Below are 115,343 nucleotides of genomic sequence, written 5' to 3' on the forward strand. Positions count from 1 at the left end.
GGGGTTCATCACGGTGCCGGCGTCGGCCGCATGGACCGATTGCAGGATGCGCACGGTGCCGGTCTCGGTGTCGACCGCGACGCGGAACGCCTGCACGTTGAACGCGATGGATCTCATCTCACCGCGTTCGGCGCCCGCGGCGACGGCGCGCGGGCCGCCCGGGTGGTCGACCCGGTTCGACGGATCGACGGCACCGATGAGGTCGGCGAACCCGACGACCCGACCGTCGACGAGCGCACCGTCGGCGACGAGTCCGATCGCTGTGGGTTCGGAGCCGGTGAGGCGCGCGGCAGCGTCGACGAGGGCGTCGCGCAGCGCGAGACAGGCCGAGTACACGGCCTTTCCGGCGACCGTCGTGCCGGCCGAGGCGAAGGCCCCGGTGTCGTGGGTGACGGCATCGGTGTCGCCGTGCCACAGCGAGACGCGATCCAGCCCGGTCGACAGGGCGGTGGCGACGATCTGGGCGTGCACGGTGGTGGTGCCGTTGCCGAACTCGGCGGTCCCGACCCCCACGTGGTAGGTGCCCGCGGCGTCGACCGCGACGGTGACGTCGGCGAAGTGCCCGCGCGGGGCCATGGTGGCGATCGCGGCGATGGCCATGCCCTCACCCACGCGCCATCGTTCGCCCGGCGGTGCCTCGACCCCGTTGCCGCTGCGCATCGCCCGCTCGGCGAGGTCGAGACACTGGTCCAGTCCGTAGCTGCCGTAGACCAGGTCGACCTCGGGCTCGGCGCGTGCGATGAGGAGTGGGTCGCCGTCGGCGACGGCGTTGCGACGCCGGAACTCGAACGGGTCGATGCCGAGTTCGATCGCGAGTTCGTCCATCGCGCTCTCCACGGCGAAGACCACCTGGCCGAGGCCGTAACCGCGGAACGCGCCCGACGGCGGGTTGTTGGTGTAGACGACCTCGGCGTCGAGCCGCTTGACCGGGCAGTTGTACACCGACACCGATTCGGCGCAGGCGTGGAACATCACGCCGATCGCGTGGTTGCCGTAGGCGCCGGTGTCCGACAACAGGTTCACCCGCAGGCCCGTCAGCCTGCCGTCCTCGTCGGCGCCGACGTCGACGGTGACCCGCATCGGATGCCGGTAGGTGGTTCGGGTCAGCTCGTCGGTGCGCGTCATCTCGTAGGCGCAGGGTTTGCCCGTGCGGAGTACGGCGAGGGCGACGAGGTCCTCGGTCAGCATCTCCTGTTTGCCGCCGAACCCGCCGCCCACGCGGGCGCTGAAGACCCGGATGCGCTCGGGTGGCAGGTCGACGAGGAGCGCGAGCTCGTTGCGGACGAGGAACGGGACCTGCGTACTGGTCCGGATGACGAGGCGTCCGTGCTCGTCGAGCCACCCGATCGAGCCGTGTGTCTCGAGCTGGGCGTGCGAAACCCGTCCGCTGGACCAGGTTCCGTGCACGGTTGCCGACGACGCGGCGAGGGCGTCGTCGATGTCGCCGCCGAAACCCTCGTGGAAGGTTGCGACGACGTTACGGTCGGCCTCGGCGACCCGGTCGGCGGGCGTGCGATCGGGGTGGAGCAGCGGCGCCCCGGGAGTTCGGGCCTCCTCCGGGTCGAACACCGCCGGGAGCACCTCGTAGGTGACGTCGATGAGCGCCAGCGCCTGGTCGGCGACGGCCGGGGACGACGCCACCACCGCCGCGACCCGTTGGCCGACGAACCGCACGACCGGGTCGAAGACGAGTGTGTCATCCGGGTCCTCGAGGCGATTCTCGTGCCGACCCGTGGAAAACCTGGCGGTCGAGACGTTCTCGTGGGTGAGGATCAGTTCGACGCCCGGGAGCGCGGCCGCGTCGGTGGTGTCGATGGCGGTGATCCGTGCGTGTGCGTGCGGCGACCCGAGCACGTGGATGTGCAACGTCCCGGGCGTCGGGACGTCGAAGGTGTACGGCTCGGTGCCGGTCACCACCCGTCGAGCCGCGATCGGGTTGACCGAACTGCCGACGAGGGGGCGTGGTCCGGTGGCCGGAGGCGCCGCGGTCGGGGCGTCGACGGGCGCGACGGCCGCGGTGATCGCATCCCGGATGGAGCGATAACCGGTGCAGCGGCACAGGTTTCCCTTCATCCGGCGCGGCAGGTCGGGAAGATGGTCGGCGGTGACGGTGGAGGCCGTCACGATCATCCCGGCGGTGCAGAACCCGCACTGGAACCCGAAGTTGTCGACGAACGACTGCTGGACGGGGTGCAGGTCGTCCGGGGTACCGAGGCCGGAGACCGTCGTGACCGACTTCCCGGCGGCGCGATGAGCGGGAAAGATGCAGGAGTGCACGGGTTCTCCGTCGACGAGCACCGAGCACGCCCCGCAGTCCCCGGCGTCGCAACCCTTCTTGACCTCGTAATGGGCGTGCTCGCGCAACAACATTCGCAGGCATTGTCCCGCGGCGGGTTCGGCGTCGAGTTGCTCGCCGTTGACCTCGAACCTCATCCGTCGGCTCCGAATCCCTCGTCGGTCACCGGCGTCCGCCGGGCCAGTTCCGCTCGGATCTCCTCGCCCAGGACGGCCGAGACCCCGCGGCGCCAGTCGGCAGAGCCCAGCGGATCGGTGTAATAGCCGCTGGCCGCAACGATGTCGTCGTGGAGCGCGTCGCGGGTCGGCACCACGGGGTAGCGCAGGACCGTCGGCCATTCGGTGGCTGCGGTGATCCCGAAGGTGGCGGCGCCGTCGTCGTCGACCCGGCCGGTCACCACGGCCCCCGAGCGGCCGAGTTCGGCGAGAGCGATCTTGCGCACCGCGGTCCGCGCACGCAACGCATGACCAGGGAAATCGATGGCGCGCAGTACTTCTCCCGGTCCGAGCAGATTGATCCCGTTCCCGATGACCAGCTCGGCGACGGGCAGGTCGCGGTCGGTGCCGTCGGGTGTCCACACGTGCGCGGTCGCATCGAGTCCGACCGCGAGGGAGACCATCGACGCCGCGGCGAATGACCGGCAGATGTTGCCGCCGACCGTGGCCATGTTCCAGATCTTGAACGACGCCAGCAGCGCGTTCGCGCACTGCGCGAACATGGGTTGGGCCTCGAAGCCGGGGCGCGGCGGGATCGCGGCGAGCTCGGCGATCGTGCAGGTGGCCGCGATCCGGAGGCCGCCTCCGGGCAGGTTTTCGACAGGTGCCCAATCCATCTCGCTCAGGTCGACCAGTCCGGTGGTCGCCGGCTGTGGCTCGGAGAACACCCACGTGCCACCGGCGACGATCTGTTCACCGGGACCGGGGAACGCCTCGTCGCGGACGCGCGCGAACCGGTAGTGGGAGACGGCGGTGAGGTCCATCAGCGTGCCTTGTCGAGGAGGCGGGGTGCAGCGGTGGGTGGCTCCCACCGTACGAGGCCGATGCGCCCGCCGGAGCGGATCGCAGAGATCGACGTCGAAAGAAGCACGGCGTCACGCTACGTGCATCCGGTGCGGTCCGCATCTCGTGGCCGGCGGGCCGGTTCCGAGTCCTCGTCGTCGCGTCAGACCGGGGTTCGGTGCTGCGTCCGTGCGCAGGAATCGCGAAGGCGACCACCGCGGCGATCACGCTCATCACGAGGGCGATGCCGGAGGCCCACAGATACCCCTCCGCGGTCGGGACCCCGATCGAGGTCCCGTCGGCGACGGGAACCGAGATCATCGACCAGGTGAGCAGCATGCCGACCGCCGCGGCGGCGGTCGAGGTCCCGACGATCCGCATGAGTGCGTTGACACCATTGGACTCACCGGTCTGCTCCACACTGACCGATTGCATGATCAGGGCCGGCATCGCGGAGTAGGCGATGCCGAGGCCCGCGCCGATGCAGCAGGCGATCACGAGCATGTGAATCCACGTCAGATCCCATGGGCCGGCGATCCCGACGATGAAGATCACATAGCCGATGCCGATGATGACCGCGCCCAGGGCGAGCGAGATCCGCGCGCCGAAGACGGCGTTGATGCGGCCGCTGATGTGCGAGAACACGAACATGACCAGTCCGCTGGGCGCGAGGATCAGACTCGCGTGGACCATGTCGTACCCGAAGCCGTCAGGGCTGTTCGTCGGGGCCATCAGCAGCTGGATCGGGATGAGTTGCATGGCGTAGAAGGCGAACCCGGTGGCGATCGAGGCCAGATTCGTCAGCAGCAGGGGGCGCTTGGCCAGGATGCGGAGATCGATCAGCGGACTGGCACGACGGAGCTCGACGAAAACCCACACGCTCGTGGACACCACGAAGCCGGCGAACAGGCCGAGCGTGAGTGGGTGGGACCAGCCCCACTCGGCGCCCTTCGACAGCGGCAGCAGCAAACAGACGAGCAGCACGGTCAGGCCGAGCGCGCCGAGGGCGTCGAACCGGCCACCCGAGGGCTTGGCGGTCGAGCGCACCGTGAGGGCCACACCGACACCGGCCAGGGTGGCGGCGCCCGCACACGACCAGAACAGGGCGTGCCAGCTCACGTGTTGGGCGATGAGGGCGGCGACCGGCAGGCCGAGTGCACCGCCAATACCGAGCGAGGCGCTCATGGTTCCCACCGACGAGCCGAGGTGGCGGGGCGGGACGATGTCGCGCATCACGCTGATCCCGAGCGCGACGATGCCGAAGCCGAGACCCTGCAGCCCGCGGCCGATGATGAACAGCGGGAGGGATGTCGCGACGGCGCACGCGACGGATCCGACGGCGACGAACCCGAGACTGACCAGGATGGCGAGGCGTTTGCCGTACATGTCGCCGATCCGCCCGCCGATCGGTGTCGCGACCGCCCCGAGCAGCAGGGTGATGGTGATCGCCCACGTGGTGTCGGAGGCGTCGGCGTGCAACAGCGCGGGGAGTTGGGGGATCAGCGGGACGATGATGGTCTGCATCAGCGCCACGACGATCCCGGCGAGGCAGAGCACCGCCACCGCCAGTCGGGGGTGGGGTTTCTCGGCGGCGTGATCGGGGGGCGGGAGATCCGGGGTACTGTCCGTCGTTCCGTCGGCGTCGGTACGGCTGGTCACGCCGTCATCCCGCTGGTTCCGATCATCGATTGTTCACACCTCCGAACGATCAGGATATCGCGCGGGTCACCGACGCAAACGTTCGCGTCCGCCGGAGCGGGCCGGACCGGCCAGGCGAGCGGACTACCCGAGCTCGGCGGCGCCGACGGGGTGCGGCCATCGCGGGGTGAGTCCGTCACCCGACGAGACGCCGCGGATACGGCGCATCACCCATGGCCCGAGGAACGTCCGCGCCCATTCCGCATTCTGGCGTCGTTGCTCCCGCCGGGTCGCGACCGCGGCGGCGGCGAGGGTCGCCGGCGTGAGATCGTGGTCGACCCCGAGCAGGTCGAGGACCCGGCCGGACATGTGTGCGTGTCCGAGCGGCGACATGTGCAGGCGGTCGGAGTCCCACATGCGGTAGTCGTCATACCCCGGCATCCGCCAGAAATCGCAGATCAGTGCGCCATGATGCTCGGCCACGGCGCGGACGAGTTCGTTGTAGATCGCGACGCGCCCGCGAAGCATCCGGAAGACCGGAGCCCATCCGGTGTCGTAGGCGGTGAAGACGACGACGGTGGCGCCGGTCGCGGCGAGGTCGCCGAGTGCTCGGTCGTAGCGCGCGATCATCGCGTCGACGTCGAGGGACGGACGCATGAGGTCGTTTCCGCCGGCGTAGATGGTGACGAGGTCGGGGTCGAGTTCGATGGCCGGGCCCACCTGTTCGGCGATCACCTGGTCGAGCAGCCGGCCGCGGATGGCGAGGTTGGCATACGTGAACTCCCCGCCGTCTGCTGATGCGGCGAGCCGTTCGGCGACGCGGTCGGCCCATCCCCGCACACCGTTGGGTCGGGTCGGATCCGGATCGCCGACGCCTTCGGTGAACGAATCGCCCAATGCGACGTAACGGGTGAAGCCCACGAGCGCGCCTTCCTGTCGAGTGGTCGGAACGACGCTAATCCCGACCGCCGGTCGCGGCCAAAGCATGCTCGGGACGGAACGATCGATCGGCATTCCGACGGAGCGCTCGATCGGCATTCCCGAATTACCGCGGCACCGGATCTCTCATTGCCGATCGGCACTGGAGAGTATTTCTCAACACTGTCGCAATGAGTGCCACGTACATTGCGCGGCAATTGTTTTCGCCCCCGGTGACGGGGTCGCCGCACCCCTGCGTCGGAACGTTTCGGACGATCCGGAATGCGGTGGCGCGCGCCCTTTCCGAAGGCGTCGAAGACAGTGTGAGGGGGTGGCCGGTCGGCCGGTCTCGGTGAGTAGGATCACGACGTGAACTGCCCGTGGAAAACGGGTCGGCGTCGTCGGGGGCACCTGCGTCGAACCGTGTCCGTCGGGGGGTTTGTTCGCGCGATCTCCACCGCGATTGTGCGAGTCGCTGAGCACGCGCCGGACCGGCGCAGGCGTGAGAGAAAGAGAACACCACGATGTTCGACAAGGTTCTGGTCGCCAACCGCGGCGAGATCGCCATCCGCGCATTCCGCGCCGCCTACGAACTGGGGGCGCGCACGGTCGCGATCTTCCCGTACGAGGATCGCAACTCCGTGCACCGGTTGAAGGCCGACGAGTCCTATCAGATCGGGGTGCCGGGACATCCGGTGCGGGCCTACCTGTCGGTCGACGAGGTCGTCAGCGCAGCGGTTCGCTGTGGTGCCGACGCGATCTACCCCGGTTACGGATTCCTGTCGGAGAACCAGGGTCTGGCCGCGGCGTGCGCGGAGGCGGGCATCACCTTCGTGGGCCCGAGTGCCGACATCCTGGAGATGACCGGCAACAAGGCGACCGCGGTGGCCGCGGCGAAGGCGGCGGGCATCCCCGTTCTCGCGAGCTCGGAGCCGTCGTCGGATCTCGACGAACTGCTCGCCGCGGCGCAGGACATGCAGTTCCCGGTGTTCGTGAAGGCGGTTGCGGGTGGCGGCGGGCGCGGGATGCGCCGTGTCGACGAGCGTGCCGATCTCGCCGAGGCCATCGCCGCCGCATCGCGCGAGGCCGAGGCCGCGTTCGGCGATGCGACGGTGTTCCTCGAGCAGGCGGTGGTCAACCCGCGCCACATCGAGGTCCAGATCCTCGCCGACACCCACGGCAACGTCATCCATCTCTACGAGCGCGACTGCAGCCTCCAGCGCCGGCACCAGAAGGTGATCGAGCTGGCTCCCGCCCCGAATCTCTCCGACGAGTTGCGCGAGAGGATCTGCGCCGATGCCGTCGCCTTCGCGCGCCACATCGGTTACTCCTGTGCGGGCACCGTCGAGTTCCTCCTCGACGAGCAGGGTCGCCACGTGTTCATCGAGATGAACCCGCGCATCCAGGTCGAACACACCGTCACCGAGGAGATCACCGACGTCGACCTCGTGAGTTCGCAGCTGCGGATCGCCGCGGGCGAGTCGCTCGCGGACCTCGGCCTGAGTCAGGACGTGATCCGCATCCGCGGAGCCGCCCTGCAGTGCCGCATCACCACCGAGGACCCGGCGAACGGGTTCCGGCCCGACGTCGGGCGCATCACCGCGTACCGCAGCCCGGGCGGAGCGGGGGTGCGGCTGGACGGCGGCGCCACCCTGGGTGCCGAGGTCAGTGGTCACTTCGACTCGATGCTGGTCAAACTCACCTGTCGCGGTAGGGATTTCCCGACCGCGATGCGTCGGGCGCGGCGCGCGGTCGCCGAGTTCCGCATCCGCGGCGTCGCGACGAACATCCCGTTCCTGCAGGCGGTCCTCGACGACCCGGACTTCCGCGCGGGACGCGTCACCACCTCGTTCATCGACGAGCGTCCCGAGCTGCTGACGTCGCGCTCGTCGGCCGACCGCGGTACCAAGATCCTCTCGTACCTCGCCGATGTCACGGTGAACAAGCCGCACGGCGAGCGGCCCACCACGGTGTATCCACGCGACAAGCTGCCCACCGTCGAGCGTTCGGTGCTGGCCTCGCCGGCGAACGGCTCGCGGCAGCGGTTGCTGGAACTCGGACCGGAAGGGTTCGCTCGCGACCTGCGTGAGAACCCTCGCCTGGGCATCACCGACACGACGTTCCGCGACGCGCACCAGTCGTTGCTGGCGACGCGTGTCCGCACCAACGGACTGCTCAACGTGGCGCCGTACGTGGCGGCGCTGACCCCCGAGCTGCTATCGGTCGAGTGCTGGGGTGGCGCGACCTACGATGTGGCGCTTCGCTTCCTGAAGGAAGATCCCTGGGATCGTCTCGCGCAGTTGCGCGAAGCCATCCCCAACATCTGTCTGCAGATGCTGCTGCGCGGTGCCAATACGGTGGGGTACACGCCGTACCCGACGAAGGTGACGACCGCGTTCGTGTCCGAGGCGACCGACGTGGGCATCGACATCTTCCGTATCTTCGACGCGCTGAACAACATCGACGCGATGCGACCCGCGATCGACGCGGTGCGCGAGACCGGTACGGCGGTGGCCGAGGTGGCGATGAGCTATACCGGTGACCTCTCGGATCCGGCCGAGGATCTCTACACCCTCGATTACTACCTGCGGCTGGCCGAACAGATCGTGGACGCGGGCGCCCACGTCCTCGCGATCAAGGACATGGCGGGTCTGCTGCGTGCGCCCGCGGCGACCACGCTGGTCTCCGCGCTGCGGCGGGAGTTCGATCTGCCCATCCATGTGCACACCCACGACACCCCGGGCGGGCAGCTCGCGACCTACATGGCCGCGTGGCAGGCCGGTGCCGACGCGGTCGACGGCGCCAGCGCCGCGCTGGCCGGGACCACGAGCCAGCCGCCGCTGTCGGCGATCGTCGCCGCGACCGCCCACACCGAGCGGGACAGCGGTCTCGACCTCGCGCGGGTGTGCGATCTCGAGCCGTACTGGGAGGCACTGCGAAAGGTGTACTCGCCGTTCGAGTCCGGCCTCCCGGCGCCGACCGGCCGCGTCTACTCGCACGAGATCCCCGGCGGGCAGCTGTCGAACCTGCGCCAGCAGGCCATCTCACTCGGCCTGGGCAACCGCTTCGAGGCGGTCGAGCAGGCCTATGCCGCAGCCGATTCGATGCTGGGCCGGCTGGTCAAGGTGACCCCGTCGTCGAAGGTCGTCGGCGATCTCGCGCTCGCCCTGGTCGGTCGCGGTATCACCGCCTCGGACTTCGCGGCCGACCCGGCGTCGTACGACATCCCGGATTCGGTCATCGGCTTCCTGCGCGGCGAACTGGGTGATCCGCCCGGTGGCTGGCCCGAGCCGCTGCGCACCCTGGCGCTGCAGGGCCGGGCGCCGGCGCCCGAGGTCACCGAACTCTCCGCGGACGACGAGGCCATCCTCGACAAGCCGGGACGCGACCGTCAGGTCCGGCTCAACCACTTGCTGTTCCCCGGCCCCGCACGCGAATTCGAGGAGCACTACGAGGCATACGGCAACACCTCGACGCTGTCGGCCAACCAGTTCTTCTACGGCCTGCGTTACGGCGAGGAACACCGCGTCGAACTCGAACCCGGCGTCGAACTGCTCATCGGACTCGAAGCGATCAGTGAGCCGGACGAGCAGGGCATGCGGACCGTCATGTGCGTCCTGAACGGCCAGTTGCGCCCGATCGCGGTACGCGACCACGCCATCGACTCGGCGGTTGCGTCGGCGGAGAAGGCGGACCGGTCCGATCCGCACCACGTGGGTGCACCGTTCGCCGGTGTGGTGTCGCTGTCGGTGGACGTCGGCGACGAGGTGGCGGTCGGTGCGACGATCGGCACCATCGAGGCGATGAAGATGGAGGCGGCGATCACCGCACCGGTCGCGGGCAAGGTCACCCGCCTGGCGATCGGGCAGGTCACCCAGGTCGCGCCGGGGGATCTGCTGATCGAGATCCGCTGAGGCTGCGGCGGCGGGGCGGGTGCCCCGCCGCCGGTCAGCTTCCCCGATAGGTCGAATAGGCGAAGGGGCTCAACAGGATCGGCACGTGATGGTGGCGCCCGGGGTCGTCGATCTCGAAACAGATGTCGATCTCGGGATAGAAACCCTTGATGTCGTTGTCGGCGAACCAGTTGCCGGTGTCGAAGACGAGGTGGTAGATCCCCGGGACGAGGGGTTCGGTGTTCACCGTCGTGATGCGACCGTCCGAATCGGTCGTACCCGTGGACAATTGGGTTCCCGACGCGTCCTGGAGCGACACCTCGATGCCGACCGCTGGTGCCCCGGACACCGCGTCGAGGACATGTGTGGACAGACCGGTCATCTCGGGATCCCTTCGTCGGCGGTGCGCTCGGTCGACAGCATACGGAGCAGGCGGGCGCGATTGATCTTCGCCAACTCCTCGCGCAGGACACGCCGTTCGGTGGCGGCGTCGTTGGTCATCCGCTGGTGGAGGAGGGCGAGCAGCTCGTCGGCGGGACGACCGTTCGCGAAGACCAGGTACACGTGCCCGAACCGCTCCTCGTAGGCCGCGTTGCCCTTCCTCAGGTCGGCGAGCACCGACGCCGCCGAACTCGCGACGCCGGCCTGCTCTCGCGCTGACGAGGCGTTGTCCGGCCGGTCCCCGATCCGGGGGTGCCCCGCGAGCGCCTCGTCGACGTCGTCTTCGGAGAGCTCCGCCAACGTGCGGTCGGCGGAGTCGAGCAGTGCGGGTACATCGTGAAACGGCCGCGCGCGCATCATGCGCTCGATCCAGGCCGTCGAGGCGCAGCACGACCGCAACGCCGCCCGGACCTCGGCATCGTCCATCTCGTCGAGAATCATGCTGCCCAGCCTAGGAGGAGCGCGCGTGGCCGTCGCGTGGAAGATGGAGCGATGACCGACGCCGCCGCGCCCCGACGAGCTCAGCGATCGCCGGGTCGGGTGCTCGGTGTGGTGCTCGCCGCCGGCGCGGGCACCCGGTACGGGATGCCGAAGATCCTGGCGGACGACGGTCGGTGGCTCGGACACGCGGTCGCGACGCTGCGCGACGGCGGATGCGCGGAGGTGGCGGTCGCCATGGGAGCGGCGGTCGTCGAACCGCCCCCGGGCGCCGGTGCGCTGGTCGTCGAGGACTGGGCCGACGGTGTCGGCGCCTCGGTGGCGGCGGCCCTGCGGTGGGCGATGGCACGACCGGATGCGGCGGGACTGGTGGTGCACGTGGTCGACACCCCGGACAGCGGCCCGGAGATCACCGCCCGGCTGCTCCATGCGGTCGGGGCTGATCGAGCCGCGTTGGCGCGAGCGGTCTTCGAGGGCCGGCCGGGACACCCGGTGTACATCGGTGCCGACCATTTCGGGCCCGCGTTGCGCGACATCGGTGGTGACGTCGGGGCGCAGGTCTACCTCCGCTCCCGGGCGGTCACACCCGTCGAATGTGGGGATCTGTCGACGGGCGAGGACATCGACGAGAGACGCTGACCTGCGGTGAGCGTGCCCATTTCGAGACCTTCTCGTCGCCGTTCCGGTGCACGGGGATCCCGCGTGGGACATGCGTCCATGTCTAGGGTGCAGACATAGCCGGGTAACGGACCGCACTCTCTCGAAGCGGGTGATCGCCGTGGCGCACGATCGTCGTCGACGCCTCACCGCGATCATCGCCGCGCTGGTCCTGGGAACGGGGCTCGCGGCGTGCGCGGCCGGTCCCGACGTCGCCGGCCCGGCGCCCCGGCCCGTCGAGGACGCGCATCTGCCGCCCGGTGTCGACACCACCTTCCGCTGGGCCGCCACCGGCGTCCTCGACCCGCAATCAGCCGAAGGCACCTTCGTCCGAGCCTTCACCGAGTCCTTCGAACTCGCGAATGCCGGCCGGTCCGTGCGGTGGGGTTATCCCGGGTTCGTCGAGGCCGCCCCGTCGAACATCGATCAGATGGTCACGGCCTATCCCACCGATTCGTCGACGGGTCGCGAGGTCGGCACCGCCTTCTACAGCGCGCTGCGCCGGGTCGATGACAACGGATGGGTGCGAATCGTGCTGTGCCGCCACGGATACCGATCCGTGCAGCACGACGGTGGGTGGACCGTCGGCTTCGACACCCCGCGGCCGGTCGAGATCGACATCCGGCGGGTCGGGGACGATCCCGCGGCCGCGACACGCGGTGGTGAACGGACCCCGGGCGCCGATGTGTTCGGCGGGTGGTTCACCTCCCGCTACGACTTCGCGGCGCTGTATCCGACCCCGACAGCGGATCAGAAGTCCTGCGCGGCACTGACTCCGGCGGGGATGCCGCACTGGCTGCCGGCGGCCGCCACCGAACCGTGGCCGTCGCTGTCGCCGTCGCCGGGATGGTCGAGCTACCCCGGCGCAGCCTGATCCCGCACGGACTACTGGTCGGGCAACCCGTCGAGCAGGTCGTCGCAGTGCACCGGGAGATCGCGGACCCGCACCCCGGTGGCGTTGTGGATCGCGTTGACCACGGCCGCGGCGCTGCCCACGATGCCGATCTCGCCCGCACCGCGTGAACCCATCGGGGTGGCGTGCTCGTCGCGGTCGTCGAGACAGATCGCGTCGACGTCGGCGATGTCGGCGTGCACCGGGATGTGGTACTCGGCGAGGTCCTGGGTGACCACGTGCCCGAAGCGGTGATCGCGAACGCTCTCCTCGTGCAGCGCCATCGAGATGCCGAAGGTCATCCCGCCGATGAGCTGCGAGCGGACGGTGCGGGGATTGATGGCACGCCCGATGGAGAACACCCCGAGCATGCGCGGGATCCGGATCTCGCCGGTGTCCACGTCGACGCGGACCTCGACGAAGTGCGCTCCGAACGAGGCCACCGTGAACTTCTCGAGATCGGGGTTGTCGGCTGCCTCCGCGCTGAGCTCGGCGCCCTCGGGCGGATCGTCGCCGAATCGCGCGCGGAACTGATGCGCGGCGGTGACGATCGCCGATCCCCAGGACGAGGTGCCCGACGAGCCGCCGGCGACGGTCGCGCTCGGGAGAGCGCTGTCGCCGATCTCGATGTCGACGACGTCGGTGGGCACCCCGAGCGCGTCGGCGGCGATGAGCAGCAGCGTCGTCCACGCGCCGGTGCCGATGTCGGTGGCGGCGATCCGCACGGAGTAGCGGCCGGACCGGTGGGTTATCGACGCCTCGTTCCCGGGCTGCACCATGTGGGGATAGGTCGATGATGCGACACCCAGTCCGATGAGGTGCCGGCCGTCGCGTCGGGACCCGGGTTCGGTGGAACGCCGGTCCCAGCCGAATCGGTCGGCGCCCTCGCGGAGACAGTCCAGGAGCCGCCTCGACGACCACGGGTTGCCCGTCTCGGGGTCCTCGGGCGGTTCGTTGCGCACGCGCAGCTCGATGGGGTCGATCCCGATCGCGTGTGCGAGTTCGTCCATCGCCACCTCGCCGGCGAACATCCCCGGCGCCTCGCCGGGCGCGCGCATCCAGAAGGGGACCGGAACGTCGAGCGGGACGACGTGGTGGTCGGTCCGGCGGTTCTCGACGGCATACATCGACCGGGAGGTGACCGCGGCCTGCTCGGCGAATTCCTTGACGTGCGCGCTGTGCGTGTGTGCTTCGTGAACCAGGGCGGTGAGGTGGCCGTCGCGGTCGGCGGCGAGTCGCAGCCGCGATCGTGTGGGCGCGCGGTGTCCGACATAGGCGAACATGTGCTGCCGGGTCACGGCGAATTTCACCGCTCGCCCGGGCAGGCTCATCGCTGCGAATGCGGCCAGCACGTCGTGGGAATGCGGGGACCCCTTGGAGCCGAATCCGCCGCCCACGTGCGGCGCGACGACTCTCATCTGATCGGGTTCGAGTCCGAGCACCGGAGCCAGCGCGGACACCACGCCCTGCGTCGACTGGGTCGAGTCGTACAGCGTCAGCGTCGACTCGGCGGGCTGCCACGTCGCCACGACGGTGTGGGGCTCCATCGGGTTGTTGTGCTCTTCCGGCGTCGAGTACCACTCGTCGATCGTGACGACGCCGGACTCGCCACGTCCCCCGGTAGCCTCGTCGAGAACACGATCCGGGTCCCCGTCCAGCGAGGTCGGCTCGAACCCGCCGTTGACCTGCTCGGGCCGGTAGCTGTCGGGGTGGTCCACGCGGAACTCGGTGTCGTGATCGTCGTCGTCGTAGGTCACGATCACGGCCGCCGCGGCCTCCCGGGCAGTCTCGGGACTCTCCGCGACGACGGCGCCGATGAGCTGGCCGCGGTAGGCGATCTCCGGTGACTGCAGGATCGTCAGGTCACCGTTCGAGGTGTCTGCCAGCCGGGGTGCGTTCTCATGGGTGAGGATCAGGAGGACGCCGGACGTCGACTCGGCTGCGGCGGTGTCGAATCCGGTCACGCGGCCACGCGCGACGGCGGCGGTGATCGGCCACAGGTACACCGCGTCGGTGAGATGTTCGTACGCGTACGGCGCTGTGCCGCGGACCTTGTCGGCGCCGTCGATCCGGGCGTGTGAGGTGCCGATGGCGGTCATCGGGTGCTCAGTTCCCGCAGGGTGGCGACCAGGGTGCGTCGTGCGAGCGGCACCTTGAATTCGTTTCCGTCCAGACCGCGCGCGTCGCCGAGTTCGGCATCGGCTGCCGCGGCGAAGAGTTCGGTCGACGGACGCTGTCCGCGCACCACGGATTCGGCGCGTTCGGCGCGCCAGGGCTTGTGGGCGACACCGCCGAGTGCGATGCGTGCCTCACCGATCACGTCACCGTCCATGCGCAGCTCGGCGGCGACGGACACGAGCGCGAAGGCGTAGGAGGCGCGGTCACGGACCTTGCGATAGGTCGACGCCGAGTCGGGCGGCGGTGGCGGCACGTCGATGGCCACGATGACGTCGTGCGGTTCGAGGACCGTGTCCCGCTCCGGATGCTCCCCCGGAAGCCGGTACAGATCGAGGATGTCCACGACGCGCTCGCCGTCGGGACCCTGCACCACCACGCGGGCGTCGAGTGCGGTCAGGGCGACGGCCATGTCCGACGGGTGGGTGGCCACGCAGGCGTCGGACGCGCCCAGGATGGCGTGGTACCGGGTGTAGCCTCCGATGGCCGAGCAACCCGAGCCCGGCGTCCGCTTGTTGCACGGCGTCGTGACGTCCTGGAAGTACACGCACCGCGTGCGTTGCAGCAGGTTGCCCGCGTTGGTCGCGAGGTTGCGCAACTGTGGTGACGCCCCCGAGAGGAGCGCGCGCGCCAGCACCGGGTAGCGGCGTCGGACCAGGGGGTGGGCGGCGGTGTCGGCGTTGCGCGCGGTGCCGCCCAGACGCAGCGAACCGTCCGGCCGTTCGGTGATGCCGTCGAGCGGGAGGCGCGAGATGTCGAGCAGGGCAGGCGGATCGGCAACACCGAGCTTCATGTGGTCGACGAGGTTGGTGCCGCCGGCGATCAGCTTCGCACCGTCGTGGTCGCGCAGGAATGCGACAGCGCCGGCCACATCGGTCGCGCGGTCGTAGGTGAACGGGATCATCGATCGGCCACCTGTCGGATCGCGGCGAGAATGTTGGGGTAGGCCGCGCAGCGGCAGAGGTTGCCGCTCATCCGTTCCCGGATCTCGTCGTCGGCCAGACCGTTCGCGTCATCGGTGGCCGCGGGGTCGAGGTCCTCGGTGACGTGGCTCGGGTGGCCCTGTTTCGCCTCGTCGAGCATGCCGACCGCCGAGCACAGCTGGCCGGGGGTGCAGTAGCCGCACTGGAAGGCGTCCTCGTCGATGAACGCCTCCTGCATCTCGTGCAGGTCGTCGCCGTCACCGAGCCCCTCGGCGGTCACGATCTCGGTGCCCTCATAGGCCACCGCGAACGACAGGCAGCTGACGATCCGGCGACCGTCGACCAGCACAGTGCACGAGCCGCACTGCCCGTGGTCGCATCCCTTCTTGGGGGAGAAGATGCCCAGGCGGTCGCGGAGGCCGTCGAGCAGGGTCGTGCGCGTGTCCACGACGACGTCGCGGAGGGCACCGTTCACGGACAGCGAGATTCTGGCTTCCACATCGCGGGGCGTACCCGACGTCCCGGGCGGTAAACACCCGCCGCAGGCGCGGGAATGTCTGGAACAATCGGCCGGGTGGCCACCCCAAGACCCAGAGTTGTCGTCATCGGCGCCGGATTCGCGGGCATGCACTGTGTCCGCCGGCTCAAGAACGAGCCGGTCGACGTCACCGTCGTCGACCGCGGAACCAGTCACTTGTTCCAACCGCTGCTGTATCAGTGCGCCACCGGGCTGCTGTCGGAAGGCGCGATCTCCAGCCCGGTCCGTCATCTGACACGCAGGCACAAGAACCTCGACGTGGTGCTCGGCGAGGCATCGGACATCGACGTCGACGCCCGCGAGCTGACGGTCGATCGCATCGACGGATCGTCCTTTCGCCTGTCGTACGACCATCTGGTGGTCGCGGCCGGGATGCGCACCGCCTACCGCGGCAACGAGGACTTCGCCGCCCACGCACCGGGAATGAAAACCCTCGACGACGCGCTGTCCATCCGGCGCAAGATCATGGCCGCGTTCGAGATGGCCGAGACGGTCACCGACCCGGAGGAGCAGCGATCCTGGCTCACCTTCGCGGTGGCCGGCGGCGGGCCGACCGGAGTCGAGCTCGCGGGGCAGATCCGGGAGGTCGCGACGCTCGCGCTCGAGCGCGAGTTCGATGCGATCGATCCGGCGCAGGCGCGGGTGCTGCTCCTGCACGGCGGTGATCGGGTGTTGCCGTCGTTCTCCACCAAGCTGTCGGCCAGGGCCCAGCGCACACTCGACGAACTCGGGGTCGAGACCCACCTCGGCGTACACGTGACCGGTGTGGGGGAGGACCACGTCGAGACGACCCGCAAGGCCGACGGCGACAAGCAGACGTACCCCGCGCGGACGACGCTGTGGACGACCGGTGTCGAGGCCGTCCCGTTCGCCACCACGCTCGCCCGGGCGCTGGGAGCCGACCAGGACCGCGGCGGCCGGATACCGGTGGAAGCCGACCTGTCGGTCCCGGGTCACCCCGACGTCTTCGTGTGCGGTGACATGAGCGCTTACCGCGACCTCCCGGGGGTCGCCGAGGTGGCCATGCAGGGCGGTCGGCACGTCGGCGCGGTGATCGCCGAAACCGTTGCGGGGCAAACGGACCGGTCCCCGTTCAAGTACCGCGACCTCGGCACGGCGGCCTACATCGCGCGCCGGCACGCGATCGTGCAGTCGGGACCCCTGCAACTGTCGGGCTTCCTGGGCTGGGTCGCGTGGGGTGTCATCCACATCGCGTTCCTGGCGGGTGTGCGCAATCGGATGGGCACCGTGATGACCTGGGGCGCAACGCTGCTCACCGACAGTCGGCGAGAGCGCGCGATCACCTACGGCGACCCGGAGACGGCGCGGCAACCGTACGGGCAGTGACGGGATCGATTCGGCCCGCTCGCTTCGCTCCCGGCGCCGGGTTCATTCGGCCCGCTCGCTTCGCTCCCGGCGCCGGGTTCATTCGGCCCGCTCGCTTCGCTCCCGGCGCCGGGGGTTGATGCGGCCCGGGTTCCGGTCGAACGCTTGTCCGTGACCCCCTGGCCTGGTATTCAGAGTAGAACACGTTCTAATTCTGACCGGCGAGGAGTCCTGCATGCACACCCCGATCTGTGATGAGCTCGGTATCGAGTTCCCGATCTTCGCGTTCACCCACTGCCGCGACGTGGTGGTCGCGGTGAGCAAGGCGGGCGGATTCGGGGTGCTCGGCGCGGTCGGGTTCACCCCGGAGGAGCTCGAGATCGAGCTGAACTGGATCGACGAGCACATCGGCGACCGCCCCTACGGCGTCGACATCGTCATCCCGAACAAGTACGAGGGCATGGACTCGAACATGTCGGGTGACGAGCTCACCAAGATGCTGCAGTCGATGGTCCCGGCGGAGACCCTCGACTTCGGACGCAAGCTCCTGCGTGACCACGGTGTGCCGCTCAACGAGGACAGCGACAACTCCCTGCAGCTCCTGGGCTGGACCGAGGCGACGGCCACCCCGCAGGTCGAGATCGCGCTGCAGCATCCCAAGGTCACCCTGATCGCGAACGCGCTCGGGACGCCGCCCGCCGACATGATCGAGAAGATCCAGGCCGCGGGCCGCAAGGTGGCCGCGCTCTGCGGATCGCCGAAGCAGGCGCGCAAGCACGCCGACGCAGGCGTCGACATCATCATCGCCCAGGGCGGCGAAGGCGGCGGTCACTGCGGCGAGGTGGGTTCCATCGTGCTCTGGCCGCAGGTGGTCAAAGAGGTTGCGCCGGTGCCGGTTCTGGCTGCCGGGGGCATCGGCAGCGGTGAGCAGATCGCGGCGGCCCTCGCGCTCGGTGCGCAGGGCGCGTGGAGCGGTTCGCAGTGGCTGATGGTCGAAGAGGCGGAGAACACCCCGGTCCAGCAGCAGACCTACATCGACGCCTCCAGTCGCGACACGGTGCGCAGCCGGTCGTTCACCGGCAAGCCGTGCCGGATGCTGCGCAACGACTGGACCGAGGCCTGGGAGGACCCGAACAATCCCGATCCGTTGGGAATGCCGTTGCAGTACATGGTCTCCGGCATGGCGGTCGCGGCGACCCACAAGCACCCCGACGAGAGCATCGACGTCGCCTTCAACCCCGTCGGGCAGGTCGTCGGGCAGTTCCGCAAGGTCGAGAAGACCTCCGCGGTGATCGAACGGTGGGTCACCGAGTACATCGACGCGACGAGCAGTCTGGAGTCGTTCGCCAACGCGAACGCCTGAGCCGTCGACGGTGGCGATCTCACTCGGTGAGGTCGCCGCCGGCCGCTCGCCAGCCGATGAGGCCGCCACTCATGTTGACGGCCTCGAATCCGTTCTCCACGAGGAGGTTCGCTGCACCGGCGGATCTGATGCCGCCGGTGCAGAAGGCGATGAGGAGCCGGTCGTCGGGGAGTTCGGCGCAGCGCTCCGGCAGGGCCTCGAGTGGCATGTGCACCGCGCCCGGGATGTGGACGCGATTCCATTCGAACTCGCGTCGCACATCGACGACGACGGCGCCTTCGGCGACCAGGCGAAGCGCTTCGGCCGCGGGCACGGTCGGCGGACGGCGGAGATAGTGGCGAACTCGCACAACCTTCAGTTTAGCTGAAGGTCGCGGATCAGGATCTCGCCACGGCCTCGAAGTGCTCGGCAAGGGCCGCGGTGAGCCCGGGGTGGCGCTCGGCGAACTCGGCGTCGAGACGGGTGACCTGCTGCGCCGCCCGGGCGAGAAGATCCGTGCCGGCCGCGGTGATCCCCAGCGTCGACGCAGCGCCGGCGTGCGCGGTCCGGTCGTCGACGAGTCCGGCGTCTACAAAGCCGGACACCGCGGTGTGGGCGCTCTGCACGGTGATCCGCGAGCGGCGGGCCAGTTCGCTGAACGAGATGCCGGGCGTGCCCCGGATGTGGCCCAGGAGACCGTATTTGCGCGGGGTCAGGCCGAGCGGTTTGAGCGCCGCCGCCAGCTCGGCCTCCCAGACGCGACCCACGGTGAGCAGCGTGACGGTGGGACTGAACGGCGGCTCCGGCATGGTCGCAGGCTAACAGCCGGCAGCGGCCTGCGGACCCGTCGACCGCACGCTCACCTCAGTTCGGCCATCACCTTTCGTGCGGTGGTGATGCCGGATTCGATGGCACCGTCGACCACGACGCCGTTCCAGCCCTTCGCGAAGTCGGCCCCCGCGAAGTGCAGGCGGGTGGTGGAGTCGTGGAACAGACTCCAGCCGTTGAAGAACTGACCCGACTTGAGTGTCGCCCAGGTCTGGCCGGACCAGGGGTCGGCCACCCAGTCGTGACCGCCGCACTCGAGCACCGTCAGATCGGTGCGCCACACATCGACGGCCTTCTGTGCCGAGGCGACGTCGTCGAGGTCGATGGCCGTGTGATCGGAACCGAAGCCGACCAGGATCGTGGCGTCCTCGTCGTCGAGGAAGTACTCGCTGCGCAGCAACGAAATCGGATGCCGGCCGGGGGCTCCGGCGATGACGGAGTGGCGGCCGGCGACCTTGATCCAGATCTTGAAACCCACCGAATTGGTCCCGGAGGCGATGAGTTCGGTCTGTTCGGCCGACAACGCGGGACTGAACTCGATGGTGCGCAGCGCCCCGATCGGTGCGGTGACGATCACCGCGTCGGCCGCGACGACTTCACCGGTCGCCAGTGTCACCCGGGCGCCGTGGGAATCGTGGGCCACCGAACGAACCGGTGTGCCCAGCGTGATCTCGCCACGCAGGTCGCCGGCGATCGCGTCGTAGAGGCCCCGCATCCCGTTGGTGAGCTTGAACCGCAGGGTCTGCTCGTCCATGAGAGAGCTGCGGTGATCACTCAGCGAGGCCCAGTGTTTGGCCATCAGCGGGGACGCCGTGGCCGTCGGGCCCTGATAACCGGCCGACCAGTACGAGTCGGCGAGATCGATCTCCTCGCGGGTGAAGTCACCGTTGCGCAGGCAGTCGAGGACGCTGCCCTTGTCGGCGGCCAGGAATCGTTCCCGCAGTTCGGGATCCGTTTCGGGGTCGCGGAGGATGGCGAGCGGGTCGTGCGGGTACGGGAAGAACTCGCGCGAGCCGTCGACGATGGTCTCCTGCAGCCGGGAGAGCTTGGTGTCGAGGTCGTGTTCGGTGCCGGAGTGCACGACGCCGTCGCTCACCCAGTACGCCGACTCGATGTCGGGGCTGGGGTAGATCGTCTGCGCGTAGCGGGTGATCTCGGTCCAGACGAACGGTTGCATCCAGTGCACCCACGTCGCGCCCATCTCCAGGGCATGGCCGCCCAGGCGTTCGTCGGTCCAGGCACGGCCGCCGATGCGCTCGCGTGCCTCGACGACCCGGACCTCGATGCCTGCGGCCTCGAGTTCACGGGCCGCGGTGAGACCGGCGAAGCCGGCGCCGATGACGAGGACCGATGGGCGTGGTGATCGCCCGGAACCTGCTGCGTCCGGCGCGGATTCGTCGGCGCCGGGTAGGAAATGAGAGGACATGGCTGCTCCTGAGAACGGTGTGGGGAGGATGGGATGTCAGAGCACGACGGTGACGGTCTTGGACTCGGTGTAGGCGAGGATGCCCTCGTACCCGAGCTCGCGACCGATACCGCTCGCCTTGACCCCACCCCACGGGAGCTGCGGTGCCAGCGGTGACCATCCGTTGATGCCGATGGCCCCCGCATCGATGCGCGCGGCGGCGGTGTGGGCGCGGGTGAGGTCCGTGGTCCAGAGGGTCGCCGACAGTCCGTACTGGTTGTCGTTGGCCAATGCCAGCGCCTCGTCGTCGGTGTCGAACGGGATGACCAGGCCGACGGGTCCGAAGATCTCCTCGCGGGCGACGGTCATGTCGTTGCGTCCGGCGAGAACGGTGGGTGTCACGTAGAACCCGGCGGAGTCCGGTGCCGCGCCGCCGCTGATGACCTCGGCACCCTCGTCCGCGCCGGTCTGCAGGAACCCGAGGACCCGGTCCCGCTGGCGGGCGTTGACCAGCGGCCCCATCGTCGTCGACGGGTCGAACGGGTCGCCGAGAACCTGTGCCTGTGCGGCACCGGTGAGGCCCTCCAGGATCGCGTCGTAGACCTTGCGGTGAGCGAGAACACGGGTCCCCGCCGCGCAGACCTCGCCCTGGTTGAAGAACATGCCCATCGCGCAACCCTGGATCGCGGCATCGAGATCGGCGTCCTCGAAGACGATCTGCGGTGCTTTGCCGCCCAACTCGAGTGCGGTGCGCCGGAACGTGTCCGCGGAATCACGCAGGATGGTCCGGCCGGTCTCGGTGGAGCCCGTGAACGAGATCTTCCGGACCCCCGGGTGGCGCGAGAGGGCGGCGCCGGCCACGCTGCCGACACCGGTGACCACGTTGACCGTTCCGGGCGGGAAGCCGGCCTCGTCGACGAGTTCGGCGAGTCGGAGCACCGACAGTGAGGCGTCCTCGGCGGGCTTGATGACCACGGTGTTGCCGGCGGCGAGAGCGGGCGCCAGCTTCCATCCGAGGATCATCAGCGGCGCGTTCCACGGGATGATCGCGCCGATCACGCCGATCGGTTCGCGGCGCGTGTACGCGTGGGTGGGAACCGGTCCGCCCAGGTATCCGTCGTTGGCGATCAGCTCACCGTTGATCTTGTCCGCCCACCCCGCGTAATAGCGGAGCGTGGCGATCAGATTCGGGATCATCAGTGCCGAACTCATGCCGAGCGGACGCCCCATGTCGAGCGACTCGAGCGCGGCGAGTTGGTCGAGGTCGCGCTCCACGAGATCGGCGAGCCGGTTCAACAGCGCACCCTTGCGGGACGGGGCGAGCGCACCCCACTCGCCGCGGAACGCGGCGGCCGCGGCTGTGACCGCCGCGTCGACGTCTGCGGCGTCGGCCGCTGCGAGTTCGGAAAGTGGTTGCGCCGTCGACGGGTTGGTGGTCGTGAAGGTGGCGTCGGCGCTGCGCCACGAGCCGTCGATGTACAGGCCGGTGTGCAGGTTCGAGACGTCGATCATGGGAGTTCGCTTTCTGGGCTGATGGGGGTGACGGGGCTGACGGGGGTGACGGGGTCGGCTGATCGGGATGGGGAGGTGGCCTGGTCGTCCCGGGGCGCGGGCCGACACCAGCGGCCGAGGCATGCGCCCGCCAGAAAGACGGCGGCGATGATGACGAGGAACACGGTGGCCAGCACCCGCGATCCGCTGATGAGTGTGGTGAAGTTGGCGACCACGAGCGCGGTGATGCCGAGCAGTCCGACGGTGCCCAGGATCGGCGCGATCCTGGTGTGCCACATCCGGGTGTCGGTGCCCTCACGCCGGAACCAGACGATGATCGCGAGGCTGGTGAGCACCATCAGCACGAGGATGCTGACGATCGCGACACCGGCCATCCAGGTGAACAACTGCAGCACGGGATCGGCGCCGGCGACCGCGAATGCACCGACCAGGATGAACGCGGTCGCCGTCTGCACCACCGAGCCGATGTGCGGCGAGCCGTGGCGATTATGCACATCCATGAGCCGACGCGGTGCGTACCCGGTCCGCGACAGCGCGAAGGTGTACCGCGCGATGGCGTTGTGGAAGGCGAGCAGTGCGGCGAACAGGCTCGTCACCAGCATCACCATCATGACGTCGGCGGCGACGCTCCCGAGGAAGGTGGTGGTGGCGATGAAGGTCAGGTTCGCCGGATCGGACTGCGCGGCGGCCTGTACTTGATCCGAGCCGAAGGCGAGCACCACCGCCCAGCTCGCCGCGGCGTAGAGGACACCGATGGTGCCCACGGCGACGTAGGTCGCGATCGGCACGGTCCGCCTCGGATTGCGGGCCTCTTCGCCGTAGATGGCCGTCGCCTCGAAGCCGACGAACGAACCGATGGCGAACATCAGCGCGATGCCGGGCGAACCCGAGAGGAAGGCCGACGGCGTGAAGGACACGACGTCGACGCCGTGCGCGCCGCCCTGCGCCAGCACCGCGACCGTCAACGCGACGATCAACGCGATCTCGGCCACGAGGAGGACGCCGAGCACCTTGGCGCCGAGGTCGATGCTGCGATAACCGAGGACCGCCACCATGGCCATGAGCACGAACGCCCACAACCACCATGGCGCGTCGGGACCACCGAATCGGATCACGACGTCGCGCATGGTGGATGCCGCCAGGCCGTAGATCGCCGCCTGGATGGTCGTGTAGGCGAGCAGCGCCAGCGCGGCCGAGCCGACGCCGGCGCTGCGGCCGAGCCCCTTGGTGACGTAGGCGTAGAAGGCGCCGGTGTCGGTCACCGAACTGCTCATCGCCGCGTAGCCGACGCTGAACACCAGCAGGACGGCCGCGGCGATGAGGTAGGCCATCGGCGCTCCCGCGCCGTTGCCGATGGCGATCATCACGGGCAGCGAACCCGCCACCGCGGTGAGCGGCGCGGCCGCCGCGATGACCAGGAAGACGATGCCGGCAACACCGATCGAACCCCGGAGGGCCGATCGTGCGGGAGCCGACGTCGGATGGGTGGTGTCGACCATGTCGAGCTCTCCTGTCGGTTATGGTTCAACGAACGTAGAACCAAGAACTGTGATGGAGGCTACATCCGGGGTGCGCCCGCCGGAAGCCGAACGAGGGTCGGTAAAACCTTTACCCGGGGCCGAACCGAGCCAGGGAGATGTGATGCCACGACTGGTCGACCACGATGAGCGTCGCCGCGCCATCGTCGCCGCGGCCTGGCGGCTGCTCGCCACGCGGGGAGTCGACGGGATCAGCATGCGGGATCTCGCCGCGGAGGCCGGGTACACGAACGGGGCGCTCAGTCACTACTTCGCGGGTAAGGACGAGATCCTGCGCACCGCATACGAATACGTCATCGAGGCGACGAACGCCCGGATCGCGTCGGCGACCCGACGCCGCAGTGGCAGAGCGGCGCTGCGGGCCCTGTGTCGAGAACTGATGCCGATGACCGACGAGGCCACCCTCGAGGCTCGTATCGCCATGTCGCTGTGGCAGCGAGCGATGACCGACTCCGTGATGGCGGACGTCAACAACGCGGCGGTCGCGGAGTGGAAGTCGCAGATGACGCAGCTGTGGAACGAAGCGGTGGATGCGGGCGAGCTACCGGCCCGCGACATCGGCGTCGGGGTCGAACTGCTGATGACGACCATCTTCGGACTCCAGGTGACGGCCGTGCTGGACCCGGTGACCACGGCGCCCGCCGACCAGATCCGCCTGATGGACGCGATCCTCGACGGCTCGTCCTGACTCCTATCCGGACGAGCCGGTGGCGAGCGGCAGGGTCACGCGGACCGTGGTACCCGACGGTTCGTTGGGCAGGTAGCTGATGGTGCCGCCATGGCGTTCCACGATGTGCTCGGAGATGATCAGCCCGATGCCCGAGCCGTCCTGTTTGGCCGAGAAGGCGCCGGACGCAAGCCGATCGGTGGGTGCGCCCGTCATGCCGCGGCCCTGGTCCCGGATCCACACCGACGCCAGTCCGTCGGCCTCGCCGGTCTGGATCGACAGCTCCTTGACCTCGGTCGTCGGCCGGACGATCTCGTCGAGTGCGTTCACGCAGAGATTGATGATGACCTGACCGATGAGCACGTTCTCGCCCTGGATCGGCAGGTCGCGGTCGGGGATCTCGGCGTAGACGCGCACCCCCTGCTCGGCTGCGCGCAGTCGCACGAAGTACAGGCTCTCCTCGACGGTCTCGTTGAGGTCCATGAGCGTCGTCGTGCTCTCGATGCGTCGGACGTAGCGGCGGACCGACGCCACGATGTCGGCCGCGCGGTGGAGTTGCTTCTCGATCTGGTCGATCCCGTAGGCGAGGCTGCGGGCATCGACCGTCTCGGCGGAGACACGGGCCTTCAGTCCGCTGAGGTAATTGGTCGACGCCGCGAGCGGCTGGCCGAGTTCGTGGGCCAGGATCATCGCCATGTCGCCCATCGCGTGATAGCGACTCAGGTACTGGAGATTGGCTTCCTGGTAGGCGTTGCGTCGTTCCCATTCGACCCGGTCGGTCACGTCGCGGACGGTCAGGACCCGCGACCGGATGCCGTCGTGGGCGACGATCTCGAGTTCACCTGCCAGCCACACGGTGCTGCCGTCGTCTTTGATGATCTCCTGCTGGATCTCCACCGAACCCGCACCGTCCGCCAGTCGTTCGACGACGGGATCACTGGTGAGTCGGGGTTCGCACCGCCCCAGGTCTTCCAGGTGGACGCCCGACAGTTCCGCGGGGGTGCGGCCGAACAGCTTCGCGGCCAGCGGTGAGATGTCGTCGATGCAGTTGTCGTCGTCGAGGACGACGATGCCGGCCGACGTATGGGTCATGATGCGCTGCAACGACTCCGACACCCAGGTGAGTTCCTCCTGCAACTCGACCTCCTCGGAGATGTTGCGGAACTCGACCATCACGACCGGCCCGTCCTCACAGTGCACGAGGGTGGCGCGCGCATCGGTGAGGAATTCGGTGCCGTCCTTGGCGCGGTACTTCCACTGTTTGCGACTCGACCCGTGGACCACCGCCGACTGCAGCCAGGCCACACCGACCTCCCGGCGGTACTGCCGTTCCTGGGCGCTCATGTGGTGCGCCTTGAGGGGCTTCAGCTCCTCGAGGGTGAATCCGAAGATGCGGCAGGCGGCCGGGTTCGCCCACAGGATGTTCTTCGAACTCGCCTCGTGGATGAGGATGCCGGTGCCGGTGTGGAGGATCATCTGCTCGAAGTCCCGGCGAGCGGGGAACATCGCCATCACCTCACCTTCGTCGAGTCCGGCATTCGCCCTCGCCACGATGCCATGCAGGTGACGACACGCAAGTAAGGAATTGCTTACCCGCGGCGCGGGAAATCCCGATACCGCGCCCGGCGCCGCGTCCATAGTGTCGATCTCGAGATCGAGAGTCGATTCCGAACGGAGACAATGATGACCGCGGAGAGCCTGACCGAACGGGTGTGTGCGGAACCGGTGGGGGCGGCGCGCGACGCAGCCTTCGATCATGCGCTCGACGTGCTCCGGGATCGTCGCGACGAGTTCAACTCGCAGCGGTACGTCCCCGCCGACTTCATCGCGCTGCTGAAACGCGCCGGCATGTACCGGGCGTCGACGCCCGCGGTGTTCGGGGGTGAGCCGATGGCCCCGTCGGACTTCATGTCGCTGGTCGAGCGCATCTCCGCCGTCGACCCGGCCACCGGGTGGGTGTCCAGCTTCGGATCGTCGCTGGTGTACTTCGCCGCACTGCCGGCCGAGACACAACGGAAGATCTACGCGGACGGACCCGACATCGCCTATGCGGGCGGTCTGTTCCCGATGCAGGAAGCCCAGAAGGTCGACGGCGGCTATCTGTGCACCGGTGTCTGGCAGTTCGCGAGCGGGTGCCGCGGCGCCGACCTCATCGGCATCGGCCTGGCCGGCGGACCCGAGACCGACGGCAAGCCGCTGACGGCACTGCTCGATCCGGCCGACGTGGAGATCGTCGAGAACTGGGATGTGGCCGGGATGAAGGCCACGGGTTCACATGCCGTGCGCGCCGATCGGGTGTTCGTGCCGGAGGAGATGACCTTCGTGCGTGGCGGCCTGCCCCAGATCGACGAACCGCTGACCCGCTACCCGGCGCTGGCGTACGCCGCCCAGGTGCTCGCGGTGGTGACGCTGGGCGCCGCCCGGGGCGCGCTCGACTACGCGATCGAGGTCGGCGCCGCGCGGACCTCGATCACCGGCGGCGCCAGCAAGGGCAACCGGCCGGCCTACAAGAGTGGCCTCGCGGTCGCCGAGGCCGAATTGCGTTCGGCACGGGCGTTCTTCTACGAGAGCACCGACCGGGTGTGGGCCAAGGCCGTGGCCGGACAGCACATCTCGACCGACGACCAGGCGCTGCTGAGGTTGAGCGCCACCCACGCCGCGCATGTCGGGCGCAGTGTCGTGCTGCAGGTCTTCGATCTCGCCGGGACCGGCGCCATCTACGAGACCCATCCACTCCAGCGGTATCTGCAGGACGCCCTCGTGCCCGCCCAGCACGCCATGTTGCAGACCAACACCTACGAGGCCGCCGGTGCCCTTCTCCTCGGCCTCGACGCCGGGATCCCGAGCTTCCCCTGACCCCCACACATCAGCCCCGACATCACGACCCGAGGAGTGCATCGCCCATGACCGACGAACCGTTGCGCACGCTGTTCTGCGTGGGGAACAACCAGAACTTCTTCGACCTGCCCAAAGCCGACATCGGTCCGGTGTGGGAGGCGACGATGGAGTTCCTCACCGGGCTGAAGAACCTCGACGGCGTCGACATCATCGGCACCTTCGACGACGACGCCCATATGGTCGGGCCGTCGGACGGGTGGCCGTGGACGTTCTATGTCCTCGCCGACGTGCGCGACCAGCCCACGGTCAAGGCGGCCTGCAACCTGTTGCGCACCACCATGGTCGGCGAGTACGCGCTCTGGAAGTACTTCAAGGTGGAGGCGCGGATGGGCCGGGCCCTCACCATCCGCGACGACGTCGCCTCCTGACGGCCGCGCACCGACAGCCCCTCCTCGTGCCCCCAGGGCGCGATCGACACACGAAGGAACATCGATGACCACCATCGAGCGGCCGACCCGCGGCTTCGCGGACCTCGCCGAGAAGGACCGCGTCGCCGGTCAGCTCTACACCGATCCCGAGATCTTCGCCGAGGAGATGCGCAAGATCTTCTACCGCACCTGGGTGTGGGTCGCCCACGAGAGCGAGGTCCCCGAGGCCGGATCGTTCAAGACCACCCAGGTCGGTGACCAGCCCGTCATCGTGACCCGGGATCGCAAGGGCAACTTCAACACTCTGCTGAACCGATGCCGGCACCGCGGCGCGACCGTGTGCGATCAGCGCAGCGGCAAGGCCAACGGGTTCACCTGCCCGTACCACAACTGGTCGTACACCCTGGATGGTCGACTCCGCGGCATCCCGTACCCGGACGGGTACGAGGGCGTCGTCGAGAAGAACGATTTCCCGCTGCAGAAGCTGCGCACCGAGAGCTACCTCGGCATGATCTTCGCGACATTCAACACCGAGATCGAGCCGCTCGAGGACCACCTGGGCGACGCCAAGATCTGGATGGACCGATTCCTCAAGCAGTCCAACGGATTTCCGACCAAGGTCCTCGGCAGCCACAAGTTCCGGTTCAAGGGCAACTGGAAGATCCAGTTGGAGAACACGACCGACGGCTACCACTTCCCGATGGTGCACAAGTCGTGGATGGCCTCGGTCGACGCCGAGACCGCCAACATGATGTCGTTCATGGACGACCCGGCCGCCGAGACGCACGCACTCGGGAACGGGCACAGCGTCGCCATCATGGCGGCGGCGCATGCCGATCTCGACGTCGACGACGGCAACGAGGAGATCCAGCCGCGATTCCAGCATCTCGTCGACGAACTCACCGAGGCAGGCGAGAGTCCCGAACGCATCCGCCGGTACATGCGCTCCATGCACGGGTGCGGGTTCAACCTCAACATGTTCCCGAACATCGCGATGTCGTCGTCGTTCTTCCGTGTCCTGATCCCGATCAGCGTCGACGTCACCGAGGTCTGGCACATGGCCATCGGCATGGACGGCGGACCGGAGAGCATCAACCGGGAACGCCTGCGTATCCACGAACACTTCCAGGGCCCCTTCGGTTTCGGAAGCCCGGATGACGCGGAGGGGTGGGACCGGGTGCAGATCGGGGCCGGCGGCAATCCGAACATGCCGATCCTGGTCAATCGCGGGGAGAACCGCGAATACACGACCGAGGAAGGCTGGCCCACTTCGCATGTCACCGACGAGACCGGGATGCGGGAGTCCTACGGCATGTGGAAGAGGATGATGAGCGATGACTGAACTGCACACCTTCAACGACCCGCGCGTCCTGCGTGCGATCGCGCTCGTGTGGAAGGAGGCCGAACTCCTCGACGCCAAGGACTATCCGGCGTGGGAGGCCCTCTACACCGACGACGCGCACTACGTCATCCCGATCGACCCCGACACCGAGGACTTCGACTCGTCGCTGAACATGGTGTACGACGACAAGCGGATGCGCCGGTTGCGCGTCGAGCGGATGATGCAGGGATATGCGCCGTCGGCTGTCGCGGCGGCCCGGACGGTCCGGATCGTCTCCCGATTCACGGTGTCCGATGTCAGCGACGACACCGTCATCCTGCGCTCGGCGCAGATCCTCAACGCGTTCAAGCGCGACACCTTCTCGACGATCGGCGCCGAGCTCACCCACACCATCGAGCTCGGACCCGACGGGACCGACCGGATCAGCCTGAAGGTGGCCCGCCTCATCGACAGCGAGGACGCGGTCAGCGCCTCGGGATACCTGGTGTGAGGGCGGTAGTGGACATGAGCTCGACCACCAAGGGGATAGCGGTCGTCACCGGAGCCGCCGGCGGAATGGGTTCGTTCATCGCCCGGCGGTTGCACCGCGACGGTCATCGCGTCCTGCTCACCGACATCGCACTCGACGCGGCACAGCGGATCGCCGAGGAACTCTCGCCCGACGGGTCGACCGCGCAGGCGGCAGTCCTCGACGTCGCGCACCGCCAGAACTTCGTCGACGCACTCGCGCACGTGCAGTCGCTGTGGGGCACGCCGACGATCGTGGTCAACAACGCCGCACTCACCCAGGCCGCCGATCTGATGACGTTGGACGAGCCGGATTTCAACCGGGTGCTGAACACCAACGTCAACAGCATCTTCTTCGGCTGCCAGGTCTTCGGTGCCGCGATGGCCGAGGAGGGCTACGGCCGCATCGTCAACATGGCCTCGCTGGCCGGTCAGAACGGCGGCACCGCCACCGGCGCCCACTACGCGACGTCGAAGGGTGCGATCCTCACGGTCACCAAGATCTTCGCGAAAGAACTTGCGGCGCGCGGTGTCACGGTCAACGCCATCGCGCCGGGACCCCACGACCTGCCCGTCGTGAAGGCAACCGTGCCGCCGGAGAAACTCGACGCCGTGATCGCCGGGATACCCGTCGGCAAGCTGGGCAGCCCCGACTTCATCGGGGACATGGTCGGCCTGCTGACCGCCGAGAACGCCTTCTTCGTCACCGGCGCGTGCTGGGACGTCAACGGCGGGCTCTTCGTCCGCTGACCGCACCGCCGAACCCACTGTCACCACCAGGAGCACTCCCATGGCCCTCACCGACGTCGTCGTCTCCGCGATCGTCCAGGAGACCCCGAGCATCAAGACCTTCTACCTGTCGAAGCCGGATGGTTCGACGATGGGGGAGTACACGCCCGGAGCGCACATCGATGTCGTCGGGCCGACCGCCATCACGCGGCAGTACTCGCTGTGTAGTCGTCCCGACGGCCGGGAGTCGTTCGCCGTGGCGGTCAAGCGCGAGGACCAGTCCCGCGGTGGGTCGGCGGCTCTGCACGAGTTGCGTGTCGGTGACCGGTTGCAGATCAGCGAACCACGCAATCTGCTCGGGATCGACACCACGGCAACGCATCACGTCTTGGTGGCCGCCGGCATCGGGATCACCCCGATGTTGAGCATGGCGCGGTACATGGACGTACACGGCATCAGCTTCGAGCTACACTACTTCGCCCGTACGGCGGAGGAGGCGGCATTCCTGCCGCTGCTGCGCGAACGCTGCCCGGAGAAGCTGCACGCGCACGTCGGCGTGGGTCGTGAGGCCCACGGACCGATCCTGGCCACCGCACTGGAATCGGCGCCGCAGCACTCGCACGTCTACGTCTGCGGACCGGACGGTTTCATGACCAAGGTCCGGGAACTGGCCGAGCGTTTCGTCCCGGCGGATGCGGTCCACTTCGAGAACTTCCACGCCACCGATCAGCCGGATGCGTCGGCGAACTCCGCGTTCGACGTCGAGCTCGACGGCGAGACCTATCACGTCCCGGCCGACCGGAGCATCGTCGAGGTCCTCGAGGACAACGGTTGCGATGTCGACACCTCGTGTCAGGAGGGCATCTGCGGCACCTGCATCATGCGGGTCCTGTCCGGTGAGCCCGAGCACCGCGACAACGTCCTGACCAAGGCGGAGCGAGAATCGGGCGAAGTGATGGCCGTGTGCGTCTCACGGACCGCCGGCGACAAGCTCGTGCTCGACTACTACTGAGCCGCAGGTCTATGGGCCGGTCGGCACCGCGACGTCGAATCGCAGGATGTCCCGGACGAGCGTGCTGATGCTGTCGGCATCGGTTTTGCTCTTGATGCGAGCCCGATGGACGTCCACCGTCTTGACACTCATGTCGAGCCGGCGGGCGATGTTCTGGCTGGGCAGCCCCTCGACCACCAGCGCAAGGATCTCCCGCTCACGTGGGGTGAGCAGTGCGACCTTCGATTCGACCCATCGCTTCTGCTCGTGGGTGCGGAAACGCTCGACGGCCTTCTCCATGCCCGCCTGGACCGCGTCGAGCAATCGTTGGGGGTCGTAGGGCTTCTCCAGGAAGTCCATCGCGCCGGCCTGCAGCGTGGACACCGACATCCGGATGTCGCCGTGGGCGGAGACGAAGATGATGGCGACATGGGGCGCGAACTCGTTCAGCTTCTCCTGCAGCCGCGGCCCGCTCATGGTCGGCATGCGGACGTCGAGGACGATGCATGCGGGGCTGTCCCCGGAGTATTGGTCGAGGAAATCGTCGGCACTGTGGCAGATGCGCGGCGAGATCCCGATGCTGCCGAGAAGCCAGTCGACCGATTCACACAGTTCGGGGTCGTCGTCGACGACGTACACCGTTGCGGTCACATCTGCTGCCGTCATACCCACGCCGCGTCTGCCGTCCAGTAGTTCATGCCGACGGCACTGACCTGGTGCCGCCACTCCGAGGTCCGGTTCAGCCAGGGCTCCTCGCGCCGGACCGACTCGTCGGCGGCCTCCGGACCGTCGGCTTCGACGGTCCAGTGCACCCAGTTGACCTCCCGGCCGTGCTCGTCGTGCACGAACAGGTCGACGTGATGCCAGCCGTAGTTGAAGGTGTCCTCGTAGCAGGTGAGGAACATCCGGTGATGTGTCTCGGGACGGGGTTTGATCGTCATGGCAGATCTTCTCTCTTCCAACCGGACTCAGGCCGGAACGACCGGATGCGACCGGAGCTCGGTCTCGAGCACCGCGGCGACCTCGAACAGCGCCGACTCTCGGCCGGGCAGCCCGATCACCTGGAGGCCCAGGGGCATCCCGGCGTCGGTGGTGGCACCGGGCACGACGACGACCGGGCACCCGAGGAGCTGCCACGGACGGCTCAGCACGGGCGAACCGGTGGCTGCGAGACCGTGCGGCGCCGGGCCGGGCGCGGCGGGGCCGACGATCACGGTGTGATCGCCGAGCGCCTCGGCGAGGAGATCACGGGAACGGTCACGGCGGATGAGGGCGGCCGCGTGCTCGTCGACGCCGACCGCGCGCCCGGCGTCGACGAGTTCGCGCAGTTGCGGGCTGAGTGCGGTCCCGTGTTCCCGGACGACGCCGTCCAGCGTGCCGGCCGCCTCATGGGACATGACCGTGCCGTGGTCGTCGGCCAGGGTGCGTACATGATCGTCGTACTCGAGCGCCCGGGTCTCGACGCCGGCACCGCCGAGCAGCCCCGGCAACCGATTGATCAACTCCGACATCGCGGGGTGGATCGGGTGCAGATCGCTGCCGCCCCACACCACCACGGTCCGGACGGTGGAGCGCCCCGGGACCATCGGCGAGCGACCCGAGAAGGCGGAGTACACATACTGCAGGTCGGCGATGTCCCGTGTCAGGATGCCCAGCGAATCCAGCGACTCGCTGAGGCCGGTGACCCCGGACAGGTCTGTCGAGCCGTGGGCGAGGACCAGGCCCGCCGCGCCGCAGTATGCGGCCGGACGCGTGAGTGAACCAGCGGTCTGTGTGCCGAGCGCCATCGGGATGACGCCTGCTCCGACGGCGGCCGCCGATCCGCTCGACGACCCGCCCGGGGTGTGCTCGTGCTGGTGCGGGTTCCGTGTCGGCCCGGGCGAGAAGTAGCCGAACTCGGTCGTGACCGTCTTGCCCTGGACCACTGCCCCCAGATTGCGAAACCTGCTGACACAGGGCGCATCCGACGATACGGGAAACGACGAGGTGATGGTCGAACCGGCGCGGGTCGGCAGACCGGAGACGTCGATGAGGTCCTTGACTCCGAGGGAGACACCCCGCAGGGGTCGACGACCCGGCATCGAATCCTGGCGGCGGGCGTCGTCGACGACGGCCGGGGACAGCCCGACCCACGCGCGCAGGTCGGCGTCTGTGCGAACGATCTCCTCACGAACCTGTTGCGCGAGGACCTCCGCCGACACCACCTTCTCGTGGACCGCGGTCGCCTGCTCACTGATGGGCTGTTTCCAGTAGGCCGAGCTCACCGTTCCTCCTTCTTTCTGGCACCAGTCTGCCCTGTCCCGCAGCACGGCGACAGTAAAGATTTCCCTCGTATCGCCGTAGGCGCGCGTGCCCATAACGTCGATGTCAGCCCTCGAAATCCAGGCGTCATCTCAGTCCGACAGCCCAAGGAAACGCAATGACCATCAGAGAATCCGAGGTGACGACGTCGTCGTCATCACCCACCCCCGATCGACGAATCGACTTCAGCCGCATGTCGAGACGGGCGTGGATCATCACCGGCATGCTGGTGCTGTTCCAGATCATCGCCTTCGCCGACAAAGCGGTCCTCGGTCTGGTCTCGGCCGACGCGATGCCCGAACTCGGCCTGACACCAACCGAATTCGGATTCATCGGTAGTGCGTTCTTCTTCCTGTACGCGATCGTCTCGGTCATCACCGGGTTCCTGGCATCGAAGATCTCGGTGAAATGGATCCTGTTCGCGATGGGCGTCACGTGGGCGGTCCTCCAGTTCCCGATGCTGCTCGGCGGCGGTGCCGCCGTCCTCCTCGTGACCCGCATCGTGCTCGGTGGTGCGGAGGGCCCGGCCACCGCCATGTCGCTCACCTCCGCGCACACCTGGTTCTCGCCGACACGACGTGCGCTGCCGTCGAACCTCATCGCCGCCGGGTCAACCCTGGGACCGGTCTTCGCCGCACCGTTGCTCGCCTGGGTCATCGCCGTGTGGGGTTGGCGCTGGGCGTTCGGTGTTCTCGGGATCATCGGTCTGGTGTGGGTGATCGCGTGGTGGGCGATCGGCGCGGACGGTCCCTACCGGCCCAAGAAGACCACATCGCCGGATGAGCCGGCACTCGACGCCGGCGAGACCGGCACGAAGGAGGTCGCGACCTCCGCGGTCGACGAGCAGAAGCCGGTCGTGATCTGGCGGGCGTTGCTCAGCGTGGCCTTCCTGTCCGCCGTGATCGGCGGGGCGTCGAACTTCTGGGTCCAGGGTTTCCTGACGACCTGGCTGCCCCAGTACCTCGGTACCGTCGTCGGGCTCTCGCTCGGTGAGGTGGGCGCGATGACGACCGTGCCGTGGGTGGTCGGAGCGCTCGTGTTGCTCGGCCTGGGTGCGCTCGGGCATCGGATGATGCGGCGCGGGAGTTCGGCCCATCGGGCGATCGCCGTACCGTTCGGCTGCGCCGCGGTGTTGGCGGGCCTGTCCTTCATCGCGATCCAGGCGACGTCGGGGATCACCGCGGTGGCACTGCTGTGCCTCGCCGGCGGATGCAGTCTGGCGTTCCCGATGACCGCCACCGCGATCGGTTACGCGGTCGGCGCCCGGCAGCGGCCCATCCTGATGGCGACCCTCGGCGGTGTGGCGTCGTTCGGCGCGGTGATCTCACCGATCCTCGTCGGATGGCTGATGACCGACGCCGGGTACGTCTCACCGCCGAAGGGTGAGAAGCCCAGCGCGGAGATGGCCGGGAACATGGCCGACGGCGTGCATCAGGCCTTCACCATCACCGGGATCGTCCTGCTCGTCGGTGGCGCACTCTGCATCGCCTTCCTGCGGCCGGAGCGACTCGGTGCCACTTTGCAGAAGCGTTACGTCAAGGAATCGGCCGACTCCCCGGCCGCCTGACTGCCGCGACGAACCGATTTGAGGAGAAGCGATGTCCGACAATGTGATCAGCGCCATCGACCCGAGCATCTTCCGAAATGTGATGGGGCATTATCCCACCGGCGTGGTGGTGGTGACCGGACGCGGCGACGACGGGTCGGTGCTGGCCATGGTCGTCGGGACCTTCAGCTCGGTCTCGATGGACCCGCCGCTGGTCTCCTTCATGCCGATGAAGACCTCGCGCACCTTCGAGAAGATGCGGCGCTGCGAGTCGTTGTGCATCAACATCCTCGGTGGTGAGCAGGAGGACGTCGTGCTCACGGTCGCGCAGCGGTGGGAGAACAAGCTCGAGGGCATCGAGTGGTTCCCGTCGCCGTCCGGGGATCCGGTGCTGGCCGACTCCGTGGCCTGGATCGACACCCGCATCCGCAACGTGGTCGAGGCGGGCGATCACTGGATCGCGCTCTGCGAGGTCCTGGACCTGGCCGTGACGAACCCCGTGTCACCGCTCATCTTCTTCCAGGGCGGCTACGGCAGCTTCGTGTCCACGTCGCTGATGGCCCGGATGGACCACGAGATCCTGCCGACGATCCACGCCGCGCACGCGGCCCGCCCGCAGGTCGAGGCCCTGGCCACGTCCGTTCGATGCGAGGTGTCGGTCCTCACGGCCGTGAGCCGCGATGAGATGGCCGTGGTCCTCTCGGCCACCGCGCCGGGCGTCGACCGGGGAGAGGGTCTGGCATACCGCATTCCGATGGTGCCGCCGATCGGTGACACCTATGTCTTCGATCAGGACGACGAGACCCGCGAGCGGTGGCTGGCGAAACTCCGCGACGCCGACGACGATGTGCGACAACTGCATCGCGACCGGCTCGACTTCGTCCGGCAGCATGGTTATCTGGTGTCCTTCCTGCCCGAGGAGGGCTCGACCGCCTACGAGGAGATGCGGGCGGCGACGAAGTCCTATGAACGGGGCCGGTTGACGCCGTCGCAGGAACGTGAGATCTGCGCGTCCATCGGGAAATCGCCTGTCGACTACCGCATTCGGGACGTGCGGTCCGATCAGACGTACGACGTCGGCTCCCTCGTGCTGCCGATCCGGGATGCCCGCGGCGGCTATTCGATGACGCTCCGGCTGTCGCAGCTGCCGCCCGGTGTGAACGGAGCACAGCTCCAGACGTGGATCGAGCAGGCCCGCGCCGTGGCGGAGGTGCTCGGGCGATGACCGATGTGGACACCGACGCCCGGATCGCGGCACTTGTGGCGCGGGTCGAGACGCTCGAGGCCGAAGCCGACATCCGCCGGATTCAGGCGCGATACATGTTCCTGTGTGACACTCCGTGTCCCGAACCCGGTCTCGCGGACGACGCGGCGCGCATCGAACGCATCGTCGACCTCTACACCGACGACGCGGTGTGGGAGGGGGTCGGGGAGTACTACGACGGACAGTTCGGCCGTGCCGAGGGCAAGCAGGCGATCCGTGAGCATTTCCGTCGCTTCTGGGGTGAGAAACGGGACCCCGCGCTGTTGCTCAATGCGCACTACCTCACGTCGGAGCAGATCCGGGTCGACGGTGATGACGCGGAAGGGCAGTGGATTCACATGCAGCCGTGGCTGTTCGCCGACGGAACCGCGCTCCTTCGGTCGAGTCGGCTGAACAACGCCTTCCGCAGGGACGACGGTCGCTGGCGGATCACCCGAACCCGCACTGAGAACGTCTTCATCGCACCGCTGCCCACCGGATTCGCCGAGAGCTACCCGTCGTCGTCGGTGTTGATGGGCTGAGTCGTTCGAGGGTGCGGCGTTCGTGTCGGTCGCGTCGCATGCGTTGCGACTGGGTGCGCAGATCGGTCGCGACCTCGCGCAGTGTCGCCCGCCGAGTTGCGTTGTAGACGAGCCCCGGTAGCGCAGACATGGGCAGCATCGCCGACGGTGGTGCAGTCCGGTTGTAGATGTCCCCGAGTGTCGCGGCGTACCCGGGTCGATCCCTTGCCCGGCGGTTGACCTCGTACTCGAGCGGCGACGGTGGGGTGCCGGCCGCCAAGAAGTTCGTCCATTGATAGATCTCGACACACTCTTGCTCGCGACGTCTCGCCCAGGCCGCGGTGGCCATGTCGACGGCGTCGGGGTCGGGGTCACGGTTTCGCAGGACGGGCGCGAGGTCTTCACCGAGCAGGCGGCCGTACCGGTAGGCATCTCGGATGCCCTGTGCGGTGACGGGATCCTTGAAGTGTCCGGCGTCGCCGGGCAGCGCCCAGCCCGGCCCGCTCGATCGGCGGAAGTAGGACTCGATGCCGGTGCACGAACGGACGCGGGAGGTCATTTCCGCCTCTTCGAGGCGGCGTGCGAGTCCGGGTAGCGCGGCGACACCCGCCAGGTAGGCGTCGGTCGCCTTCCGGCCGCGGAACTCGCTGTCCATTCCGATCGGCGGCTGGAGGAGGCAGAGCGTCTGGCCGCCGTCGCAGGGGAAGGCGGTGCCGAGGAGGGCGCCGACGCGCCACTGGGAGGCGATGTGGCGCAGCTCGGTTCGGGGGTCCGTCCAGTACGCGAAGTAGCAGGACCGACCGCTCGGTGAAGAGATCAGCGGGATCTCGGCCCTCGCTTCGCGGGCAACCATGCTCTTGCGACCGTCCGCGCCGATCACGATCGGGGCGACGGCACGGTGTTCGCGATCGTCGTCATCGGTGTAGACGACGCCCACGGCGCGGCCGTCCTTCCAGATCAACGACGTTGCGCGACATGGTTGCCGGAAGTCGGCGCCGGCGGCGACCGCGGTTCGTTGGAGGGCGGCGTCGAGGTGCGCGCGACGCAGGCACATCGCGTAGTCGATGCCCGAGACCGGTGAATAAGTGGTGCGCCAGCCGATCTCGTCGAGGACGGCCTCGGCGATCGGGAGACGCGGTGCGCCCGCGTCCTCGACGCCGGGCAGGGCGCCGAGCGCGTGGATCTCGGCCATGGTCGACGGCCAGAGCAGGTGCGTCGAGAGGGTGTCGGACGGAAAGCGGGCCGAATCGATGAGCAGGACACGTGATCCCCTGGTGGCCAGTGCGATTGCCGTAGCCGCGCCTGCGCATCGCGCACCGACGATGACGGCGTCGAAGTGCTCGGTTCGCTCGGTCATCGCGAACTCCATCCCTCAGCTCGTCATATGGACACATGAGACGATATCCGTGTGGCGTCTCGCCGCGTGGCGGTTTGATCAGCTCCGTCCCGGATAGTGCTGTTACCCGCAGACAGCGTGAACGTCGTGATCGATGCCTTCCTCGGCGCGGCGAGTGGAGGTGACCTCGACGCGATGATCGCGCGGTTGACCGATGACTGCGTCCGTGTCGCCGATCCGTCATTGGTCCCGCCGGGAACATCGGCCGTGGTCGCCGGTGCTCGCGCTGTCGCCGAGGAGACCCGGTTATTCGTCGACCGAATGCGTGCGAGTACCCCGATGTGGCTAGGTGGCAGGCGGTTTCACGTGATCGCACCCGGTGGTCGTGGCTTGGCTGTCATCGAGGTCGAGACCATCGGTGGGAGGGTGGCGAGAATCGAGATGGGCGCATGACTTCGAGCACCGTGGCGGAGTTGTTCTGACCGGCGGTGCTCGGGAGCCTGGTGTTTAGAAGGGTGGTGGGTTGGCGTCGTTCCAGCGCTGTTCGGCGCGTTGCTGGCGCCGGAAGTCGCTGTTGCGCAGGTCGTTCAGCCGTGCACGGGCAGGGTGGTCGGGTGGCCGTCTCGGGGTGAGTTTGTTGAACAGGTCGCGTCCGCTGAAGGCGTTGCCGACGAACATGTGGCCGGTGGGTGTGGTGAACCACGCGGTGAGGAATTCGTCCTGGTGGTCCTGCCAGCTGGTGAAGGTCTTGATGCGGTGGTGGAACCGGCACAGCGGTTTCAGATTCCGCACATCGGTCGGCCCGCCGCGTCGTGGGTCGGTGTGGTCGAACGGGTCGGTGTGATCGAGATCGATCTGCCAGACCGGGGCGTTGCAGCCCGGGAAGGCGCAGCACAGTTCTCCTGCACGCACCAACGCCTGCAGCTTCTTCGATGGGGTGTATCGCGTCGAAGATCTGTCGGCCTCGGGTGCGACCGGTGCTGGTGCGGTTTCCGGTTCGGCAGGTGTGGGTTGGATGTAGGTGCGGCGGGCTTCGGCGAGCAGCGTTCGGGCGGTGTCGGCATCGATGATGCCGTGTCTGTCGAGGAAGGCGGGGTCGTCGTCGAGTCCGATCAGGGTCGACAGGTTCACCACGATGTGGAAGGTCGCACGCGGGGCCTGCGACGGCGACGGCGACGGCCCCACGGGTGGGCCCTGCGCGTCGGTGACCACCGTGTCGTCGGCCGGGGCGTCGGTGTTGCCACGGGTGTCGTCGAGGTCCTGCGCCACCGTGGTATCGGGTTCGATTGCGGCGGCATCGCAGTCGGCGCACTGGCAGGTGAGGGTGGCTTCGCCGCGGGCGAGTGCTTTGAGGGCGTCGGCGCGGCGCATGGCCAACGTCCGAGGGTCGCCGGTGTGTACCGCGGTGGCCATCGCCGAGAGGCGGGCGTCGAACTCGGCGGCATCGGCGTCGGGCAACGTGCCGGAGATCCGGGACTGTCCGGGCGTGAACCGATCGGGGGTGACTGTCACCTTACGGTCTTTGGTCACCCGTTCCTGGCGTCGCCGGATCGCATCGGGTGCCCATGTCGCGACGATCGCGTCGACCATGGCGGTGAACCGAGCCGTGGACATCGGTGCTCGGGCGAAGATCGCCTCGGCGAGGTGGGCGTCGACGGTCTGCATTTCTTCGTCATCGGTAATCAGTTCGGTGCGCTTGAGGGCGATCAGGAAGCGACGCTTGTCGATTCGACCGCAAGCGAGTGCGTGTCCGGTGAACGCGAGCCGGTAGCGCAGCGCGTCACCGGCTTCGATGAGTTCTTTCGCTTCGGCCGGGGTGACCGTGAGGGTGGCGCCGACTTCGGCGATGGCCTGTTCGAGGCCGGTCGGGCCGAACTGCTCGTACGGGTTCTCCCCGGCGGCGACGCGCGCCGACAGGGCGTCGAAGGCTTCGATGGAGTCGAGTTCGCCGGTGTGCACCTCGGCGCGGCGCTGGGTGTAGTCCATTTCGCGTTCGTCGTGAATGAGGCTGGCAACGGTCATCATTCGATGCGCAGACGCGGCCGCCAGGCCTGCGCAATGATTCAAGACCTCGACGAGTTCGGCGGCTGAGAGTTCATTGTCGGGACGAAGGCGCGGTTCGACGGAATGCTGTGATGGGTCCACCGCTGTGGTGGATCCGGCCCCCGCCCCCGATGACATGACTCCACTGTACTCGAATATATGTTCGAGTCAAGGGATCTGCGGATCTCGGCTCGGTCTGTGCACGTATGTAACCATGACGCACCGACAGGTCCTTGTCGCAAGCGCTGTCCGGCTCCTAGAGCAACGGTTCGTCGTCGAACGGCCAGCCCGAGGCCTCGAGATGCCTTCGGACGCGGGCGATGTCGTCCTCCTGGGGGAGGTCTTGGGTGATCGCGGTGATCTTGACCCCGGCGTCGATCTTCGAGATCGGTTCGGGTGGCGGCGGTGCGTCCCCTCGATCGCGGATGAGGTCGACGGATACCCTCTCCGCCTCTTCCTCGCTCAGCTGACGACGCAGGAGCGCGAACAACGGGACGTAGTCCTCGCGGGGCACCCCGTCGGGGTAGCCGACCCGCAGCCAATCCACGATCCGCTTCAAAAACTGGCCTCGGTCCGCCACGGTGCCTCTACTTGTAACCGAACGGGAAGATCTTCACGTCGAAGTAGTAGTAGATGGTCTGGCGGGTGATCCACAGCAGCGCGGTGACGATGACGAGTGCGACAATCGCGAAGATCACGTAACCGAGCAGTCGCAGGGAGGCACTGCCGTTCGAGATGGTGCCGTCCGCGCCGACTCCGGGCGCACCTTGGGCATGACAACGCAGGCCCACGGCGAACAGCGCGGGGAGTCCGGCGCCGAAAACCAGGCCCACCAGCAAGACCTTGATGATCGATTCGACGATGTCCATCGGTGTTCGAGTCCTTTCGGGATGCGTCGGTGACCGTCAGGCGATCGTGGTGGGCTTGGCCTGAGCAGCCGGAATGATCGAGTCGGTCGTGTCGTCCCATTCGGCGTTGACGTTGTGCGAGTCGATCTTGTTCTGCTGCGCGCGCCAGTACAGGTACCCGGACGCGGCGAGCAGGAGGACGAAGATGGCGATGCCGCCCGCGACGTCGCCCAACAGATTGGCGATGAAGAAGCAGAAAGCACCGACGAGTCCCGCGGCCGGCAGCGTCGTCATCCACGCGACGGCCATACGCCCCGCGACCGACCATCGGACCTGCGCACCCTTCTTGCCTACGCCCGAACCCAGGATCGAACCGGTTGCCACCTGCGTGGTCGACAGGGCCATCCCGGCCGCACTCGAGGTGAGGATGATCGCGGCCGACGAAGCCTCGGCCGCCATGCCCTGGGGTGAGCTGATCTCGACGAGACCCTTGCCCAACGTCCGGATGATGCGCCACCCGCCGAGGTAGGTCCCGATCGCAATGGCTGCGGCACAGGAGAAGACGACCCAGAAGGGCAGGCCGTGGCTCACCGTCGAGGCGTCGAGGTGGCCGGTGACGATGAGTGCCATCGCGATGACCCCCATCGTCTTCTGTGCGTCACCGGTTCCGTGAGCAAGTGACACCAGCGACGCGCTCGCGATCTGGCCGTACCGGAACCCGGCCTCTTTGCGGTTCGCGTCGATGCGACGGGTGATCGCGAAAACGAGCCACGTGCCGCAGGCCGCCACGATGCATGCGATGACGGGCGCGAACAGCGCGGGCACGATGATCTTCGAGAGCACACCGTGCCAGTTGATGCCGGAGAGGCCGATCGCCGCGATACCGGAACCGATGAGCCCGCCGAACAGTGCATGGGACGACGAGGACGGTAGGCCGAACAGCCATGTGAACAGATTCCAGAGAATGCCGCCGATGAGTCCGGCGAAGATGATCAGCAGGGCGGTGGTCGGGGTGAGCCCGGTGACGACGTCGCCCGACGTCTGCTGGATGTTGAGGACGTCCTTGGTGATGGTGGCGGCCACCTCCACGGACAAGAACGCGCCGACGAGGTTGAGGACGGCGGATATCCCCACGGCAACCTTGGGTTTGAGAGCTCCGGTGGCGATCGAGGTGGCCATCGCGTTGCCGGTGTCGTGGAATCCGTTGGTGAAGTCGAAGCCGAGTGCCGTGATCACCAACAGCACGAGGAGGAGCATCTCACCGGTCATTGCCCAATCATGCTGCCGGACCGCCGGTTTCACCTACAGAGCGAATGCCGGAATTGCCGGTTTCGTCCTGCGGCTTTGCCGGAGCAGCGTCAGGTGTTCACCAAGAATTCACCAAACGGCGTCGGCGGGTGGCGGTCGGTGGCTTCGAGGTTCATCCGATCTCGCGCTCGATCGGGGTCTCGACAGCGAGTTGTAGCGCACCCTCGGCGAACCGGGAGACCGGTCCGATCGCGGCATCCAGCGCCTCGTCGAAGCCGTCGCGCGCCTCGCCCCAGAGCCGGCCCGACGAACCGTCTCGCGTCACCCCGATCACGGCGATGAGCTCACCGGTGGTCGGGATGCAGACCGCCCAGACGAACCTCGTCTCCGACTCCCAGCCGTGGTGTGCCGCAGTGACATACGCGGTGGGGTCGTCGACCTGGAGGCGAGACAACGCCGGGACGTCGGTGATCCGCTCGTCCGCACGAAGCGCACGCAGATACCACGTCCCGGCGTTGATCTCGACTGGCTGCATTGTTGTGCTGCCCGTTGTCCTTGCCCTTCGAGGCTCGTCGCTTGCGCTCCTCGCACCTCAGGGGGCAGAGGGGGCTCGTCGCTTGCGCTCCTCGCACCTCAGGGGGCAGAAAGGGTCACTTCAGCTCGAGCAGCACCGTGCCCTGGGTGACGGCGGCGCCGGCCTCGATGGTGAGGCCGGTGACGACGCCGTCCTTGTGGGCGGTGACCGGGTTCTCCATCTTCATGGCCTCGAGCACGACGACCAGATCGCCGGCAGCGACTTCCTGGCCCTCTTCGACGGCGACCTTGACGACGGTGCCCTGCATCGGAGCGGCCACGGCGTCGCCGGAAACGGCTGCGCCGCCGGCCTTCTTGCGCGAGCGTGCCTTCGGCTTCTTGCGGACGACGCCGTTGGCCGATCCGCCGCCGCCACCGAGCGCGAGATCGCCGGGCAGCGACACCTCGACGCGACGGCCGCCGACCTCGACGACGACGTTCTGCCGCGGTGCGGCCTCGTCCTCGTCGATCGGCTCGCCGCCGGTGTACGGCTCGATCGGGTTGTCCCAGTCGGTCTCGATCCACTTGGTGTAGATGTCGAACTTCTCGCCGTCGCCGATGAAGGCGGGGTTGGAGACGATGTGCCGGTGGAACGGGATGACCGTCGCCAGGCCTTCGACCTGGAACTCGGCGAGCGCGCGACGCGACCGCTCGAGAGCCTGCTCGCGGGTCTCGCCGGTGACGATCAGCTTCGCCAGCATCGAGTCGAACTGTCCGCCGATGACGTCACCCTCGACGACACCGGAGTCGACGCGCACGCCGGGGCCGGTCGGCTCCTTGTAGACCGAGATCGGCCCGGGGGCGGGCAGGAAGTTGCGACCCGCGTCCTCGCCGTTGATCCGGAACTCGAACGAGTGGCCGCGCGGGGTCGGGTCCTCGGTGAACTCCAGCTTCTCGCCGTTGGCGATCCGGAACTGCTGACGCACGAGGTCGATGCCCGCGGTCTCCTCGGTGACCGGGTGCTCGACCTGCAGGCGCGTGTTGACCTCGAGGAACGAGACCAGGCCGTCGCTGCCGACCAGGAACTCGACGGTGCCGGCGCCGTAGTAACCGGCCTCGCGGCAGATGGCCTTCGCGGACTCGTGGATCTTGGTGCGCTGCTCGGTGGTGAGGAACGGCGCGGGGGCCTCCTCGACCAGTTTCTGGAAACGACGCTGCAGCGAGCAGTCGCGGGTGCCGGCGACGATGACGTTGCCGTGCTGGTCGGCGATGACCTGGGCCTCGACGTGGCGGGCCTTGTCGAGGTAGCGCTCGACGAAGCACTCGCCGCGACCGAACGCGGCGACGGCCTCGCGGGTGGCCGACTCGAACAGGTGCGGGATCTCCTCGATGGTGTACGCCACCTTCATCCCGCGTCCACCGCCGCCGAACGCCGCCTTGATGGCGACCGGCACGCCGTGCTCCTGGGCGAAGGCCACGACCTCGTCGGCGTCCTTGACCGGGTCCTTGGTGCCGGGGGCCATCGGGGCGTCGGCCTTCAGCGCGATGTGGCGCGCGGTGACCTTGTCGCCGAGGTCGCGGATCGACTGCGGTGACGGACCGATCCAGATGAGTCCGGCGTCGATGACGGCCTGGGCGAAGTCGCCGTTCTCCGACAGGAAGCCGTACCCGGGGTGGATCGCGTCCGCGCCGGACTTCTTCGCCGCGTCGAGGATCTTGTCGAAGACCAGGTATGACTCCGCCGAGGTCTGCCCGCCCAGTGCGAAGGCCTCGTCGGCGAGCTTGACGAACTGCGCGTTCGCGTCGGGCTCGGCGTAGACGGCAACGCTCGCGATGCCTGCATCCCGGGCGGCGCGGATCACGCGGACAGCGATCTCGCCGCGATTGGCGATGAGGACCTTGCTGATTGCGGACGGGGTGTTCGCAGAGGTACTGGGCACTTGTTCTCCTGGGCCTTACTCGTACTCGGGTGCTCACGACGCGGTAGCGCACGCGACACGGTTGTCGGACGTCGGTCAAGTCTGGTGGTACGCCGTCACCGGCCGGGATGAGGACGGCGAGGGCGATGCGACACCTTCGAGGTGCAGGTGTCGCGACCTTCCGGGCAATACCCTAGCCCACCGAGCAATCGTTCGGTGGAGCCCTGGGTCACAACGCCGGAGAGAATGTGCTCGCCTCACCGAGGTCGCGGATCAGTTCGGCGAAACCGTGCAGGTAGGCGTGGACGGGACCGGCGGAGGCATCGATGTCGCGAGCGGAAGCACCCGGACCTCCGGGCTCGGAAAATGTGACGATTCCCTCACGTTGTGCCTCCAGGAGCGTCCCCGACGACGGGCTGGCGGCAGCCCCGCCGCCTGACGGGACGCTCGGCGTCGGGACGTCGGTCGCCGAGGCGGCGACGCCCAGATCGCGCAGCGGGGACTCCCGCGGGAAGCGGGCGGAGTACCGCAGGCCCGACGGCGTGCGATTGACCCAGATGTACACCTCGTCGGGGGAGTAGCTGTGACTCCGGATGACTTTCGCGCGCCCGGCGTCGGCCGCACCGGCGCCCGGGGCGTAGCGGGTGTCGATGAATGAGATCACAAATCTGGGTCCGCCCTCGTGATCGATCAGGTCGGCCACGCGCAGGAACGGCAACGACGCCCCCTGACGGCCGCGTTTGAGCGCGGCGGTCGACCGGGCGACGGTCTGGTCGAACGTGGGGGAGTCGGACATGTCCACACAGAAGGGAGCGACACCGACGAACCAGCCGAGCGACGTCAGCCAGCGGGCATCGTTGCGGGTGTGCCGAGGCAGCACGCAGCGGAACTCCCGATCGCCGGTCAGTTCGTGATGAACCACTGCGAAGGCCGCGAGCACCCCCGCGGTCAGGGTGCCACCCGCCTCCGAGCAGATCGCGGTGAACCGGTTGGCCGTCTCGTCATCGGCGATGACACCCCACAGTGACTCCTGGGGCTGTGCGGCGTCCGCGGAGCTCTCGTCCGGGGCGGGCTCTGCTGGTCGGGCGGGCTCGGTCGTGAGCAGGCCGGGCATGTCGCCGGCCCCGGCGGCCAGGAACTCCGACCACAGGCCGACGGCCGGGTGGTCGCGGCCGGTCTGGTCGGCGATCCGGCGTTCCTCGGCGCTGAAGTCGACATAGCTGCCCACCTCCGGCAGATTCGCGCCACGATGCTCTCGCGCCGCGCGGTACAGCGAGACCAGTTCCTGCTGCGCCATGATCAGGGAGTATCCGTCCACCAGCGAATGGTCGGCGGCGAAGAGCAGGGTGAACGACCGCTCGCGACCGACCGTCGCGAATCGGTACGCCGGCCAATGCAGCGGCGCGGTGGCGCGATCGAACGAACCGGCCAGCTGCTCGACGAGCGGGCCGGACTCGGCATACCAGCCGATCCGGCCCATCTTCAGTTTCACGCTGCCCGGTGCGGTGGTGAGTCGCTGCAGTCCGGAGCCCTTGATCACGACGTGACTCCGCAGGACCTCGTGCCGGTCGATCCACTGGGTCAAGACCGAGCGGATGGCCGGGATCGACAGCGGCTCGTCGAACTCGATGCTCAGCCCGAGCCACGCCTCGCGTCCACCCTCACGACGGTTGCGGATCCGGAACTCGAACGCGTCGCGGAGATGCTGCTCGTGGTTGTGCGAGGTCAACCGGGGGTCGTAATCCCAGGTGCCCAGCCCGCCCGGCACATACGGGGTCCATTCGACGAGGCCGCCGGGCTCGATGGGTTCGTCGCGGATCTGGATGAATTTCATGCCCCGGAGAGGTCGGGCACCTGGTGACGCACCTGGGCCTTGATCCGGCCCAGCATTCCCGCCATCCCCCGCAGACGGAGCGGGCTCACCGCGCTCCCGAGTCCGAGCTCGTAGTAGAAATCCGATGGCACGTCGAGGATTTCGCGCGCCGACGCGGTGTCGAGCCCTTGGTGCAGGATCGCGGCGAACCCGCGGGTCGTCGGCGCCTCGCGCGGCGCACTGAAATGCAACCGCACCGACGCCGGGTCGGCGGCGTCCACCGACAGGAACACCGGCGACTGGCACTCGGGTACCGGTTCCATCGCATCCTGCTCGAGATGCGCAGGCAGATCGGGCAATTCGCCGGCGAACTCGAGCAGGAGCGTGATCTTGTCGGAGTCGCCGAGCGCACCGAAGTCGTCGACGATCTCGGCCAGGGCTGGGGGCAGGCTCATCGTGCGGTCGGGCTCACTCGCTGCCGGGTACGGCGCCCGGCTCGTCGCCGACGGCGATCGGAACCCGCACGGCATTGCCCCACTCGGTCCACGAGCCGTCGTAGTTGCGGACCGCGGAGTGACCGAGCAGGTGCGTGAGCACGAACCACGTGTGGCTCGACCGCTCGCCGATACGGCAATAGGCGATGGTGGGTGTCTGCGGATCGAGATCGGCGTAGATCTCGTCGAGCTCGGCGCGGCTGCGGAAACGGCCGTCGGGCGCCGCGGACTTCGCCCAGGGGATGGAGATGGCGGTGGGGATGTGCCCGCCGCGTAGCGCGCCCTCCTCCGGGTAATCCGGCATGTGGGTGCGCTCGCCGGTGTACTCCTGCGGCGAACGGACGTCGACCAGCGGCTCGGTGCCCAGGGCCTGAAGGACCTGCGGTGCGAACGCCCGGATCGCGGTGTCGTCGCGCTCGACGACCGGGTAGTCCGACCGCGGGTAATCGGGAACGTCGAAGGAGGTGTCGCGGTCCTCGGCCATCCAGGCGTCGCGCCCGCCGTCGAGCAACCGGACGTCCTCGTGACCGAACAGGGTGAACACCCACAGCGCGTAGGCAGCCCACCAGTTGCTCTTGTCGCCGTAGATCACGACGGTGTCGTCGCGCTCGATTCCCTTGCTGCGCATCAACTCCGCGAACTGCTCGCCGTTGATGTAATCGCGCGTGACCGGATCGTTGAGATGCAGGTGCCAGTCGATCTTCTGGGCCGTCGGGATGTGGCCGATGTCGTAGAGCAACACATCCTCGTCGGACTCGATGATCTTGAGTCCCTTGGCGCCGAGATGCGCCGAGAGCCACTGGGTCGTCACCAGCCGTTCGGGGTGGGCGTATTCGGCGAAGGCCGGATTCGGGTCGGTGTCAACGCTCACGGTGCTCTCCAGCTCGCTGTTCGGACGTTCCTCGTGGATCACGCGGACCATCTGCGGTCCCGCTGATAAAGGGTAGGGCATCGGCCGGAGCGTGCTTCGATCAGACGACAAACCGCAGGTGAAGCGGGTCATCGCCTGCTAGGTTCGCCGAATGATCGATCGACGTGGCCCCCTCGCGGTGCGGTGGGTGGTCTCCCTGGCCGCGGTGGCGGCGCTGACCGTCGGAAGCGGATGCTCGCTGATCCCGTCCGACGACTCGGGGCGGGCTCCGGGGTCGTCCGCGTCGACGAACGCCACCCCGAGTCCGACGCCGTCACGCCCGCCGGGTTCCTCGGGTTCGGATTCCTCTCGGCCGTCCGACGTCGACCCGGCCCAGTGCCGCCCCGACGACTGTCCGAAGCTGCCGACGCCGACCGCGGAACTCATGACGAGCGGGGTGACCCCGGCCAACGTCGGCACCGCGGTCCCCGAGTACCTCACGACGCTCCTCGACGACCTCGACCAGACGTGGGGCGGATGGTTCGACGAGCTCGGCTGGGGCGATCCCGCGCCGGGCCGGGTGCTCATCGGGTCGGGCACCTCGTTCACCACCGAATGCATTGTCGGTGATGAGGATTCGCGCCCCGTGCCGATTCCCTCCAACGAGGCGAACGCGTTCTTCTGCAGCGCGGACACCGAGCCGAACGGGCAGGGCACCCCCACCGAGGGCAGCGTCGTACTGCCGGTCGAGACCTTCGCGGCCATCTGGGACGGCAACGTCTTCGGGGTGCCGTCGCCGATCGTCGGCGACTTCACCGCCGCGATCGTCGTCGCGCACGAATACGGCCACAACGTGGTGTTCCGGATGGCCGAGGCCTTCGACATCCCGGACCGCCGACTCCCGGCCGGCAAGAACAGCGAGCTCATCGCCGATTGCCTGGCCGCGAACTGGGGTGCCACCGCCTACCAGCGGGATGCGCTCGGCGCCAAGGAGATCCTGCAGGTCGCGAGTCTGCTGCCGATCATCGGCGACACCGGGGGCGCCTCCGGACACGGGTCGGCGCGCGAACGCGCGGTGGCCCTGACGGTCGGCCTCACCGGCCCGCAGTTCAACCGCCAGGGCCAGCCCGAGGACTGCATCGAGCGGTACTGGCCGGAGTTCTTCGAGGCGGAGTGATTTCGACAAGCTCAATCAGCGGTGGGGCGCGCTCGATCAGCGGTGGGGTGCGCTCGATCAGCGGTGGGGTGCGCTCCATCAGCGGTGGGGTGCGCTCGATCAGCGGTGGGGTGCGCTCGCTCACCGGTGCCAGAAGTCGGTGACCGACAGGCCGACGTCGCGCAGGAGGGTGCGGACCAACGGCAGCCCGATGCCGATGACCGACGACGGATCACCCTCGATGCGCTCGACCAGCCAGCCGCCGAGGCCGTCGAGGGTGAAGGCGCCCGCGACCTGCAACGGTTCGCCGCTGGCGACGTACCGGTGGATGACGTCGTCGTCGGCGTCGGCGAAGTGGATCGTGGTGGAACTCGTGCCGCCGGCGGTGGCGCGCCGGTCCAGCCGGATCAGGTGGTGTCCGGTCAGCAGGTCGGCGCTACGACCGCGCATGTCCGACCACTGCGCGACAGCGCGCTCGGGCGTGTGCGGTTTACCGAGGAGCTGATCGCCCAGGTGGAGCATCGAGTCACAGCCGATGACGACGACAGGATCGCCGGAGCCGGCCAGTTCGGCGATCTCCGGGAGCGCCGCGACCGCCTCTGCCTTGGCGCGGGCCAGTTCGGCGACGACCACACCGGCCGGCGTGGAGCCGGGAAGCCGTGCGAGGAGAGCATGCTCGTCGACGTCCGACACCCGAACGACAGGTTCGACGCCGGCCGCCCGCAGGATGCGGAGCCGGGCCGGCGAGGCCGAGCCGAGCACGAAGATCGGGCCGGTGGGACCCGGCCCGATCTCGGATGAGCGTGTCACCTCAGTAGCGGAGGTTGGTGAAGCTCCCGGGACCGCCCCACTGCGGGCGCAACCGGTCGATGGGCCGGCCCCAGTCGTTGCGCGTCGCGGGCTCGGAGTCGCCGCCGCCCGAGCCGGCCCCGGCGAGGACGGTCACCAGCACGGCGAGGTCCTCATCGGTCGGCTGGCCGCCGACGACGGTCAGGAACGGACGCTCGGACTTCGTCGACTCTTCGCTCACGGAATTCTCGCTCTCGGGACGACCGGCTGATGTCACAGGGGGATGTTGCCGTGCTTCTTCGGCGGCAGATTGACCATCTTGCGCTCGAGCAGCTTGAGCGCGGTGGCGATCTGTCCGCGGGTGTGGCTCGGCGGGATGACCGCGTCGACGTATCCGCGTGCGGCCGCCACGTACGGGTTGACGAGGGTGTCCTCGTACTCCTCCTGCAGCTGCAGGCGCAGGGCGTCGACGTCCTCGCCCTTGGCGGCGGCGTCCTTGAGCTGACTGCGGTAGACGAACCCGACCGCGCCCGAGGCGCCCATGACCGCGATCTGGGCGGTCGGCCACGCCAGGTTCACGTCGGCACCCATGTGCTTGGAACCCATGACGTCGTAGGCGCCGCCATAGGCCTTGCGGGTGATGACGGTGATCTTGCCGACCGTCGCCTCGCCGTAGGCGTAGAGCAGCTTGGCGCCGCGGCGGATGATGCCGCGGTACTCCTGGTCGGTGCCGGGCAGGAAGCCGGGGACGTCGACCAGGGTGACGATCGGGATGTTGAAGGCGTCGCAGGTGCGGACGAAGCGCGCGGCCTTCTCCGAGGCGTCGATGTCGAGGCAGCCCGCGAACTGGGTGGGCTGATTGGCGACGATGCCGACGCTGCGGCCGTCGACGCGTCCGTAGCCGATGATGATGTTGGTCGCGTATTCGGCCTGGACCTCGAGGAACTCGTCGTCGTCGAGGATGCGGCGGATCACCTCGTGCATGTCGTACGGCTGGTTCGGCGAATCCGGGATCAGCGTGTCGAGTTCGAGGTCCTCCTCGGTGAGGGTGTCCTCGATGGAACCGGCGGCCGGCTGCGCGACCGGCAGGCGCGGTGCGTCCGCCCGGTTGTTGCTCGGCAGGTAGCCGAGCAGCTCCTTGACGTACTCGAGGGCGTCCTCCTCGTCGGAGGCGACATAGTGGGCGGTGCCCGACTTCGACATGTGCGTGTGCGCACCGCCGAGCTCCTCCATCGTCACCTCTTCGCCGGTGACCGTCTTGATGACGTCGGGGCCGGTGATGAACATCTGGCTGGTCTGGTCGACCATCACCACGAAGTCGGTGAGCGCGGGGGAGTAGACGTGACCGCCGGCCGCGGCGCCCATGATCAGCGAGATCTGCGGGATGACGCCGGAGGCGCGCACGTTGCGGTGGAAGATCTCCCCGTACAGACCGAGCGAGACCACGCCCTCCTGGATACGGGCACCGGCGCCGTCGTTGATGCCGATCAGCGGACGGCCGGTCTTGATCGCGAGATCCATGACCTTGACGATCTTCTCGCCGTAGACCTCGCCGAGGCTGCCGCCGAACACGGTCGAGTCCTGCGAGAAGACGCAGACCTCACGGCCGTCGATGGTGCCGTAACCCGAGACGACGCCGTCGCCGAGCGGACGGCGCTCGGCGAGTCCGAAGTTGGTGCTGCGGTGCCGGGCGAGGGCGTCGAGCTCGACGAACGACCCCTCGTCGAGCAGGTGCGTGATGCGCTCCCGCGCGGTCAGCTTGCCCTTGGCGTGGGTCTTCTCGACGGCGGCCTCACCCACCGGGTGCTTCGTCTCGTCGAGACGATTACGCAGATCGGCGAGCTTTCCCGCCGTGGTGTGGATGTCGGGAGCGGCGGCGTCGTCGCGAGAAGCAGTGGTCATGACTGACGATGCTAACTACCCGGGTGTGAGCCACGTCAACCGGATCAACGTGAGATATCCCTCAGGTTTCCGAGCGATCGGTCGGTGGGATGGGTGCACCTCGTCGAAACAGGCGGTACCCGACCGTTCCACCGCGGCGGACAGTAGGTTCGTTGTCCATGAGCCTCGACGCCGATCTGCTCCGTACCCGACTCGCCGACACCCGGTGGCACCGGATCGAGGTGGTCGAGGCGACCGGCTCCACCAACGCCGACCTCGTGTCGCGCGCGGCCGCCGAACCCGTCGGGGGAACCGTCCGCATCACCACCGACCAGACGGCGGGACGCGGTCGCCACGCCCGCACGTGGACGGCGCCCGCCGGCACACAGCTGGCCATGTCGGCCGCGATCGACGTCGCCGACCACACCGAGGACCTGGGCTGGCTCTCCCTGCTGGCCGGCCTCGCCGCGGTCCAGGGCGTCGACGACGCGATGGGTGTGCGCCCGACGCTCAAATGGCCGAACGATGTGCTGATCGACGGCAAGAAGGTCGCGGGGATCCTCTCGGAGTACACCCGCTCCGAGCACGGCCCGACCGGGCCGGGAGGAGTGGCGGTGATCGGCACCGGACTCAATACCACGATGGCGGCGGACCAGCTGCCGGTCCCGACCGCGACCTCGCTCGGTCTCGCGACCGGCCGCGACGTGCCGCTGACCGACCTGGCCGCGTCGTACCTACGGGCGCTCTCGGACCTGCTCGACCTCTGGCCGCACGACCTGGACGGGCTGGCGGCGCGATACCGCGACAGCAGCGACACCATCGGCCGCCGCGTTCGTCTGGTCCTACCCGGCGATCGCGAGGTCGTCGGCACCGCGGCCGGGGTCGACCATTCCGGCCGGATCGTCGTCGACGCCGATGGCCAGCAGGTGGTGGCCGCGGCGGGCGACGTGACCCATCTACGGCCGGAGTGACTTCGACTCGGCTCGTCGACCTCGACGCGCTCCTTCGTCGCTTGCTCGGCCCGGCGGCTGCGCTCCTCGCCGGCTCAGCCGGCGGGGGACTGCAGGCTCTTGCCGGCCATGGCCGGGATGATCGTCAGGGAGGGCAGGCCGATCACGAGGTGCACGATCGCGGTCTCGATGCCCACCGAGATCTGGTTGTAGGTCAGGATCGGGATGAGCACGGCCGCCACGAGCAGCAGGCCGACGATCCAGCGGTAGAACTGGTCGGGCGATGGGGTGACCATGTGCAGGACGTACCAGAGGGCGCCGGCGGCGAGGGCGCACAGGAAACCGACGACCCCGAACCAGAGCTCGCTGGCGGCGACCGGGTTCCACACGCCGAGCTTGCCCGATTCGTTCACCTTCTCGACGAACGCGGAGATGATCCAGGCCACCAACCAGGCGGCCAGGCCGGTGACCACACCGGTCATCACCACACCGCCGGCGAACGTGACGGGATTGATGTCCGGGCCGCGACGGGGTTTCGGCGGCCGGCCCTGCTCATAGCCGCCCTGGGGATAACCGCCCTGGCCGGCGTACGGATCGGCCGCGTAGGGATCTCGCGCGTACGGGTCGTTCTGACTGCTGTACGCGCGTGACTCAGGGGTGTAGCCGGACTCGTAGCGCGCGGTCCGCGGGTCACGGGGATCCTGGTAGCTCATGGCGTTCTCCTCGCCGACCGGTCGCGAAGCCGATGGTCGGATCTGGTGTCGGGGCCCTGACATGCTCACTGCTCTCCGACGGCGGTGGCCTGTGGTTGGCAGTCTACTCAGGCCGTCCCGCGATCCGGCGGTGTCCGAGCGGCGCGTTCACGCGGGTTGGCCCCGGTCGGGCCGGTGCCGTTTATGCTGGGCCGCATGGCCTATCCGCGGGAGAACCTGGCACCGGGAGAGCGTGTCGTCCTCCATCGACATCCGCACTGGAAGTGCCTGCTGGGTCCGTTCCTGCTGTTCGCGATCGTGACGGCGGCCGCGGGCGTGCTGGTCGGGGTCATCACCGCATCATCGCTGCGGTCCACACCGCAGACCGTTCTGCTCCTCGTGGTCGCGGTGGTGTGGGCCGCGGGCTTCTGCTGGTACTTCATTCGCCCGCTCTTGGCATGGAAGACAACACATTTCGTGCTCACCGATCGGCGGGTGATGTTCCGCAACGGGATCATCACCCGGTCGGGCATCGACATCCCGATCCGCCGGATCAACACGGTCGAGTTCCGGCACGGCCTCGTCGACCGCATGCTGCGCACCGGCACGCTGGTCATCGAATCGGCGTCGGACGAGCCGCTGTCCTTCGACGACATCCCGCAGGTGGAGCGGGTACATGCGCTGCTGTACCACGAGGTACTCGACGTCCACGACGACGAGGATCATCCGCTGGAAGGACGCCGGCGCGACTCCTATGACCAGCCCGCCGCGGGCATCGGTCACCACGGGGACCATTCCGACCGCGCGGCCCGAGACCGATGACCACCGTGCTGCTCGCCGAGGACGACGCCGCGATCGCCGAACCGCTCGCACGGGCGCTGTCGCGCGAGGGGTACGGCTGCGAGGTCGTCTCGACCGGCGCCGACGCCCTGGAGAAGGCACTCGACACCCGCTATGAGTTGCTCATCCTCGACCTCGGGTTGCCGGTGCTGGACGGCTTGGAGGTGTGCCGGCGCGTGCGGGCCCAGCGGCCCGCGCTCGCGGTGCTGATGCTGACCGCGCGCACCGACGAGGTCGACTTCGTGGTCGGACTCGACGCCGGCGCCGACGACTACGTCGGCAAACCGTTCCGCCTGGCCGAACTGCTGGCCCGGGTACGTGCACTGCTGCGGCGGCGCCAGCCCGGCGACGTCGTGCTCGAGGGCGGTGCCCTGCGCCTCGACGCCCGTGCACGCCGGGTCCTGGTCAACGGACACGACCTCACCCTGGCGAACCGTGAGTTCGACCTCCTGCGTTTCCTCATGGAACGCGCCGGTGAGGTGGTGACCCGCGAAGAGATCCTCACCGAGGTGTGGGGTTCGGCCGACCTGCGGTCGTCGAAGACCCTCGACATGCACATCTCCTGGTTGCGCCGGAAGATCGGCGACGACCGCCACGACCGTCCCCGCCACATTGTGACCGTGCGCGGGGTCGGTTTCCGGTTCGATCCGTAGACGCTCATGCGCCGTCGCCTGCTCACGACCATGATCGCCGTCCTGCTGGCGGTCGGTGGTCTGCTGGGCATCCCGCTGAGCGTCGTCGCGTGGTGGTGGGTGGCCGACAACGCGCATCAGGACCTCGACAACCGGCTCAAGGTCATCGCCGATCAACTGATCCGGCAGGAGGGGGCCGACGGCCGGATCCCGCCGGAGTCCCTCGATCGCGAGGCCTTCCAGCTGCTCTTGCCGCCGAACGGCCGCCTGACCGTCACCTTCCCCGATCTGTCGGGGACCCCGCAGCGCACGGTCGTGGGTGCCGAGATCGGCGGTTCCCGACTCTCGGAATCGATCGCGCTGGGTGCCGCGGGAACGCTGACCCTGTCGATCCCGCTGGACGAGGTGCGCAACGACCAGTTCACCGCGGCCTCGATCGTCGCCGTCATCGTCGTCGCGTCCGTGATCGGCGGCACGCTGGTCGCGGCGGTCACCGCGGGGCGGATCGTCGATCCGCTCACCGATCTCGCGAACCGCGCGGCGACCATGGGCCGGGGAGATTTCCGGACCCAGTGGAAGATGTACGGGATCACCGAACTCGACCGGGTGTCGCGCGCGCTGGCCGACGCGAACACCGAGCTCGCCCTGCGCCTCGAGCGCGAGCGGGAGGTCGCCGGGGACGCGTCGCACCAGCTGCGCAGCCGGCTCACCGCCATCCAGCTGCGTCTGGAGGAACTGACCCTCCACGACGACCCCGCGGTGATCACCGAGGCCGAAGCCGCGCTCGACCAGGTGGAACGGCTGTCCACCGAACTCGACGAGCTGGTCGAGGCGTCACGTGCCGACGAGCCCGCCCCGGAGTTCGTCGACATGTCCGAGATGCTGACGACCCTGGTCGGCGACTTCCGGCACGCCTTCGAGGCACGGGGCCGGGAGCTGGTCGTGACCTTCGACGGGGTGCCGCATGCACTGACCTCGAATCCGGGCCGGCTGCGCGAGGCGGTCAGCGTGCTCGTCGACAATGCGCTGCAGCACGGCCGCGGGACCTGCCGGATCCATGTGGGGACCCTGCCCGCGGGCGATCTGGTGCGCATCACCGTCGCGGATGAGGGCGAGGGGGTGGCCGACGAGATCGCCGTCCACATCTTCCGACGGGGATTCTCGGCCGGACACCGACCCGGTGCCGGCCGGAGCGGGGTCGGGCTGTCCCTGGCCCGGGCCCTCATCGAATCCGACGGGGGACGGCTCGAACTCACCGTCCGTCGGCCACCGGTGTTCGCGATCGTCGTGCCCGCCCGGCTGGTCACCGGACGCGAGCACGTCGGGACCGACCGCGGTGATTCCGAACTCGCCGAGGACATCGACGAGAAGACCGGCCGGGCCGCGGAACCACGCGTCAGGCGTGACCGAGTTCCTCATCGTTGAGCTCGGCGAGGGAGGGATGCAGATCGGTCGATCCGGCGTCGCCACCCCGCAGCTGCTCCTCGGGGAAGGCGAACTTCCGCAGCGCCCAGAACCGGAACGCCATCTGCAGGAGGTTGCCGATGATGAAGCCGAGCACGAAGTCGACGACCACGACCTCCGACACGGTGAGGTTCGAGCGCATGTCGAAGACGTTGTTGGCGACGAACAGCGGGGCGGCCTGCAGGATCACGCCGACGCCGCTGATGGCGAAGAACAGCATGGCCTCGTGGTGACGCTCGCGTCCGCCACGGTTCTTGAAGGCCCACTCGCGGTTGAGGATGTAACTGAGGATCGTGGCCAGGACCCCGGAGATGACCTTGGCGATGACCGGTTTTTGTTCGAGCACGGTGAGGCTCAGGCTGTAGAAGATCGCCATGTCGAAGACGAACGTGGTACCGCCGACCATCGCGAACTTGATCAGTTCGTGGTGCCGCATGACGAGCCGACGGACCGGCGCGGGAAGGCGGGCGATCATCTCGTCGATCAATGGCACAAGATCCGAGTGTACGAAACGACAACCGCCGGGCGCTTCCTGGGCGGGGGCGTGCGAATGACGCCGCGCCCATGCCACGATGGTTCGCGTGAATTCACGCGAGCAGGCCGACGGCGCCGTGTCCCCGTCGTCCCAGGTGCCGCCGGTGCCGGACGCCGAACGTACGAACGGCCGGTCGTCGGGGATGCCGACCGTCACCATGATCGGCGGTGGCCAGCTCGCACGGATGACCCACCAGGCGGCCATCGCCCTGGGCCAGTGCCTCCGGGTGCTCGCCGCCTCGGAGTCGGATCCGGCGGCCCAGGTCAGCGCCGACATCGTTCTGGGGTCGCACGACGAACTCGATGATCTGCGCCGGGCCGCGGCCGGGTCCGTCGCCCTGACCTTCGACCACGAGGGCGTCCCCCTGGCGCATCTACGCGCGCTCGAGGCCGAGGGCGTGGCCGTGCTCCCGCCGTCGAAGGCACTGCACTTCGCGCAGGACAAGCTGGCGATGCGTGTCCGGCTGGCCGAACTCGGCCTGCCCGTGCCCGACTTCGCCGACCTGTCCGGCGATCGCGCCGCCGCCCGCGCGCGTCTGGTCGAGTTCGGCGAGGCCAACGACTGGGCCATCGTCGTGAAGGCAGTGCGCGGCGGTTACGACGGCCGCGGCGTCTGGCTCGTCGACGGTGCGCAGGACGCACTCGCCGTCTTCGACGACTACCCGGACGACGCGCCGGCGCTGCTCGCCGAACAGAAGGTGCCGATGCGGCGAGAGCTGTCGGCGATGATCGCGCGGTCCCCGTTCGGGCAGGGCGGGGCGTGGCCGGTGGTCGAGACCATCCAGCGCAACGGTCAGTGCGCCGTCGTCCTGGCGCCGGCGCCCGGGCTCGACGGCGAGGTGGCCGCGCGCGCCCAGCAGATGGCGCTGCGACTGGCCGACGAGCTCGGCGTGGTCGGTGTGATGGCGATGGAGCTCTTCGAGACCGTCGACGGCGAACTGGTCGTCAACGAGCTGGCGATGCGGCCGCACAACAGCGGGCACTGGACGATCGACGGGGCGGTGACCTCGCAGTTCGAGCAGCATCTCCGCGCCGTCCTCGACTATCCGCTCGGCAGCACCGCACCGAGCGCTCCGCTCACGGTGATGGCCAACATCCTCGGCGCCCAGGAGGCGCCGGCGATGTCGATGGACGAGCGGATGCACCATCTGATGGCCCGGATGCCCGAGGCCAAGGTGCACCTCTACGGCAAGGGTGAGCGACCCGACCGGAAGATCGGGCACGTGAACATCGTGGGGCGCGAAGGGGATTCGCCCGAGTCGGTACGCGAGCGTGCCGAACGGGCGGCCCAATGGATGTCGCAGGCGACGTGGACCGACGGATGGGATGAACATTCATGAGTGAGACACACGGCCCGCGGGTCGGCCTGATCATGGGCAGCGACTCGGACTGGCCGACGATGAAGGCCGCGGCCGAGGCGCTCGCCGAGTTCGACGTGCCGTTCCAGGTCGGGGTCGTCTCGGCGCACCGCACCCCGCAGCGCATGCTCGACTATGCGGCCGGTGCCGCCGGTCACGGCATCGAGGTGATCATCGCGGGAGCCGGTGGCGCCGCACACCTTCCGGGCATGGTCGCCTCTGCGACCCCGTTGCCCGTGATCGGCGTGCCCGTCCCGCTCCGACACCTCGACGGACTCGATTCGCTGCTGTCGATCGTGCAGATGCCCGCCGGTGTCCCGGTGGCGACCGTCTCGGTCGGCGGGGCCCGCAATGCCGGTCTGCTCGCGGTGCGGATACTGGCGTCGTCGGACGCCGGCCTCCGGGAACGCATGGTCGAATTCCAGAAGGGTCTCGAGCAGATGGTGCTCGACAAGGACGCCGCGTTGCAGCAGGAGCTGTTGGGCGAGTAGGTCTCTCGTCTCGGTCAGGCCGGTGGTCTTGTCGCAGCCTGCAGGCCGAGCTTTTCGGTGAAGAAGTCGATGACCCGGTCGTAGGCCTCGCGGGTGGGCTGTCCCGGTTCGTCGATCAGGTCCTCGGTCAGCACCGAATGTGGCTGTGGCAGCATCGAATCCGGGTTCGCGGACTCGTCGGGTAGTTCGACGCCGATGAAGGCGTCGCCGAGAAGCTCACGAAGGTGGGCGAATCGGGCCTCCGGCACGAGCCGGTCCCCGCGGAACCGCAGACCCATGACCTCCAGGCCCCGCGCGCACCGGGCTTGCACCAGAGCCAGATCCGACTCACTCACGTCGATGGCACGGGCCCGTCCCGGCAACACCGCGAACGGCAGCGAGGGTTGGGACAGGACCGGGGCCAGCATGCGATCGTCGGTGGCCATCGCCAGAGCGAACCCGCCGGTGAAACACATCCCGACCGCGCCGACGCCGGGGCCGCCGCACCGGTCGTGCTCACGGGCGGCCAGCGCGCGCAACCAGGACGCGACCGGGGAGGTCTTGCCGGTCGCCAGGATCGTGAACTCACGGGTGATGCAGGCCCGGGCGATGGTGCCGAGCATGTTCGTCGCCGAACCGACGGCACCGAGGTTCTCCGGACGCGGGTCCCGGCCGTCGACACCGAACAGCGATGGGAGGACGGCTGTGGCACCGGCGCCGGCGATCCGGCGCGCCACGTTCGCCACCTTGGGGCTGATCCCCGGCATCTCGGCGATGACGATGACCGCCGGGCCGCTGCCGAGCCGGTGGACTCGGCGGGTGGTCCCGCACAGGGTCACGTCCTCGGTGTCGAAGTCCGCGAGCGCATCGTCGGCCATCCGATCACGCCCGGTGCAGGGTGCCGAGGAGCGCGGAGTCGAACAGTCGCGCCGGGATGCGCGCCCCACGCGCGATGTCGGGCGAGTCCGACGGCACCACCCGTGGGCCGGTCACCCGGTAGTGCCGGTTCTTCCGGATCAGTCCGAAGCTGCCCGCGGCCTGCACGTTGCGGACCCAGTCGGTGTGCCGCCCGTAGGTGAGGATGATCGTGAGCCGGTCGCCGTCGACCCACGCGAGCACCGGGATGGAGTAGTGCTTGCCGGATTTGCGGCCGACGTGTTCGACCATCGCGTAGGGGGCCAGCCGGGGCGCCCACTGTCGCTGGAGGGGGTTCGTCACGCGCTTGTTCAGGCGGGCCACCGCGCGGGGGATTCGCATGTCCCCACTGTGCCCGATCGGCGGCGTGCCCGCCGGAATTCAGGACAGGACCAGCGTGGCCTTCTCCATCTCGGCGATCGCCGAGACCCGTTCCGGCGAGGCCCCCGTGACGTGAACGAGGCTGCCGCCCACCAGTAGTGGTGTCAGGAGATGGGCGATCACCAGATCGCCCGTGTGCCACGGCCGGGTGGACACCACGCGGGAGCCCGGTCCGATGCCGTCGCGTGCCGCGACGGCCCGAGCGTCGTCGAGCGCCTCGCCGATCAGGGCGCCCTCGACGGTGGCCGAGGCCGGATGGCGGGACGAGTACTGATCGCCGTGGACGCGGACGACGCTGCCGTAATCGCCGACACCGGGCGGCAGGTCGCGCAGCGGCAACGCGAACGGATCGAGCGAGGAAACCACGACCTCGTCCACGTCCGGGTGATCGTCGAGACGGTCACGGCTGGTGAACAGGACCTCCGCGCCGTCGTGGGAGTCGAGACGCACCTCGGCGCCCGCCCAGAGCGCGCCCAGCAGAATACCCGCTGTCTGCCAGTGTTCCGGGAGGTCGACGGCGACGACACCGCCCGCCATGATCCCGATCTCGTCGACCAGGTAGTTCGCCGTCTTCGCCGCCCAGTTGCCCAGCGTGGCGGCGGACAGTTCGGTGCGCTCCCCGGTCGAGTCGTCGTAGTAGGTCAGCAGTGGCCGCGAATGGTCGGCGACCGCGGCGAAGACGGCATCGGTGATCGTGTTCGGATTGTTCAGTTCACGCACATCGGCCCCTCGTTGCCCGCGGTGATGGGCGGGCGCTTGTTGCCGACGCGCTCGCTCGCCGGTGTGTTGTCGGTCTGGTCGCCGGTGTCGCTGATGGAGCCGGGGCCGGCGTAGGTGTTGGTCAGCACGACCTTGAGCTGGTCGTCGCCCAGGGCGGGATCCGCCACGACCCGGGCGCCGCCCAGATCTTTCGCGAGGAGGCGTGCGGCGTCGCTCTCGTCTTTGGCGTACACGATCGAGTCCTTCGTGTCGGCCTTGCCGCTCGAGGTCGCCCCGACCCGGAAACCCTTGTTGGTCAGGATGTTCGCCACATTCGACGCGAGGCCGTCGATGGTGCCTGCGTTGACCACGTCGACCGTGTAGTCGCCGCGCTGGATGCCCTGCGACTCCTTCGGTGCCAGCAGGTCGCCGGTGAAGGCCTGCACCTCGCGCGGGTCCACCTCGACCACGCTCTGCTGTCCGTCCTCACTCCAGCCCTGCTCGGTCACGATCGGGATGGTCGCGAACTTCACCCGACCGCCGCTGAGATCCTTGAGCTGCTCGGCGAATCGGATGATGTCCCAGTCGTCGTCGATGACCACCGAGCGCGAGACCGCGTTCTGCAGCTCCGACAACTTGCCCGGGTCGGTCAGTGTGTTCGCGGAGATGATCTTCTGCGTGAGCGACGCCATGAACGCCTGCTGTCGCGTGATGCGGTCCAGATCGCCTCGGGGGAGCCCGTGACGCTGGCGTACGAAGCTCAGGGCCTTCGGGCCGTCGAGGGTTTGACGACCGGCGCGGAACCGCGCGCCGGTGAAGGGATCGCGGACCGCCTGGTTCAGGCAGACGTCGATGCCGCCGGCTGCGTTCGTCAGCAGCACGAAGCCCAGCAGGCCGACCTCCGCGTAATGGTCCACCTGCACGCCGGTCAGATTGGCGACCGTGTCCACCAACGCTTTCCGGCCCGCGAGCGTGCCCTCGGACTCGGCTTCACCCTCGGACTTGCCCTCGCCGACCGCCCGCGCCCGGACGCTCTCGCGAGTCGTGCCGTAGGCGGCGTTGATCTTGCTCATGCCGATTCCGGGTACGTCGACGTAGGAGTCGCGGGGGATCGAGATCGCTGTCGCCGACGAGCCGTCGTCGGGGATGCGGATCAGCAGGATGGTGTCGGTGTTGGTCGCGACCTCGTCCCCGGAGCGCAGGAGCTTGAGCTCCTCCGGGGAGAGTGGGTTGCCCTTGGCGTCGGTTCGCGAGTCGGTGCCCACCAGGAGGATGTCGACGGCCCCGTCGGCTGCGCCGCCGAGGTCGAGTCCGCCGAGTTGAGTGATCCGGGTCTGCAGGTCCGACATGGTGTTCCAGGCGTAGCCGGTGCACAACAGGACCGCGACCGATGCGACGGCGATGAGCGCGCGACCCCACCCGGCGCCGGCAGCCCAGCCGCCGGTTCGGGGTCGGCGGCCCGGCGGGGTGGTCGGCGGGGTGGTCGCAGCTGCCGACTTGGCCGAGGTCGCTGCCTTCGCCGGCGTCGTCTTCGTGGCGGATGTCGCTGCCTTGGGCGATGTCGCCGGCTCGTCCCGCGTGCGGCGGCGGCCGGCCCTCGGCTCGGCCGCCTCCGTACGGGGTGTCTGCTCACGCTTCTTCTTCGCACCCGGAGCCGGGCGCGTGTGGATCTCGCCGGAGGTCCGTCGGACGGGCCGCGGCTCACCGGGACGACGCGGTCGGGTCGGTACGGGTTCCACCGACTCGGGTGCCGCCCGGCGGTCGCCGGACGTCCGGCGACCGGTGGTTCGCGGATCGGCGGCCGCCCGGCGCCGCGGGTCGCGGGCGTCAGCGGCGCGACGCCGCGGGTCCGGCGGTGGCTGCCGGCGCGCGCGGGGCGGGGGAGTGCCGGGTTCACCGGGACGCTGGTCGGAGCCGCGGGGGACCCCGCGGCCGTCGGGTCCACCGTCGTGCGGGGGTCGCACCGGGCGTCGCCGGGCACCGGGCTGCTCCGGGCCGCGCCGATCGCCGGGCATCGGCTGACGCCCATCCGGACCCGGCCCCGCCGGACGGCGCGTCTGCGAACGCCGGCGCGGGCCGTCGGGTGGTGAATCCACTGGTGAACGGTCCCTTTCGAGGTCGACACATCGCGACGGGACGTCGACGCGACAGGGGTCACGCCTGAGGATGCCGATGCTGATGTGCAGGACGAGTCAGGTGTTGTGTGCTCTCGTCAGGCTACTGAAGTGATTCCGGAATTCGAGAACGCAACGCCGGGCGGGCGAGTAGCCGTCGTCACGTACGCGATCCGGGCCGGGTGGAGGACGTTCCCCGGGTCCGGCACGATGGGGCCCATGCGTGTCACGCCGAGCAACCCCACCGTGTACATCGTCGGCGCCGGCGGACAACTCGGAACGGCCCTGCAGGATCGCTCGGCGGGGGTTCCCGACACCGTCGTGCGCCCGCTCACCTCGGCCGACATCGACATCGCCGACCCGACCTCGGTGGCCGCCGCGCTCGGCGACCTCGCCCCCGACGACGTGGTGGTGAACTGCGCGGCCTACACCGACGTCGACGGCGCCGAGTCCGACACCGAGGGCGCGCGCCGCGTCAACACCGCCGGGCCCGAGGTCCTCGCCGCCCGGACCGCCGATGCCGGCGCGTGGCTGATCCACGTCTCCACCGACTACGTGTTCCCCGGAACCACCGACGAGGGAGGCCGGCCGTCGGCGGGCGACGGATACGAACCCGACGACGTCTCCGGCACCCCGGCCACCGTGTACGGCCGCACCAAACTGGACGGCGAGCGCGCCGCTCTGTCCGCGGATCCGCGGACCACCGTCGTGCGGACGGCGTGGGTCTACACCGGCGGACCCGACAGCCGCGACTTCGTCGGCACGATGCGACGGCTCGAACAGTCGCGGGAGACGGTCTCGGTCGTCGACGACCAGCTCGGGTCACCCACCTACTCGCACGACCTCGCCGACGGACTCTGGGAACTCGTCGCCGGCGGGGCGCGGCCCGAGGTCGCCGGCGCCGTCCTGCATGCGACGAATTCGGGCAGCGCCACCTGGTTCGCCGTCGCACGCGGGGTGTTCGAGGAGATCGGAGCGGGGCCCGACCGGGTCCGGCCCACGACGACTGCCGAGTTCCCGCGCCCGGCGCCGCGCCCGGCCTACTCGGTGCTGTCCGGACGGTCCTGGACGGCTGCCGGACTCACCGCGCTCCGTCCGTGGCGACACGCGCTGCACGCGGCGATCGCCGCGTCGGACGCCGGCACCGGTTCGTTACCCTGAGCGGCGTGTCTGTTCAGCCAGCCGTGGTGACGGTGACCTATTTCTCCGGCGATCACCTCGTGACCTTCCTGCGTAGTCTCGCCGCGGTCACCGACGTCATGCCGCAGGTCGTCATCGCCGACAACGGTTCGGAGGACGGCGCGCCGGAACGGGCCGAGCAGGAGTACGACACGGTCACCCTCGTCCGGACCGGCGGCAACATCGGATACGGCGGCGCGATGAACCGCGGTGTCGCGGAGATCGACCCCGATGTCGAGTTCATCCTCATCTCCAACCCCGATGTCGAGTGGAAGCCGGGTGCCATCGAGGAGCTGATGGCCGCGGCGCAACGGTGGCCGCGCGCGGGCTCGCTCGGTCCGCTGATCCGCGAACCCGACGGGTCGATCTACCCGTCGGCCCGCCGGGTCCCCGACCTCGTGTCGGGCACCGGACACGCGATCCTCGGCACGGTCTGGAAGTCCAATCCGTGGACCGCGGCCTACCGTGCCGACGACGAGACCCCGTCGGAGCGTGCGGTGGGGTGGCTGTCGGGTTCGTGTCTGCTCGTTCGGCGCGAGGCGTTCGACGCCATCGGTGGCTTCGACGCCCGCTACTTCATGTACATGGAGGACGTCGACCTCGGCGACCGGCTCGGCAAGGCGGGCTGGCAGAACGTGTACGTGCCCACCGCGGAGGTCGTACACACCAAGGGGCACAGCGCAGGTCGGCATCCGGAGAAGATGCTGCCCGCGCACCATCGAAGTGCCTACCGGTTCCAGGCGGACCGCAACCCGGGGCCCTGGCGCGCGCCGCTGCGACTGGCCCTGCGGATCGGGCTGGGCGTGCGATCCCGGCTGGCCGTTCGTGCGGCGCGCCGCGCGTCGGCGAGCGAAAACGACGGCTGAGTGTTGAAGTGAACACCGAACGTCAGTGAACACCGAAGGCCGCAGTGGCCTCCGGTCACCTCGAGGAAGGAACCGATCCAGTGGACAACTACACCGTGCGTGAGTCGGTGGAAAGACAGTCCGTGGGGGGATCGGACGACATCAGGGAGGACGTCGAGGCCGTCATCCTCGTGGGCGGCAAGGGAACCCGTCTGCGTCCGCTCACCTTGTCGGCGCCCAAGCCGATGCTGCCGACGGCCGGACTGCCCTTCCTCACCCACCTGCTGTCGCGTATCCGCGCGGCGGGGATCCGCGACATCGTGCTCAGCACCTCGTTCAAGGCCGAGGTCTTCAGCGAGTACTACGGCGACGGTTCGAAATTGGGCCTGCGCATGCGTTACGTCACCGAGGACGAGCCGCTGGGCACCGGCGGCGGCATCCGCAACGTGCTCGACGAACTGACCGCGAGCACGATCGTGGTGTTCAACGGCGACGTCCTCGGTGGCACCGATGTCGGTGACGTCATCGACAGTCATCGTGCCGCCGACGCCGACGTCACCATCCATCTCGTGCGCGTCAGCGACCCGCGCGCGTTCGGCTGCGTGCCCACCGACGGCGACGGTCGCGTCACCGCGTTCCTGGAGAAGACGCAGGACCCGCCGACCGACCAGATCAACGCCGGCACATACGTGTTCAAGCGCGAGGTGATCGAGTCCATCCCGTCCGGGCTGCCGGTCTCGGTCGAACGTGAGGTGTTCCCCCGACTGCTCGCCGAGGGCGCGCACGTCCATGCGCATGTCGACCACGCCTACTGGCGGGACATGGGCACGCCCGAGGACTTCGTCCGCGGCTCGGCCGACCTCGTTCGCGGGATCGCGCCGTCACCGGCCCTGGGTGACCGTCGCGGCGAATCCCTCGTCCACGAGGGTGCGGGCGTCGGCCCGGGTGCCCTGCTCATCGGCGGAACCGTGGTCGGTCGGGGCGCCGAGATCGGCCCACGTGCCCGTCTCGACGGCGCGGTCATCTTCGACGGCGCGGTGATCGAGGCCGGCGCGGTCGTGGAACGGTCGATCATCGGCTTCGGTGCCCGCATCGGGCCGCGCGCGCTGGTCCGGGACACGGTCATCGGCGACGGCGCCGACATCGGCGCGCGCTGCGAGTTGTTGCGCGGTGCGCGGGTGTGGCCGGGTATCGAGATCCCCGACAACGGGGTCCGGTTCTCGACGGACGTCTAATCCGGCCGGTGAGTTTGCCTAGCGGATCTTCGCGGCGGCGAGCACTCCGGGCCCCAACGGGATGACCACCGGCAACAGTTGCTCGTCGTCGGCGATCAGCAGTGCCGCCTCGCGGGCGGCCGCCGTCGGCGGCTCGGTACGGGCGGGATCGCCGACCGTGCCGTCGGCGGTGGCGTTGTGGACGACCACCACCCCACCCGGGCGGAGCATCCGGACCGCCTCACGGACGAATCGGGGCAGGTCGAGCAGGGGCCCGTCGACGAAGACCAGATCGTAGGACGCATCGGACAACCGCGGCAGGACCTCGACGGGGGTGCCGTTGATGAGCCGGGTACGACCGGGGGCGATGTCGGCGCCGGCGAAGGACGCCCGTGCGGCCCGGTGGTGTTCGGGTTCGGGGTCGATGGTGGTCAGCACGCCCTCGGTCGACATGCCGTTGAGCAACCAGAGGCCGCTCACCCCGGTGCCGGTCCCGATCTCCACGACGGCATGTGCGTCGGCTGTCCGGGCGAGCAGGGCAAGCAAGGCGCCGACCGCCGGGGAGACCGGCGTCGCGCCCAGTTCCTCGGCGCGGGCGCGGGCGGCGATGACGGCGTCGTCCTCGACGATGGCCGACTCGGCGTAGGCGATCAGGTCGGGGCGCGCGGACGGCGTTGACTCGGTCACGCGTCGAGGTTAGTCCGAGCCCGCGGCCGAGCCGGACGCGGCACGCCAGACCTGCACGAATCCGCTCGCAACCGGACGGCCGACGCATCCTCAGGCAACACTCAGGCGCCTCATACGGCGGCCACACTCGGATAGGAGAGGGTGAGAGCTGTTCCGGTTGGGACAGTTCCCGGGAGGTCGGTGTGAACGCCCGGCAGTTCGGGAATACCCAACCGGAGTCACCTGTTCGACTTCGGTGAGTGCTTGGGTCACCGGGTGCGTGTTCACGAGAGAGGAACCGACCACCGACCATGATCGATCCCCGCGAATCCGCCGATGCCGTGCCCGCGGGCACCGCAGGTTTCGACGCCACCGGCGATGAACTGCTCATGCCGTCCTGGGACGACCTGGTACGCGAACACGCCGACCGCGTCTACCGTCTGGCCTATCGCCTGTCGGGCAATCAGCACGACGCCGAGGACCTCACGCAGGAGACCTTCATCCGGGTCTTCCGCTCGCTGTCGAACTACCGTCCCGGCACATTCGAAGGCTGGTTGCACCGCATCACCACCAACCTGTTCCTCGACATGGTCCGCCGCCGCAGCAAGATCCGCATGGAGGCGTTGCCCGAGGAGTACGACCGCGTGCCGGCCGACACCCCCGATCCGCAACAGATCTTCGACGCGACGAATCTCGACCCCGACCTGCAGCGCGCCCTGGACACGCTGGCGCCCGACTTCCGCGCCGCCGTGGTCTTGTGTGACATCGAAGGGCTGTCCTACGAGGAGATCTCGGCGACGCTCGGCGTCAAGCTGGGTACCGTGCGCAGCCGCATCCACCGCGGCCGGCAGAGCATCCGCGACGCCCTCGCGGCACAGGGCCACACGAGCAGCCGGTCGGTCGCGATCGGCTCGCATTCCTGAGTTCGGTGTAGCGCCGCCGCGCGTCCCGGGAACCCTGCTCCGCCCAGCTTCGTTGTGAGTCTCGGATAAGCTGAGATGTTGCCTGTGCCGCTGCGCACAATGCCGACGACGTCCCCGGTCCGCCGAGGAGTGCGCGTTCGGCCGACGGCATCGGATGCCGCCGGTCGGTACCGTGGCAGAAGAGCAGCAGGCCCAGTGGCAACAGAGGATTCATCGTGCGGCGGTTTCGTCGTGGAGAGGGGTGAACGACGATGATGGACGGCGATCGCGGGCGTCCGACCGGGAGTGGCGGTGTCGAACCACCTACCCCCAACCTCCGTCGTCGGCGGTCTTCCTGGACTCCCAGCAGGTGGAACACCTGGAGTCCGGCTCCCTCGTCATTCCTGCCCAATCGGGGCTACCGTGCGCCGGGAACGGCCGGCGGGCGCGGCTTCGCACCCACCGAGCACCTGGCCCCCGAGGCGGTCGCGGCCTTCGTAGACGGTGAACTCGGCATGTCCGCGCACGCGCGCGCCGCTCACCACCTCGCGCTGTGCCACGAGTGCGTGGCGGCAGTGGAGGCGCAGTCCCTGGCCCGCACCCGTCTGCGCGAGTCCGGCCGCGTGTCGATCCCGGACTCCCTGCTCGGCCAGCTCTCCCAGATCCCCACCCGCGAGATCGACATGACCTCCGGACGACCCCGCCCGACGGAGTTCGGGCCGACGGTGTCGCCCGACGCGCCGACCGACGGCATCCCCGCGGCCCGTGGCCGCGCCTTCCGCCGCCGGGGCCGGTGAACGTGGCCCCCAACGCCGATTCTCCCGACGCCGATTCTCCCGATCCCGGTGACGCGCAGTTCGCGCGTCGGGCCGAACCGCCCGAGTCGCAACGGCTGACGCCGTCGAGGCCGCGGCACGCACCCGTCTCGCCGTCGACCGCGCAGGTGTTCGGCCGGCCGTCGGGTGTGCGTGGTTCGTTCGCCACCTCAACGGACGGTCGGTCGCCCGAGCCCCAGGTCGCGGCCCCGGACCCGGTCCTCGCCGAGGCCTTCGGTCGGCCGGTGGGGTCGACCGAGACCCTGCAGCGGGATCCGCTCGCGACCTACGGTCAGACCGAACAGCCCCGGACGCCGGACGACCCGTGGCGCGACCCGGAGAGTCCGGCCCGGCTCGACGCACCTGCGCTGGCCACCGGGGCACCGGAGACCCCCACAGACGCCGGTCCGAAACTCGGCGTTCGCGACATCCTGCTCGGCAAGCGCCTCAGCTGGGTGGCCCTGGCGACGCTCGCGGTGATCGCCTTGCTCATCGGACTCGTCGGCGGCCTGATGGGCCGGTACACCGCGGAAGTGGCCGCGCCGCTCACCAGCGACACGGTCGAGCTGTCCACCGACGACACCGGCGGCGACGCCGGGCCGCGGTCGTCGGTTGCCGAGGTGGCCCGCGCCGTGGAGAAGTCGGTCGTCGCGATCGACGTCCGCGCCGCCGGTGCCTATGCGACCGGGTCGGGATTCGTCATCGACAAAGAGGGTTACATCCTCACCAACAATCACGTGATCTCGATGGCCGCGAACGACAAGAGCGCCAAACTCGAGGTCGTCTTCTTCGATCGCCAGCGCGTCCCGGCGCGGATCGTCGGACGCGATCCCAAGACGGACCTGGCGGTGCTGAAGGTCGACAATGTCGAGAACCCGACGGTGTCGGTCCTCGGCAGTTCCGGCGACCTCCAGATCGGTGAAGAGGTCGTCGCCTTCGGATCGCCGCTCGGACTGAACCGAACCGTGACCAGCGGCATCGTCAGCGCGACCGATCGTGCCGTGGCGCTGACCCCCGATGCGGAGTCCGACACCGACGCGGTGATCGACGCCATCCAGACCGACGCCGCGATCAACCCGGGCAACTCCGGAGGCCCCCTGGTCAACGCCGAGGCCCAGGTGGTCGGGATCAACACCGCGGGACGCCTCGGCGCAGGCGGCGGCAACATCGGGCTCGGTTTCGCGATCCCGATCGACGAGGCCAAGCCCATCGCGGAAGCGCTGATCCGTGACGGCCGCGTCAACCATCCGCAGATCGGGGTCAACGCGAGTTCGGTCCGCAACGAACGGGTCCTCGGAGCGCAGGTCCGCAACGTCGTGGCCGGCAGTCCTGCCGAACGGGCGGGGGTTCGCGAGAACGACGTGATCACCTCGTTCAACAACCGCCCCATCGAGAGCGCCGACGAGTTGAACGTCGCGATCCGGACCGCGAACATCGGTGAATCCGTCCCGTTCCAGTACTGGCGGGCGGGTCGGACGTTCAGCGGTACCATCACACCGGCGAGCGACTAACCACACCAGCGCACAAGTCAGGACGAGGCACATGTTCAGCAGCATCGGATGGGGCGAGATCGCGATCCTGGTGGTCGCGGCGCTGGTCATCCTCGGCCCCGAACGCCTCCCCGGTGCCGTCTCGTGGACGATGCAGTCGCTCAAGAAGGTCCGCGAATATGCGACCGGTGCGAGCGCTCAGCTCAAGGACGAGCTCGGTCCCGAGTTCGACGATCTGCGCAAACCGCTGGCCGATCTGAACGAGCTCCGGGGTATGACGCCGCGTTCCATCGTCACGAAACATCTTCTCGACGGCGACGATTCGCTGTTCCGTCTGAACGAGAGCGCGACGACGGTCAATCGGAACACCACCCCGGCGGCGCCGGAGATCAAGCCCGTCTCGGCGCCGCTGTCGTTCGAGAAGCAGGATTCCGCCGACAGGTCCGACTCCGCGACGGGCAACCGCGCCGCTCCGGACCGCTCGCCGCGCACGGGGTCGCGTCCCGCCGCAGCGGACTGGGACGCGACCTAGGCGAACCGGTCAGGCGTTCCGGATGGTGTCGAGTCCCAGACTCATCCCGGCCAGACCGCGCTTGCGCGCCGCCAGCTTGCCGGCGATCGCGCGCAGTGCGGACCCCGAGGCCGATTCCGGCGCCGACAGCACGACCGGGACCCCGGCATCGCCACCTTCGCGCAGGGCGGTCTCGAGCGGCACCTGACCGAGCAGGTCGACCTGAGCGCCCACGGCACGCGTGAGGCGTTGTGCCACCTGCTCACCGCCGCCGGACCCGAACGGTTCCATGCGGCTGCCGTCGGGCAGTTCCAGCCACGACATGTTCTCCACGACACCGAGGATCTTCTGGCGCGTCTGCAGGGCGATGGCCCCGGCGCGCTCGGCGACCTCGGCCGCGGCCTGCTGCGGGGTCGTCACAACCAGGATCTCCGCACCCGGGATGAGCTGGGCGATGGAGATGGCGACGTCGCCGGTGCCCGGCGGCAGGTCGAGGAGCAACACGTCGAGGTCGCCCCAGTACACATCCGCGAGGAACTGCTGGAGAGCGCGATGGAGCATCGGGCCACGCCACGTCACCGGGGTGTTCCCGTCGGTGAACTGTCCGATGGAGATGAAGCGGACCCCGTGGTTGATCGGCGGCATGATCATGCGCTCCACCTGGGTGGGCTTGGCGTCGCTGCCGAGCATGCGGGGAACCGAGTGACCGTAGATGTCGGCATCGAGGACGCCGACGCTGAGCCCGCGCTCGGCGAGTGCTGTCGCGAGGTTGACGGTGACACTCGACTTGCCGACGCCGCCCTTGCCCGACGCCACCGCATAGACGCGGGTGAGCGAACCGGGTTGGGCGAACGGGATGACCGGTTCGGCCTTGTCCCCCCGGAGCTTCTTGCGTAGTTCGGTTCGCTGCTCGTCGTCCATCACGTCGAGTTCGACGCGGATCGCGCCGACGCCCGGGACGTCGGCCACGGCTGTCTCCACGCGCTGCGAGATCTCGGTGCGCATCGGACAGCCCGACGTCGTGAGGTATACGCCGACGTCGACACTCGCGTCGTCGTTGACCGTGACCGACTTGACCATCCCGATGTCGGTGATCGGCTTGCCGATCTCGGGATCCTTGACCTTGCCCAGAGCGGCGCGAACTGCCGATTCCGTGGGCGCGACTCCTGTTGTCATCTGGTCCAGACTACCGGCGGCACCGACGACGCCCGGCGGAGGTCCTCCGATCGCGGTGTCAGCGAACCGGAACCGGCGCGCCGGAAGCGCCCGGCCGGTTCGGTCCGGCGTTGCCCGCCGGGGCCTGCTTGGTGGCCGGAGCGTCCTTCTTGGTCGGCGGGGGTGCGGGCTGGCCCGGGAACAGCGGCGGGATCGACGGCAGGCAGACGATGATGCACGGCTGCGGCGGCGGGCTCGGCCGGCGCGAGGAGGACGACGAGGACGACTCGGACCCGGGTGTGCTCGGCGTGCTCGGCTTGCTGGACTTGCTCGAACTGCTCGACGGCTTGCGCTTCATCTCCGGGATGGGGTTCGTCGGCATCACGCCTGTCGCATACGCCCCGGCCCAGCCGAGCACGTTCGCGACGTACTCCATCGAGCGGTTGTAGCGCAGCACCGCCGAGACCCGGGTGCGCTCGTTCATGATGTCGGTGACACCGGCGCACAGGTACCGGCCGGCCGAGTAGGTGGCGTCGAAGATGTTGTTCGGGTCGGGTTTCCCGTCCCCGTTGGCGTCGGAGCCCCACGCGGCCCATGTGCTCGGGATGAACTGCATCGGGCCCATGGCGCGGTCGTGTCCGGCGTCGCCGTCGATGCGCCCGCCGTCGGTGTCCTTGATGACGGCGTTGCCGGCGAGGGAGCCGTCGAGGACCGGGCCGGCGATCGGATTGATGGTCGTACCGTACTGATCGACCGAGCCGTTGCTCGCGTGATTGGACTCGATCCGGCCGATGCCGGCGAGCAGGAACCACGGGAGCTTGCACTGGGGGCTCTCGGCCGCGACGCGGTTCGCGGCCAGCTTGTAGGCCTGGAGGACCACGCCGGGGATTCCCAGCGGACCCGACGGGAGATCGGTGGCGAGCCGGAACTGTGGTGCCGGCAGGGCGGTCGCGGGCTTCTCCGGCGGAGGCGCGAAGCCGAGCAGGGCGACCGGTGAGCCGGCGACGACCTCGGCCAGCACCACGGGGGCAGCCGGTTCGGTGACGGGTGCGGCGACGGTGCCACCGGAGGCGCTCGATGTCGCGGTGCCCAGCACCAGCGCACCGACCAGGCCACCACCCACGGCGAGAGTCGCGGCGCGGCGCGGGAAAGAGGACGGACGACGCGGTCCGCGGCGGCGGCGAACGATGTCGAGAGGCCTCATCGACCGCTCCCGTCGCCCGACACGGCCCCGGGACGCTGCCCGGTCATGTCCACTCCGTTGTCAACACACACATCTGCCCCCGAGAACGTGGCGATCACCACCCGCGGCCCGGTTCGAGAGCCGCTCGCATGGATGCACCGGACGAATCCGTCGTGTCGTGGTCGACACCGGGATCCGGTCCGAACTGTGACCCACCATACATATGGGTCTGACGTCCCAGACACGAACTCCACTATTGGTGTCAGTGAACCCATCGCGCCGACGGGCTCTGGTTGTCACGTCGGGGCCGGTGCACTCCGAAGATCAGCGCGAGCGGTCGCGCGGACCCGTACCGGCGGGCGGCTCGTCGTCGGACGTGGCGCCGAGTCGTTCGGTGAGTTCGTCGAGCAGGTCGTCGAGTTCCTTGCGCAGGTAGTCGCGCGTCACGGTGTCACCGACCGCGAGCCGGACGGCGGCGAGCTCACGTGCGAGGAACTCGGTGTCCGCCTTCGTCTGGGCGGACCGCAGCCGGTCCTCTTCGAGCGAGACTCGGTCACGGTTCTCCTGCCGGTTCTGGGCCAGGAGGATCAGCGGGGCCGCGTACGCCGCCTGGGTGGAGAACGCGAGGTTGAGCAGGATGAACGGGTACGGGTCCCATCTGATCGACACCGCGACCAGGTTGAGCGCGATCCACACGATCACGACGACCGTCTGGATCGCCAGATAGCGCCCGGTGCCCAGGAACCTGGCGACCCGCTCGCTGTACATCCCGACGACGTCGGAGTCGAGATTGAACGAGATCGTGCGACGGGTGCTGGGGGTGTCGAGTTTGCGTCCCGGTTCGCTCATCGGATGACGTCTCCGACGGGCTCGACGGCGTCCTCGGGCTCGGTCTCGCGCCAGTCGCGCGGCAGGATCTCGTCGAGGAGGTCGTCGACACTCACCGCGCCGAGCAGGTGCCCGGCCTCGTCCACGACGGGTCCACAGACCAGGTTGTAGGTCGCGAAGTATCTCGTCATCGTCTCCAGGGAGTCCTCGGGGTGGAGTTGGACGAGGTCGGTGTCCAGGATGCCGCCGACGAGATGGGCGGGGGGCTCCCGGAGCAGGGCCTGCAGGTGTACGCACCCGAGGTACTTCCCGGTCGGCGTCGCCGTCGGCGGGCGGACGACGAACACCAGGCTCGCCGCGGCGGGCGTGAGGTCGGGATTGCGGACGCGGGCGAGCGCCTCGGCGATGGTCGTCGACGGGGTCACCACGATGGGCTCGGAGGTCATCACACCGCCGGCGGTGTCGGGGGAGTGGAGCAGCAGGCGTCGGAGCGGTTCGGACTCGACGGGGTCCATCTCCTCCAGGAACGCCTCGGCCTCGGTGTCGGGCAGTTCGCCGAGCAGATCGGCCGCGTCGTCGGGGTCCATCGCCTCGAGGATGTCGACGGCGCGGTCGCGACCGAGCGCGGCGAGCACCTCTTTCTGATCGTCGGGCGGTAATTCCTGCAGCACGTCGGCGAGCCGTTCGTCATCCAGGGCCAAGGCGATCTCGTCGCGCCGTTTCGCGGGCAGTTCGCGCAGGGCGTTGGCGACGTCGGCCGGCCGCATGCCCTCGAACTGCAACAACGCCTGTGCCACTCCCTGTCCCGGGAGGTTCAATGCGCTCTGGGTGATGCCCTGCACGCTGGACCACTCCACGACCTGGGTCTCGTGGCGGCGTCGGAGACCGCGGCGGCCTGCGCGGATTGCGACGCGGGAGACGACCCAGTCGCGGGTCCGGGTCTTCTCGATGCCGAGGTCGATCACCGTCACGTCGGCGTCGGCGAGTTCGGGTAGGTCCGGATCGACGACCCGGACGTGGGTGTCGAGAACCTGCCCGATGGCCAGCGCCTCGCCGGGCCGCAGGTGGAGCCGGCGGAGGCTGACGGTACCGGTGTTGAGGGCAACGGCCTGCGGCTCGATCGCCGTCACGCGCAGCATGGGAACGAAAATCCTACGCCGGGTGGTCAATTCGACCGCCAGACCGAGGACGCGCGGTTGTTGTCCGGACATGCGGATCGAGATCACCACGTCGCGGACGCGACCGATCGATTCACCGTCGGGACCAAGGACGGCCAACCCGACTAATCTGGCCACGAACACCTTGCTCACCGACGACATGGGAGTAAGGGTAGTGCCATCGGGTTCCGTGGAGGCCGACGGCAGACACCGAACGCCCACCGGTGGGAGACGAGTCTCACGGTCGAGTCCCACCGCAGCAGTCGCACAACAGGGAAGGCCCCGACATGACCAATCCCATGCGCCCGAGCCGCGAGACGCCGGGCCTGCCCACCCCGCCGAAGGGCTGGCCGATCGGTTCCTACGGAACCTACGCCGAGGCCCAACGCGCGGTGGATTTCCTCTCCGACGAGAACTTCACCGTGCAGGACGTCACCATCGTGGGCGTCGATCTCATGCAGGTCGAACGAGTCATCGGCCGGTTGACATGGGGCAAGGTGGTCGGCGGCGGGCTGGTGTCCGGTGCCTGGCTCGGCTTCTTCTTCGGCTGCCTGGTGGCGCTCGTGTTCACCGGTTCGCCCATCGCGCCCATCCTCGTGGGCATCGTCGGCGGCATGGTCTTCGGTGTGATCTCCGCGACCATTCCGTACGCGGCCACGCGCGGCCAGCGTGATTTCGCCTCGACGATGCAACTCGTCGCGGGACGCTATGACGTGCTGTGCGACCCGAAAAGCGCAGAGAGGGCACGCGACATGCTCACCCGTCTGACCTTCTGAGCCGACGTCTCCCGCTCGGACACGGTGGGATCACAATCGCTCGCGGAGTGGCACGCCCATGCCGAATGTGTTGCATGTCACGAATCCTCACGTATAGCGTTGCACTTCGGACGCTCACGGCGGAGCACCTGGTGCGCCCGCCGCGTACGACATCGAGGAGGCTGCGTGCGGAGCAGGGTCAGGACTGACGGATCTACCAGACGCGTGAGACGGAAGGTCCTCGCCGCGGCGGTGGCAGCGGCGGCCATGCTGCCCGTGCTGTCCGCATGCGGCTCGGGATATGAAGCGGGCGTACTCAATTTCTATCCGCCGGCCGACGGCGCGGACACCTTCGCCGAGATCGGCGACAAGTGCTCGGCCGATTCCGGCGGGGCGTACAAGGTCGTGACGACTCCGCTGCCCAAGGGCGCCGACGATCAGCGTCTGCAGCTCGCACGGCGCCTCGCGGGCAACGACAGCGGTCTGGACCTGATGGGTATGGACGTCGTGTGGACGGCCGAATTCGCCGACGCGGGCTGGATGGTGCCGGTGCCCGACGACATGGCGGCGGAGATCTCGGCACGCACCCTGGGCGGCCCGCTCGACACCGCGGTGTGGAAAACCGACGACGACGAGCGTGAACGGCTCTACGCCATCCCGTTCTCCACCAACACCCAATTGCTGTGGTACCGGCCGGATGTCCTCGCCGAGGACGTCGACCGACGCCGCCCGGCGTCGACGTGGAACGGCATGCTCGAGGACGCGCTCGTCAGCGGACGCAACGGCGGCCCGACCTACATCATGGTGCAGGGCAGGCAATACGAGGGCCTGATGGTGTGGTTCAACTCGGTGCTCGCGAGTGCCGGCGGCCAGATCGTCGATCCGCAGGACCCCGACAAGGTCACCCTGAACGACACCCCTGAACACCGCGCCGCCACGGTGCGCGCCCTGGAGACCCTCAAGCGCGTGGCGACCGCACCGGGGGCCGATCCCTCGCTGACCAACTCCGACGAGGGCGCCGCGCGACTCGGGATGGAGAGCGGAGAGGCTCTGTATCAGGTCAACTGGCCGTTCGTCTTCGCCGGCATGCGCGAGAACGCCGTCGCCGGAAGCGTCGCCTTCCTCGACCTCACCCAGTACGCGAACCTCTACGCCGACACCGCGAACCCGCCGACGGCGGCGCAGGTCGTCCCGCTGAACCGGGAGATGCGGCGGGTCTTCGACTTCGCGCCCTACCCGGGCTTCGAGGGACTCCCCACGAAGACGACCCTGGGCGGGATCAACATCGCCGTCGCCAGCACCTCGAAGCAGCAGGATCTCGCCTTCCAGGCCGCGGAGTGCATCACCAGCGAGGCGTCGCAGAAGGCGTTCTCGTTCAGCGCCGGACCGCCGCCGGTCATCGAATCCATCTACGACGACGCCGATTTCCGGCTCGCCTACCCGATGGCCGACGAGATCAAGCGGCAGCTCGAACCCGAACACGCCGCGCTGCGCCCGAAGTCGCCCGATTACCAGGCGATCTCGACGCTGCTGCAGGCCAAGTTGAGTCCGGTCGGCGCCTGGGAGCCGGAGGCTCTCGTCGACGAACTCGCCGAAGCGGTCCAGAAGGCCATCGACGGGGAAGGGCTGATCCCGTGAGCGACAACACGACACCCGGAGACGACGAACGGACCGGCGACCGGCCGGGCCGTGATGTTTCGGGCGACGACGCGCGGTTCCGCGCCGGACGTCATGCCCTGCCCGACGACGCCCCGCCGCAGACCGGCCCGATCCCGATCGTCGGTGACACGCCGCCGGTGCAATCCGACCAGGTGTGGACCCCGCCGCCGGGCGGACGGCACGACGCCGCGCCGGTGAGCGGTCCGGCGGGCGCACCCGCTCCGGCCGCCGGTCCGGCTGCTGCCACCGCAGCCGGCACGACGGCGGTCGCCGAGCGTCCGCGAGCCGACGACGCACCGGCCGCACCGCGCAAGCGCAGCGAGGGCAAGGCCGCCGAGCGCCGACTGGCCTTCTGGCTCGTCGCGCCGGCCGCGCTCATGATGATCCTGGTCACCGGTTACCCGATCGTGTACGCGGTCTGGTTGTCGCTGAACAAGATGAGCCTCTCGGCGCCCGGCGAACGCGAGTTCGTGTGGTTCGCCAACTACGCGACCGTCCTCACCGACAACTATTGGTGGACCGCCTTCGGTGTCACGGTCGGCATCACGGTCGTGTCGGTGATCATCGAGCTCGTTCTCGGCATGGCCATCGCGCTCGTGATGCATCGAACGATCTTCGGGCGCGGCACGATTCGTACCGTCGTCCTCATCCCGTACGGCATCGTGACGGTGGCAGCGGCGTTCTCGTGGTACTACGCCTGGACACCCGGCACCGGATATCTCGCGAATCTGCTGCCCGACGGCAGTGCTCCCTTGACCGAGCAATGGCCCTCACTGGCGATCATCGTCCTGGCCGAGGTCTGGAAGACGACCCCGTTCATGGCCCTGCTGCTGCTGGCCGGACTCGCGCTCGTGCCGGACGACCTCCTCAAGGCGGCCCAGGTGGACGGTGCCGGAGCGTGGACGAGGCTGTGGCGCATCATCCTCCCGCTGATGAAGCCGGCGATCCTGGTGGCGCTGCTGTTCCGCACACTCGACGCGTTCCGCGTTTTCGACAACATCTATGTCCTCACCAGCGGGTCCAACAACACCTACTCGGTGTCGATGCTGGGTTACGACAATCTGTTCGGCGCCTTCAATCTCGGCGTCGGTTCGGCGATCTCGATCCTGATCTTCATCTGCGTCGCGATCATCGCGTTCGTGTTCATCAAGGGGTTCGGCACCGCCGCACCGGGTTCCGACGACGAGGGGAGGTAAGCCGTTGAATACGAGCGGAAAGTCCAAGGCCTGGTGGTCGATCGCCAACATCCTGGTGATCCTGTACGCGCTCATCCCACTGCTGTGGATCATCAGTCTGTCGTTCAAACCGGCAGGTAGCGTGACCGACGGGCGATTCTGGCCCAGTGAGTTCACACTCGACAACTACAAGAACATCTTCGAGACGAGCGCATTCACCTCGGCGCTCATCAACTCGATCGGTGTCGGACTCATCACGACGGTCATCGCGGTGATCCTCGGGACGATGGCGGCCTATGCGGTGGCGCGCCTGGACTTCCCGGGCAAGAAGCTCCTGATCGGCGCCGCCCTGCTGATCGCGATGTTCCCCCAGATCTCGCTGGTGACCCCGTTGTTCAACATCGAGCGACGACTCGGCTTGTTCGACACCTGGCCCGGCCTGATCCTGCCCTACATCACGTTCGCGCTGCCGCTGGCGATCTACACCCTGTCCGCCTTCTTCCGCGAGATCCCGTGGGAGCTGGAGAAGGCCGCCAAGATGGACGGCGCCACGCCGTGGCAGGCCTTCCGCAAGGTCATCGCACCCCTCGCGGCGCCCGGCGTCGTGACCGCGGCGATCCTGGTGTTCATCTTCGCCTGGAACGACCTGCTCCTGGCGTTGTCCCTGACGTCGACCGAACGGGCGATCACCGCACCGGTGGCGATCGCGAACTTCACCGGCAGTTCGCAATTCGAGGAACCGACCGGGTCGATCTCGGCCGCCGCGGTGGTCATCACCATCCCCATCATCATCTTCGTGCTCTTCTTCCAACGTCGAATCGTGGCCGGCCTGACCTCCGGCGCCGTGAAGGGATAACCCATGGCAGACATCGTTCTGGACAACGTCTCCAAGCAGTATCCCGATGGCTCGACGGCCGTACACGGGGTCGACATCGAGATCGCCGACGGCGAATTCGTGATCCTGGTGGGCCCGTCGGGCTGCGGCAAGTCGACGACGCTCAACATGATCGCGGGCCTCGAGGACATCTCGGGGGGTGAACTGCGGATCGGCGGCGAGCGCGTCAACGAGCGCGCGCCGAAGGACCGCGACATCGCGATGGTGTTCCAGAGTTACGCGCTGTACCCCCACATGTCGGTCCGCGAGAACATCGCCTTCCCGCTGACCCTCGCGAAGATGCCGAAGGATCAGGTGGCCGCGAAGGTCGACGAGGCCGCGCGCATCCTCGACCTCGGGCAGTACCTCGACCGCAAGCCCGCGAACCTCTCCGGTGGTCAGCGGCAGCGCGTCGCGATGGGACGCGCGATCGTGCGGTCGCCCAAGGCGTTCCTGATGGACGAGCCACTGTCGAACCTCGATGCGAAGCTGCGCGTGCAGATGCGCACCGAGATCTCGCAGCTGCAGCAGCGTCTGGGCACCACCACGGTCTACGTGACCCACGACCAGACCGAGGCCATGACCCTCGGCGACCGCGTGGTCGTCCTGCGCGGCGGGTACGTGCAGCAGATCGGCACACCGCAAGAGCTGTACAACAATCCGACCAATGTGTTCGTGGCCGGCTTCATCGGTTCGCCCGCGATGAACTTCCTGTCCGGTCGCCTCGGCTCCGACGGCATCGAGACCGCGATCGGCACGATCTCGCTCGACGACCACCGTGCGGTGGTGTCGCGTGCCGGCGACGTCGGCAGCGGCGGGGACGTGCTGATCGGCATCCGCCCGGAGCATCTCGAGGACGCGTCGCTCGTCGATTCGACGACCCGCGGTCAGGGGGCGACGTTCACCGCGAACATCGATGTCCTCGAGTCGATGGGGTCGGACATCTACGCCTACTTCAGCGTCGGCTCGAGCCGGGCGTCGAGCGATGCCCTCGCGGAGCTGTCCGCCGACTCCGGAACCGATCTCGGCGGCAACCAGCTCATCGCACGACTGTCCCCGGACTCGAAGGTCACCCGCGGCAGTTCGGCCGAACTGTTCTACGACGCCTCGAAGATCGCGGTGTTCGATCAGAGCTCGGGAGCATCGCTGCGGGTTCGCTGAGCCGCGTCCTCCCGGCGGTGGGTCACCGCTTGCGCCGCCGGGAGTGGTCGAGCAGCTCGTCGAAGACGTGCTCGTCCCAGATGTGCCTGCGCACGAGGCGATAACGCTCGCAGGCGACCCACATGTACAGCTCGGCGTCGCTCTCGAGGTCGGGTCGGATACCCGCGCGCCGGGCCATCCGCACGACCGGCAGGAACTCCTCACCGAACCAGCGCCGGGCGGTCTCGGCGCGGCTGAGGAACTCGCCGATCTCCTGGCTCAGACGGAATCCCCAGGCCTCGACGTTCTCGGCGAGTTCGGCGTAGTCGAACGGGAAGCTGAGCCGGATGGCGTCGGCCTGGGCGCCCTCGAGCGGTACGCGCGACAAGAACAGCCGACGATGGTCCTTGAGGACCAGATCGGATGTCCCGGTGATGCCGTCGGGGGAGATGCGCGTGTGGATGAGGGTGACGTAGGCGTCGATCGTGGCCCAGTTCCGCGCGATCGCGATGGACACGCGGTGGTGGCCGTCGATGACGAAGTGCATGGACCCGATCCGGTAGAGCTGCACCGGTGGCACCGACTCGCCGCGTCGTTGCGCTGCGGCCAGGCGCTGCCAGCGTTCACGCCCACGCGACGAGGTGGGCCGGAAGTAACGGTCGAAGTCCTTCGTCCGGTCGACGCTGCCGACGATCGAGGACACCTCGACCACCTGGAGCCCGAGTGAGGTCTCGCCGGTTCGGCCGAGCGCGGCGACCACTTCGTCGAACGGCAGGATGGTGTTCACGTCGGCCGGCTGACGCATGAACCACTGCGCGAGACGTGCTCGTTCGGCCTGGCGCCGCAGCCGGGCGAAATCGTTCTCGGCGTCGGCGTCGGGAAAACCGGTGTCACGCGCCATATCTGCGCCTCACGATCTCGACGTCCCGGGTCACGGGATCGATGTCGAACTGACAGAACCCGACGACGTTCATCGACGTCGTCGACGACCCGATGGGCAGATCCGCCGGCCGTTCGCCGTAGGGATGGACATGCCCGTGGATCAGCAGCGCGGGCTGCAGCGACCGCACCAGCGGATGGAAACAGTCGAAACCCCGGTGGGGGAGATCGTCCCGGTCGCCGACGCCGCGCGCCGGGCTGTGGGTGAGCAGGATGTCGGCGCCCCGTGGCGGCGACAGGGCGGCGGTGCACCGCAGGCGGAGCGAGCGCAGCCGCTGCTGGGTGTCGGTGTACTGGTTGGTGCCCCCGTTGTACCGGCGGCTGCCGCCCAGACCGCTGATGCGGAGCCCGGCGACCGAGACGGTCCGACCATCGGCGTTGACCGCACCGCAGGGGCCGGGGTCCTCGACCGGGAGGCCTGCGCGGGTCCAGCCGGTCCGGCCGCGCCGGTACCCGCGTAGGTCGCGGTCGTGGTTGCCGGGGACGAACACGCACGGCGAGTCGCACAGCGACGACAGGATCTCGAGGTATTCGAACGGCAGGTCGCCGGCGCCGAGGATGAGGTCGGGACGGGATTCGATCCCCACGCCGAAGGTGAGGGAATCCACCACCTCGTCGGCGACCGCCAGAACCCGGACCATTGCTCCAGGCTAGAGGAGCGCCCCGGACCCGCGCGCGGGAGTCGGTAGCCTGTCGGGTGTGAGCGAAGCCGTGACAGAGGTCGTCGGACGATTCCTGGAAGACCGGCTGGGGGAGACGCCGCAGCGGGCGTCGGTGACGTTCCTGGGCGTTGAGCCGATCGACGTCCTGCGGTTCGCGGCCGCCGATACCGGTGATCGCCCCACGGTGGTCTACGTGACGTCGGGGTGTGCGCGGCATCCGATGTCCGATCCCACCGACCTGCACGCGGATCCGGTCCGCGGACCCCGTGCCGAGCTCGTCGTGCGCATGTCGTCGGGGACACCGCTGCCGGGCCTGCACAAACGGATGGCGACGCTGGCGGCCGCGCCGGCCGTCGAGGGCCTGATCATCGCCGCCGACGCACTCGTCGATCTCGGCGAACCCCTCTGGGACGGTTCCCCGTTCACCGCGGTACTGCTCGAGGCCGACGAACTCGGCATCGTCGAACTGCCCGAACCGATGGACCCGGTCACCATGCTCCGGGCCATCCCGATCACCGCCAACGAGGCCGCCTGGGTGCGGCTGAAGGGGGCCGACGCGCTGCGGGAGGCGTGGCGGGAGGCGGGTATCGACGTGACCAGGCCCGACCGGGCGTCGGCAACTCCGGCCTGAGACCTCTCGAGGGGTTCCGGCCTCCTGGTGAATCGCGGGCGAACACATGCGTTCCGAGGTTTCGGAACGTATGACAGAGGGAACGTCTGAGCATCGAGAGCACGGCTGGTCTGAGAAGGTGAGGGCGCATGGAGTCACGGGGAGCAGGGACCATCGGCACGACAGACGGGCGGTGCCACGCGTGACCCTCACATCATCGTCGCTGCCCACGACGACCGCCCCCCGGCCCGAGCTCGATGTCTATCTGCCGCAGCAGGACACCCAGTTGCTGATCGACACCCTGCGCTCCCGCGGCGTCGCGGGAGCCCGCGTCCTCGACCTGTGCACCGGCAGCGGCGCCATCGCCATCGCGGCGGCCCGGGCGGGTGCGACCGAGGTGACCGCGGTGGACGCGTCCGCCGAGGCGGTTGCGTATGCGCGACAGGCGGCGGCCGAGGCCGGGGTGCGCATCGAGGTGGCCCACGGCGACCTCCGCCGTCATCGGGGCCGGTACGACGTCGTCACCTGTAACCCGCCGTACGTACCGACCCCGCCGGAATCCGAGGCGGCCCTGCATCCGGCCGGACCTTCGCACGCATGGGACGCCGGCCTCGACGGCCGGGCCGTCCTCGACCCGCTGTGCGCGCACGTTCCGGACCTGCTGGTGCCCGGCGGCACCCTCGTGCTCGTCCATTCGGAATTCGCCGACGAGGAGGCCTCGCTGCGTGCCCTCCGTGCCGGTGGCCTGACCGCCGAGGTGGTGGCCGAACGGGTCATCCCGTTCGGCCCGGTTCTCTCGGCGCGTGCGGGCTGGATGGAGGAGATCGGGATGCTCGAGCGCAACCGCCGCATCGAGCGACTGGTCGCGATCGTCGCGGTCGCGCCCGGCGAATCCGGTCCGGCGGGTGGGTCGGCGTGAGCGGCGACGCCAAGCGCAACGCGGTGCGGGTGATCCGCGGTGGTCCGGTGCTCGTCTCCGGACCCGTCGACATCGAACTCCCGGACGGCGCGAAGGTCGAATCGGACCGGTTCATGGTCGCCGTGTGCGCCTGCGGGCGCAGCAAGACCTACCCGCTGTGCGACACCAGCCACCGCAAGAAGCGTCGCCGGACGGACTGACGCCCCGAACGAGCGGGCGTCCCCGGATCGCGGCGTCTCACCGCGCGCGGTGTCGGATGTCAGATGCCGGGGAAGGCGCTCTCGCCGCGCTCCCAGGAGGACAGGACATGACGGTCGAGCGCGTCCTCGACGAACAGGAAGGCGCGGATCCCGAAGATCACGTCGGCCTCGGTGTCCGGTTCGCTGCGGATGAGATCACCCACGACGTCGGTGCGCAGGATCTGCTCGTGAACCGCGTCGGCCTCGACGTGTTCGCGGTAGAAACGTCGGCAGGCCTCCGGCGCATCGAGCTGCTCCAGGCCGGCGAGCAGGCGCTGGGATCCGGGGGGCGAGGTGATCTCGGTGGCCGCCAGATGGCCGACCGCGGCACCCCGGTACCGGCGATGAAGTCCGAACAGTGACATCAGGTTGACCGGCGTCAGCGCGACGCCGGGCACGGTGTCGAGGTACCCGAGGTAATCGGCGCGGAGGTCCGAGGCCCGCAGCAGGTCGGCGAAGAGTTCCTGATGGACGGCGTCGCCGCGGCCACCGCCGAACTCGTCGAACTCGACCGCGACGAAGGCGGCTTTCGCGTGGCCCCGGAGACGCGGGATCGCCCACGCGTGCGGGTCGGCCTCTTTCAGGTGATAGAGCGAGCGCATCGCGAACAGCTGGCGGTACTGCTCCCACGTGCCGGCGTCGCGGAGTCGGTACGAGGCACCGTCGCCGTCGGGGTTCTCGATGCAGAGCTCGTCCATCTCGTGGTCGGCGGAGTCCTCGGCGGCCGCCGCCGGCACGTCGCGGTGCAGGGCAGCGAGGAACGAACGCTCGAGCGCCGCCCGGATCGTGAGCAGCGCGGGATTCCATTCCCACTCGGTGGCGGCATCGACGAAGCCAACGTAGTGCATCTCGTAGCAGAGGTAGAGGGCGAGCTGCAGGTCATCGCCGTACGGGTCGGCGTCGTCGACCGGCAACTCGGGGATCGACGCTGATGCGGGGTCACCCCGGAGGAGATCGATGACGGTGGCCGACAGAGGTCCGCGCGCACCCGGCAACAGCGGTCGCCGGAAGGTCGTGTCGTGCTCCGTCGAAACGTCGACCATCGGGTCAGCTGACACCTGTGCGTCCTCCTGTCGTCTCCGGGCGTCCGGCACGGCCGAGCGCGGACTCTCCCGGATAACCGATTCGGGCACGGGACAAACCTCGGCGCTGGCGAGACGGTCGTGATCGTCGTCCCAGCATAGGCCCCGCGATCGGATCAGCTGATCTCCGCGCGCAGCGACTTGTCCAGCGAGACGCGGACCAGCGCGGCCGCCAGGGCCTCCGGACGTCCGTCCGCGAGGTCGGCGAGCCGTCCCGGATCGTCGGGTAGCCCGAGGTCGCGGGCCGCGGCCAGTGCGCGTGTGTCGAAATACGGTGTCGCCCACTCCCACACCGACTGGACCTCGCGCAGGAAGATGTCGGCCCCGACCGGGCCGATACCGGTGAACCCCTGGAGCAGTTCTGCCGCGCGGCCGGGGTCGGAGCCGGCATCGTCGGCGAGACGACGCAGATCACCGTGATACTCGTCGAGGACCCTCTGAGCTGCCTCGCCGAGACGGGTGGCCGTGCTCTCGTCGTACCGGACGTAGTGGCCCCGACCCAGGGCGTCGACGAGGCTCTGCCACTCGGCTCGGGCCATCTTCTCCGGCGTGCGAAAACCGGCCGCGAACAGTTCGCGTGCGGCCGCGACGGCGATGTCCGCGGAGATCCTGGTGCTGAGGAGCAGGGCGAGGACCAGCAGCTCGAACAGCGGGGATGGGGTGTTCTTCAGTGTGATGCCTGCGTCGTCGGCATAGGTACGGCCGGCCCGGTCGAGCAGGATGCGCGCCGTGTCGCGGGCGTGGTTGGTGCGGGTCATCGCGAACGACTACCCGTCGTGTCGGCTGGGCAATCCCCCGGTCGGGCGTCTGGTCACGCGGGGGTGATCACAACCAGTGACTGCGACGGAACACCACGAACAGGCCGGCGCAGAGCGCGACCAGGCAGCCGAGTACCACGGGATAACCCCATTCCTGGTGGAGCTCGGGCATGTGGTCGAAGTTCATGCCGTAGATGCCGGCGACCATGGTGGGTACCGCCGCGATCGCGACCCAGGCCGAGATCTTGCGCATGTCGGTCGACTGTTGGATGCCGACCTTGGCGGCCGCGGCCTGCAGGAGCGAGGTCAGCAGTTCGTCGTACTCGAGAACGCGATCGATGACGGTGGTGAGATGGTCGCTGACATCCCGGAACTGCCGTCGGATCTCTTTGGGCACCAAGGGGTTACCGCTCGCTGTCAAACTCTGCAGCGGTGTCGCGAGCGGTGTCACCGCGCGCCGTAGTTCGAGCACTTCGCGACGCAGGAGATAGACCGGGTCGATGTCGAGCGAGTGACCCTGTCGGCCGAAGACGACCTCCTCGATGGCCGCGACGTCGACGTCCATCCGCTCCGTGACCGCAAGGTAGCTGTCGACCACCTTGTCGGCGACAGCGTGCAGGACCGCGGTCGGACCGAGGGCGAGGCGATCGGGATGGGCTTCCAGGCGGCGGCGCAGCTCCGACAGTTCGGTGTGCTCGCCGTGCCGCACGGTCAGGACGAAATCCGGTCCGGCGAAGACCATGATCTCGCCGGTCTCGACGACCTCGCTCGCCTTGGCCATCGTCTCGTGCTCGACGTACTGCACGGTCCGCAACACCAGGAACTGGGTGTCGTCGTACACCTCGAGTTTCGGTCGTTGATGTGCGTGTACCGCGTCCTCGACCACGAGCTCGTGCAGCCCGAACGTGGCACCGACATCGGCCATCTGCGCGTCGTCGGGGGCATGGAGACCGACCCACACGAAGCCCTCGCCTGCAGCGCGCACCCGCGCGAGACCCTCGGTGTAGCTGACGCGCCCCGGCTGCCGGTGACCGTCGATGTAGACGGCGCAGTCCACGATCGCACGCGCCACCGGGACGCGGATCTGCGGGAGCGGTCGGCGGTCGCGGCGCGGTGACAACCCGCGCGGACCGGGCCGGGGGAGCGAGGGCACGGCTGCCGATCTTACCCGGGCGCCTCGTTCGATCCCCAGGCTCCGCTGCAGATACGGTGGCGGGGTGCCTGAACGTCTTGTCCGCAAACGTCTCGTCACGGTGGCCGGCCTCCTCGTCGTCCTGGCGGTGGTGCTCGCCGGCTGCGCCGACGATCCGTCGACCCCGCCGCGCGGGCTGGTGATCGGATCGTCGGACGAACCGGCGATGCGGGTGATGGCCGAGGTGTACGCGGGGGCGCTGCGCAACGCGGGCTCGGTGGTGTCCGCCGACCAGCTCCGCGGGGACATGCCGACGCTGCTGGACGAGATGGATCGAGCCGAACTCGATCTCTTCCCGGGCTTCACCGGGGAATTGCTGACGATGCTCTCCCCGTCGTCGTCCGCGATCGGCGCCGAAGACGTCTACCGCGACCTCAATCGCTCACTGCCGCAGGGAGTTTCGGTGGGGGACGAGACTCCGGTGTCGGCGGCCCCACAGATCTTCGTGTCGACGACCCTCGCTGGGGACGTCGGCGCCACCGGTCTCGCGGACTGTGCCCGGCTGCCCGCGGGCCTGCCGGTCGCCGCTCTCGGTCAACCGGACGCGGCCACCATGCGGGCCTTCGCCGATGCGGGGTGCGCGTTCGGTCCGGTCGAACTCGTCGCTTCCTCCGAGGACGTGCTCCGCCGCGCCGCAGGCGGCACGGCGGTCGGCCTGCTGACGCCGCTCGAGATCGCCGGGGAAGACGCCGACGGCACGTCATCGGAGGTGCAGGCGCTCCGGACGTCGCAGGGGGGCGGCGACACCGCGGACAGCCCCGGCACCCCGGCCACCGACGCCCGGCCCGCGGGCGCCGAGCAGGCCGATCAGACCGGTCCGCGGGCGGAAGTACTCGTACCGGTGTTCCGGTCCGCGGCGCTGAACCGCGACCAGGTCAAGGCGATGAACAAGGTGGCAGGTGAGATCACCACCGCCGACCTCGCCACCATGTCCGCAGAGGTCGACGGCGGGTCGGACCCACGCGAGGTCGCCCTCGCCTGGCTGGGCGAACACGGCCTGTAGACCGAGACACGACAACGCCGTGTACTTGCGGCCCGCTCGCTCCGCTCCCGGCGCCGGGTAGCTGCGGCCCGCTCGCTTCGCTCCCGGCGCCGTGTCCATGCGGCCCGCTCGCTCCGCTCCCGGCGCCGTGTCCATGCGGCCCGCTCGCTCCGCTCCCGGCGCCGGGACGCCAACACGCCCCGACCGCGTGTTGGTGCCACGGCGTCGCCGCAACCCTTCGGCCCGCTCGCTCCGCTCCCGGCGCCGTGTGTCCGGCTGGTGTCAGCCGGCCTTCGACAGCGCCCAACCGGTCAGCTTCGCCGACACCCACTGGTACTTCGACGCGACGAGGCGCACTGCGAGATCGAGGACCTTGGCGTCGGTGCCTACCAGGATGCGCGCCTTGTTCTTGCGCACGCCCTCGATGATCACGTCCGCGGCGTCCTCGCTCGTCATACGGGCGAGGTAGCGATCGAACAGTGCGGCCGTGGCCTTCTGGTCGTGGTCGCCGGACACGGTCGCGTTGCGGGCGATCGCGGTCTTGATGCCGCCGGGGTGCACACAGGACACCTGCACCGGATGCTTGGCGACGATCATCTCCTGGCGCAGCGCCTCGGTGAACCCGCGCACCGCGAACTTCGCGGAGTTGTAGGCGGCCTGTCCCGGTTCGGCGAGCAATCCGAACAGCGACGACGTGTTCACGATGTGCCCGTCGCCGGAGGCGATCAGGTGCGGCAGAAATGCCTTGGTGCCGTTGACGACTCCCCAGTAGTCGACGTCCATCACCCGTTCGATGTCCTTGAACTCGGTGCGCTCGATCTCGCCGTGGTGAGCGATACCCGCGTTGTTGAACACGACGTTGACCACGCCGAAGTGCTCGGCAACGGTGTCGGCGTAGGTGAGCACGGCTTCGCGCTCGGCGACGTTGAGCAGCTGCGAGTGGACCTCTGCGCCCGCCTCTTTCACCAGCTTCTCGGTGACGGCCAGACCGTCGGGGGTGACATCGGAGATGGCCAGCCGCGCACCGCGACGTGCCAGCTTGACCGCGATGTCACGGCCCATTCCCGAACCGGCTCCGGTGATCACGACGACCTTGCCGCGAAAGTCCTTCATGTCTTGTCTCCTGTGGTGGGTTCGGTCGGTCAGGCGTTGGCGGTGGCGGGCGCGGCGACGTCCTCGCCCGTGGCGGAACCGGCCGGTGCCGCGGGTGCGACGGGGCGCCGGGCGCCGCGGGTCACATCGTAGGCGGCGACGTCGAAGGACCGGGTCGTCTGCCGGAAGGCGAAGGTGAAGCCGGGCCACAGCGTCGTGATGTTGCCATTGGCGTCCTTGTACCAGGAGGCACATCCGCCGTTCACCCACACGCTGTTGCGCAACTTGTGCTGGATGCCGGCGTTGAACTCCTGCTGAGCGGAGAGTTTCACCTCGGTCCGCGTGATCCCTTGGGCACGAGAGGTTTTCAGGTAGTCGACGAGGTAGTTGAGCTGCGACTCGATCATGTACACCATCGAGGTGTGGCCCAGTCCGGTTGACGGACCGACCATCAGCATCATGTTCGGGAAGCCGTGGACGAACGAACCCTTGTAGCCCTGCATGCCGATCTCGTTCCACACCTGCGCGAGGCTGCGGCCGTCCTTGCCGATGATCTTCTCGAACACCGGGGAGTCGGTGACGTGGAATCCGGTGGCGACGACGATCACGTCGACCTCGCGCACGGTGCCGTCCCGCGACACGATCCCGGTCGGCGTGATCCGGTCGATGCCGTCGGTCACGAGGTCGACGTTGGGTCGGGCGAGGGCCGGGTACCAGTCGTTGGAGCGCAGGATTCGCTTGCAGCCCACCTGGAACGTCGGGGTGGCCTTGCGACGCAGTTCGGCGTCGCGGCCGATACCGCGCAGGATGTTGGCGCGGCAGAGCAACTCGACGGGCTTGAGCGCCTTGGGCGAGTAGGTGAGGCCGAATGCGACGACCTCGTTGGCGGCGTAGATCCCGCCGCGGACCGCGGACTGGTAACCCGGGACGTTCTTGTAGGCCCAGTGTTCGACCGAGCTGTACGCCCGCTCGGTGCGCGGGACGATCCACGGTGCGGTGCGCTGGTAGACGTCCAGCCGGCCGGCGACCTTGGCGACCTCGGGGACCAGCTGAATGGCCGATGCGCCGGTGCCGATCACCGCGACGCGCTGGCCGCCGAAGTCGTGGTCGTTGTCCCAGCGGGCGGAGTGCACGATCTTGCCCTCGAAGGACTCGATGCCCTCGATGTCCGGGAGGTTGGGCTCACACAGCGGGCCGACACCGCCGACGAGGACCCGCGCACGCACCTGGTCGGTCTTCCCGTCCTGCAGCGTGTCGATGATCCACCGGCCCTCGTCCTCGTTCCACTCGGTCCGGGTCACCTCGGTGCCGAAGCGGGCCTTGGCGGCGATGCCGAACCTGTCGGCGACCCCGTTGATGTAGTCGTGGATCTCGGGCTGGTGCGAGTACGACCGCGACCAGGTGGGATTCTTCGCGAACGAGAAGGAGTAGAGCTGCGAGGGCACGTCGCACGCAGCGCCGGGGTAGGTGTTGTCACGCCAGGTCCCGCCGAAGTCGCGGCCGCGATCGAGGAGGACGAAGTCGTCGAAGCCGTTCTGCTTGAGGCGGACCGCGGCGCCCAGACCCGAGAAGCCGGCACCGATGATGGCGATCTCTACATCGTTCGTTGTCATGGTGTCACCATAGGGTGGTACTGAACACGTGTCAATAGCTATTGAACAAGACTCAATAGGAGTAGGCTGGCCGGGTGGCCAGAGTACGAGGAAGTGAACCGTGTCGGTGGTGAACGCCAAAGGGGTGAACGCCAAGGGGATCAACGACAGGGGGATCAACGACAAGTCGATCGACGCCCAGGGCGGTGACCGGCGCACCCCGCACAAGCGCACGCGGATGAGTCCCGAGGCGCGACGCGACCAGCTGATCGAATACGGCCTCGCCATGGTCGGGGACCGGCCGCTCGAGGAGATCACCATCGATGCGATTGCCGATGCCGCCGGGGTGTCCCGGGCGCTGCTGTTCCACTACTTCGCCTCGAAGCAGGAGTTCCACGTCGCGATCGCGCAGGCGCAGGCGGACCGGATGCTCGCCCGCACCGAGCCCGATGCGTCCCTGGGCGATCCGATAGCGATCCTCTCGGCCTCGATGGCCGCGTTCGTCGACTACGTGAGCGAGAACCGCACCGCCTACACCGCGTTGATCCGTGGTGCCTCCAGCTCCGACGCGGCGATGCGGGAGGTCTTCGACCGGACCCGAGAGGTGATGGTCGCCCGGGTGCTCGACCACGCGCCGGTTTTCGGGGTCGAGGTGACCCCGGTCGTGGTGATGAGCGTGCACGGCTGGATCGCCTTCGTCGAGGAGACGACGATCCGCTGGCTCACCGCCGAGACGCCCGATGCCGGGACGATCACCCGGGACGAACTGCTCGCCCTGATCACCGCCGCGCTGCCGGCCCTCGCGGCGGCGACCATCGGGTAGGGGTTCAGAGGCCGACGACCCGCGCGGTGTCGGACCCGCCGCCGGGTTCGATGCCGTCGGCGTCCGCGAGGTCGACGCCGGTGCGCAAGGTCCGGATCAGTTCGTCGGTGAACGCGCGGATGGTGCGGTGGGCGGTCAGCGTGTCGGGGTGCCGGGCGCGCAGCGCCAGCCCGTCGCCGGTGCGCGAGATCCAGAACTGCGCATCGTCGGCGGTGGTCGCGTTCGAGATGTGGTGGGCGTCGATGACCCGATGGCGGTCCGCGCCGGGGAGCAGCCGGTAGTCGACGTAGGACACCATGAAGATGTCCGACCGGGTGCGGCGCAGTCCGCCCATCGCCTCGATGACCTGCGGAACGGGTACTTCGCCGAGCGTCACGGCCCGGCGCAGCTCGGGCCCGGTGCGCCGGATCGTCTCGATCAGGTCACCGGTGCTCACGACCCGTAGTGGTGCATTGGTGGTGAACCACCCGATGGCAGTGCGCCACTTCTCTTCCCGACGTGTGTGCATCGGGAACAGCAGCGGCAGTTCGGGTCCGCCGCCGCAGCGGCGGACCGCGTCGGCCATCGCGGCCAGGGTTCCGCCGAACACGCTGGCGCCGTTGCGTCGGCACAGCTCGGCGAACAGCTCCGTCGCCGCCGGCCCGAGCAGCGTGCGCACCTCGGTGGCCTGTGCCGCGACGGCGCCGGGTTCGACCCCGAGGTCCAGGGGAAAGGTGGGCAGGGCGCCGTCCCGGTCGTCGAAGAAGCGGAGCCAGGCGCGCATCCGGGGATCGGTCGGTGCGACCGTGGACGCCTGTGACTCGGCGGCGCAGAAGTCGACGAAGCTCCCGCTCATCGCGGTCTCCGCGGGATCGAAAGATGCTCCGTGGCAGCGATATCCCTCATACAGGCGATGCAGGTCGTCGATCACGATGGAGATCGAGTAGGCATCCACGTGGCAGTGGTCGAAGCCGCAGATGATCGTCGACGCGTCGGCGCGGTCGATCGCGGCGAACAGGTACGCGGGATGGCCGAAGGGGTGACACGCACGATCGAGCGTGTCGCGAAGCCGTTCGCGCAGAACGGTGTCGGAGGTCGTGTGGATCACGGTGTCGGCGCGGAGTACGAGGTCGTCCGGGTCGTGGGAATGCCGCCGGACCCCCTCCGGACCGGCCGAGAACGACGACCGCAGGGTGCCGTGTCGCGCGACGAGAGCGTGGTAGGCGGACCCGAGCGCCGCGCGGTCCACCCGGCCGCGGACGGTGAACGCGGCGGCCAGCCAGGTGCTCGACTCACCGGCCGAGGCCAGGTGCACGGTCTGGTTGAACGACGGTGGGACATCGGAGATCTCGGACCGGGCGGTCGAGGTGTCCACGGACCAGGACAACAACTCGCCCGCAGGCGGGCAGTAGCGATCGATGGTGGTGACGTGCACTCGTCCTCACGCTCCTCTGCGCAGGGCCGTGGCCGCGGCCGGGTCGGATGGCCCTGATGTCGCCGCCGGCCCACGGATCTGCCGGTCGCCGGCGCGCGCGATGTCGGCGATGACCGCGCGCAGATGGTCGTAGTAGGGGCGCGCCACGGACTCCGCGAACGGGGTGCCCGGGATCTGGCTGCCCAGGTAGAGCTCGTCATGGTCGCGGTTGATCCACGCCGACGCGTTGGCCGTCCGGCCCTCCCCGGTGAACAGCGCACCGCGCCGGAAGGCCTCCCGCGACGCACCGGGGAACCATCGGAAATCGATGTAGGAGAGGAGGTTCGGGGCGGTGATGATCGCATCCGGGGTGGCGCCCGCGGCGGCGATGGCGGCGAGCGCGGCCGCCACCGGCACCGTCGCGAGGTCGCGCGCGTGCCTGCGGGCCGTGTGGGCCGCCGGGATCAGCTCGGCGAAGGTCGACGCTCCGGCCAGGGCGAACGCCACCGGCGCGAAGGTGCAGAACCACCCCTGCGACGTGGCATACCCGTCGAGAGCGGCGCGGGTGTTGAACACCGTCATGCCGTAGTACTCGTCGGCGCCGGCCAGCTCTCGGTCGGTGATCGCGATGGCCGCGTAGATGCCGTCGATGAAACGGCCGCCCGCTGCTCGGCACGCGGCGTCGAAGGCGGTGATTCCGGCGCCGTCGAGGAGCGAGACCTCGACACCGGTCACCTGTGCGGTGTCGCCCGGAGCCAGGCCCAGGTCGAGGGGGAACCGCGGCATCTGCAGGTCGTGCCTGCGGAAGATGTCCTGCCAGGCCCGGGTCTGGGGGGAACCCGCCAGATGCTGCGCGGTCGACTCCGCCTCGGCCGCGGCGTAGGTGAAGTAACCCCCGGCGGCCGGAGCCGGCTCGCCGGGCACCGCATGATCGGGCTCGTCGCCTCCGACCAGTTCCGCATAGATCTGCGCGATCTCGTCGAGCGCCAGGGCCTGTGACGCGCCGTCGGAGAGGGCGTGATCGCACGCCAGGAAGAGGGCGAAACCGCCGGGCCGGCTGATGGCTCCGAAGGCGAATCCGGGAAAGGCGTCGCTGGAGGTCTCGCGGTCGAACCGGTCGATGAGGTACGGGTGCACATCGTCGGCCGTCTCCAGTCGGCGGTCGACGTGCCCCTCGAATTCGACGGCGGCGGGATCGACGAGGTGGGCGGTGACGTCCCCGTCGCGGCATTCGAACCACGTGCGCAGCACCTCGTGACGCTGTACGAAGAGAGTCAGGGCGGTGCCCAGCGCCGCGGTGTCGAGGTCGCCGTCGATCTCGGTGCCCGATCCCAGGTATCCGCGATGCGTGCGCCCCGTGGCCCGGGCGACCGCTGCACCGCGCACGTGGTTCTCGGCCAGGAAGGTGACGGGTGCCGCGTGGACGACCGCGCTCGCGGCGGCTTCGCGGCAGACCTCGGTCGGATCGAAGCGCACGGCTGTTCCAGGTTGCGGCCGCCAGTTGCCCATCGCCGTGATTCTCATCGGGTTTCCTCCTCGATCATGCGGGTCGGGCGTCGTCCATCGCGGCGGGGCCGGCGAAGGGCGCGCAGGTGTAGGAGGACAGGGGCAGGGCGGTGCCCTCGGTCGCGAGCGCCTGCAGGATCGACGAGTAGGTCGTGATGAGGTCACGGATGCTCGCGTCCGCCGGATCGTGGCCGGGGTGTCGTGCGGACACCGTGATCCCGCCGGGCACCCGTGCGATCCAGAGGTAGACCTCCCGGTCCGATCGCGACCCGCCGCGCAGGATCTGCGCCCTGGCCGCATCCCACTCGTCCGCCCCGGCGACGTGACGGATGTCCAGATACGACACGACGAACTCCGGTTCTCCTCCGACGCCCAGCAATTCGACGACGCGCTGGTAGGGGAACGACGGCAGGTGCCGGACCGCGTCGATCGCGGACGCCGTGGCGGCCAGGGCGTCGTCGAAGGTGCCCGCGCCGGAGAGGTCGATCTCGAGCGGAGCCAGCCCGACATACCAGCCCACCGATCCCGCGTACCGGGCCTCCGATCGTGTATGCATCGGCATGGTCAGTCGTAGCGTGTCGCGGCCGGTGAGGGTGCGCAGGGCGACCGCGAGGGCGGCGAACACGGCCGTCTGCGTTCCGTGTCCGCCTGCTCGGGCCGCGGAGCTCACGAAAGTCGCCAGGCGGTCGGTTGCCACGTATTCGGAGATTCCGCGCTGCCGCGGTGTGCGCGCCCGGTCCCGCGTCTGCAGGTGTGGGCGGACCAGCGGGAGGCCGATTCCCGGGGCGTTCGCGGAGTCGTCCAGGAATGTGCGCCATCGCGTGACGGCCGGATGCTCGGCGGTCATGCCGAGCCCCACCGCCCGGTCGTGGACGCTGAAGTCGAGATGACTTCCGACAGCGGTCATCTCGGTGGACGTGCCCATCCGGGACGAGGTGTACAGGCGACGGATCTCGGTCATGCTCAACAGGATCGAGTACGCATCCATGATCACGTGGTCGGCGGCGAAGGCGACGGTGACGCCGCGCGACGACTCGATGGTGGTCACGAGGCAGTGCGGCCAGCGTGTCGGCGCGAGTCCGGCGTCGAAGGTCTCGATGAGGAACTCGCGGACATCGTCCCCCGAGTCGAAGTCACCGGCGACCTCGGCATCGACGCCGAGATGGGCGCCGCGGTAGGTGCGACGCGCATCGGCGCTCGTCGGGTCGGACGTCGAGTGAAGCGCTTCGTGGCGCGTGAGCCACCGGCGCAGGCAGGTGTCGAAGCGTTCGACGTCCAGATCGTTCTCGATCTCGAAAATCGCTCCCAGCCAGGAGTGTTCGTCCGAGGCGCCGTTGGCCGATCGCTGTATCGACGCCGACTGATCGTAGGTGAACGGGCGTGGATCCGGTTGCCAGCCCGAGGGATCCGTATGTGTGGTCGGCGTCCAGATCGTCACCGTCCCGGCAGGTACGGGGTAGTCGGACAGCTCGGTGAACTTCATGCGCGGTGGTCCATTGCGTCGGTCATCCGTTCCCGGGCCGCGACACCATGCCATGCCGTTCTCGGCATGGCCCCCCGGCCCATGAGTTCTGATCTGTGACAACAGGAATCGCGCATACCACGATGCATGCGCGCGGCCCCGGACGACGCCTTCCGGAGGAACTCTCCGGGACCGAGCGCCGTGTCGACACCGCCTGTGTCTGTAGCGAGCCTAAGTGCATGCGACGGGCGCGTGCAGTGGCACGGGCGCGTGACGTTCATCACCGAGGGGCAGTGTCGGCGTCGACGATCCGGGCCGAAGAATCAGGGAAGTGAATTGTGTAACTTCATGTTTCGCTGAACGGCCGTTGCTCCATGAGGTCGGTGCCGAGTCTGATTGCGTTCATGTAAAGAACTGATGACAAGCCGCCGCCGTGCCCGGGTCGCTGCACCCAGGAATGCGTAGTCAGACGCCATGTCGACGAAAAACGTTGTCGGGCAGCGCCGGATATCGTGATCGGTGCCGTTGCGGCACCCGGAACGCTCACCTACCGTGGGGCCGAAGTCGACCACACGCATCGGGGGTGCCATGTCCACGACCGTCCCGGCCATCGAGGCCCGCGGTCTGACCAAGGAATTCGGCGGCGCACGGGCCGTCGACGCGGTCGATCTCGTCGTACCCGCCGGTGGCGTCTTCGCGCTGCTGGGAACCAACGGCGCGGGTAAGACCACCACCGTGCGCATGCTGGCGACGCTGCTGCGCCCGGACTCCGGCGACGCCCGCATCTTCGGGCACGATGTCGTCGCGGAGGCGACGGCGGTCCGGTCGCTCATCGGGGTCACCGGCCAATACGCGTCCGTCGACGAGGATCTCACCGCCCGCGAGAACCTGATGATCTTCGGCCGACTGATCGGCTCGTCGCGCCGCCGGGCACGCATCCGGGCCGACGAACTGCTGGACGAGTTCGGTCTCGGCACGGTCGCGACCCGGCGCGTGGGGCACTTCTCCGGCGGTATGCGCCGTCGCCTCGACCTCGCGGCGTCGCTGATCACACGTCCGCGCCTGCTCTTCCTCGACGAGCCCACCACCGGGCTCGACCCCCGCACGCGGGCACAGATGTGGCAGACGGTGCGCGACATGGTGGCGCGCGGATCGACCGTCCTGCTCACCACCCAATATCTCGACGAGGCCGATGAACTCGCCGATCACATCGCGGTCATGGATCGGGGCCGGGTGGTCGCCGACGGGACGGCGGACGACCTGAAGGCCGGCGTCGGCGACATGAGTGTGCGACTCGAGCTCGCCGACGCCGACGATCTGACGGCGGCGGCCCAGGTGTGTGCGCCGTTCACCTCGAGCGGGGAGCCGACGATCGCTCGCCGCGAGGGGGTCCTCGTGCTGCCGATGGCCGACATCGACCCGCTCGCCGACATCCTCGGTGCTCTCCGCGCCCGTGGGCTCGCACTCACGTCGGTCAACGTGGTCCGGCCGACCCTCGACGAGGTGTTCTTCGCGCTGACCGACGGAGGCGACCCCACCCGAACCGCACCGGCTGCAGCGGAGATCGATTCGACGGGAGTGCGGGCATGAGCACCGGTTCGCTGCACACGAACTCGCTTGCCGCCGAGCCCGCGCCCGAGCCCCCCGACCGGGTCCGGCCGACCGCGGCGGTGATGCAGTCCCTCACGATGACGCACCGGGGTCTGCTGAAGATCAAACACAATCCGCAGCAGCTGTTCGACGTCATCGTCCTGCCCATCGTGTTCACGGTCATGTTCTCCTCGATCTTCGGCGGGGCGATCGCCGGGAACGTCGTGGGATATCTCCCGCTGCTGATCCCCGGGGTACTGGTCCAGGTGTGTGTCGCGGCGTCGGTGGTCACCGGCGTCCAGTTGCGCGAGGACCTCGATCGCGGGGTCTTCGACCGGTTCAAGTCGCTGCCGATCGCGCGCATCGCACCACTGGCCGGCGCGCTGATGGCGAACACCCTGCGCTACGTGGTCGCCTCGGCCATCACGGTGTGCGTCGGGGTGATCATGGGATACCGGCCGGCGAGCCCTGTGGGTGTCGCGGTCGCGTGCGTCCTGATCGTGGTGGTGGCTTTCTCGTTGAGCTGGATCTTCGCGCTTCTCGGCGTGCTGCTCGACAAGGCGTCGACCGTCCAGGGTGTCTCGATGCTCGTGCTGATGCCGATCACCTTCGTCTCCAACGCGCTCGTCCCGGTCGACACCATGCCCGGGTGGATGCAGGCCTGTGCGTCGGCGAACCCGGTCTCACATCTCGTGACGGCGGCGCGCGGACTGGCCGCCGGCGAGAACGTGGGGACCGACATCGTCTACACGCTTCTCGGCGCGGCGGCTGTCCTCGCCGTGGTGGTGCCGGTGACCCTGCGGACCTACATGCGGCGGACCTGAGTGTCCGCGCCGATGACCGATCGATCAGCGCGAGGAGCAGACACCATGAGCACGCCGATCACCTTCTCGGTGGTGGTACCGGTCTACAACGAGGAGGACACGATCGGCGAGTGTCTCGCCCGGTTGGCGGCACAGTCCGACCGGATCACCGAGATCGTGGTGGTGGACAACAATTCGACCGACGGCAGCCGTGCGGTGATCGACGCCTGGCGTTCGACTCACCCGTGGATCCGCGTGATCGACGAGGCCCGACAGGGGCTGGTGTACGCGCGGAACTCCGGACTCGATGCCGCGACGGGAGATCTCGTCGCCCGCATCGACGCCGACACCCGGGTGCCTCCGGACTGGGCGAGCACGATCGTGGAGTTCTTCGCCGCCGACGTCGGGGAGGACTGGGCGGCACTGTGCGGGCGAGGGGAGGCCTACGACGTGCCCCTGGCCGGACGATTCGACCGGTGGAAGACCCGCCTGCACCCGCTGAACCGGTTGCGGCGCGAGAAGCCCGTGACCGAAGTGCCGGTGCTCTACGGCTCGAACATGGTGCTGCGGCGCACGACCTGGGCGGCGATCCGGGACCTGGTCAGCACGCGCCGGAACATCTTCGAAGACGTGGACATGGGGCTCTGCGTGAGTGACGCGGGCGGGCGCAACGCCTTTCTCCGCGCGCTGACCGTCGGGGTGTCGCCGCGTCGGATGGAGACCGGCATGGTGCCGTTCGTCCACTACATGAGCTTCCTCCCGCGAACGTTCCTGCTGCATCGGCGCTTCGGGCTGGCAGCCGGCGCGGCGGCGGTCTATGTGCCCGCGATCGCGGTCGCGCACGCGATGCGTCTCGTCGTGCTGCGGTCCTATGACTCCCGGACGGGTCGGATCGATCCGCGAAACCTGCTGCGGGGCGGTGGTTCCGATCGTGTCCTGCCGTGATCGCGGGAGTCCGCCCGCCCCGGGATCAGCCGGCGCGCCGACGCGTGGCCGGCGTCGAGACCGTCTGTTCGACGATGTCGGCCGCCGACCGTATGGCCTCGGCAGGGGGTACGAGCCGGTCGCGGAGATGGGCGGATCGCCCACGCGTGTCCGCGTCCAGGATTCGGTCGAGTGTCCGGGTCAGCGACTCCGCGGTCACTCGCGCCATCGGCAACGTGGCGCCCACCCGCGCGCTGCTCAGGGCCCGTCCCCAGATCGGCTGATCGGCTCCGACCCAGGTGACCAGGGTGGGCAGTCCGGCGCGCAGGCCCGCCGCCACCGACCCGGCGCCGCCGTGATGGACCGCGGCACGGCACCGCGGCAGTACGGCGTCGTGATCGACGTGCCCGACCACGCGCACGGCGTCCCCGGATATCGATGCGTCCGAGACGGATTCGCTCGACATGAAACCGCTCCAACCGCCCGACACCAGCAACCTGATCCCGAGCCGCCGCGCCGCGGTTCGGAATGCGTCGGCCAGGCCGTCGGGGTCGGCCGGCAACATGCTGCCGAAGCCGACGTACACCGGGGCGTCGCCGGCGTCGAGCCAGTCGGCGAGGCTTCCCGGTCCCGACTCGTCATCGAGTCCGGCATCACCCACCCCGGCTCGTTGCGGTGCGGCGAGAGTGAAGAATCCGACCAGCGGCCGACGCCGGCCCCACTGCGTCGTGAGGCTCTCGAAGAGGGCCGGATCATAGGCCTGGATCTCGGGAACCCCGGTGCGGGAGATGAGTTCGGCGTAGGGGCGGGCCAGGGGGGACAACCCCAGGTCGGATCGCAGGGTGTTCTCGGCCGAGCGGGTGGCGAGCCAGAGGGCTCGCTCGGCGACCCGCCAGCTCAGGTCATTGATCGCCGCCGGCGCATCGATGCCGAGGTGGGCGAGCAGGGACACCGAGCCGTTGCGTCGAATGGGGCAGTAGTGCAGCGGGATGTGGGGGATCCCGAGGACCGCCGAGACATTGTGGGCGCGTTCCTGACCCGCGCTGCTCGCGACGAGCGCATCCGCCCCGTCGGCGAGTTCGAGCAGGCGTTGCTGCATCACTCGGCCGCCGCGCACCGACATGGCCGACACCGCGCGCAACCGGGTGCGCGGGTTCTTGGACCGCATGTCCTCGCGTACCAGATCCGAGGCCAGCAGGTCGCGCGTGCTCGCACCGTAGGCCTCGGTGGGAATGCCTGCGCCGCTGCCGAATCCGACCAGATCGGGTGGCGCGGCGAGGGTCACCCCGTGGCCGCGTCCCAGGAGTTCGGCGGCGAGGGCGACGGCCGGCTGGACATCGCCGCGGCTGCCGTTGACCGCGATCACGAACCTCAACGTCGAACCCCTCGCGTGTCGGTGTGGTCGGATGGGCGACCGATTCTAAACACGACCGGTCGCCGCGGCGCGCGGCCCGAGACGCGGATCACCGGGACGGTGTCATGAGGATCTCGTTCGTCATCAACGGAACCCGCGGGGACGTCCAACCGGCATCGGTGCTGGCGAGGGCGCTCGCACTCCGTGGCCACGATGTGCGTCTCGCGGTGCCGCCCAACATGGTCCGGTCCGCCCGGACCTGGGCGGACGGCGCCGTGCGGCCGGAGGTCGTGCCGCTCGGCCAGGACACGCGTGCCCACCTCGAGATGGTGGCACGGGCCCGCGCTCAGGCTGGGCGTCACCCGCTGCGACGTCTGCGCGTCCTGCTGTCGCTGCGAAACGCCGGATGGGACCACCTCGTCACCGACATGGCAGCGGTCGTCGACGGAGCGGACGTCATCGTGACCGGGTTGATCACCGAGCAGCCCGCGCTCGCCTTCGCCGAATCGGCCGGTGTCCCGTTGGTGTCGATCCACCACGCCCCCGTACGCCGCAACCACCGGGTCGGCCCTGTTCCCGGCCGGCTTCCGGGCGGCCCCCGTGCCGTCCGCGCGCAATGGGTCGCCTACGACGCCGTTTTCGGGCTGCTCACCAGGCGACGGGAGCGTCGCCTCCGCGCCGCACTGGGTTCGACCGGGACGTCAGAGCCCTACTCCGCTCGACTGCGGGCGGCGGCGGGTCGGGAGTTGCAGGCCTACGACCCGTTGTTCGGAGTGCCCGACGACCGGTCCGGACCGCACGATCGGTTGTGGGTCGCCGACTCGACGGCTCGCCCGCGACCGACGGTGGGGTTTCTCGGGTTGCCCGTGGACTGTCCGGTCACCGGCTCCGACGCACTCGCGTCCTGGCTCGACGCCGGCGACGCCCCGGTCTACGTGGGTTTCGGCAGCATGCCGTTGCGGGGAGAGGAGAGCATCCTGCGCGCCGTCGCAGAGCTCGGCCGCCGGCTCGGTCGTCGGGTTCTGGTCTGTGCCGGCTGGTCCGAACTGGGCGCCGAGGTGCGCAGCGGTGTGGAGTCCGACGCGGTGCGGGTCGAGACCCAGGTCGACCACCGCACGGTCTTCGGCCGGTGCGCGGTCGTGGTCCACCACGGGGGCGCCGGGACCACCGCGGCCGTGCTGCGCGCCGGCCGGCCGTCGGTGATCTGCTGGTACGGCGCGGATCAGCCGTTCTGGGGTGCCGAACTCGAACGGCTGGGTGTCGGCGTGTCGATGCCGATGGCCCGTGTGGGACGTGACCTGGACGTGGATCGGCTGTGCGATGCCGTCGCGGCGATGCTCGACCCCGCGGTCGCCGATCGGGCCGCGCGACTGACGACGGTCCTGGTGAGCGAGGACGCGGCGCTGGTGGACGCCGTGCACGCGGTCGAGAGTTCGGTGACAAGCTCATGCACGAGGGAACCGTGTTCGCGGGGACCGCAGACGCGTAGCGGAACGAAGGTGGACGTATGACGACGATGCAGTCGCACGCGGGAGGACGACCCGAGGGCGAGCGGGCGGCCGGGGCAGAGCGGGGCGTGCGTGGCCTCGCGACACGCGTACGCGCCGAGGGGTCGGCGATCCGGGGCGACCGGCTGACCTCGGAAGACGCCCCGTTCTGGTTCGTCACACCGGCACTCGGCTGGTCGGTCGTGCTCCAGCTGGTCTGGGTGTTCGACGAGGAGGTCTCGATCGAGGCACTCACCGCGATGAACGCGGCACTGGCGCGCGGTCGGCTGAACCGCATGCTCGTCGTGCCGGATGTCCGCGGGGCGCGTCCGCGCTGGGTCGACGCGCCCGACGCACCCGGACTGGCAGCCGACAGCCAGCCGGTGTCGGAGACGGAGATCGACGAGTGGGCGACCGCCGAGATGTCCGCTGTTCCTCTCGATGCCGAAGGTGGGCGGTGCTGGCGATTGCGGTCGGTCCCCACCGCGGACGGCGGCACCGTGGTCTCCCTGTGCGCCCTGCACGTGGTCACCGACGGTCGTGGCATGCTCGCGGCCGCAACCGAGGCCGCCGAGGCCTCGGCGGTGCCGCTCGACCCCGCGTCCGGTCCCGGGGCCGCGGCGGCCGACGAGCCGACCCTCCCGTCGGTGTCGTGGCGTCGCCGGCGGGCCGGCGATGTCGTGGATGCCGGGTCGCAGGTCGTGGCGGTCGTCGCCGGACTCGCCCGGGCGGCACTCGAACAGCGCAAGGCCGGCGGCCCCGAACCCGACCCGCGCCCGGCCCGGCCCCCGATCGCCGAACGGTCGCCCGCCGCCGAGTTCACCTGGGCCACCGCAACCGTGCCGGCGGCGGACTTCGACCGGGTCGCCGCCGAACACGACGGCACCGCCAACACCCTGTTCATCGCCGTGGTCAGCGGCCTGTTGCGCTCGAGTGGCCATGCACCGCTGCCGAATCCGATCAAGGTCGGGGTTCCGGTGGACCGTCGCGAGAGCGAGGCGGACACCAGGTCCAATCCGATCGCGGGCGTGTCGGTGTACCTGACCGACGAGCCGGTCGCCGGCGGCGACCTCGGCGGCATCAGGTCCGCGTGCAAGGCGGCCTTCGTCCGCCTGTCCGAGGGCCGGCGGGCCCCGCACATCCATCTGCGACCGCTGGCCTGGTTCCTGCCGCCGGCCGTGATCGTCAAGATCGTCAGCGCCGGCAACGGGATTCCCGACGCGGTGATCTCCAACCTCGGTGACGTGCCGCCCGCGGCGACGGTGCTGGGGGGCAGGCCGGCGCGCAAGATCGCCTTCCGCGGAATGGCGCAGGGCGTCGACGCCTCGGCGGGACAGCGATTCGGCGACGGGGTCCAGTCGTGGCTCGTCCGCACGCGGGACCAGGTGACCTTCACCGTGCTGGGCTGCGACGAGACCAGTTTCTCCTCCGACGCCGTCGTCGCGGACCTGCTCGACCGTGAACTGACGGCGTGGGGGCTGCCCCACGAGATCTGGTGACCCATCGAACCCGGTGATACCGAGGAGAACACATGACTGCAACGGTGACCGACATCCCACCCGCCCAGGTGCTTCGCGTGACGGGCCCCGACGAGTCCTATCTGCTCGTGGCGGAACTGTTCGGGATGGGTGCCCCGATCCAGATCACGTGGGTCTTCGACGACGATCCGGGGGATGAGGCGATCGACTCGCTGCGGGCCGGCCTCGCGGCCGGACCGCTGCACCGTGCCGTGTCCCGTCGTCGGGTCCCGTTCGCCCGCCACCGCTGGGTTCGGTCGCCGCATCCGGCGCAGGCCGGGCGGGTGGCGGTCGTCGACGCCGACAGGGTCGGGGAATGGGCCGATTCGGTGCTCCGCGCGAGTCGTCTCGATCCCGTGCACGGGTCCGGATGGCAGCTCGACTCGGCGCGGATCACCGGCGGCGGCCGTGCGGTGTCGTTGCTCGCCTCCCACATGATCACCGACGGCCACGGTCTGTACCGGCTGGTGGCCGACGCGGCGGCAGGGCGGACCGCGAGCCTTCCCACGACCGGCAGCGGACGCTCCTGGGACGCCGTGCGCGCCGATGCCGCCGACGCCGCGCTGTCGATACGGGCCGCCGCGCGATCCGTGGGGATTCTGCTCCGCGAGGCCCGGGCGGCGCGGTCTGCCCGCTCCGGCGACGACCAGGCCGATCCGCGGTCCGCACGAACAACCCCGAGGCGGGTCCCACCAGGGTCCGACCCGGACACGACGCTGGCGACAGTCGACGTCTCGGCGACCGAGTGGGCCGCGCGCGCCGCGGAACACGGCGGCACCGGAAACTCGTTGTTCACTGCGCTCCTGGCCGGGATCGTGCACCGTTCGGGTCGTCCGCTCGACGGCCCGATGACGGTGTGCATCGCGGTCAGCACGAGAGACGGCGACGACGACCACCGCGCCAACGCATCGGGCGGGGTGTGGGTCCGGATCGCCGATCCCGTCGAACCGGGCTCCGACCTCACCACCATCCGGTCGTCGAGCAAGCGGGCCTTCGTCGAGTACGCCGAGTCCGGTGGCGATCAGGCAGCCGACAACCTCCAGCCGATCGTTCGCATGTTGCCGCGGCGACTCATCGGCCGGCTGATGCGCGCGATCCCGGGACCCGACACGACCGTGTCGAACCTGGGGACGACCCCGGAGTCGGCGTTGCGCATCGGCGGCCGCACCGCGTCCCGGTTCGCCATCCGAGCGGTCATGCAGGGCATGCCCGCGCAGGAGCGGCGGGTACGCGGTCCGGCGATCGCCGCCTGGGCGGTCACCTACGGCGACACGGTCACCCTCACCTTCTTCGGCATCGACCCCGACCACTTCGGCGACGCCGGGCGGTTGCGCACCCTGATCGCCGACGAGCTGACCGCCTGGCGGGTCGGGCACCGGTTCTGGTGACGGCGCACCACATCTCGATCGTCCTGTACGGCAGTCGGGGCGACATCCAGCCGGGGGTCTGTCTGGCCCTCGAACTGCAGGCGCGCGGCCATCGCGTCAGCGTCCTCGTCCCGCCGAACCTCTCCGGCCTCGCGCGGGCCACCGGGGTCGGGGACGTCCACGAGATCGGCCTCGACTCCGATGCGGCATGGTCGTCGGATGGCGCGCGGTCGGCGCGCTCGAGTCGTAACCCGCTGGCGCGGATCGCATTCGCGCTGCGCACCGTCCGAGGCGGATTCGACGCCCTCGACGCCGACCTCGAGCGTCTGTTCGTCCCGGAGTCGGCGCCGCTGCACGGCACCGGTCTCCTCGTCGCCGCGCCACTGTGCCAGGACCGCGTGATCGCTGTGGCCGAACACCTGGGCGTCCCGCTGACCGTGCTGCGATACGGCCCGATGTCGGAGAATGGACTCATCGGTGCCGTGCCCGGCCTCACCGAACGATGGTCACCGGCCGCCAAGCGCCGGTCCTGGCGCGTCGCCGACCGGCTGACCTGGGCCGCGACCGGTTGGAACGAGAACCGCTTCCGGCGCCGGATCGGACTCCGCCCGAGCCGAGGGCCGCTGCCGTGGCGTCTGGTCGCCGACCGAACCCCGCAGATCCAGGCCTACGACGCGGAGATGGTGCCGGGTCTCGCCGCCGAGTGGGACGACCGCAGACCCCTTGTCGGTTTCTTCGACCTCCCGGCGTCGAGCCGGCCCGGCATCGCCGAGATCGGCGCGGACACAACCGAACTCGCCGAGTGGCTGGACGCCGGCGAGCCGCCGCTGTTCCTCACCTTCGGCAGCATGCCGATCCTCGACCCGCACACGCTGGTCGCACGCTGGCGTACCGCTGCGCGTGCGCACGGGGTGCGGTGCCTCATCGCCATGGGAGAAGCGACCGGCATCGACCCCGACGACCCCGATGTCTTCCACACCGCCGGCGTCGACCACGCGTCGGTGCTACCGCGGTGTGTCGCCGCGGTCCATCACGGCGGCGCCGGGACCACCGCGGCCGGCCTGCGGGCCGGACTCCCGACCCTCGTCTGCGCGGTCACCGCCGATCAGCCCTTCTGGGGCGAGCGGGTCCGGGCGCTCGGTGTGGGGGCGACCGTCCGGCTGTCGACGTTCACCGACGAGGATGCACACGCGGGCCTGCGAACCGTACTCGCCGCCGAGACCCGTTCGGCGGCCGCTGCATTCGCGCGAAGGATGACGTCCCCGGACAAGTCCGTCGCCGCCGCGGCCGACATCTGCGAATCCCGGCTGAGATGACGGCACCGACGACCGCGGCCACCAACCCCGAAGGGCTGGTGGCCGCGGTGCGACGGTCGTCCTACTCGCCGAACGCCTCGTCGAGGATCTCCTGCTGCTCGACCGCGTGGACCTTGCTCGATCCCGAGGACGGCGCGGACATCGCACGGCGCGACACCCGGCGCAGTCCGCCGAGCACGTCCGGCAGCACCTCGGGCAACCAGAGGCCGAGGAACGGCCACGGGCCCTGGTTGGCGGGTTCTTCCTGAACCCAACGGAATTCGCTCGCGTTACCGTACTGCTCGAGCGTCTTGCGGAGCCGGCGGTGCGGAACCGGGTAGAGCTGCTCGATGCGCACGACGGCGATGTCCTCGCGCTTCTCCTTGTCGCGGCGGGCGGCCAGCTCGTAGTAGAGCTTGCCGCTCACCAGCAGGACGCGCTTGACCTTGCTGCGGTCGGCGCTCGAGTCATTCGACCCGCTCGCTCCGCTCCCGGCGTCGGCCTTCTCGAAGTGCGGGTCGTCGATCACCGAGCGGAACTTGTCGTCGGTGAAGTCCTCGACCGGGCTCACCGCGGCCTTGTTGCGCAGCATCGACTTCGGGGTGAAGACGATCAGCGGGCGGCTGATGCCGTCGAGGACGTGGCGGCGCAACAGGTGGAAGTAGCTCGCCGGCGTCGACGGCAGGGCCACCGTCATCGAACCCTCGGCACACAGCTGCAGGAAGCGCTCGATGCGGCCCGAGGTGTGGTCGGGTCCCTGCCCCTCGTGACCGTGCGGCAGCAGCAGCACGACGTCGGAGAGCTGGCCCCACTTGGCCTCACCCGACGAGATGAACTCGTCGATGATGGACTGCGCGCCGTTGACGAAGTCGCCGAACTGCGCTTCCCAGACCACGAGCGCGTCCGGGTTGCCGACCGAGTAGCCGTATTCGAAGCCGACGACCGCGAACTCCGAGAGCGGGGAGTCGTAGACCATGAACCGGCCGCCGTTGCTCTCCTCGTCGGCGGGCTGCAGATGGTTGAGCGGGGTGTACTCCGAGCCGGAGCTGCGGTCGATGAGCACCGAGTGACGCTGGGTGAAGGTACCGCGACGCGAATCCTGGCCGGACAGACGCACTGTGCGCCCCTCCATGACCAGCGACCCGAACGCCAGCAACTCGGCGAACGCCCAATCGATGTTGCCCTTGCGTGCGGCCTCGGCACGACGCTCCAGGACCGGCTTCACGCGGGGGTGCGGGGTGAAGCCGTCGGGCACGTTGACGAAGGCGTCGCCGATCAGCTCGAGCGTCGTGCTGTCGACCGCGGTCACCAGCTTCGTCGGCAGTGTCTGGTCGGACTCGACGGACGGCGACGGCTCGACGCTGAACTTCTCGAGTTCCTTGACCTCGTTGAAGACGCGCTCGAGCTGACCCTGGTAGTCGCGCAGCGCGTCCTCGGCCTCCTTGGTCGAGATGTCACCGCGGCCGATCAGGGCTTCGGTGTAGCTCTTGCGGACGCCGCGCTTGGTGTCGATCACCTCGTACATCGCCGGCTGCGTCATCGACGGGTCGTCGCCCTCGTTGTGTCCGCGGCGGCGGAAGCACACGAGGTCGATGACGACGTCCTTGTTGTAGGCCTGGCGGTAGTCCACGGCGAGCTTGGCGGCCCAGACACAGGCCTCGGGGTCATCGCTGTTGACGTGGAAGATCGGCGCACCGATCATCTTCGCCACGTCGGTGCAGTATTCGGTCGACCGGGAGTGCTCGGGTGCGGTGGTGAAGCCGACCTGGTTGTTCACCACGATGTGCACGGTGCCGCCGGTGCGGTAGCCGGGCAGCATCGCCATGTTGAGCGTCTCGGCGACCACGCCCTGACCGGCGAACGCGGCGTCGCCGTGCAGCATGAGCGGCAGGATCGGGAACCGATCGTCGTCGTCCATGAGGTCCTGCTTGGCGCGCACCAGACCCTCGAGAACCGGGTCGACGGCCTCGAGGTGGCTCGGGTTGGCCGTGAGCGACACGTTGATCTCGTTGTCGCCGAACATCTGGTAGTACTTGCCCTCGGCACCGAGGTGGTACTTCACGTCGCCCGACCCGTGCGCCTGCGACGGGTTCAGGTTGCCCTCGAACTCCGTGAAGATCTTCGAGTACGGCTTGCCGACGATGTTGGCGAGCACGTTCAGGCGGCCACGGTGCGGCATGCCGATGACGACCTCGGAGAGGTTGTGCTCGGCGCTCTGGTCGATCACCGCGTCCATCATCGGGATGACCGACTCGGCGCCCTCGAGCGAGAAGCGCTTCTGCCCGACGTACTTGGTCTGCAGGAACGTCTCGAACGCCTCGGCGGCGTTGAGCTTGCTCAGGATGTACTTCTGCTCGCCGACCGGCGGCTTGACGTGCTTGATCTCGACCCGTTCCTGCAGCCACTTCTGCTGCTCGGGTTCGAGGATGTGGGTGTACTCGACACCGACGTGCCGGCAGTACGCGTCACGCAGGATCGACAGCACGTCCCGCAGCTTCATCTTCTCCTGGCCGTGGAACCCGCCGACCTTGAAGCTGCGGTCGAGATCCCAGAGGGTCAGGCCGTAGTTCTGGATGTCGAGGTCCGGATGGCTGCTGCGTGCGTCGCTGTCCATCATGAGCGGATCGATGTCGGCCATCAGGTGGCCGCGGCTGCGGTAGGCCGCGATCAGCTCCAGGACCCGGGTGCTCTTGTCGACGAGGCCCGCGGGCAGGTCGCGACGCCAGCGGATCGGCTCGTACGGCACGTGGAACGCGGTGAAGATCTCGTCGTAGAACGCGTCGTCGATCAGGAGTTCGTGGATCGTGCGCAGGAAGTCGCCCGACTCCGCGCCCTGGATGATCCGGTGATCGTAGGTCGACGTGAGGGTCATGAGCTTGCCGACGCCGAGCTCGGCGATCTGCTCCTCGCTCGCGCCCTGGAACTCGGCCGGGTACTCCATCGCGCCGGCACCGATGATGGCGCCCTGGCCCTTCATCAGGCGGGGGACCGAGTGCACGGTGCCGATGGTGCCCGGGTTGGTCAGCGAGATGGTGACCCCGGAGAAGTCGTCGGCGCCGAGCTTGCCGTCACGGGCCCGGCGGACGATGTCCTGGTAGGCGGTGTAGAACTCGGCGAAACCCATCGTCTCGCACTGCTTGATCGCAGCGACGACCAGCGTGCGGTTGCCGTCCTTGCCGACCAGGTCGATGGCCAGACCCAGGTTGGTGTGTGCGGGCGTGACGACGTTGGGCTTCCCGTCGATCTCGGCGAAGTGCCGGTTCATGTTCGGGAACGCCTTGATGGCCTGAACGATCGCGTAACCCAGGATGTGGGTGAAGCTGATCTTGCCGCCGCGGGTACGCGCGAGGTGGTTGTTGACGACGATCCGGTTGTCGATCATCGCCTTGGCGGGCACGGCCCGGACGCTGGTGGCCGTCGGGATCTCCAACGACAGCGCCATGTTCTTCGCGATGGCCGCGGCGGGACCGCGCAGCACCTTGTTGCCATCGGCGTTCTCGGACTTCTGGCCTTCGGACGCGCTCGCCTTGCCTGCTTCCGGCTTGGTGGGCTTGGGCTGCGATCGCGCCGAACCGTCGCGACTGGCGACGCTGTGGCCCGATGCGGCCTTCGTCGCGGTGGACTCCTTGGCGGGGGCGGGCTTGCGCGGCGCGGTGCGGGCGGGCGTCTGATCCAGGGTGACCTGCTTGCGCGGTGCGGCCTCCGCGGCCGGTGCGGACGCGCTGCGCGCGGACCCGTTGGTCGATGAACTCGAGGACGAGGAGGTGGTGGAAGTCGTTGTGGCGGAGCGCTTTGCGGAATTCGAGGGCGGGGAGGCGGGCGCGGCGGAGCCGCCGTTGTCGCCGGGCTCGTAGTTCTTCAGTAGTTCGTGCCAACTCGGGTCGACCGAGTTCGGGTCTTCTTTGTACTGCTGGTACATTTCCTCGACCAGCCACGTGTTCTGTCCGAAGTCTGAAATCGAACTGCTGCTCACAGCGGTATCTCGCCTCAATTCCCTGAAGGTGCCGGGTTCTCTGCCACGCGTCGTCTCTTGTGGAGACTATCGGTGAACCACCTGACGATGCTACGCGTCGTCGACTCGCTCGCGCTGACCGACCTGTTACTACGGAGTCAGGTCCGAGGTGGCCCGCGTGACCGTCGTGGCGGCGGTCCGTGCGCTGGTCGGAGCGGGTGGATCGTTGTCGGGCACCGCCGGCTCGTCGGGATCGACACCGGCATCCCAGAAGCCGCGGTACCTCTCTCCCAACGCGAGCAACTCGTCGTGTGTTCCGAGCTCGACGATCCGCCCGCCGTCGACCACGGCGATGGCATCGGCGCGGGCGGCGGTCGCCAGCCGATGCGCGACGATCACCGAGGTGCGGTGCCGGGTCACCGCGCGGCCGGCGGCGAGCACCTGGGCCTCGGTCGCCTGGTCGAGGGTCGCGGTCGCCTCGTCGAGCAGGAGCAGATCGGGTTCGACGAGCTCGGCCCGCGCCAGCGCGATGAGCTGGCGCTGCCCCGAACTCAGTCCCTGTCCGCGCTCGCCGATCGGATGATTCATCCGGCCGGGGAGGGCGGCGATCATGCGCAGCGCGCCGACCGCGGCCGCGGCGTCGACGATCGCGGCCCGATCGGCACCGGGCCGGCCGTAGGCGATGTTCTCGGCGACCGTGCCGGTGAACAGGTGCGGCTCCTGCGGGACCAGACCGAGTCGCCTGCGGTATCCGGCGAGGTCGTAGTCGCCGATGTCGGTGCCGTCGACGACGACGCGGCCGGTGGTCGGGTCGTAGAAGCGGGCCAGGAGCTTGACGATCGTGGACTTCCCGGCGCCGGTCCGGCCGACGAGTGCCAGCGACGACCCGGCCGGGATGTGCAGGTCGACGCCGGCCAGCGCGTCCGTCGAGGAGCCCTGATAGCGGAAGCCCACCCGCTCGAAGTCGACGACGCCGTCGAATCCGGTGTCCGGCGGGGACTCGGCCCGCGCCGAGGTACGCAACGAACTCGGCGTGCGCAGCAGGTCGCCGATCCGCCGGAGACCCACCGCCGCCTGCTGGTAGCCGTCGAACACCTGCGACAGCTGCTGGACCGGACCGAAGAGCATCGTCAGGTAGAGCACAAAGGCGACCAGTGTGCCGGCCGAGAGCGACCCCGAGGCCACCTGACCGGCGCCGACCCCGAGCGCGATCGCGGTGGCGACGTCCGACATGAGCTGGATGAGCGGGAAGTAGGCGGCGATCGCGCGCTGCGACACCATCCGCGCCTCGACCCATTCCGCCGACCGCTGCGCGAACCGCGTCTGGGCGCTGTCGGTGCGCAGGTAGGTCTGGGTGGTCTTTATGCCGGCGATGTTCTCCTGGAAGTCGGCGTTGACGACGCTGATCAGTTCGCGCGAGCGGGTGTATGCGCGACTCGCCACACGCCGGAAGACGATCGTCGCGCCGATCAGCAGCGGGAAGACGGGTATCACCAGCAGCCCGAGGACAGGACCGGTGACCAACAGTGCGACCCCGACGCCGACCAGGGTCAGGACAGCCACGATCGCCGAGGTGAGCCCCGTCTGCAGGAACGTCGACAACGCGTCGATGTCGGTCGTCATGCGCGTCATGATCCGCCCCGACAGCTCGCGCTCGTAGTAGTCGAGTCCGAGTCGCTGGATGTGGGCGTAGCTGCGGATGCGAAGGCCGAACAGCACACGTTCGCCGGCCCGGGTCGAGGTGATGGTCATCGACTTCGCGGCGACCCAGCCGACCGCGACCAGCGCGCCGCCGCCGAGCGCGGCCCACAGCAGGGTCGACCGCTCGGTGTGCCCCGTCGCGTCGATGACCGCCCGCGCGATGCTCGGGAAGGCCAGACCGACGAGGGTGTCGACCGCGATGGCGAGCAGTGCGGCGGCGAGCAGCCACCGAACCGGCGCGAGGAGGCCGCGCAGGGTGAAGACCGGGTTCTCGCGCCGAGCGGCGTCGACGTCGACCTCGGGACGCTCCACCGCCGGTGGGAGGGCGTCCACGGACGCCTGGAGTTCGGGGGTGGCCGGCATGGAACCCAGTGCGCTGGCGACGCCCCCCCCGCGACCGGTCCGGGAGCCCGCCCCGGCCGCGGGCGAGGTTCGGGCTGCGACGCCGCCGGACTCGGATTCGACTGTCGGCCAAAGGTTCTCGATGTCGGTCGCGGTCGGTCCGCGCAGCGGCGGCGCGGTGTCGACCACCGCGGCCTCACCGGGTGTGCCGTCGGGGAGCGCCGTGCTCGACATCAGCTCGCGGAACCGCGGTGATGTGGCCTCGAGCTCGGCGAGGGTGCCCAGTGCCGTGATCCGGCCGTCGTCGAGCACGGCGACGCGGTCGGCGAGGACGAGCGTCGACCGGCGGTGGGCGAGCACCAGCATCGTGGCGCGCCGGGTGCGCAACCCGCCCAGGATACGGGACTCGGTGGTCGCGTCGACCGCGGATGTCGCGTCGTCGAGGACGAGGATGCGGGGATCGGCGAAGAGCGCCCGCGCCAGCGCGATGCGCTGGCGCTGACCGCCCGACAGGGTGAGCCCGCGCTCGCCGATGACGGTGTCGTAACCGTCGGGCAGTGCGTCGATGAACTCGGCGGCGTCGGCGGCGGCGGCCGCCACCCGGACCCGGTCGGCGACATCGGGTGCGGTCGCGGCCGGGCCCACCGCGATGTTGGCGGTGATGGTGTCCGAGAACAGGAACGGCTCGTCGAAGACCACGGCCAGGGCGCGGTGCAGGGCCTCGGGCGCCAGGTCGTCGATCCGGTACCGGGGGCGGTCCGCGTCGGCTCCGGTGCCCTCGCCGAGCAGGGAGATGGTCCCGGTGTCGGGTCGTTCGAACCGGCTGACCAGGTCGGCGACGGTCGACTTCCCGGAGCCGGGGGGACCCACGATCGCCACGCATTCGCCCGGTTCGATCCGGAGGTCGATCCCGGACAGCACCGCGGGCGGGTCGTCGGCGTCGTGCGTGTGATGGGCGAATCCCACCCCGGCCAGTTCGACGCCCAGGGGGCCGTCGGGAAGTGAGCCGGTCGCGGCGTCGCCCGGGTCGTGGGGATGGTCGATGACGTCGTAGACGCGTTCGACCGCCGCGCGCGCTAGTTGCGCGTTGACGATGAGGTTCGTCAGCAACCGGGCGATACCCGTCATCGTGGCGACATAGGTGCTGAACGCGAGGAAGGTGCCGGCGGTGATCGCGCCGGTCATCGTGAGATAACCACCCACCACGATCACCCCGACCATGCCCAGCTGCGGGATCGCGGCGAGCGTCGGGGCGAACCGCGAGTTGATCCGCGCGGCGCGCAGCCGTCGCGCGAACACCGTCCGGCAGCGGGTGATGAGGTCGTCGACGGCACGGTCCTCCTGCCCGAAGCCCTTCACGACCCGTACGCCGGTGACGGTCTCCTCGACGTGCTGGGCGACGTCGGCGGCCGACTGCTGGGCCGACCACGTCGCGGCGAACAGGCGGCGTCGCGTCCGCCACACCTCGACGGCGATCAACGGGACGATCAGCAGCGCCACGCCGGTCAGGAGCGGCGACAGGTAGGCCATGATCGCCAGGGCCACGACCATCTGCACCGCGGCGCCCAGGGACAACGGCGCCATGGCGAGCAGGCTCTGCACCACCTGGATGTCGGTGATGGACCGGGACACGATCTGACCGGTGCGGATCTGGTGCTGGCTGCGACCGTCGAGGTGCAGCAGCGTGTCGAGCAGTCGGAGTCGGAGCGAGTTCTGCACGCTCACGGCCAGTCGCCCGGCGAACACCCGCCGGCCCATGTGGCACGCGTACCGCACGACGGCGAAGACGACCAGGGCGACGATGACGGTGCGCAGGGACAGACCGTCGTCGACGACGCCGGTCGCATGGTCGACCGCCGCCTTGGTCAGCAACGGCATGAGCACGTCGACCCCGACCGCGATCAGCGTGACGGTCATCGTGATGACCACGACGCGCCGGTATCGCCACGATTCGCCGACGAGCCGGCGAATCCACCCGGGCGCGGGCGCGGACGGAGTGGGTAGTGGGGGTGCCGCGATCACCAGGAACCGGGCGGGAGCGGATCCGGGGTGGGTGTCTCGGTGAAGTCGACGTCGATGACCCACGCCCGGGGAGCCGGTCCGAAGGCATCCCGGGCGTTGTGTACCACCTTGCGGCCCAGGGCGCGGCTGCCCGCGCCGCCGATGACCGCGCCGATCCCCGCGGGCATCAGCTTGCCGAAGATCAGTGGCGCCCGGCGTATCGCGTACTTGCGGACGAGTTTGTTCACCAGGGTCTTGTTCAGCTTGGTGATCGCCCCGGACGGCAGAGCCGCGCCGCCGAGCCTGCGCAGGGCGCCGCCGCCGGTGCCGACCACCCGACCGAGCGCCAGCACGCCCTCTTCGCCCAGTGCGACGGTCATGACGAGTGCCTTGCGGCGTTCGGATTCGTGCACCGGGATGCCGTGCACCTCGGCGATCGACAGCGCGAGCAGCGCCGAGGCCTCGAGGAAGAACGCCGTGTCCCCGGTCATCGCGCCGAAGGCGGTCATCGTGCCGACTCCGGGCACCGCGGCGGCCGCGCCGACCGCTCCGCCGGAACCGGTGACCGCGTTCAGATAGCGCTTCTCGAGCCGCTGGATGATCTGCGCGGGGGAGTCGTCGGGGTACTTCCGCCGCAGCGAGTCCACGTACTTCTTCACCGCGGGCGCCTGCAGCCGCTGCGCCCGGTCCAGGAGACCGCCGGTCACCTCGACGGCCTTGCCCGGCGGCGTGCGACCCTTGTCCGTCGACAGTCCCTGTGTCGTCTTGTCTTTCATGTCCGGTCTCTCTCGCTCTGGGGTACCCAATCCTGTGCGGGCACGACCTCGGCGGGTCGTGGGGGGCCGGGTGGCGTGCCGTCGCCGAACGGCCGACCGCCGAGGTCGGCACGATGGTGTTCGGTGAGCCAGCCACGCAGATCCGGCCCCTTGGGCACGATCTGGGTGGGATTCACATCGGTGTGCACGATGTAGTAGTGCTGCTTGATCTGCGTGAAGTCGGTCGTGTCGCCGAAGCCGGGCGTCTGGAACAGGTCGCGGGCATAGGCCCACAGGACCGGCATCTCGCTCAACTTGCTGCGATTGCACTTGAAGTGACCGTGGTAGACCGCGTCGAACCGCGCCAGGGTGGTGAACAGGCGCACGTCGGCCTCGGTGATGGTGTCGCCGACCAGGTAGCGCTGCGTCGACAGTCGGTCCGACAGCTCGTCGAGCTTGGTGAACAAGCGATCGTAGGCCGCGTCGTAGGCCTCCTGGCTGCCGGCGAAACCGCAGCGGTACACACCGTTGTTGACCTCGGTGTAGACGCCGTGGCTGACCTCGTCGATCTCGTCGCGCAGACGTTCCGGGTAGAGCTCCGGTGCGCCGTCCCGGTGGAAGGCGGTCCATTCCAGGGAGAAGTCGA

General features: G+C 69.0%; 103 protein-coding genes and 1 pseudogene (2 of these 104 only partly in view). 47 read left to right on the forward strand and 57 right to left on the reverse strand.

Annotation, left to right across the window (positions count from 1 at the left end):
• The 4 genes and pseudogenes from BCM27_RS09355 to BCM27_RS09370 all read right to left on the reverse strand — a co-directional run.
• A protein-coding gene (locus BCM27_RS09355; protein ID WP_004021649.1) for a molybdopterin-dependent oxidoreductase crosses the window boundary here: on the reverse strand, positions 1-2,433 show its 5' portion. Its footprint begins 333 nt before the window's first position; only the first 2,433 of its 2,766 coding nucleotides appear in the window; its start codon is at positions 2,431-2,433; its stop codon lies off the left edge, out of view.
• Positions 2,430-3,275, reverse strand: coding sequence for an FAD binding domain-containing protein (locus BCM27_RS09360; RefSeq protein WP_004021648.1), 846 nt, complete (start codon positions 3,273-3,275; stop codon positions 2,430-2,432). Before BCM27_RS09360 ends, BCM27_RS09355 begins: the two co-directional genes overlap by 4 nt.
• A gap of 136 nt (positions 3,276-3,411) precedes the next feature.
• Positions 3,412-4,953: pseudogene (locus BCM27_RS09365) on the reverse strand (MFS transporter); the annotation flags it as partial.
• A 123-nt stretch (positions 4,954-5,076) separates the two neighbouring features.
• Entirely contained in the window at positions 5,077-5,853 is a 777-nt protein-coding gene (locus BCM27_RS09370; protein ID WP_004021646.1) for an SGNH/GDSL hydrolase family protein, read from the reverse strand.
• Between the two features lie 521 nt (positions 5,854-6,374).
• Between BCM27_RS09370 and BCM27_RS09375 the strand changes: the two genes are divergently transcribed.
• The gene (locus tag BCM27_RS09375; RefSeq protein ID WP_004021645.1) at positions 6,375-9,764 is read left to right on the forward strand and encodes a pyruvate carboxylase; all 3,390 of its coding nucleotides are present in this window, start codon (positions 6,375-6,377) and stop codon (positions 9,762-9,764) included.
• A 34-nt stretch (positions 9,765-9,798) separates the two neighbouring features.
• On the opposite strand, the gene uraH is transcribed toward BCM27_RS09375, so the two are convergent.
• Both uraH and uraD read right to left on the reverse strand, forming a co-directional pair.
• Complete coding sequence (gene uraH, locus BCM27_RS09380) at positions 9,799-10,125, reverse strand: hydroxyisourate hydrolase (protein WP_004021644.1); 327 nt, start codon at positions 10,123-10,125, stop codon at positions 9,799-9,801.
• The gene (gene uraD / locus BCM27_RS09385; protein ID WP_004021643.1) at positions 10,122-10,625 is read right to left on the reverse strand and encodes a 2-oxo-4-hydroxy-4-carboxy-5-ureidoimidazoline decarboxylase; all 504 of its coding nucleotides are present in this window, start codon (positions 10,623-10,625) and stop codon (positions 10,122-10,124) included. The genes uraH and uraD overlap by 4 nt, the downstream gene beginning before the upstream one ends.
• A 51-nt stretch (positions 10,626-10,676) precedes the next feature.
• Between uraD and BCM27_RS09390 the strand changes: the two genes are divergently transcribed.
• Together BCM27_RS09390 and BCM27_RS09395 are read left to right on the forward strand one after the other, a co-directional pair.
• Positions 10,677-11,261 (forward strand): nucleotidyltransferase family protein, encoded by a 585-nt coding sequence (locus BCM27_RS09390; protein WP_004021642.1) that lies wholly within the window; start codon positions 10,677-10,679, stop codon positions 11,259-11,261.
• A 130-nt stretch (positions 11,262-11,391) separates the two neighbouring features.
• Positions 11,392-12,153 carry a hypothetical protein gene (locus tag BCM27_RS09395; protein WP_033203578.1) on the forward strand — a complete coding sequence of 254 codons (762 nt, stop codon included), beginning with the start codon at positions 11,392-11,394 and terminating at the stop codon, positions 12,151-12,153.
• Between the two features lie 11 nt (positions 12,154-12,164).
• Here BCM27_RS09395 and BCM27_RS09400 read toward each other — a convergent pair whose 3' ends face one another.
• The 3 genes from BCM27_RS09400 to BCM27_RS09410 are packed head-to-tail and all read right to left on the reverse strand — an operon-like array spanning position 12,165 to position 15,768.
• On the reverse strand, positions 12,165-14,270 hold the full coding sequence (locus BCM27_RS09400) for a xanthine dehydrogenase family protein molybdopterin-binding subunit (protein WP_004021640.1): 2,106 nt from the start codon (positions 14,268-14,270) through the stop codon (positions 12,165-12,167).
• Positions 14,267-15,250 carry an FAD binding domain-containing protein gene (locus tag BCM27_RS09405; RefSeq protein WP_004021639.1) on the reverse strand — a complete coding sequence of 328 codons (984 nt, stop codon included), beginning with the start codon at positions 15,248-15,250 and terminating at the stop codon, positions 14,267-14,269. The genes BCM27_RS09400 and BCM27_RS09405 overlap by 4 nt, the downstream gene beginning before the upstream one ends.
• Positions 15,247-15,768: a 2Fe-2S iron-sulfur cluster-binding protein gene (locus BCM27_RS09410; protein ID WP_004021638.1), complete on the reverse strand. Its 522-nt coding sequence runs from the start codon at positions 15,766-15,768 to the stop codon at positions 15,247-15,249. The genes BCM27_RS09405 and BCM27_RS09410 overlap by 4 nt, the downstream gene beginning before the upstream one ends.
• Positions 15,769-15,843: 75 nt before the next feature.
• Here BCM27_RS09410 and BCM27_RS09415 point away from each other — a divergent pair, with 75 nt between their 5' ends.
• Positions 15,844-17,154, forward strand: a complete 1,311-nt coding sequence (locus BCM27_RS09415; RefSeq protein ID WP_033203577.1) for an NAD(P)/FAD-dependent oxidoreductase — start codon at positions 15,844-15,846, stop codon at positions 17,152-17,154.
• A gap of 214 nt (positions 17,155-17,368) precedes the next feature.
• The gene (locus BCM27_RS09420) at positions 17,369-18,496 is read left to right on the forward strand and encodes a nitronate monooxygenase (RefSeq protein WP_004019003.1); all 1,128 of its coding nucleotides are present in this window, start codon (positions 17,369-17,371) and stop codon (positions 18,494-18,496) included.
• Between the two features lie 19 nt (positions 18,497-18,515).
• Here BCM27_RS09420 and BCM27_RS09425 read toward each other — a convergent pair whose 3' ends face one another.
• From BCM27_RS09425 to BCM27_RS09445, 5 genes are read right to left on the reverse strand one after another with little or no spacing between them, the layout of a single operon-like run.
• Entirely contained in the window at positions 18,516-18,845 is a 330-nt protein-coding gene (locus tag BCM27_RS09425) for a rhodanese-like domain-containing protein (RefSeq protein ID WP_004572191.1), read from the reverse strand.
• Positions 18,846-18,873: 28 nt separating this feature from the next.
• The gene (locus tag BCM27_RS09430; protein WP_004572192.1) at positions 18,874-19,284 is read right to left on the reverse strand and encodes a MarR family winged helix-turn-helix transcriptional regulator; all 411 of its coding nucleotides are present in this window, start codon (positions 19,282-19,284) and stop codon (positions 18,874-18,876) included.
• Between the two features lie 50 nt (positions 19,285-19,334).
• Positions 19,335-20,729: a flavin monoamine oxidase family protein gene (locus BCM27_RS09435; protein WP_004572193.1), complete on the reverse strand. Its 1,395-nt coding sequence runs from the start codon at positions 20,727-20,729 to the stop codon at positions 19,335-19,337.
• 36 nt (positions 20,730-20,765) lie between these two features.
• Entirely contained in the window at positions 20,766-22,220 is a 1,455-nt protein-coding gene (locus BCM27_RS09440) for an aldehyde dehydrogenase family protein (protein WP_004572194.1), read from the reverse strand.
• Positions 22,217-23,719 (reverse strand): APC family permease, encoded by a 1,503-nt coding sequence (locus tag BCM27_RS09445; protein WP_004572195.1) that lies wholly within the window; start codon positions 23,717-23,719, stop codon positions 22,217-22,219. Before BCM27_RS09445 ends, BCM27_RS09440 begins: the two co-directional genes overlap by 4 nt.
• A 142-nt stretch (positions 23,720-23,861) precedes the next feature.
• Between BCM27_RS09445 and BCM27_RS09450 the strand changes: the two genes are divergently transcribed.
• Complete coding sequence (locus BCM27_RS09450) at positions 23,862-24,446, forward strand: TetR/AcrR family transcriptional regulator (RefSeq protein WP_004572196.1); 585 nt, start codon at positions 23,862-23,864, stop codon at positions 24,444-24,446.
• A gap of 3 nt (positions 24,447-24,449) precedes the next feature.
• On the opposite strand, the gene BCM27_RS09455 is transcribed toward BCM27_RS09450, so the two are convergent.
• On the reverse strand, positions 24,450-25,931 hold the full coding sequence (locus BCM27_RS09455; protein ID WP_085944145.1) for a PAS domain S-box protein: 1,482 nt from the start codon (positions 25,929-25,931) through the stop codon (positions 24,450-24,452).
• Positions 25,932-26,105: 174 nt separating this feature from the next.
• Between BCM27_RS09455 and BCM27_RS09460 the strand changes: the two genes are divergently transcribed.
• From BCM27_RS09460 to BCM27_RS09485, 6 genes are all read left to right on the forward strand, one after another.
• Complete coding sequence (locus BCM27_RS09460) at positions 26,106-27,281, forward strand: acyl-CoA dehydrogenase family protein (protein ID WP_004572198.1); 1,176 nt, start codon at positions 26,106-26,108, stop codon at positions 27,279-27,281.
• A gap of 47 nt (positions 27,282-27,328) precedes the next feature.
• Complete coding sequence (locus BCM27_RS09465; protein ID WP_004572199.1) at positions 27,329-27,691, forward strand: hypothetical protein; 363 nt, start codon at positions 27,329-27,331, stop codon at positions 27,689-27,691.
• A gap of 64 nt (positions 27,692-27,755) precedes the next feature.
• The gene (locus BCM27_RS09470; RefSeq protein ID WP_004572200.1) at positions 27,756-29,033 is read left to right on the forward strand and encodes an aromatic ring-hydroxylating oxygenase subunit alpha; all 1,278 of its coding nucleotides are present in this window, start codon (positions 27,756-27,758) and stop codon (positions 29,031-29,033) included.
• Entirely contained in the window at positions 29,026-29,523 is a 498-nt protein-coding gene (locus tag BCM27_RS09475; protein ID WP_004572201.1) for an aromatic-ring-hydroxylating dioxygenase subunit beta, read from the forward strand. The genes BCM27_RS09470 and BCM27_RS09475 overlap by 8 nt, the downstream gene beginning before the upstream one ends.
• A gap of 14 nt (positions 29,524-29,537) precedes the next feature.
• Positions 29,538-30,290, forward strand: coding sequence for an SDR family NAD(P)-dependent oxidoreductase (locus BCM27_RS09480; RefSeq protein ID WP_004572202.1), 753 nt, complete (start codon positions 29,538-29,540; stop codon positions 30,288-30,290).
• Positions 30,291-30,330: 40 nt separating this feature from the next.
• Entirely contained in the window at positions 30,331-31,281 is a 951-nt protein-coding gene (locus BCM27_RS09485; protein WP_004572203.1) for a PDR/VanB family oxidoreductase, read from the forward strand.
• A 9-nt stretch (positions 31,282-31,290) separates the two neighbouring features.
• Here the strand turns inward: BCM27_RS09485 and BCM27_RS09490 are convergent, their stop codons facing one another.
• Genes BCM27_RS09490 through BCM27_RS09500 form a run of 3 tightly spaced genes read right to left on the reverse strand, consistent with a single transcriptional unit; the run spans position 31,291 to position 33,524 of the window.
• The gene (locus BCM27_RS09490; RefSeq protein WP_033203576.1) at positions 31,291-31,926 is read right to left on the reverse strand and encodes a response regulator transcription factor; all 636 of its coding nucleotides are present in this window, start codon (positions 31,924-31,926) and stop codon (positions 31,291-31,293) included.
• Positions 31,923-32,201 (reverse strand): hypothetical protein, encoded by a 279-nt coding sequence (locus BCM27_RS09495; protein ID WP_004572205.1) that lies wholly within the window; start codon positions 32,199-32,201, stop codon positions 31,923-31,925. Before BCM27_RS09495 ends, BCM27_RS09490 begins: the two co-directional genes overlap by 4 nt.
• Positions 32,202-32,228: 27 nt before the next feature.
• On the reverse strand, positions 32,229-33,524 hold the full coding sequence (locus BCM27_RS09500; RefSeq protein ID WP_004572206.1) for an amidase: 1,296 nt from the start codon (positions 33,522-33,524) through the stop codon (positions 32,229-32,231).
• A gap of 155 nt (positions 33,525-33,679) precedes the next feature.
• Here BCM27_RS09500 and BCM27_RS09505 point away from each other — a divergent pair, with 155 nt between their 5' ends.
• The 3 genes from BCM27_RS09505 to BCM27_RS09515 are packed head-to-tail and all read left to right on the forward strand — an operon-like array spanning position 33,680 to position 36,892.
• The gene (locus BCM27_RS09505; protein ID WP_004572207.1) at positions 33,680-35,128 is read left to right on the forward strand and encodes an MFS transporter; all 1,449 of its coding nucleotides are present in this window, start codon (positions 33,680-33,682) and stop codon (positions 35,126-35,128) included.
• Between the two features lie 31 nt (positions 35,129-35,159).
• Positions 35,160-36,332, forward strand: a complete 1,173-nt coding sequence (locus BCM27_RS09510) for a flavin reductase family protein (protein ID WP_004572208.1) — start codon at positions 35,160-35,162, stop codon at positions 36,330-36,332.
• On the forward strand, positions 36,329-36,892 hold the full coding sequence (locus BCM27_RS09515; RefSeq protein WP_004572210.1) for a nuclear transport factor 2 family protein: 564 nt from the start codon (positions 36,329-36,331) through the stop codon (positions 36,890-36,892). Before BCM27_RS09510 ends, BCM27_RS09515 begins: the two co-directional genes overlap by 4 nt.
• On the opposite strand, the gene BCM27_RS09520 is transcribed toward BCM27_RS09515, so the two are convergent.
• On the reverse strand, positions 36,828-38,228 hold the full coding sequence (locus tag BCM27_RS09520; protein ID WP_110117490.1) for an NAD(P)/FAD-dependent oxidoreductase: 1,401 nt from the start codon (positions 38,226-38,228) through the stop codon (positions 36,828-36,830). The two genes, BCM27_RS09515 and BCM27_RS09520, sit on opposite strands and share 65 nt — an antisense overlap.
• Positions 38,229-38,345: 117 nt before the next feature.
• Between BCM27_RS09520 and BCM27_RS09525 the strand changes: the two genes are divergently transcribed.
• Positions 38,346-38,660 carry a hypothetical protein gene (locus BCM27_RS09525; RefSeq protein ID WP_051987020.1) on the forward strand — a complete coding sequence of 105 codons (315 nt, stop codon included), beginning with the start codon at positions 38,346-38,348 and terminating at the stop codon, positions 38,658-38,660.
• A 54-nt stretch (positions 38,661-38,714) separates the two neighbouring features.
• On the opposite strand, the gene BCM27_RS09530 is transcribed toward BCM27_RS09525, so the two are convergent.
• The 9 genes from BCM27_RS09530 to BCM27_RS09570 form a co-directional block, all read right to left on the reverse strand.
• Positions 38,715-40,388 carry an HNH endonuclease signature motif containing protein gene (locus BCM27_RS09530; RefSeq protein WP_033203716.1) on the reverse strand — a complete coding sequence of 558 codons (1,674 nt, stop codon included), beginning with the start codon at positions 40,386-40,388 and terminating at the stop codon, positions 38,715-38,717.
• 118 nt (positions 40,389-40,506) lie between these two features.
• Positions 40,507-40,830 (reverse strand): DUF3349 domain-containing protein, encoded by a 324-nt coding sequence (locus BCM27_RS09535; protein ID WP_004572215.1) that lies wholly within the window; start codon positions 40,828-40,830, stop codon positions 40,507-40,509.
• A 7-nt stretch (positions 40,831-40,837) separates the two neighbouring features.
• On the reverse strand, positions 40,838-41,119 hold the full coding sequence (locus BCM27_RS09540) for a hypothetical protein (protein ID WP_004572216.1): 282 nt from the start codon (positions 41,117-41,119) through the stop codon (positions 40,838-40,840).
• A gap of 36 nt (positions 41,120-41,155) precedes the next feature.
• Positions 41,156-42,367 carry an inorganic phosphate transporter gene (locus tag BCM27_RS09545; RefSeq protein ID WP_004572217.1) on the reverse strand — a complete coding sequence of 404 codons (1,212 nt, stop codon included), beginning with the start codon at positions 42,365-42,367 and terminating at the stop codon, positions 41,156-41,158.
• A gap of 151 nt (positions 42,368-42,518) precedes the next feature.
• Positions 42,519-42,881: a GNAT family N-acetyltransferase gene (locus BCM27_RS09550; protein WP_004572218.1), complete on the reverse strand. Its 363-nt coding sequence runs from the start codon at positions 42,879-42,881 to the stop codon at positions 42,519-42,521.
• Between the two features lie 115 nt (positions 42,882-42,996).
• Positions 42,997-44,799 (reverse strand): acetyl/propionyl/methylcrotonyl-CoA carboxylase subunit alpha, encoded by a 1,803-nt coding sequence (locus BCM27_RS09555; RefSeq protein ID WP_004572219.1) that lies wholly within the window; start codon positions 44,797-44,799, stop codon positions 42,997-42,999.
• A 208-nt stretch (positions 44,800-45,007) separates the two neighbouring features.
• Positions 45,008-46,612 (reverse strand): condensation domain-containing protein, encoded by a 1,605-nt coding sequence (locus BCM27_RS09560; protein ID WP_004572220.1) that lies wholly within the window; start codon positions 46,610-46,612, stop codon positions 45,008-45,010.
• Positions 46,609-47,046: a SufE family protein gene (locus tag BCM27_RS09565; RefSeq protein ID WP_004572221.1), complete on the reverse strand. Its 438-nt coding sequence runs from the start codon at positions 47,044-47,046 to the stop codon at positions 46,609-46,611. Before BCM27_RS09565 ends, BCM27_RS09560 begins: the two co-directional genes overlap by 4 nt.
• Positions 47,047-47,059: 13 nt before the next feature.
• Entirely contained in the window at positions 47,060-47,956 is an 897-nt protein-coding gene (locus BCM27_RS09570; RefSeq protein WP_033205496.1) for a sulfurtransferase, read from the reverse strand.
• Positions 47,957-48,107: 151 nt separating this feature from the next.
• Between BCM27_RS09570 and BCM27_RS09580 the strand changes: the two genes are divergently transcribed.
• Positions 48,108-49,112 carry a neutral zinc metallopeptidase gene (locus tag BCM27_RS09580; protein WP_004572223.1) on the forward strand — a complete coding sequence of 335 codons (1,005 nt, stop codon included), beginning with the start codon at positions 48,108-48,110 and terminating at the stop codon, positions 49,110-49,112.
• Positions 49,113-49,232: 120 nt separating this feature from the next.
• Here BCM27_RS09580 and BCM27_RS09585 read toward each other — a convergent pair whose 3' ends face one another.
• The 3 genes from BCM27_RS09585 to BCM27_RS09595 are packed head-to-tail and all read right to left on the reverse strand — an operon-like array spanning position 49,233 to position 51,782.
• Positions 49,233-49,901, reverse strand: coding sequence for a Maf family protein (locus BCM27_RS09585; RefSeq protein ID WP_004572224.1), 669 nt, complete (start codon positions 49,899-49,901; stop codon positions 49,233-49,235).
• A 1-nt stretch (position 49,902) separates the two neighbouring features.
• Complete coding sequence (locus BCM27_RS09590; RefSeq protein ID WP_004572225.1) at positions 49,903-50,121, reverse strand: acyl-CoA carboxylase subunit epsilon; 219 nt, start codon at positions 50,119-50,121, stop codon at positions 49,903-49,905.
• 32 nt (positions 50,122-50,153) lie between these two features.
• Positions 50,154-51,782, reverse strand: a complete 1,629-nt coding sequence (locus BCM27_RS09595) for an acyl-CoA carboxylase subunit beta (protein ID WP_004572226.1) — start codon at positions 51,780-51,782, stop codon at positions 50,154-50,156.
• A 158-nt stretch (positions 51,783-51,940) separates the two neighbouring features.
• Here BCM27_RS09595 and BCM27_RS09600 point away from each other — a divergent pair, with 158 nt between their 5' ends.
• The gene (locus BCM27_RS09600) at positions 51,941-52,732 is read left to right on the forward strand and encodes a biotin--[acetyl-CoA-carboxylase] ligase (RefSeq protein WP_004572227.1); all 792 of its coding nucleotides are present in this window, start codon (positions 51,941-51,943) and stop codon (positions 52,730-52,732) included.
• Between the two features lie 74 nt (positions 52,733-52,806).
• On the opposite strand, the gene BCM27_RS09605 is transcribed toward BCM27_RS09600, so the two are convergent.
• Positions 52,807-53,424 carry a hypothetical protein gene (locus BCM27_RS09605; protein ID WP_004572228.1) on the reverse strand — a complete coding sequence of 206 codons (618 nt, stop codon included), beginning with the start codon at positions 53,422-53,424 and terminating at the stop codon, positions 52,807-52,809.
• A 195-nt stretch (positions 53,425-53,619) separates the two neighbouring features.
• Here BCM27_RS09605 and BCM27_RS09610 point away from each other — a divergent pair, with 195 nt between their 5' ends.
• From BCM27_RS09610 to BCM27_RS09620, 3 genes are read left to right on the forward strand one after another with little or no spacing between them, the layout of a single operon-like run.
• Positions 53,620-54,225, forward strand: coding sequence for a PH domain-containing protein (locus BCM27_RS09610; RefSeq protein WP_167550896.1), 606 nt, complete (start codon positions 53,620-53,622; stop codon positions 54,223-54,225).
• Positions 54,222-54,896 (forward strand): response regulator transcription factor, encoded by a 675-nt coding sequence (locus tag BCM27_RS09615; RefSeq protein ID WP_004572230.1) that lies wholly within the window; start codon positions 54,222-54,224, stop codon positions 54,894-54,896. The genes BCM27_RS09610 and BCM27_RS09615 overlap by 4 nt, the downstream gene beginning before the upstream one ends.
• A gap of 6 nt (positions 54,897-54,902) precedes the next feature.
• Positions 54,903-56,300 (forward strand): sensor histidine kinase, encoded by a 1,398-nt coding sequence (locus BCM27_RS09620; RefSeq protein ID WP_004572231.1) that lies wholly within the window; start codon positions 54,903-54,905, stop codon positions 56,298-56,300.
• Here the strand turns inward: BCM27_RS09620 and BCM27_RS09625 are convergent.
• Complete coding sequence (locus tag BCM27_RS09625; protein WP_033205461.1) at positions 56,272-56,832, reverse strand: GtrA family protein; 561 nt, start codon at positions 56,830-56,832, stop codon at positions 56,272-56,274. The two genes, BCM27_RS09620 and BCM27_RS09625, sit on opposite strands and share 29 nt — an antisense overlap.
• A gap of 79 nt (positions 56,833-56,911) precedes the next feature.
• Between BCM27_RS09625 and BCM27_RS09630 the strand changes: the two genes are divergently transcribed.
• Both BCM27_RS09630 and purE read left to right on the forward strand, forming a co-directional pair.
• A complete protein-coding gene (locus BCM27_RS09630) occupies positions 56,912-58,213 on the forward strand; it encodes a 5-(carboxyamino)imidazole ribonucleotide synthase (RefSeq protein WP_004572233.1) in 1,302 nt (433 codons plus the stop codon).
• Positions 58,210-58,722 carry a 5-(carboxyamino)imidazole ribonucleotide mutase gene (gene purE / locus BCM27_RS09635; RefSeq protein ID WP_004572234.1) on the forward strand — a complete coding sequence of 171 codons (513 nt, stop codon included), beginning with the start codon at positions 58,210-58,212 and terminating at the stop codon, positions 58,720-58,722. The genes BCM27_RS09630 and purE overlap by 4 nt, the downstream gene beginning before the upstream one ends.
• A 14-nt stretch (positions 58,723-58,736) precedes the next feature.
• Here purE and BCM27_RS09640 read toward each other — a convergent pair whose 3' ends face one another.
• The 4 genes from BCM27_RS09640 to BCM27_RS09655 are packed head-to-tail and all read right to left on the reverse strand — an operon-like array spanning position 58,737 to position 62,792.
• Positions 58,737-59,579 carry a dienelactone hydrolase family protein gene (locus BCM27_RS09640; RefSeq protein ID WP_004572235.1) on the reverse strand — a complete coding sequence of 281 codons (843 nt, stop codon included), beginning with the start codon at positions 59,577-59,579 and terminating at the stop codon, positions 58,737-58,739.
• Between the two features lie 4 nt (positions 59,580-59,583).
• Entirely contained in the window at positions 59,584-59,958 is a 375-nt protein-coding gene (locus tag BCM27_RS09645; protein WP_004572236.1) for a nitroreductase family deazaflavin-dependent oxidoreductase, read from the reverse strand.
• Positions 59,959-59,997: 39 nt separating this feature from the next.
• Positions 59,998-60,717 carry a TIGR03089 family protein gene (locus BCM27_RS09650; RefSeq protein ID WP_004572237.1) on the reverse strand — a complete coding sequence of 240 codons (720 nt, stop codon included), beginning with the start codon at positions 60,715-60,717 and terminating at the stop codon, positions 59,998-60,000.
• Positions 60,705-62,792 carry an LCP family protein gene (locus tag BCM27_RS09655; RefSeq protein WP_033205459.1) on the reverse strand — a complete coding sequence of 696 codons (2,088 nt, stop codon included), beginning with the start codon at positions 62,790-62,792 and terminating at the stop codon, positions 60,705-60,707. Before BCM27_RS09655 ends, BCM27_RS09650 begins: the two co-directional genes overlap by 13 nt.
• 228 nt (positions 62,793-63,020) lie before the next feature.
• Between BCM27_RS09655 and rfbD the strand changes: the two genes are divergently transcribed.
• From rfbD to manB, 3 genes are all read left to right on the forward strand, one after another.
• Complete coding sequence (rfbD, locus tag BCM27_RS09660; RefSeq protein WP_033205456.1) at positions 63,021-63,971, forward strand: dTDP-4-dehydrorhamnose reductase; 951 nt, start codon at positions 63,021-63,023, stop codon at positions 63,969-63,971.
• A gap of 5 nt (positions 63,972-63,976) precedes the next feature.
• Positions 63,977-64,855: a glycosyltransferase family 2 protein gene (locus BCM27_RS09665; protein ID WP_172622050.1), complete on the forward strand. Its 879-nt coding sequence runs from the start codon at positions 63,977-63,979 to the stop codon at positions 64,853-64,855.
• A gap of 80 nt (positions 64,856-64,935) precedes the next feature.
• A complete protein-coding gene (manB, locus tag BCM27_RS09670) occupies positions 64,936-66,069 on the forward strand; it encodes a mannose-1-phosphate guanylyltransferase (protein ID WP_004020311.1) in 1,134 nt (377 codons plus the stop codon).
• 18 nt (positions 66,070-66,087) lie between these two features.
• On the opposite strand, the gene BCM27_RS09675 is transcribed toward manB, so the two are convergent.
• A complete protein-coding gene (locus tag BCM27_RS09675; RefSeq protein ID WP_004020312.1) occupies positions 66,088-66,735 on the reverse strand; it encodes an O-methyltransferase in 648 nt (215 codons plus the stop codon).
• A gap of 290 nt (positions 66,736-67,025) precedes the next feature.
• On the opposite strand from BCM27_RS09675, the gene sigE reads away from it, so the two are divergent.
• From sigE to tatB, 4 genes are all read left to right on the forward strand, one after another.
• Positions 67,026-67,637 carry an RNA polymerase sigma factor SigE gene (gene sigE / locus BCM27_RS09680; RefSeq protein WP_004020313.1) on the forward strand — a complete coding sequence of 204 codons (612 nt, stop codon included), beginning with the start codon at positions 67,026-67,028 and terminating at the stop codon, positions 67,635-67,637.
• A gap of 251 nt (positions 67,638-67,888) precedes the next feature.
• On the forward strand, positions 67,889-68,413 hold the full coding sequence (locus BCM27_RS09685; RefSeq protein ID WP_051987056.1) for a hypothetical protein: 525 nt from the start codon (positions 67,889-67,891) through the stop codon (positions 68,411-68,413).
• Complete coding sequence (locus BCM27_RS09690; protein WP_004020315.1) at positions 68,410-69,942, forward strand: S1C family serine protease; 1,533 nt, start codon at positions 68,410-68,412, stop codon at positions 69,940-69,942. The genes BCM27_RS09685 and BCM27_RS09690 overlap by 4 nt, the downstream gene beginning before the upstream one ends.
• A gap of 31 nt (positions 69,943-69,973) precedes the next feature.
• Positions 69,974-70,453, forward strand: coding sequence for a Sec-independent protein translocase protein TatB (gene tatB / locus BCM27_RS09695; protein ID WP_004020316.1), 480 nt, complete (start codon positions 69,974-69,976; stop codon positions 70,451-70,453).
• A 9-nt stretch (positions 70,454-70,462) separates the two neighbouring features.
• Here the strand turns inward: tatB and BCM27_RS09700 are convergent, their stop codons facing one another.
• The 4 genes from BCM27_RS09700 to BCM27_RS09715 form a co-directional block, all read right to left on the reverse strand.
• The gene (locus tag BCM27_RS09700; protein WP_004020317.1) at positions 70,463-71,608 is read right to left on the reverse strand and encodes an Mrp/NBP35 family ATP-binding protein; all 1,146 of its coding nucleotides are present in this window, start codon (positions 71,606-71,608) and stop codon (positions 70,463-70,465) included.
• A gap of 58 nt (positions 71,609-71,666) precedes the next feature.
• Entirely contained in the window at positions 71,667-72,791 is a 1,125-nt protein-coding gene (locus BCM27_RS09705) for a lytic transglycosylase domain-containing protein (protein ID WP_004020318.1), read from the reverse strand.
• A gap of 303 nt (positions 72,792-73,094) precedes the next feature.
• A complete protein-coding gene (locus BCM27_RS09710) occupies positions 73,095-73,619 on the reverse strand; it encodes a DUF1003 domain-containing protein (RefSeq protein ID WP_004020319.1) in 525 nt (174 codons plus the stop codon).
• Positions 73,616-74,917 carry a magnesium transporter MgtE N-terminal domain-containing protein gene (locus BCM27_RS09715; RefSeq protein WP_033205450.1) on the reverse strand — a complete coding sequence of 434 codons (1,302 nt, stop codon included), beginning with the start codon at positions 74,915-74,917 and terminating at the stop codon, positions 73,616-73,618. The genes BCM27_RS09710 and BCM27_RS09715 overlap by 4 nt, the downstream gene beginning before the upstream one ends.
• 125 nt (positions 74,918-75,042) lie before the next feature.
• On the opposite strand from BCM27_RS09715, the gene BCM27_RS09720 reads away from it, so the two are divergent.
• The 5 genes from BCM27_RS09720 to BCM27_RS09740 all read left to right on the forward strand — a co-directional run bounded on the left by BCM27_RS09720 (position 75,043) and on the right by BCM27_RS09740 (position 80,379).
• On the forward strand, positions 75,043-75,531 hold the full coding sequence (locus tag BCM27_RS09720; RefSeq protein ID WP_004020321.1) for a YflT domain-containing protein: 489 nt from the start codon (positions 75,043-75,045) through the stop codon (positions 75,529-75,531).
• 204 nt (positions 75,532-75,735) lie between these two features.
• Positions 75,736-77,148, forward strand: a complete 1,413-nt coding sequence (locus BCM27_RS09725) for an extracellular solute-binding protein (RefSeq protein WP_004020322.1) — start codon at positions 75,736-75,738, stop codon at positions 77,146-77,148.
• The gene (locus BCM27_RS09730) at positions 77,145-78,365 is read left to right on the forward strand and encodes a sugar ABC transporter permease (protein ID WP_004020323.1); all 1,221 of its coding nucleotides are present in this window, start codon (positions 77,145-77,147) and stop codon (positions 78,363-78,365) included. Before BCM27_RS09725 ends, BCM27_RS09730 begins: the two co-directional genes overlap by 4 nt.
• A 4-nt stretch (positions 78,366-78,369) precedes the next feature.
• Positions 78,370-79,200: a carbohydrate ABC transporter permease gene (locus BCM27_RS09735; RefSeq protein ID WP_004020325.1), complete on the forward strand. Its 831-nt coding sequence runs from the start codon at positions 78,370-78,372 to the stop codon at positions 79,198-79,200.
• A gap of 3 nt (positions 79,201-79,203) precedes the next feature.
• Positions 79,204-80,379, forward strand: coding sequence for an ABC transporter ATP-binding protein (locus BCM27_RS09740; protein ID WP_004020327.1), 1,176 nt, complete (start codon positions 79,204-79,206; stop codon positions 80,377-80,379).
• A 22-nt stretch (positions 80,380-80,401) separates the two neighbouring features.
• On the opposite strand, the gene BCM27_RS09745 is transcribed toward BCM27_RS09740, so the two are convergent.
• Complete coding sequence (locus BCM27_RS09745) at positions 80,402-81,259, reverse strand: hypothetical protein (protein WP_004020328.1); 858 nt, start codon at positions 81,257-81,259, stop codon at positions 80,402-80,404.
• Positions 81,249-81,938 (reverse strand): metallophosphoesterase family protein, encoded by a 690-nt coding sequence (locus tag BCM27_RS09750; protein WP_004020329.1) that lies wholly within the window; start codon positions 81,936-81,938, stop codon positions 81,249-81,251. Before BCM27_RS09750 ends, BCM27_RS09745 begins: the two co-directional genes overlap by 11 nt.
• Before the next feature lie 58 nt (positions 81,939-81,996).
• Between BCM27_RS09750 and BCM27_RS09755 the strand changes: the two genes are divergently transcribed.
• The 3 genes from BCM27_RS09755 to BCM27_RS09765 all read left to right on the forward strand — a co-directional run bounded on the left by BCM27_RS09755 (position 81,997) and on the right by BCM27_RS09765 (position 83,688).
• Entirely contained in the window at positions 81,997-82,590 is a 594-nt protein-coding gene (locus tag BCM27_RS09755; protein ID WP_004020330.1) for a suppressor of fused domain protein, read from the forward strand.
• Between the two features lie 181 nt (positions 82,591-82,771).
• The gene (locus BCM27_RS09760) at positions 82,772-83,488 is read left to right on the forward strand and encodes a HemK2/MTQ2 family protein methyltransferase (RefSeq protein ID WP_004020331.1); all 717 of its coding nucleotides are present in this window, start codon (positions 82,772-82,774) and stop codon (positions 83,486-83,488) included.
• Positions 83,485-83,688, forward strand: a complete 204-nt coding sequence (locus BCM27_RS09765; RefSeq protein ID WP_004020332.1) for a CDGSH iron-sulfur domain-containing protein — start codon at positions 83,485-83,487, stop codon at positions 83,686-83,688. Before BCM27_RS09760 ends, BCM27_RS09765 begins: the two co-directional genes overlap by 4 nt.
• Before the next feature lie 59 nt (positions 83,689-83,747).
• Here BCM27_RS09765 and BCM27_RS09770 read toward each other — a convergent pair whose 3' ends face one another.
• From BCM27_RS09770 to BCM27_RS09780, 3 genes are all read right to left on the reverse strand, one after another.
• Positions 83,748-84,770, reverse strand: a complete 1,023-nt coding sequence (locus tag BCM27_RS09770; protein ID WP_033205447.1) for an iron-containing redox enzyme family protein — start codon at positions 84,768-84,770, stop codon at positions 83,748-83,750.
• A 155-nt stretch (positions 84,771-84,925) separates the two neighbouring features.
• On the reverse strand, positions 84,926-85,567 hold the full coding sequence (locus BCM27_RS09775) for an HhH-GDP family DNA glycosylase (protein ID WP_004020334.1): 642 nt from the start codon (positions 85,565-85,567) through the stop codon (positions 84,926-84,928).
• A gap of 67 nt (positions 85,568-85,634) precedes the next feature.
• Positions 85,635-86,720: a magnesium and cobalt transport protein CorA gene (locus tag BCM27_RS09780; RefSeq protein WP_033205442.1), complete on the reverse strand. Its 1,086-nt coding sequence runs from the start codon at positions 86,718-86,720 to the stop codon at positions 85,635-85,637.
• A gap of 64 nt (positions 86,721-86,784) precedes the next feature.
• Between BCM27_RS09780 and BCM27_RS09785 the strand changes: the two genes are divergently transcribed.
• Positions 86,785-87,762 carry a type 2 periplasmic-binding domain-containing protein gene (locus tag BCM27_RS09785; RefSeq protein ID WP_004020336.1) on the forward strand — a complete coding sequence of 326 codons (978 nt, stop codon included), beginning with the start codon at positions 86,785-86,787 and terminating at the stop codon, positions 87,760-87,762.
• Between the two features lie 261 nt (positions 87,763-88,023).
• Here the strand turns inward: BCM27_RS09785 and BCM27_RS09790 are convergent, their stop codons facing one another.
• Complete coding sequence (locus tag BCM27_RS09790) at positions 88,024-88,854, reverse strand: SDR family NAD(P)-dependent oxidoreductase (RefSeq protein ID WP_004020337.1); 831 nt, start codon at positions 88,852-88,854, stop codon at positions 88,024-88,026.
• Positions 88,855-88,883: 29 nt separating this feature from the next.
• Positions 88,884-90,446 carry a flavin-containing monooxygenase gene (locus BCM27_RS09795; RefSeq protein ID WP_004020338.1) on the reverse strand — a complete coding sequence of 521 codons (1,563 nt, stop codon included), beginning with the start codon at positions 90,444-90,446 and terminating at the stop codon, positions 88,884-88,886.
• Positions 90,447-90,663: 217 nt separating this feature from the next.
• On the opposite strand from BCM27_RS09795, the gene BCM27_RS09800 reads away from it, so the two are divergent.
• Positions 90,664-91,248: a TetR/AcrR family transcriptional regulator gene (locus BCM27_RS09800; RefSeq protein ID WP_231896026.1), complete on the forward strand. Its 585-nt coding sequence runs from the start codon at positions 90,664-90,666 to the stop codon at positions 91,246-91,248.
• Positions 91,249-91,252: 4 nt separating this feature from the next.
• Here BCM27_RS09800 and BCM27_RS09805 read toward each other — a convergent pair whose 3' ends face one another.
• From BCM27_RS09805 to BCM27_RS09815, 3 genes are read right to left on the reverse strand one after another with little or no spacing between them, the layout of a single operon-like run.
• Positions 91,253-92,662: a condensation domain-containing protein gene (locus BCM27_RS09805; protein ID WP_033205439.1), complete on the reverse strand. Its 1,410-nt coding sequence runs from the start codon at positions 92,660-92,662 to the stop codon at positions 91,253-91,255.
• A gap of 6 nt (positions 92,663-92,668) precedes the next feature.
• Positions 92,669-94,165: a condensation domain-containing protein gene (locus tag BCM27_RS09810; RefSeq protein WP_004021153.1), complete on the reverse strand. Its 1,497-nt coding sequence runs from the start codon at positions 94,163-94,165 to the stop codon at positions 92,669-92,671.
• Between the two features lie 16 nt (positions 94,166-94,181).
• Positions 94,182-95,630 carry a condensation domain-containing protein gene (locus tag BCM27_RS09815; protein WP_004021152.1) on the reverse strand — a complete coding sequence of 483 codons (1,449 nt, stop codon included), beginning with the start codon at positions 95,628-95,630 and terminating at the stop codon, positions 94,182-94,184.
• Between the two features lie 567 nt (positions 95,631-96,197).
• Here BCM27_RS09815 and BCM27_RS09820 point away from each other — a divergent pair.
• From BCM27_RS09820 to BCM27_RS09830, 3 genes are read left to right on the forward strand one after another with little or no spacing between them, the layout of a single operon-like run.
• Positions 96,198-97,199, forward strand: a complete 1,002-nt coding sequence (locus BCM27_RS09820; RefSeq protein WP_004021151.1) for a daunorubicin resistance protein DrrA family ABC transporter ATP-binding protein — start codon at positions 96,198-96,200, stop codon at positions 97,197-97,199.
• Entirely contained in the window at positions 97,196-98,023 is an 828-nt protein-coding gene (locus BCM27_RS09825; protein ID WP_004021150.1) for an ABC transporter permease, read from the forward strand. The genes BCM27_RS09820 and BCM27_RS09825 overlap by 4 nt, the downstream gene beginning before the upstream one ends.
• 45 nt (positions 98,024-98,068) lie before the next feature.
• Positions 98,069-98,947, forward strand: coding sequence for a glycosyltransferase family 2 protein (locus BCM27_RS09830; protein WP_004021149.1), 879 nt, complete (start codon positions 98,069-98,071; stop codon positions 98,945-98,947).
• A 25-nt stretch (positions 98,948-98,972) separates the two neighbouring features.
• Here the strand turns inward: BCM27_RS09830 and BCM27_RS09835 are convergent, their stop codons facing one another.
• Positions 98,973-100,292: a glycosyltransferase gene (locus tag BCM27_RS09835; protein ID WP_239450697.1), complete on the reverse strand. Its 1,320-nt coding sequence runs from the start codon at positions 100,290-100,292 to the stop codon at positions 98,973-98,975.
• Between the two features lie 113 nt (positions 100,293-100,405).
• On the opposite strand from BCM27_RS09835, the gene BCM27_RS09840 reads away from it, so the two are divergent.
• From BCM27_RS09840 to BCM27_RS09855, 4 genes are read left to right on the forward strand one after another with little or no spacing between them, the layout of a single operon-like run.
• The gene (locus BCM27_RS09840; protein WP_004021147.1) at positions 100,406-101,791 is read left to right on the forward strand and encodes a glycosyltransferase; all 1,386 of its coding nucleotides are present in this window, start codon (positions 100,406-100,408) and stop codon (positions 101,789-101,791) included.
• Entirely contained in the window at positions 101,788-103,266 is a 1,479-nt protein-coding gene (locus BCM27_RS09845; RefSeq protein WP_004021146.1) for a hypothetical protein, read from the forward strand. The genes BCM27_RS09840 and BCM27_RS09845 overlap by 4 nt, the downstream gene beginning before the upstream one ends.
• 32 nt (positions 103,267-103,298) lie before the next feature.
• Positions 103,299-104,672, forward strand: a complete 1,374-nt coding sequence (locus BCM27_RS09850) for a hypothetical protein (protein WP_004021145.1) — start codon at positions 103,299-103,301, stop codon at positions 104,670-104,672.
• Complete coding sequence (locus tag BCM27_RS09855) at positions 104,669-105,967, forward strand: glycosyltransferase (protein ID WP_004021144.1); 1,299 nt, start codon at positions 104,669-104,671, stop codon at positions 105,965-105,967. The genes BCM27_RS09850 and BCM27_RS09855 overlap by 4 nt, the downstream gene beginning before the upstream one ends.
• 61 nt (positions 105,968-106,028) lie before the next feature.
• Here the strand turns inward: BCM27_RS09855 and BCM27_RS09860 are convergent, their stop codons facing one another.
• The 4 genes from BCM27_RS09860 to BCM27_RS09875 form a co-directional block, all read right to left on the reverse strand.
• The gene (locus BCM27_RS09860) at positions 106,029-109,865 is read right to left on the reverse strand and encodes a multifunctional oxoglutarate decarboxylase/oxoglutarate dehydrogenase thiamine pyrophosphate-binding subunit/dihydrolipoyllysine-residue succinyltransferase subunit (RefSeq protein WP_051987083.1); all 3,837 of its coding nucleotides are present in this window, start codon (positions 109,863-109,865) and stop codon (positions 106,029-106,031) included.
• 183 nt (positions 109,866-110,048) lie between these two features.
• A complete protein-coding gene (locus BCM27_RS09865) occupies positions 110,049-113,966 on the reverse strand; it encodes an ABC transporter ATP-binding protein (RefSeq protein WP_051987084.1) in 3,918 nt (1,305 codons plus the stop codon).
• A complete protein-coding gene (locus tag BCM27_RS09870) occupies positions 113,960-114,718 on the reverse strand; it encodes a hypothetical protein (RefSeq protein ID WP_004021141.1) in 759 nt (252 codons plus the stop codon). Before BCM27_RS09870 ends, BCM27_RS09865 begins: the two co-directional genes overlap by 7 nt.
• On the reverse strand, positions 114,715-115,343 hold the 3' portion of the coding sequence (locus BCM27_RS09875; RefSeq protein WP_004021140.1) for a glutathione S-transferase family protein. Its footprint extends 442 nt past the window's final position; only the last 629 of its 1,071 coding nucleotides appear in the window; its start codon lies beyond the right edge, outside the window; it ends in the stop codon at positions 114,715-114,717. The genes BCM27_RS09870 and BCM27_RS09875 overlap by 4 nt, the downstream gene beginning before the upstream one ends.

The sequence above is a fragment of the Gordonia terrae genome (assembly GCF_001698225.1).
In the GTDB taxonomy this organism is placed as follows: Bacteria; Actinomycetota; Actinomycetes; order Mycobacteriales; family Mycobacteriaceae; genus Gordonia; species Gordonia terrae.

Coding starts and splice junctions, on each gene's coding strand:
- BCM27_RS09360 (WP_004021648.1), bottom strand. CDS start 3,275: ATGGACCTCACCGCCGTCTCCCACTACCGGTTCGCGCGCGTCCGCGAC.
- BCM27_RS09375 (WP_004021645.1), top strand. CDS start 6,375: ATGTTCGACAAGGTTCTGGTCGCCAACCGCGGCGAGATCGCCATCCGC.
- uraH (WP_004021644.1), bottom strand. CDS start 10,125: ATGACCGGTCTGTCCACACATGTCCTCGACGCGGTGTCCGGGGCACCA.
- uraD (WP_004021643.1), bottom strand. CDS start 10,625: ATGATTCTCGACGAGATGGACGATGCCGAGGTCCGGGCGGCGTTGCGG.
- BCM27_RS09390 (WP_004021642.1), top strand. CDS start 10,677: ATGACCGACGCCGCCGCGCCCCGACGAGCTCAGCGATCGCCGGGTCGG.
- BCM27_RS09400 (WP_004021640.1), bottom strand. CDS start 14,270: ATGACCGCCATCGGCACCTCACACGCCCGGATCGACGGCGCCGACAAG.
- BCM27_RS09405 (WP_004021639.1), bottom strand. CDS start 15,250: ATGATCCCGTTCACCTACGACCGCGCGACCGATGTGGCCGGCGCTGTC.
- BCM27_RS09420 (WP_004019003.1), top strand. CDS start 17,369: ATGCACACCCCGATCTGTGATGAGCTCGGTATCGAGTTCCCGATCTTC.
- BCM27_RS09430 (WP_004572192.1), bottom strand. CDS start 19,284: ATGCCGGAGCCGCCGTTCAGTCCCACCGTCACGCTGCTCACCGTGGGT.
- BCM27_RS09435 (WP_004572193.1), bottom strand. CDS start 20,729: ATGTCCTCTCATTTCCTACCCGGCGCCGACGAATCCGCGCCGGACGCA.
- BCM27_RS09440 (WP_004572194.1), bottom strand. CDS start 22,220: ATGATCGACGTCTCGAACCTGCACACCGGCCTGTACATCGACGGCTCG.
- BCM27_RS09445 (WP_004572195.1), bottom strand. CDS start 23,719: ATGGTCGACACCACCCATCCGACGTCGGCTCCCGCACGATCGGCCCTC.
- BCM27_RS09450 (WP_004572196.1), top strand. CDS start 23,862: ATGCCACGACTGGTCGACCACGATGAGCGTCGCCGCGCCATCGTCGCC.
- BCM27_RS09455 (WP_085944145.1), bottom strand. CDS start 25,931: ATGTTCCCCGCTCGCCGGGACTTCGAGCAGATGATCCTCCACACCGGC.
- BCM27_RS09460 (WP_004572198.1), top strand. CDS start 26,106: ATGATGACCGCGGAGAGCCTGACCGAACGGGTGTGTGCGGAACCGGTG.
- BCM27_RS09465 (WP_004572199.1), top strand. CDS start 27,329: ATGACCGACGAACCGTTGCGCACGCTGTTCTGCGTGGGGAACAACCAG.
- BCM27_RS09470 (WP_004572200.1), top strand. CDS start 27,756: ATGACCACCATCGAGCGGCCGACCCGCGGCTTCGCGGACCTCGCCGAG.
- BCM27_RS09475 (WP_004572201.1), top strand. CDS start 29,026: ATGACTGAACTGCACACCTTCAACGACCCGCGCGTCCTGCGTGCGATC.
- BCM27_RS09480 (WP_004572202.1), top strand. CDS start 29,538: ATGAGCTCGACCACCAAGGGGATAGCGGTCGTCACCGGAGCCGCCGGC.
- BCM27_RS09485 (WP_004572203.1), top strand. CDS start 30,331: ATGGCCCTCACCGACGTCGTCGTCTCCGCGATCGTCCAGGAGACCCCG.
- BCM27_RS09490 (WP_033203576.1), bottom strand. CDS start 31,926: ATGACGGCAGCAGATGTGACCGCAACGGTGTACGTCGTCGACGACGAC.
- BCM27_RS09495 (WP_004572205.1), bottom strand. CDS start 32,201: ATGACGATCAAACCCCGTCCCGAGACACATCACCGGATGTTCCTCACC.
- BCM27_RS09505 (WP_004572207.1), top strand. CDS start 33,680: ATGACCATCAGAGAATCCGAGGTGACGACGTCGTCGTCATCACCCACC.
- BCM27_RS09510 (WP_004572208.1), top strand. CDS start 35,160: ATGTCCGACAATGTGATCAGCGCCATCGACCCGAGCATCTTCCGAAAT.
- BCM27_RS09515 (WP_004572210.1), top strand. CDS start 36,329: ATGACCGATGTGGACACCGACGCCCGGATCGCGGCACTTGTGGCGCGG.
- BCM27_RS09520 (WP_110117490.1), bottom strand. CDS start 38,228: ATGACCGAGCGAACCGAGCACTTCGACGCCGTCATCGTCGGTGCGCGA.
- BCM27_RS09530 (WP_033203716.1), bottom strand. CDS start 40,388: ATGTCATCGGGGGCGGGGGCCGGATCCACCACAGCGGTGGACCCATCA.
- BCM27_RS09540 (WP_004572216.1), bottom strand. CDS start 41,119: ATGGACATCGTCGAATCGATCATCAAGGTCTTGCTGGTGGGCCTGGTT.
- BCM27_RS09545 (WP_004572217.1), bottom strand. CDS start 42,367: ATGACCGGTGAGATGCTCCTCCTCGTGCTGTTGGTGATCACGGCACTC.
- BCM27_RS09550 (WP_004572218.1), bottom strand. CDS start 42,881: ATGCAGCCAGTCGAGATCAACGCCGGGACGTGGTATCTGCGTGCGCTT.
- BCM27_RS09560 (WP_004572220.1), bottom strand. CDS start 46,612: ATGAAATTCATCCAGATCCGCGACGAACCCATCGAGCCCGGCGGCCTC.
- BCM27_RS09565 (WP_004572221.1), bottom strand. CDS start 47,046: ATGAGCCTGCCCCCAGCCCTGGCCGAGATCGTCGACGACTTCGGTGCG.
- BCM27_RS09580 (WP_004572223.1), top strand. CDS start 48,108: ATGATCGATCGACGTGGCCCCCTCGCGGTGCGGTGGGTGGTCTCCCTG.
- BCM27_RS09595 (WP_004572226.1), bottom strand. CDS start 51,782: ATGACCACTGCTTCTCGCGACGACGCCGCCGCTCCCGACATCCACACC.
- BCM27_RS09600 (WP_004572227.1), top strand. CDS start 51,941: ATGAGCCTCGACGCCGATCTGCTCCGTACCCGACTCGCCGACACCCGG.
- BCM27_RS09605 (WP_004572228.1), bottom strand. CDS start 53,424: ATGAGCTACCAGGATCCCCGTGACCCGCGGACCGCGCGCTACGAGTCC.
- BCM27_RS09610 (WP_167550896.1), top strand. CDS start 53,620: ATGGCCTATCCGCGGGAGAACCTGGCACCGGGAGAGCGTGTCGTCCTC.
- BCM27_RS09615 (WP_004572230.1), top strand. CDS start 54,222: ATGACCACCGTGCTGCTCGCCGAGGACGACGCCGCGATCGCCGAACCG.
- BCM27_RS09620 (WP_004572231.1), top strand. CDS start 54,903: ATGCGCCGTCGCCTGCTCACGACCATGATCGCCGTCCTGCTGGCGGTC.
- BCM27_RS09630 (WP_004572233.1), top strand. CDS start 56,912: ATGGTTCGCGTGAATTCACGCGAGCAGGCCGACGGCGCCGTGTCCCCG.
- purE (WP_004572234.1), top strand. CDS start 58,210: ATGAGTGAGACACACGGCCCGCGGGTCGGCCTGATCATGGGCAGCGAC.
- BCM27_RS09640 (WP_004572235.1), bottom strand. CDS start 59,579: ATGGCCGACGATGCGCTCGCGGACTTCGACACCGAGGACGTGACCCTG.
- BCM27_RS09645 (WP_004572236.1), bottom strand. CDS start 59,958: ATGCGAATCCCCCGCGCGGTGGCCCGCCTGAACAAGCGCGTGACGAAC.
- rfbD (WP_033205456.1), top strand. CDS start 63,021: ATGGGGCCCATGCGTGTCACGCCGAGCAACCCCACCGTGTACATCGTC.
- sigE (WP_004020313.1), top strand. CDS start 67,026: ATGATCGATCCCCGCGAATCCGCCGATGCCGTGCCCGCGGGCACCGCA.
- BCM27_RS09685 (WP_051987056.1), top strand. CDS start 67,889: ATGATGGACGGCGATCGCGGGCGTCCGACCGGGAGTGGCGGTGTCGAA.
- tatB (WP_004020316.1), top strand. CDS start 69,974: ATGTTCAGCAGCATCGGATGGGGCGAGATCGCGATCCTGGTGGTCGCG.
- BCM27_RS09700 (WP_004020317.1), bottom strand. CDS start 71,608: ATGACAACAGGAGTCGCGCCCACGGAATCGGCAGTTCGCGCCGCTCTG.
- BCM27_RS09705 (WP_004020318.1), bottom strand. CDS start 72,791: ATGAGGCCTCTCGACATCGTTCGCCGCCGCCGCGGACCGCGTCGTCCG.
- BCM27_RS09710 (WP_004020319.1), bottom strand. CDS start 73,619: ATGAGCGAACCGGGACGCAAACTCGACACCCCCAGCACCCGTCGCACG.
- BCM27_RS09715 (WP_033205450.1), bottom strand. CDS start 74,917: ATGTCGTCGGTGAGCAAGGTGTTCGTGGCCAGATTAGTCGGGTTGGCC.
- BCM27_RS09720 (WP_004020321.1), top strand. CDS start 75,043: ATGACCAATCCCATGCGCCCGAGCCGCGAGACGCCGGGCCTGCCCACC.
- BCM27_RS09740 (WP_004020327.1), top strand. CDS start 79,204: ATGGCAGACATCGTTCTGGACAACGTCTCCAAGCAGTATCCCGATGGC.
- BCM27_RS09745 (WP_004020328.1), bottom strand. CDS start 81,259: ATGGCGCGTGACACCGGTTTTCCCGACGCCGACGCCGAGAACGATTTC.
- BCM27_RS09750 (WP_004020329.1), bottom strand. CDS start 81,938: ATGGTCCGGGTTCTGGCGGTCGCCGACGAGGTGGTGGATTCCCTCACC.
- BCM27_RS09770 (WP_033205447.1), bottom strand. CDS start 84,770: ATGGTCGACGTTTCGACGGAGCACGACACGACCTTCCGGCGACCGCTG.
- BCM27_RS09775 (WP_004020334.1), bottom strand. CDS start 85,567: ATGACCCGCACCAACCACGCCCGCGACACGGCGCGCATCCTGCTCGAC.
- BCM27_RS09790 (WP_004020337.1), bottom strand. CDS start 88,854: ATGAAGGACTTTCGCGGCAAGGTCGTCGTGATCACCGGAGCCGGTTCG.
- BCM27_RS09795 (WP_004020338.1), bottom strand. CDS start 90,446: ATGACAACGAACGATGTAGAGATCGCCATCATCGGTGCCGGCTTCTCG.
- BCM27_RS09800 (WP_231896026.1), top strand. CDS start 90,664: ATGAGTCCCGAGGCGCGACGCGACCAGCTGATCGAATACGGCCTCGCC.
- BCM27_RS09810 (WP_004021153.1), bottom strand. CDS start 94,165: ATGAGAATCACGGCGATGGGCAACTGGCGGCCGCAACCTGGAACAGCC.
- BCM27_RS09815 (WP_004021152.1), bottom strand. CDS start 95,630: ATGAAGTTCACCGAGCTGTCCGACTACCCCGTACCTGCCGGGACGGTG.
- BCM27_RS09820 (WP_004021151.1), top strand. CDS start 96,198: ATGTCCACGACCGTCCCGGCCATCGAGGCCCGCGGTCTGACCAAGGAA.
- BCM27_RS09825 (WP_004021150.1), top strand. CDS start 97,196: ATGAGCACCGGTTCGCTGCACACGAACTCGCTTGCCGCCGAGCCCGCG.
- BCM27_RS09830 (WP_004021149.1), top strand. CDS start 98,069: ATGAGCACGCCGATCACCTTCTCGGTGGTGGTACCGGTCTACAACGAG.
- BCM27_RS09840 (WP_004021147.1), top strand. CDS start 100,406: ATGAGGATCTCGTTCGTCATCAACGGAACCCGCGGGGACGTCCAACCG.
- BCM27_RS09845 (WP_004021146.1), top strand. CDS start 101,788: ATGACGACGATGCAGTCGCACGCGGGAGGACGACCCGAGGGCGAGCGG.
- BCM27_RS09850 (WP_004021145.1), top strand. CDS start 103,299: ATGACTGCAACGGTGACCGACATCCCACCCGCCCAGGTGCTTCGCGTG.
- BCM27_RS09860 (WP_051987083.1), bottom strand. CDS start 109,865: ATGTACCAGCAGTACAAAGAAGACCCGAACTCGGTCGACCCGAGTTGG.
- BCM27_RS09870 (WP_004021141.1), bottom strand. CDS start 114,718: ATGAAAGACAAGACGACACAGGGACTGTCGACGGACAAGGGTCGCACG.